The 115,343-nt window shown below is 45.7% G+C and carries 99 protein-coding genes and 13 pseudogenes (2 of these 112 running past the window's edge); 84 read left to right on the forward strand and 28 right to left on the reverse strand.

The window, feature by feature from the left end:
• The 5 genes and pseudogenes from FNL97_RS00870 to FNL97_RS00895 form a co-directional block, all read left to right on the forward strand.
• Positions 1 to 752: the 3' portion of a CapA family protein gene (locus FNL97_RS00870; protein WP_172713558.1), read on the forward strand. The gene continues 337 nt to the left of window position 1, outside the view; 752 of the gene's 1,089 nt are visible here — the last part of the coding sequence; its start codon lies beyond the left edge, outside the window; the stop codon is at positions 750 to 752.
• Positions 753 to 866: 114 nt separating this feature from the next.
• Positions 867 to 1,751, forward strand: a pseudogene (locus FNL97_RS00875) (IS4-like element IS5377 family transposase); the annotation flags it as partial.
• Between the two features lie 98 nt (positions 1,752 to 1,849).
• The gene (locus FNL97_RS00880; protein ID WP_143414824.1) at positions 1,850 to 3,508 is read left to right on the forward strand and encodes an IS1634 family transposase; all 1,659 of its coding nucleotides are present in this window, start codon (positions 1,850 to 1,852) and stop codon (positions 3,506 to 3,508) included.
• A 129-nt stretch (positions 3,509 to 3,637) separates the two neighbouring features.
• Positions 3,638 to 3,892 (forward strand): annotated as a pseudogene (locus tag FNL97_RS00890) (IS4 family transposase); the annotation flags it as partial.
• 479 nt (positions 3,893 to 4,371) lie between these two features.
• Positions 4,372 to 5,406 (forward strand): ATP-grasp domain-containing protein, encoded by a 1,035-nt coding sequence (locus FNL97_RS00895; RefSeq protein ID WP_143414825.1) that lies wholly within the window; start codon positions 4,372 to 4,374, stop codon positions 5,404 to 5,406.
• A 53-nt stretch (positions 5,407 to 5,459) separates the two neighbouring features.
• On the opposite strand, the gene FNL97_RS00900 is transcribed toward FNL97_RS00895, so the two are convergent.
• Positions 5,460 to 6,338 (reverse strand): IS982 family transposase, encoded by an 879-nt coding sequence (locus FNL97_RS00900; RefSeq protein ID WP_055357903.1) that lies wholly within the window; start codon positions 6,336 to 6,338, stop codon positions 5,460 to 5,462.
• A 319-nt stretch (positions 6,339 to 6,657) separates the two neighbouring features.
• Here FNL97_RS00900 and FNL97_RS00905 point away from each other — a divergent pair, with 319 nt between their 5' ends.
• The 11 genes and pseudogenes from FNL97_RS00905 to FNL97_RS00960 all read left to right on the forward strand — a co-directional run.
• Positions 6,658 to 7,494, forward strand: coding sequence for a glycosyltransferase (locus tag FNL97_RS00905; protein WP_143414826.1), 837 nt, complete (start codon positions 6,658 to 6,660; stop codon positions 7,492 to 7,494).
• 34 nt (positions 7,495 to 7,528) lie between these two features.
• Positions 7,529 to 8,554 (forward strand): NAD-dependent epimerase, encoded by a 1,026-nt coding sequence (locus tag FNL97_RS00910; RefSeq protein WP_143414827.1) that lies wholly within the window; start codon positions 7,529 to 7,531, stop codon positions 8,552 to 8,554.
• 414 nt (positions 8,555 to 8,968) lie between these two features.
• Entirely contained in the window at positions 8,969 to 10,294 is a 1,326-nt protein-coding gene (locus FNL97_RS00920; protein ID WP_143414828.1) for a UDP-glucose dehydrogenase family protein, read from the forward strand.
• 55 nt (positions 10,295 to 10,349) lie between these two features.
• Complete coding sequence (locus FNL97_RS00925; protein ID WP_143414829.1) at positions 10,350 to 11,738, forward strand: sugar phosphate nucleotidyltransferase; 1,389 nt, start codon at positions 10,350 to 10,352, stop codon at positions 11,736 to 11,738.
• 57 nt (positions 11,739 to 11,795) lie between these two features.
• Positions 11,796 to 12,821, forward strand: a complete 1,026-nt coding sequence (locus FNL97_RS00930) for a hypothetical protein (RefSeq protein ID WP_143414830.1) — start codon at positions 11,796 to 11,798, stop codon at positions 12,819 to 12,821.
• A 116-nt stretch (positions 12,822 to 12,937) separates the two neighbouring features.
• Positions 12,938 to 14,086, forward strand: a pseudogene (locus tag FNL97_RS00935) (YifB family Mg chelatase-like AAA ATPase); the annotation flags it as partial.
• Positions 14,073 to 14,324: pseudogene (locus FNL97_RS18185) on the forward strand (transposase); the annotation flags it as partial. The pseudogenes FNL97_RS00935 and FNL97_RS18185, both read left to right, overlap by 14 nt.
• Before the next feature lie 200 nt (positions 14,325 to 14,524).
• A complete protein-coding gene (locus tag FNL97_RS00945) occupies positions 14,525 to 14,803 on the forward strand; it encodes a DUF3467 domain-containing protein (RefSeq protein WP_025039361.1) in 279 nt (92 codons plus the stop codon).
• Positions 14,803 to 15,198 carry a hypothetical protein gene (locus FNL97_RS00950; RefSeq protein WP_023634263.1) on the forward strand — a complete coding sequence of 132 codons (396 nt, stop codon included), beginning with the start codon at positions 14,803 to 14,805 and terminating at the stop codon, positions 15,196 to 15,198. Before FNL97_RS00945 ends, FNL97_RS00950 begins: the two co-directional genes overlap by 1 nt.
• Complete coding sequence (locus FNL97_RS00955; protein WP_011888351.1) at positions 15,167 to 15,424, forward strand: DUF2283 domain-containing protein; 258 nt, start codon at positions 15,167 to 15,169, stop codon at positions 15,422 to 15,424. Before FNL97_RS00950 ends, FNL97_RS00955 begins: the two co-directional genes overlap by 32 nt.
• Positions 15,424 to 15,937 (forward strand): annotated as a pseudogene (locus FNL97_RS00960) (NAD-dependent epimerase/dehydratase family protein); the annotation flags it as partial. The gene FNL97_RS00955 and the pseudogene FNL97_RS00960, both read left to right, overlap by 1 nt.
• A gap of 52 nt (positions 15,938 to 15,989) precedes the next feature.
• On the opposite strand, the gene FNL97_RS00965 reads toward FNL97_RS00960, so the two are convergent.
• Together FNL97_RS00965 and FNL97_RS00970 are read right to left on the reverse strand one after the other, a co-directional pair.
• Positions 15,990 to 16,421 (reverse strand): hypothetical protein, encoded by a 432-nt coding sequence (locus FNL97_RS00965; RefSeq protein ID WP_143414831.1) that lies wholly within the window; start codon positions 16,419 to 16,421, stop codon positions 15,990 to 15,992.
• Positions 16,422 to 16,423: 2 nt separating this feature from the next.
• Positions 16,424 to 17,743, reverse strand: coding sequence for an AAA family ATPase (locus tag FNL97_RS00970; protein WP_143414832.1), 1,320 nt, complete (start codon positions 17,741 to 17,743; stop codon positions 16,424 to 16,426).
• A 472-nt stretch (positions 17,744 to 18,215) separates the two neighbouring features.
• On the opposite strand from FNL97_RS00970, the pseudogene FNL97_RS00975 reads away from it, so the two are divergent.
• From FNL97_RS00975 to FNL97_RS18190, 12 genes and pseudogenes are all read left to right on the forward strand, one after another.
• Positions 18,216 to 19,492: pseudogene (locus tag FNL97_RS00975) on the forward strand (IS110 family RNA-guided transposase).
• Between the two features lie 512 nt (positions 19,493 to 20,004).
• Complete coding sequence (locus tag FNL97_RS00980) at positions 20,005 to 20,328, forward strand: hypothetical protein (RefSeq protein WP_143414833.1); 324 nt, start codon at positions 20,005 to 20,007, stop codon at positions 20,326 to 20,328.
• Positions 20,325 to 20,492 carry a hypothetical protein gene (locus FNL97_RS17840; RefSeq protein WP_172713559.1) on the forward strand — a complete coding sequence of 56 codons (168 nt, stop codon included), beginning with the start codon at positions 20,325 to 20,327 and terminating at the stop codon, positions 20,490 to 20,492. Before FNL97_RS00980 ends, FNL97_RS17840 begins: the two co-directional genes overlap by 4 nt.
• Before the next feature lie 471 nt (positions 20,493 to 20,963).
• Positions 20,964 to 21,716, forward strand: a complete 753-nt coding sequence (locus FNL97_RS00985) for a hypothetical protein (protein WP_143414834.1) — start codon at positions 20,964 to 20,966, stop codon at positions 21,714 to 21,716.
• Between the two features lie 26 nt (positions 21,717 to 21,742).
• Positions 21,743 to 22,927: pseudogene (locus tag FNL97_RS00990) on the forward strand (glycosyltransferase family 2 protein); the annotation flags it as partial.
• Between the two features lie 121 nt (positions 22,928 to 23,048).
• Complete coding sequence (locus tag FNL97_RS00995; RefSeq protein WP_143414836.1) at positions 23,049 to 24,575, forward strand: YifB family Mg chelatase-like AAA ATPase; 1,527 nt, start codon at positions 23,049 to 23,051, stop codon at positions 24,573 to 24,575.
• Positions 24,576 to 24,580: 5 nt separating this feature from the next.
• Positions 24,581 to 24,841 (forward strand): annotated as a pseudogene (locus FNL97_RS01000) (transposase); the annotation flags it as partial.
• A 154-nt stretch (positions 24,842 to 24,995) separates the two neighbouring features.
• Positions 24,996 to 25,850: an Rpn family recombination-promoting nuclease/putative transposase gene (locus FNL97_RS01005; RefSeq protein ID WP_143414837.1), complete on the forward strand. Its 855-nt coding sequence runs from the start codon at positions 24,996 to 24,998 to the stop codon at positions 25,848 to 25,850.
• 149 nt (positions 25,851 to 25,999) lie between these two features.
• Positions 26,000 to 26,464 (forward strand): DMT family transporter, encoded by a 465-nt coding sequence (locus FNL97_RS01010; RefSeq protein ID WP_286173573.1) that lies wholly within the window; start codon positions 26,000 to 26,002, stop codon positions 26,462 to 26,464.
• Between the two features lie 514 nt (positions 26,465 to 26,978).
• Complete coding sequence (locus FNL97_RS01015) at positions 26,979 to 28,301, forward strand: radical SAM/SPASM domain-containing protein (protein ID WP_143414838.1); 1,323 nt, start codon at positions 26,979 to 26,981, stop codon at positions 28,299 to 28,301.
• Between the two features lie 596 nt (positions 28,302 to 28,897).
• Entirely contained in the window at positions 28,898 to 30,664 is a 1,767-nt protein-coding gene (locus FNL97_RS01020) for a GmrSD restriction endonuclease domain-containing protein (RefSeq protein WP_015865249.1), read from the forward strand.
• Positions 30,665 to 30,968: 304 nt separating this feature from the next.
• A complete protein-coding gene (locus FNL97_RS18190) occupies positions 30,969 to 31,349 on the forward strand; it encodes a hypothetical protein (protein ID WP_286173431.1) in 381 nt (126 codons plus the stop codon).
• A 139-nt stretch (positions 31,350 to 31,488) separates the two neighbouring features.
• Here the strand turns inward: FNL97_RS18190 and FNL97_RS01030 are convergent, their stop codons facing one another.
• Positions 31,489 to 32,445, reverse strand: coding sequence for an RpnC/YadD family protein (locus tag FNL97_RS01030; protein ID WP_143414839.1), 957 nt, complete (start codon positions 32,443 to 32,445; stop codon positions 31,489 to 31,491).
• A gap of 170 nt (positions 32,446 to 32,615) precedes the next feature.
• Positions 32,616 to 33,113 (reverse strand): L,D-transpeptidase family protein, encoded by a 498-nt coding sequence (locus FNL97_RS01035; RefSeq protein ID WP_015865247.1) that lies wholly within the window; start codon positions 33,111 to 33,113, stop codon positions 32,616 to 32,618.
• Positions 33,114 to 33,346: 233 nt separating this feature from the next.
• Here FNL97_RS01035 and FNL97_RS01040 point away from each other — a divergent pair, with 233 nt between their 5' ends.
• On the forward strand, positions 33,347 to 33,547 hold the full coding sequence (locus tag FNL97_RS01040) for a hypothetical protein (RefSeq protein WP_011232749.1): 201 nt from the start codon (positions 33,347 to 33,349) through the stop codon (positions 33,545 to 33,547).
• Positions 33,548 to 33,590: 43 nt separating this feature from the next.
• Here FNL97_RS01040 and FNL97_RS01045 read toward each other — a convergent pair whose 3' ends face one another.
• On the reverse strand, positions 33,591 to 34,064 hold the full coding sequence (locus FNL97_RS01045) for a hypothetical protein (RefSeq protein WP_011232748.1): 474 nt from the start codon (positions 34,062 to 34,064) through the stop codon (positions 33,591 to 33,593).
• 35 nt (positions 34,065 to 34,099) lie between these two features.
• On the opposite strand from FNL97_RS01045, the pseudogene FNL97_RS01050 reads away from it, so the two are divergent.
• The 3 genes and pseudogenes from FNL97_RS01050 to FNL97_RS18195 all read left to right on the forward strand — a co-directional run.
• Positions 34,100 to 34,508, forward strand: a pseudogene (locus FNL97_RS01050) (macro domain-containing protein); the annotation flags it as partial.
• Between the two features lie 275 nt (positions 34,509 to 34,783).
• Entirely contained in the window at positions 34,784 to 35,755 is a 972-nt protein-coding gene (locus FNL97_RS01055) for an MTP-1 family protein (protein ID WP_143414840.1), read from the forward strand.
• A gap of 131 nt (positions 35,756 to 35,886) precedes the next feature.
• Positions 35,887 to 36,012, forward strand: coding sequence for a hypothetical protein (locus FNL97_RS18195; protein ID WP_257722313.1), 126 nt, complete (start codon positions 35,887 to 35,889; stop codon positions 36,010 to 36,012).
• Positions 36,013 to 36,448: 436 nt separating this feature from the next.
• Here the strand turns inward: FNL97_RS18195 and FNL97_RS01065 are convergent, their stop codons facing one another.
• Together FNL97_RS01065 and FNL97_RS01070 are read right to left on the reverse strand one after the other, a co-directional pair.
• Entirely contained in the window at positions 36,449 to 39,226 is a 2,778-nt protein-coding gene (locus FNL97_RS01065) for a DEAD/DEAH box helicase (protein ID WP_015865243.1), read from the reverse strand.
• Positions 39,223 to 40,830 (reverse strand): SWIM zinc finger family protein, encoded by a 1,608-nt coding sequence (locus FNL97_RS01070; RefSeq protein WP_015865242.1) that lies wholly within the window; start codon positions 40,828 to 40,830, stop codon positions 39,223 to 39,225. The genes FNL97_RS01065 and FNL97_RS01070 overlap by 4 nt, the downstream gene beginning before the upstream one ends.
• 208 nt (positions 40,831 to 41,038) lie before the next feature.
• Here FNL97_RS01070 and FNL97_RS01075 point away from each other — a divergent pair, with 208 nt between their 5' ends.
• From FNL97_RS01075 to FNL97_RS01085, 3 genes are all read left to right on the forward strand, one after another.
• A complete protein-coding gene (locus tag FNL97_RS01075; RefSeq protein ID WP_143414841.1) occupies positions 41,039 to 42,325 on the forward strand; it encodes an SEC-C domain-containing protein in 1,287 nt (428 codons plus the stop codon).
• Positions 42,326 to 42,622: 297 nt separating this feature from the next.
• Complete coding sequence (locus FNL97_RS01080; RefSeq protein ID WP_143414842.1) at positions 42,623 to 44,818, forward strand: YecA family protein; 2,196 nt, start codon at positions 42,623 to 42,625, stop codon at positions 44,816 to 44,818.
• 499 nt (positions 44,819 to 45,317) lie between these two features.
• Complete coding sequence (locus FNL97_RS01085) at positions 45,318 to 46,652, forward strand: SEC-C domain-containing protein (RefSeq protein WP_025039104.1); 1,335 nt, start codon at positions 45,318 to 45,320, stop codon at positions 46,650 to 46,652.
• A gap of 86 nt (positions 46,653 to 46,738) precedes the next feature.
• Here the strand turns inward: FNL97_RS01085 and FNL97_RS01090 are convergent, their stop codons facing one another.
• Positions 46,739 to 47,449, reverse strand: a complete 711-nt coding sequence (locus tag FNL97_RS01090; protein ID WP_015865237.1) for a plasmid pRiA4b ORF-3 family protein — start codon at positions 47,447 to 47,449, stop codon at positions 46,739 to 46,741.
• Between the two features lie 120 nt (positions 47,450 to 47,569).
• On the opposite strand from FNL97_RS01090, the gene FNL97_RS01095 reads away from it, so the two are divergent.
• Positions 47,570 to 47,779, forward strand: coding sequence for an SEC-C metal-binding domain-containing protein (locus tag FNL97_RS01095; RefSeq protein WP_089098199.1), 210 nt, complete (start codon positions 47,570 to 47,572; stop codon positions 47,777 to 47,779).
• Here the strand turns inward: FNL97_RS01095 and FNL97_RS01100 are convergent.
• Positions 47,749 to 48,882: an IS4 family transposase gene (locus FNL97_RS01100; protein WP_143414843.1), complete on the reverse strand. Its 1,134-nt coding sequence runs from the start codon at positions 48,880 to 48,882 to the stop codon at positions 47,749 to 47,751. The genes FNL97_RS01095 and FNL97_RS01100 overlap by 31 nt on opposite strands.
• 193 nt (positions 48,883 to 49,075) lie before the next feature.
• Here FNL97_RS01100 and FNL97_RS01110 point away from each other — a divergent pair, with 193 nt between their 5' ends.
• Entirely contained in the window at positions 49,076 to 49,477 is a 402-nt protein-coding gene (locus FNL97_RS01110) for a hypothetical protein (RefSeq protein WP_143414844.1), read from the forward strand.
• Positions 49,478 to 49,533: 56 nt separating this feature from the next.
• Here FNL97_RS01110 and FNL97_RS01115 read toward each other — a convergent pair whose 3' ends face one another.
• Positions 49,534 to 50,721, reverse strand: a complete 1,188-nt coding sequence (locus FNL97_RS01115) for an IS701 family transposase (protein WP_012748853.1) — start codon at positions 50,719 to 50,721, stop codon at positions 49,534 to 49,536.
• Between the two features lie 314 nt (positions 50,722 to 51,035).
• Here FNL97_RS01115 and FNL97_RS01120 point away from each other — a divergent pair, with 314 nt between their 5' ends.
• Genes FNL97_RS01120 through FNL97_RS01135 form a run of 4 tightly spaced genes read left to right on the forward strand, consistent with a single transcriptional unit; the run spans position 51,036 to position 55,659 of the window.
• A complete protein-coding gene (locus FNL97_RS01120; RefSeq protein ID WP_143414845.1) occupies positions 51,036 to 52,484 on the forward strand; it encodes an IS66-like element ISBst12 family transposase in 1,449 nt (482 codons plus the stop codon).
• Positions 52,485 to 52,494: 10 nt separating this feature from the next.
• Positions 52,495 to 53,511, forward strand: a complete 1,017-nt coding sequence (locus tag FNL97_RS01125) for a hypothetical protein (protein WP_143414846.1) — start codon at positions 52,495 to 52,497, stop codon at positions 53,509 to 53,511.
• Complete coding sequence (locus tag FNL97_RS01130) at positions 53,471 to 53,872, forward strand: PDDEXK family nuclease (RefSeq protein ID WP_143414847.1); 402 nt, start codon at positions 53,471 to 53,473, stop codon at positions 53,870 to 53,872. The genes FNL97_RS01125 and FNL97_RS01130 overlap by 41 nt, the downstream gene beginning before the upstream one ends.
• Before the next feature lie 32 nt (positions 53,873 to 53,904).
• Positions 53,905 to 55,659 carry a DUF262 and DUF1524 domain-containing protein gene (locus FNL97_RS01135; RefSeq protein ID WP_286173432.1) on the forward strand — a complete coding sequence of 585 codons (1,755 nt, stop codon included), beginning with the start codon at positions 53,905 to 53,907 and terminating at the stop codon, positions 55,657 to 55,659.
• Positions 55,660 to 55,907: 248 nt separating this feature from the next.
• On the opposite strand, the gene FNL97_RS01140 is transcribed toward FNL97_RS01135, so the two are convergent.
• Together FNL97_RS01140 and FNL97_RS01145 are read right to left on the reverse strand one after the other, a co-directional pair.
• Positions 55,908 to 56,771, reverse strand: coding sequence for an IS3 family transposase (locus FNL97_RS01140; protein WP_143414848.1), 864 nt, complete (start codon positions 56,769 to 56,771; stop codon positions 55,908 to 55,910).
• The gene (locus tag FNL97_RS01145; RefSeq protein ID WP_143414849.1) at positions 56,768 to 57,094 is read right to left on the reverse strand and encodes a transposase; all 327 of its coding nucleotides are present in this window, start codon (positions 57,092 to 57,094) and stop codon (positions 56,768 to 56,770) included. The genes FNL97_RS01140 and FNL97_RS01145 overlap by 4 nt, the downstream gene beginning before the upstream one ends.
• A gap of 262 nt (positions 57,095 to 57,356) precedes the next feature.
• On the opposite strand from FNL97_RS01145, the gene FNL97_RS01150 reads away from it, so the two are divergent.
• From FNL97_RS01150 to FNL97_RS01160, 3 genes are read left to right on the forward strand one after another with little or no spacing between them, the layout of a single operon-like run.
• Entirely contained in the window at positions 57,357 to 57,836 is a 480-nt protein-coding gene (locus FNL97_RS01150; protein ID WP_143414850.1) for a DUF2975 domain-containing protein, read from the forward strand.
• Positions 57,837 to 57,846: 10 nt separating this feature from the next.
• A complete protein-coding gene (locus FNL97_RS01155; protein WP_013144000.1) occupies positions 57,847 to 58,071 on the forward strand; it encodes a helix-turn-helix domain-containing protein in 225 nt (74 codons plus the stop codon).
• Positions 58,072 to 58,087: 16 nt separating this feature from the next.
• On the forward strand, positions 58,088 to 58,990 hold the full coding sequence (locus FNL97_RS01160) for a DUF817 domain-containing protein (RefSeq protein ID WP_205729480.1): 903 nt from the start codon (positions 58,088 to 58,090) through the stop codon (positions 58,988 to 58,990).
• A gap of 64 nt (positions 58,991 to 59,054) precedes the next feature.
• Here FNL97_RS01160 and FNL97_RS01165 read toward each other — a convergent pair whose 3' ends face one another.
• The 3 genes and pseudogenes from FNL97_RS01165 to FNL97_RS18650 all read right to left on the reverse strand — a co-directional run bounded on the left by FNL97_RS01165 (position 59,055) and on the right by FNL97_RS18650 (position 61,777).
• On the reverse strand, positions 59,055 to 59,543 hold the full coding sequence (locus FNL97_RS01165; protein ID WP_097354053.1) for a DinB family protein: 489 nt from the start codon (positions 59,541 to 59,543) through the stop codon (positions 59,055 to 59,057).
• A 49-nt stretch (positions 59,544 to 59,592) separates the two neighbouring features.
• A complete protein-coding gene (locus tag FNL97_RS01170; RefSeq protein ID WP_097354054.1) occupies positions 59,593 to 60,345 on the reverse strand; it encodes a TatD family hydrolase in 753 nt (250 codons plus the stop codon).
• Positions 60,346 to 60,402: 57 nt separating this feature from the next.
• Positions 60,403 to 61,777: pseudogene (locus FNL97_RS18650) on the reverse strand (sigma-54 interaction domain-containing protein).
• 218 nt (positions 61,778 to 61,995) lie between these two features.
• On the opposite strand from FNL97_RS18650, the gene FNL97_RS01180 reads away from it, so the two are divergent.
• From FNL97_RS01180 to FNL97_RS01215, 7 genes are all read left to right on the forward strand, one after another.
• Positions 61,996 to 63,408 (forward strand): amino acid permease, encoded by a 1,413-nt coding sequence (locus FNL97_RS01180; RefSeq protein ID WP_097354056.1) that lies wholly within the window; start codon positions 61,996 to 61,998, stop codon positions 63,406 to 63,408.
• A gap of 190 nt (positions 63,409 to 63,598) precedes the next feature.
• Positions 63,599 to 64,879: an IS110 family RNA-guided transposase gene (locus tag FNL97_RS01185; protein ID WP_143414851.1), complete on the forward strand. Its 1,281-nt coding sequence runs from the start codon at positions 63,599 to 63,601 to the stop codon at positions 64,877 to 64,879.
• Positions 64,880 to 65,275: 396 nt separating this feature from the next.
• Positions 65,276 to 66,823, forward strand: a complete 1,548-nt coding sequence (pruA, locus tag FNL97_RS01195) for an L-glutamate gamma-semialdehyde dehydrogenase (RefSeq protein WP_097354057.1) — start codon at positions 65,276 to 65,278, stop codon at positions 66,821 to 66,823.
• A gap of 70 nt (positions 66,824 to 66,893) precedes the next feature.
• On the forward strand, positions 66,894 to 68,102 hold the full coding sequence (locus tag FNL97_RS01200) for an ornithine--oxo-acid transaminase (RefSeq protein ID WP_143416266.1): 1,209 nt from the start codon (positions 66,894 to 66,896) through the stop codon (positions 68,100 to 68,102).
• 151 nt (positions 68,103 to 68,253) lie between these two features.
• On the forward strand, positions 68,254 to 68,859 hold the full coding sequence (locus tag FNL97_RS01205) for a DedA family protein (protein WP_143416267.1): 606 nt from the start codon (positions 68,254 to 68,256) through the stop codon (positions 68,857 to 68,859).
• Between the two features lie 99 nt (positions 68,860 to 68,958).
• The gene (locus FNL97_RS01210; protein ID WP_143414852.1) at positions 68,959 to 69,813 is read left to right on the forward strand and encodes an Rpn family recombination-promoting nuclease/putative transposase; all 855 of its coding nucleotides are present in this window, start codon (positions 68,959 to 68,961) and stop codon (positions 69,811 to 69,813) included.
• A gap of 149 nt (positions 69,814 to 69,962) precedes the next feature.
• Positions 69,963 to 70,427 (forward strand): DMT family transporter, encoded by a 465-nt coding sequence (locus FNL97_RS01215; protein WP_286170465.1) that lies wholly within the window; start codon positions 69,963 to 69,965, stop codon positions 70,425 to 70,427.
• 276 nt (positions 70,428 to 70,703) lie between these two features.
• Here FNL97_RS01215 and FNL97_RS01225 read toward each other — a convergent pair whose 3' ends face one another.
• Positions 70,704 to 71,168 (reverse strand): helix-turn-helix domain-containing protein, encoded by a 465-nt coding sequence (locus FNL97_RS01225; protein ID WP_143414853.1) that lies wholly within the window; start codon positions 71,166 to 71,168, stop codon positions 70,704 to 70,706.
• Positions 71,169 to 71,729: 561 nt separating this feature from the next.
• Between FNL97_RS01225 and FNL97_RS01230 the strand changes: the two genes are divergently transcribed.
• The 3 genes and pseudogenes from FNL97_RS01230 to FNL97_RS01245 all read left to right on the forward strand — a co-directional run bounded on the left by FNL97_RS01230 (position 71,730) and on the right by FNL97_RS01245 (position 75,225).
• Positions 71,730 to 73,079: an MFS transporter gene (locus FNL97_RS01230; protein WP_502707775.1), complete on the forward strand. Its 1,350-nt coding sequence runs from the start codon at positions 71,730 to 71,732 to the stop codon at positions 73,077 to 73,079.
• A 284-nt stretch (positions 73,080 to 73,363) separates the two neighbouring features.
• Positions 73,364 to 74,506 (forward strand): annotated as a pseudogene (locus tag FNL97_RS18795) (Rpn family recombination-promoting nuclease/putative transposase).
• 221 nt (positions 74,507 to 74,727) lie between these two features.
• Positions 74,728 to 75,225, forward strand: coding sequence for a macro domain-containing protein (locus FNL97_RS01245; RefSeq protein ID WP_143414855.1), 498 nt, complete (start codon positions 74,728 to 74,730; stop codon positions 75,223 to 75,225).
• A 68-nt stretch (positions 75,226 to 75,293) separates the two neighbouring features.
• Here the strand turns inward: FNL97_RS01245 and FNL97_RS01250 are convergent, their stop codons facing one another.
• On the reverse strand, positions 75,294 to 75,548 hold the full coding sequence (locus FNL97_RS01250; protein ID WP_143414856.1) for a hypothetical protein: 255 nt from the start codon (positions 75,546 to 75,548) through the stop codon (positions 75,294 to 75,296).
• Positions 75,545 to 75,892 (reverse strand): ArsR/SmtB family transcription factor, encoded by a 348-nt coding sequence (locus FNL97_RS01255; protein ID WP_015865225.1) that lies wholly within the window; start codon positions 75,890 to 75,892, stop codon positions 75,545 to 75,547. Before FNL97_RS01255 ends, FNL97_RS01250 begins: the two co-directional genes overlap by 4 nt.
• A gap of 320 nt (positions 75,893 to 76,212) precedes the next feature.
• On the opposite strand from FNL97_RS01255, the gene FNL97_RS17845 reads away from it, so the two are divergent.
• From FNL97_RS17845 to FNL97_RS01310, 12 genes and pseudogenes are all read left to right on the forward strand, one after another.
• A complete protein-coding gene (locus tag FNL97_RS17845; RefSeq protein ID WP_172713560.1) occupies positions 76,213 to 76,371 on the forward strand; it encodes a hypothetical protein in 159 nt (52 codons plus the stop codon).
• A gap of 204 nt (positions 76,372 to 76,575) precedes the next feature.
• Complete coding sequence (brnQ, locus tag FNL97_RS01260) at positions 76,576 to 77,886, forward strand: branched-chain amino acid transport system II carrier protein (RefSeq protein WP_062677109.1); 1,311 nt, start codon at positions 76,576 to 76,578, stop codon at positions 77,884 to 77,886.
• Between the two features lie 271 nt (positions 77,887 to 78,157).
• Positions 78,158 to 79,582 (forward strand): N-acetylmuramoyl-L-alanine amidase family protein, encoded by a 1,425-nt coding sequence (locus tag FNL97_RS01265; RefSeq protein WP_502707819.1) that lies wholly within the window; start codon positions 78,158 to 78,160, stop codon positions 79,580 to 79,582.
• Positions 79,583 to 80,000: 418 nt separating this feature from the next.
• Positions 80,001 to 80,918 carry an Rpn family recombination-promoting nuclease/putative transposase gene (locus FNL97_RS01270; RefSeq protein WP_240345848.1) on the forward strand — a complete coding sequence of 306 codons (918 nt, stop codon included), beginning with the start codon at positions 80,001 to 80,003 and terminating at the stop codon, positions 80,916 to 80,918.
• Between the two features lie 443 nt (positions 80,919 to 81,361).
• Positions 81,362 to 82,702, forward strand: a complete 1,341-nt coding sequence (locus FNL97_RS01275; RefSeq protein ID WP_143414858.1) for a UDP-glucose dehydrogenase family protein — start codon at positions 81,362 to 81,364, stop codon at positions 82,700 to 82,702.
• Positions 82,703 to 83,221: 519 nt separating this feature from the next.
• The gene (locus tag FNL97_RS01280; RefSeq protein ID WP_143414859.1) at positions 83,222 to 84,205 is read left to right on the forward strand and encodes an MTP-1 family protein; all 984 of its coding nucleotides are present in this window, start codon (positions 83,222 to 83,224) and stop codon (positions 84,203 to 84,205) included.
• 121 nt (positions 84,206 to 84,326) lie between these two features.
• Positions 84,327 to 85,595, forward strand: coding sequence for a helix-turn-helix domain-containing protein (locus FNL97_RS01285; RefSeq protein ID WP_143414860.1), 1,269 nt, complete (start codon positions 84,327 to 84,329; stop codon positions 85,593 to 85,595).
• A 75-nt stretch (positions 85,596 to 85,670) separates the two neighbouring features.
• Positions 85,671 to 86,969 carry an ArsR family transcriptional regulator gene (locus tag FNL97_RS01290; RefSeq protein ID WP_143414861.1) on the forward strand — a complete coding sequence of 433 codons (1,299 nt, stop codon included), beginning with the start codon at positions 85,671 to 85,673 and terminating at the stop codon, positions 86,967 to 86,969.
• A 153-nt stretch (positions 86,970 to 87,122) separates the two neighbouring features.
• Entirely contained in the window at positions 87,123 to 88,352 is a 1,230-nt protein-coding gene (locus tag FNL97_RS01295; RefSeq protein ID WP_143414862.1) for a Zn-dependent hydrolase, read from the forward strand.
• 24 nt (positions 88,353 to 88,376) lie between these two features.
• Positions 88,377 to 89,561: a M20 family metallopeptidase gene (locus tag FNL97_RS01300; RefSeq protein WP_143414863.1), complete on the forward strand. Its 1,185-nt coding sequence runs from the start codon at positions 88,377 to 88,379 to the stop codon at positions 89,559 to 89,561.
• A 41-nt stretch (positions 89,562 to 89,602) separates the two neighbouring features.
• On the forward strand, positions 89,603 to 89,803 hold the full coding sequence (locus FNL97_RS01305; RefSeq protein ID WP_015865211.1) for a DUF3311 domain-containing protein: 201 nt from the start codon (positions 89,603 to 89,605) through the stop codon (positions 89,801 to 89,803).
• A pseudogene (locus FNL97_RS01310) lies at positions 89,800 to 91,275 on the forward strand (sodium:solute symporter family protein). The gene FNL97_RS01305 and the pseudogene FNL97_RS01310 overlap by 4 nt, the downstream one beginning before the upstream one ends.
• Before the next feature lie 126 nt (positions 91,276 to 91,401).
• Here FNL97_RS01310 and FNL97_RS01315 read toward each other — a convergent pair.
• The 4 genes from FNL97_RS01315 to FNL97_RS01330 form a co-directional block, all read right to left on the reverse strand.
• Positions 91,402 to 92,409 (reverse strand): C40 family peptidase, encoded by a 1,008-nt coding sequence (locus FNL97_RS01315; protein WP_143414864.1) that lies wholly within the window; start codon positions 92,407 to 92,409, stop codon positions 91,402 to 91,404.
• A 21-nt stretch (positions 92,410 to 92,430) separates the two neighbouring features.
• Entirely contained in the window at positions 92,431 to 93,507 is a 1,077-nt protein-coding gene (locus FNL97_RS01320; RefSeq protein WP_143414865.1) for a dipeptide epimerase, read from the reverse strand.
• Positions 93,508 to 93,525: 18 nt separating this feature from the next.
• Positions 93,526 to 94,689: a DUF819 family protein gene (locus FNL97_RS01325; protein WP_143414866.1), complete on the reverse strand. Its 1,164-nt coding sequence runs from the start codon at positions 94,687 to 94,689 to the stop codon at positions 93,526 to 93,528.
• An 83-nt stretch (positions 94,690 to 94,772) separates the two neighbouring features.
• The gene (locus FNL97_RS01330; protein ID WP_143414867.1) at positions 94,773 to 95,120 is read right to left on the reverse strand and encodes a DUF3870 domain-containing protein; all 348 of its coding nucleotides are present in this window, start codon (positions 95,118 to 95,120) and stop codon (positions 94,773 to 94,775) included.
• Positions 95,121 to 95,527: 407 nt separating this feature from the next.
• Here FNL97_RS01330 and tnpA (FNL97_RS18210) point away from each other — a divergent pair, with 407 nt between their 5' ends.
• From tnpA (FNL97_RS18210) to FNL97_RS01380, 11 genes are all read left to right on the forward strand, one after another.
• A complete protein-coding gene (tnpA, locus tag FNL97_RS18210) occupies positions 95,528 to 95,707 on the forward strand; it encodes an IS200/IS605 family transposase (protein WP_233252989.1) in 180 nt (59 codons plus the stop codon).
• A complete protein-coding gene (gene tnpA, locus FNL97_RS18655; RefSeq protein ID WP_205729486.1) occupies positions 95,682 to 95,897 on the forward strand; it encodes an IS200/IS605 family transposase in 216 nt (71 codons plus the stop codon). The genes tnpA (FNL97_RS18210) and tnpA (FNL97_RS18655) overlap by 26 nt, the downstream gene beginning before the upstream one ends.
• Before the next feature lie 15 nt (positions 95,898 to 95,912).
• On the forward strand, positions 95,913 to 97,376 hold the full coding sequence (locus FNL97_RS01340) for an RNA-guided endonuclease TnpB family protein (protein WP_143414868.1): 1,464 nt from the start codon (positions 95,913 to 95,915) through the stop codon (positions 97,374 to 97,376).
• 278 nt (positions 97,377 to 97,654) lie between these two features.
• Positions 97,655 to 98,638, forward strand: a complete 984-nt coding sequence (locus tag FNL97_RS01345) for a LacI family DNA-binding transcriptional regulator (protein ID WP_143414869.1) — start codon at positions 97,655 to 97,657, stop codon at positions 98,636 to 98,638.
• A 2-nt stretch (positions 98,639 to 98,640) separates the two neighbouring features.
• A complete protein-coding gene (rbsK, locus tag FNL97_RS01350; protein ID WP_143414870.1) occupies positions 98,641 to 99,537 on the forward strand; it encodes a ribokinase in 897 nt (298 codons plus the stop codon).
• Complete coding sequence (gene rbsD, locus FNL97_RS01355) at positions 99,534 to 99,932, forward strand: D-ribose pyranase (RefSeq protein ID WP_062677118.1); 399 nt, start codon at positions 99,534 to 99,536, stop codon at positions 99,930 to 99,932. Before rbsK ends, rbsD begins: the two co-directional genes overlap by 4 nt.
• A 31-nt stretch (positions 99,933 to 99,963) precedes the next feature.
• Positions 99,964 to 101,460 carry a sugar ABC transporter ATP-binding protein gene (locus FNL97_RS01360; RefSeq protein WP_143414871.1) on the forward strand — a complete coding sequence of 499 codons (1,497 nt, stop codon included), beginning with the start codon at positions 99,964 to 99,966 and terminating at the stop codon, positions 101,458 to 101,460.
• Positions 101,457 to 102,401 (forward strand): ribose ABC transporter permease, encoded by a 945-nt coding sequence (gene rbsC, locus FNL97_RS01365; protein WP_097353915.1) that lies wholly within the window; start codon positions 101,457 to 101,459, stop codon positions 102,399 to 102,401. The genes FNL97_RS01360 and rbsC overlap by 4 nt, the downstream gene beginning before the upstream one ends.
• Before the next feature lie 35 nt (positions 102,402 to 102,436).
• Positions 102,437 to 103,375 carry a ribose ABC transporter substrate-binding protein RbsB gene (gene rbsB, locus FNL97_RS01370; protein WP_062677120.1) on the forward strand — a complete coding sequence of 313 codons (939 nt, stop codon included), beginning with the start codon at positions 102,437 to 102,439 and terminating at the stop codon, positions 103,373 to 103,375.
• Between the two features lie 94 nt (positions 103,376 to 103,469).
• Complete coding sequence (locus FNL97_RS01375) at positions 103,470 to 103,913, forward strand: VanZ family protein (RefSeq protein ID WP_143414872.1); 444 nt, start codon at positions 103,470 to 103,472, stop codon at positions 103,911 to 103,913.
• Between the two features lie 487 nt (positions 103,914 to 104,400).
• Positions 104,401 to 104,517, forward strand: coding sequence for a DUF3789 domain-containing protein (locus tag FNL97_RS01380; protein ID WP_143414873.1), 117 nt, complete (start codon positions 104,401 to 104,403; stop codon positions 104,515 to 104,517).
• Positions 104,518 to 104,550: 33 nt separating this feature from the next.
• On the opposite strand, the gene FNL97_RS01385 is transcribed toward FNL97_RS01380, so the two are convergent.
• A complete protein-coding gene (locus FNL97_RS01385; protein WP_143414874.1) occupies positions 104,551 to 105,534 on the reverse strand; it encodes a Gfo/Idh/MocA family protein in 984 nt (327 codons plus the stop codon).
• 35 nt (positions 105,535 to 105,569) lie between these two features.
• Positions 105,570 to 105,956: an SMU1112c/YaeR family gloxylase I-like metalloprotein gene (gene gloA2 / locus FNL97_RS01390; RefSeq protein WP_062677123.1), complete on the reverse strand. Its 387-nt coding sequence runs from the start codon at positions 105,954 to 105,956 to the stop codon at positions 105,570 to 105,572.
• Between the two features lie 358 nt (positions 105,957 to 106,314).
• On the opposite strand from gloA2, the gene FNL97_RS01395 reads away from it, so the two are divergent.
• The 5 genes and pseudogenes from FNL97_RS01395 to FNL97_RS01410 all read left to right on the forward strand — a co-directional run bounded on the left by FNL97_RS01395 (position 106,315) and on the right by FNL97_RS01410 (position 111,289).
• Positions 106,315 to 107,397 (forward strand): RNA-guided endonuclease InsQ/TnpB family protein, encoded by a 1,083-nt coding sequence (locus FNL97_RS01395; protein ID WP_143414875.1) that lies wholly within the window; start codon positions 106,315 to 106,317, stop codon positions 107,395 to 107,397.
• 110 nt (positions 107,398 to 107,507) lie between these two features.
• The gene (locus FNL97_RS01400) at positions 107,508 to 108,383 is read left to right on the forward strand and encodes an ROK family protein (RefSeq protein WP_143414876.1); all 876 of its coding nucleotides are present in this window, start codon (positions 107,508 to 107,510) and stop codon (positions 108,381 to 108,383) included.
• Between the two features lie 203 nt (positions 108,384 to 108,586).
• Positions 108,587 to 108,730: a hypothetical protein gene (locus FNL97_RS17850; RefSeq protein ID WP_015865188.1), complete on the forward strand. Its 144-nt coding sequence runs from the start codon at positions 108,587 to 108,589 to the stop codon at positions 108,728 to 108,730.
• 12 nt (positions 108,731 to 108,742) lie between these two features.
• Positions 108,743 to 109,675, forward strand: coding sequence for a TetR/AcrR family transcriptional regulator (locus FNL97_RS01405; RefSeq protein ID WP_143414877.1), 933 nt, complete (start codon positions 108,743 to 108,745; stop codon positions 109,673 to 109,675).
• Positions 109,663 to 111,289, forward strand: a pseudogene (locus FNL97_RS01410) (MDR family MFS transporter). The gene FNL97_RS01405 and the pseudogene FNL97_RS01410 overlap by 13 nt, the downstream one beginning before the upstream one ends.
• Positions 111,290 to 111,419: 130 nt before the next feature.
• On the opposite strand, the gene FNL97_RS01415 reads toward FNL97_RS01410, so the two are convergent.
• The 3 genes from FNL97_RS01415 to FNL97_RS01425 form a co-directional block, all read right to left on the reverse strand.
• A complete protein-coding gene (locus tag FNL97_RS01415) occupies positions 111,420 to 111,758 on the reverse strand; it encodes a DUF779 domain-containing protein (protein ID WP_033008378.1) in 339 nt (112 codons plus the stop codon).
• Positions 111,759 to 111,829: 71 nt separating this feature from the next.
• Positions 111,830 to 113,350 (reverse strand): aldehyde dehydrogenase, encoded by a 1,521-nt coding sequence (gene adh, locus FNL97_RS01420; protein WP_062677833.1) that lies wholly within the window; start codon positions 113,348 to 113,350, stop codon positions 111,830 to 111,832.
• A 162-nt stretch (positions 113,351 to 113,512) separates the two neighbouring features.
• Positions 113,513 to 114,082, reverse strand: coding sequence for a hypothetical protein (locus FNL97_RS01425; protein WP_062677838.1), 570 nt, complete (start codon positions 114,080 to 114,082; stop codon positions 113,513 to 113,515).
• A 147-nt stretch (positions 114,083 to 114,229) separates the two neighbouring features.
• Here FNL97_RS01425 and FNL97_RS01430 point away from each other — a divergent pair, with 147 nt between their 5' ends.
• Both FNL97_RS01430 and FNL97_RS01435 read left to right on the forward strand, forming a co-directional pair.
• The gene (locus tag FNL97_RS01430; protein WP_062677832.1) at positions 114,230 to 114,664 is read left to right on the forward strand and encodes a DUF1284 domain-containing protein; all 435 of its coding nucleotides are present in this window, start codon (positions 114,230 to 114,232) and stop codon (positions 114,662 to 114,664) included.
• Positions 114,665 to 114,794: 130 nt separating this feature from the next.
• Positions 114,795 to 115,343 carry the 5' end (the start) of an aspartate kinase gene (locus FNL97_RS01435; protein ID WP_062677831.1) on the forward strand. The gene runs 828 nt beyond the window's last position, so only the first 549 of its 1,377 coding nucleotides appear in the window; it begins with the start codon at positions 114,795 to 114,797; its stop codon lies beyond the right edge, outside the window.

Here is a 115,343-nt window from a genome sequence, read left to right on the forward strand (position 1 = left end):
CGATTATATTAGAGGATAAAGGAAAAAAAATAGGTATATTTGGATTCTGTTGTAGATATACGGGTGCGGTTAATGCTAAAAAAAATAAGATGGGAACGGCTCCTATAGATTTCAGGATAATAAGGAAGACCCTACAACAATATGAACATTTAGATTATAAAATTGCTTATTTTCACTTTGGTGTAGAGTTTGAAGACTATCCAGAACCATATTATAAACACCAAATTGAGAAACTCGTTGCAGATGGATATTTAAATGTTGTAATTGGCAATCATACTCATTCAATACAAGGATATAAAATGATAGGAAATGGCGTGATTTTTTACAGTCTAGGTAATTTTATATTTCCGCAAAGAAGTTATGATGGGATAGTATTAAGGCATCCCAAAATTTCTTTTTTGGGATATTTTGTTAATATTGAGTTAAATGAAAAATTAACATTTAATTTAACCCCATATTACTTAAGTGACGATGGAAAAAAAGTGATGCCATTGAAAGAAGATGATATATCAAACTTTAATAATCGATTAGAAAAACTTAATAATTATTTGCATTTAAATGATAGTACATATTTTAAATTTTATTTGGCTCAAAGGAAAAGGAAGTATATGCCTGTTATGGTAAAAAACGAAATGATTAATAAAGTTATTTTTTTTATATTTAAATTTATTGAAAGACAAGCCGTAGTATTAACTAAAAAGTTAAAGATTCATAAATTTATCAAGAAGATATTATTTAGTAGAGTAGAATAATTAAATCTAACCAGGCGTGTTGATTATCCAATAAAATCCAAAGGGTATAGAAAAAAGAGCACCTTTCCTGTAGAATGTGAGTAGCAACACAAACAAACCCAGGAGGTGCTCTCTATGAACAAGCATACCACACTCCCGAATTTGATGCAAAAACTTGTTTCGGATGAAGAGATTCAACTGATTGCCGAAGCGGTTGGGTATCGTGATTCGTCTCGAACCTTTACGTTGCGCGAGTTGATTCACTTCTTCCTGCTGGCCGCCATGCATCAATGGAAAAGCTTTCGCCACGGAGCCGATGTGGGGCCTCTGTATGGATTGCCGCGATTCCATTATTCAACTGTATCCAAGAAAGCGAAAGAAGTTCCCTATGACATCATGAAACGCTTGTTGGCGTTGATCATTTCCAAGTGCAACCGCCAAACCCGCCGTTCGCTTCGGTTTCCCAAACCGCTTCGGGTGGTGGATTCGACGACCGTCACAGTCGGGAAAAACCGCCTGCCATGGGCGCCGTATCACGGCGAACGCGCCGGAGTGAAGCTGCACGTCGCGTATTCGCCGGAATCCTCGTTGCCGGCAGACGTGGTGGAAACGACCGGGCTGCGTCACGATGGCCCGGTGGGAGAACAGTTGACGAACGCTCAACAAGTGCTGGTGGAAGACCGGGCGTATTTCAAAATCGAACGCCTCGATCGATTTGTGGAGCAGCATCAGCTCTTTGTCATTCGGATGAAGGACAACATCGAACTTCATCAGAAAAAAAGCTTGAAACGCCTTTCCAGCACATCCTCATCGGTTCAAGCCGACTTCACGTGCCAGTTGGGGACGAAACAATGCCGCTCCACCAAGCGTCACCGGGTGGTGATCTTTCGAGATGCGAATGGCCGCGACATTCGGGTCGTGACGAACCTCTTCCATGCGTCTGCGGAAACCATTGCCGACATGTACCAACAACGTTGGACTGTTGAGGTCTTTTTCCGTTGGGTGAAGCAATATCTGAACTCACATTTCGCACCCTCCCGACGAAAATCGGGAGGATTTTTTGTTCCGATGTCGAATGAATTCTTGACACACAAGGAATGTAAAGGAGTTTTTCTCTCATGAATGTGAAAGTCAAAGGGGTCTATCGTAATGATTATTTGAATATAATAAGTGTTCTAGTCAAAAAGCTGGACATCCCCCGCTTGATTGACCATCTTGTACCCGTCGATCCACAGTGCCAAACACGAGTCAGCGATGCCGTTCAGGCCATCCTTTACAATCTATTTGACGGCCGGCAAGCCCTTGTTCACTTAGAACGATGGGCTCAGGAGATCGATTTAGAGAAACTCATCCGTCCCGGTCTCCAACCTTCCTGGTTGAACGACGATGCCTTGGCTCGTCATCTCGATCGCTTGTATGAGGCCGATATTCACAAGGTCATCAGCACTTGCTTGATTCATATTTATCGCAAAGAAGGCCTTTCCCTCCGAGTCTTTCATGCCGATACGACGGACAAGACGGTTTACGGAGCCTATGAATCGGCCTCGTTGGAGGCTCTGCAGATCACACATGGCTACAACCGCCATCATCGTTGGCAAAAACAGATCGGCTTTGGACTGGTCGGCAACGAGGACGGCATCCCGTTTTACGGCGATGTGCACGACGGCAATCGATCGGATAAGGCGTGGAATCCTGAGGTGCTGTCGCGGATCCACGAACAGTTCAAACAAGCCAAGATCGACGATGAGTGGATTTACGTGGCCGATTCCGCCGCGATGACAAAAGACACCTTGGCGCAGACCAAAGCCGCCCGTGCCTTTTTGATCACCAGAGGCCCTTCATCGCTCCGGATCGTGAAACAGGCGCTCGCGGAGGCCGATTCGCCTCACATCCCGTGGAGCAAACCCTTTTCCCTAGCGGAGAGAAACGGCGCCACGTATCGGGTATGGGAAACGGCCTCGACCTATGAAGGCCACTCGGTTCGGCTGATCGTCGTCGAATCGAGCGCCCTCGACCAGCGCAAAGGAAAGACGCTCGAAAAAGAGCGGGTCAAAGAAGCGGAGCTTCTTTGTGAGGAACAAGTCCGTTGGGAGCGCCGCCCCTTCTCCTGCCGCGAAGACGCCGAACAAGCCTTGACGTCCCTCAAGGCGTCCCTTCGCCCTCGGTTTCATCGAGTGGAGGCGGCGGTCGAAGAGATCGTGCGTCCGAAAAAACGGCGCGGACGGCCGAAAAAAGGGGCGGAGCCCGAGACGGAGACGCTGTACACCCTTCGCCTAAACGTCGAATTCGACCAACCGGCATGGGAACAGGCAAGACGGAAAGCGTCCCGGTTTGTTCTCGTCACGACCGTTCCGAAGGAATGGAAGGGCCAACCCATGGATGCCCAAGAGATCTTAAAGCTGTATAAAGGGCAAATCTCGGTGGAAATGAACTTCGCGTTTTTGAAAGATCCGTTTTTCACCGATGAGATTTACGTCAAAAAACCGGAACGGGTCGCCGTATTGGGCTATTTGTTTCTGTTGGCCCTAGCGATTTACCGCGTTTTTCAGCGCCGGGTGCGCCAGTTCATCACACCCGAACGTCCGTTAAAGGGTGCGGGAGGCCGCAAGTTGACACGGCCAACGGGACAGGCGATTTTTCAGCTGTTTCAATATGTGAACGTCATCCTGCTGGAGCTGCCAGACGGGCGCATCCAACGCGCACTCGATCGCCCCCTCAACCCGGACCAGCGAAGGATTCTGCAGGGATTGGGCATGGATGAGAGCATCTACGTGTAACGTGATACGGAACGACCAGCGATGGTAAAAAAAGGATTGCCATCGCTCGTTGTGTTGGTCAAAAAGTTATTCTGAAAAACTAAATAAAAAATCCTTCGTTTTGACCTTGTTAGGGTGCGAAATGTGAGTCTGAATGTCCCGACCTTGTTTGGCACGACGGAAAATGCGGTATACAACCAACTGTTTGCGGCGTTCATCGCGTATGTGTTGCTGCGATGGCTGTATGATCAAACCAAAAAACAGACGAACGTCTCTCTTTCCTTCATTTCGTTCGTTCGCCGTTTTTTCTCTGGGCAGCTTCCTCTCGATTGGAAATCCGGGATGGCCGCTGCTTTGTTTGAGTATGCCCAAATTTATGGAAGGCGTATGTCTAATTTTGGATAATCAACACTCGTGAAATCTAACATGAAATTAGATAAGAAACTGTAGATAAGCAAATTCTATTACGTTATTTACCATCAAAAAAGAAAACGAAGATACCTTTTATGCCACTTGGAGCTTATTTTGAATGGATTCAGTAGCACTCTGTGTTGAACCTTATGATAAATAAATTCAATGAGGTAATATATTTTTCTGAATCTTACTCTTGCAATGCCTGTCGAAAAATCACTAGAATGCTTCATCTCGAAGATAGCGTATGTAGATTTTTTGGTGGACCCATACGTGAAACGTGAAACATGAACCTTCTTGTTTAGGTAGTTTGATGGCACATTCTACTCTAACCAAGAAGTCGGTTCATGTCTTTTTCTGTTCTATTATAGATTTATGTTAGTAAATTTGCTCAAATACAGTAAGAAATTAAAAATGTACTAGAGCATTAAGACAAATGTAATATATTGATTATGGAAGAGTGATAAGGTAAAATGAAGCTCATTATCCTTACTAACAGTAAAAATTCCATCCCACAAAAACTCCATGAGACAGAAAGTTTAAATATAGAAATATTAAAAACAAGTTTACTTCAGTTGAATTGGAATGTAAGTGTAATGACATTTGATAACTTTATTAATAATTTTAATAATATTAATTATATCAATGGTACTTATTTTATTTATGCAAGTTCTCAATATGAAAGTTATCAAAGCTATATAGAAGATATTTTATTATATATACAGAATAATGGAGGAATTTTAATCCCAAACTTTAATATATTTAGAAGCCATGAGAACAAATTTTTTCAGGAATTAGTAAAACGTAACCTTACTGTAAATACACCTAAATCTTATTTAGTAGGCACAATTGAAGAAGGAATCGAGATTTTAAAAAATATTGATTATCCTATAATTGCTAAGGAACCTTCTGGATTTGGGAGTAAGGGCGTTTATCAAATTAATAATGAACAACAAGGAATTAATTTCTTAAACAGAAAAATGATAAGCGGTGTGAATTTGTTTTCCTATTACGGTCTAAGAAATCTTTATGTAAGATTCAAATACAAAGGGAAGTATCCTAAAAAGATTGGAAAGTTGATTTTCCAAGAAAAAATTGAACAAGTTGACCATGATTGGAAGGTACTTGTGTTTGAGAATAAGTGTTTTTGTTTAAAACGAAGCGTTAGAAAAAACGATTTCAGAGCATCTGGAAGTGGAATATTTGATTTCTCAATAGAACCTCCAAAACAAGTACTGGATTTTGCATATAAAGTAAAGAATGAACTTAACACTCCGTGGGTTTCGCTAGATATAATTATAAAAGACGATGTATGCTATTTAATTGAATACCAAGGTGTACATTTTGGTTTATCTACTGCTATAAATAATAGTTGGTATTATGAATTAAACATCAAAGGTAATAAATGGGAAAAAAAGAAGATTGAGAAGGAAGTAGAATATTACTTTTCCGAAGCACTTGTTAGGTTTATTGAAAGAAGCAAAAATTCCGAACGAAAGTTGGATTAAGTATAGTTCAGTGATAGTAGTACATTTTAATTACCCGTGGTGCTAGTTGAGCTTTAGCGCTCAACTAGCCCAAGTGTAACCAGGGAATAAGCTAACAATATACCGTCTAGTGCCACTTCAAATCCGATAATCGAATTGGCTCGGATCCCCGTGATGCGATAGTGGTCAACCAGAACCGAGAACACCGTCTCGATCACTTTGCGTTTTTGTTGGATCCACTGCTCCCATGTCTCAGACGCACGATGTTTCTGGTTTTTTCGAGACGGAGTCCAAAGCGCCATTTGGTATTCTTCGTACAGCCTTTTTTGCAAGTCACGGCTAATGAATCCTTTGTCCCCAAAGTTATAGGGATGAGGAATTTGAGTCATCACGCTTTCGGCTGCGATTCGATCGTGGCAAGATGCTTCCGTCACCACATACCCCATTGGCAGCCCTTGATCGGTCACTTGAAGGTGCAGCTTCAACCCGTAGTACCATTGCTTTTTGGAAGCGCAATACCCGATGTCGGCGATCTCTTGAAACCGTTTGACGCGATGCATTCTTGCCGTATGGCACAACGGGAGCGGCAAGCTGTCCACGACGGCATAGGCATGATGTTGACCGCGTTTTGCCAGCTCATGACGGATCCATTTGATTGCGAAACCAAGCGCCCGGCAACGGCGGTTGTATCGGGAGCGTTCAAGAAACGAGCCGTTTGTGAACAAATTTCCCGTGACAAAACGATGCCACGCCCGTTCAGAAGTAAAACCGAGCAACTTTCCTAAAAGATGAATCGCGATGACCACGGCGTCTTCCTGTTTGACCAAATGGCGGTTGCGACGCTGTAGGTACATCTGAATCGATGACAGTTGGGCAGAGACAAAAAAGAAAATGGCGGCATATTGCTTTTGAATCTTTGCTTGATCTGTAGTAAAATGAAAGTGCTCTTGCATAGGGATTCTCCTTTCAATGTTTGGTTGCACTTTCATTTTAAGGAGATCCTCATGCAAGGGCTATTTTTATGCTTGTTTGAGTTTATCTAGCACCACGGGTTTTAATTATGTCCTTACAATGAATTTTAAGGAAGGACGTATCTAAGATATCGCTAATATAATTAAGAATTATGGGGTTATACAATTCTAGATATCAGTTCGAGCGAGAAATAAGATGCAAATACTTCGTATCGATAGCATCAATTTGAAAATGAAAAAAGTTGGCATGCTAGATTTTATGAAGACAATGACTAACTTTTTTTATTAAAAAAATAAGTGGGTGATTCCAATAATACCTAAAGTAGCAGTAATATTATCTACTTATAATGCCGAAAAATATCTAGAGGATTGTTTACAAAGTATTTCAAATCAAACATATCAAAATTTTGTAGTTAATATCATTGATGACTCATCAAGAGATAATACAGTTTCAATTATAAGAAGATGGTGTCAACGTGATGAGCGTTTTCGGTTAGTGGCTATTCATGAAGAGAACAAAGGTTTAACGAAAACTTTAAATGAATTATTATCCATTGGAGATTATGATTACATCGTAAGAATAGATGCCGATGATTTAATGATGCCTGAACGTATAGAGAAACAGCTTCAATACTTAGAGAATAATCCGGATGTAAGTGTAGTCGGATCTTGGGCTATTGAGATTGATGAAAATAATTTGTTAGGGAAAATAAGGAAGGTGCCACTGGAGTTAGAAAAGATAAAAGAATTAATGCCCAAAGTAAATCCCGTCATACATCCATCTGTTATGTTCCGTAGAAAAGATATTATGTCTATAGGTGGATATAATGAAAATTTTCGTTTTGCTCAAGATTATGACCTTTGGTTCAGATGTATAGCTAATGGACTAAAAATTGCTAACTTGAATGAGCCATTAATAAAATATCGAGTTAGTAGTACGCATGTAGAAAAGAGAAGAATGGGTTATCGAATATTAGATGCAAAAATTCGATGGAATGGTACAAAAATTATTGGGTGTCGATTAACAACTAGGCTTTTTGCTACTGCTCTGCCAATTGTTTTCGGGTTGATTCCAGATTCTCTTAAGAAAGTAGCAATGTGCTATAGTAATAAAATTGATCCTCGCCAAAAGGTTTAGAGGGCAATTAAGAAAGATTTTTAGGGGGATTAAGATGTTAATTTTAGTAACCGGTGCAGCTGGGTTTATTGGGATGCACTTATCAAAAAGGCTAGTGAAAGATGGATATTCAGTAATAGGAATTGATAATCTTAATGATTATTATGATGTAACTTTAAAAAAGGATAGAGTCAAAGAGTTAATTAAGTATGACAGTTTTCGGTTTTTTGAATTAGACCTAATTGACCAAAGTAGACTTGTAGACTTATTTAAAACCTATAAATTTGAAACGGTTATTAATCTAGCTGCTCAGGCAGGTGTACGCTATAGTTTAGTAAATCCTACTGCCTATATTAATTCTAACTTAGTTGGATTTGCTAACATTCTCGAAGCTTGTCGTCATTTTAATATCCAACATCTAATATATGCCTCATCAAGCTCAGTGTATGGTTCTAATACAAAAATGCCTTTTTCGGAACATGACAATGTTGATCATCCTGTTAGCTTATATGCTGCTACGAAAAAATCAAATGAATTAATGGCACATACTTATAGTCATTTATATGGAATTCCAACTACTGGCTTACGATTCTTTACGGTTTATGGTCCTTGGGGAAGGCCCGATATGGCTTATTTTTCTTTTACGAAAAATATACTAGAAGGAAAGCCGATTAAAGTTTTTAATTATGGAAATATGAAACGCGACTTTACTTATATTGATGATATAGTCGAAGGTATAGTTCGTTTAATCAAACGTATTCCAGAAGCTAATGATAGCTGGGATCGTAGCAATCCTGACCCTGCAACTAGTTATGCACCGTACCGTATTTATAATATAGGAAATAATCAACCTGTAAAATTAATGGATTTTGTAGAAACTTTAGAGAAGCTATTAGGTAAAAAAGCTAATATTGAATTTTTACCTATGCAAGATGGAGATGTAGAAGCAACATATGCAGATATAACCGATTTACATGACGCAGTAGGCTTTAAACCATCTACTTCACTAGAAAAAGGTTTACAAAACTTTGTTGATTGGTATATAAGTTATTACGGTTACGAACCTAGATTAATAAATTAATATTGAACATGTTGCAAACTTGCAAATGGATAAATTACCAAAGAAAATCTACCTCCTTGATTATATGCAGTTACTAGACAATACATTTCCAGGTGGATATTCTCATGATTTCCAATTCCGTGACCAAACTTGCTTTTTTAATAGCAACCAAAGGAATTTATTAAGTGTTCTCTAAATGCAGCGGATGTCTACTTTGTTATGAATCAAAATTGTGGAGTAGTGGAGTAGTCGAGCTGAAAGACTATAAAGGGATTGTTGAGGCTATTAAATATTTTTACAACCTAGATAAAGAATAATGAAAACAAATGGACCTTAATGGAAGAGATTATTTAGAGAAGTACCTGAAGCGGGAAACTTCTATCAACAAATATCGTAATTTATTAAAATCTATTTAATTAAAGCGGGGAAATAAAAGTGAAAATCTCTGTTGTTGGAACAGGTTACGTCGGTTTAGTCACTGGCGTTGCTTTATCTCATATTGGTCATCATGTCACATGTATTGATATCGATGAAACAAAGGTAGAAAAAATGCGTCAAGGCATTTCACCAATTTATGAGCCCGGACTTGAAGAGTTGATGAAGGAAAACATTCAAGCCGGGCGTTTGTTTTTTACAACAAGCCATCAAGAAGGGTTTAAAGATGTGGATGTCATTTATATTGCGGTTGGTACGCCTGAGAAAGAAGATGGATCCGCTAATTTAATGTATGTTGAACAAGCAGTTCGGGATATTGCAGCGAATATTACCAAGGATGTTATTGTTGTGACAAAAAGTACGGTACCGGTTGGAACGAATCATTATATTAAAGAGTTGTTAGATTCTTTAGTGCCTAAGCATATCCATGTGGAAGTGGTGTCCAATCCGGAATTTTTGAGGGAAGGTTCCTCCGTTTATGATACGTTCCATGGTAATCGGATTGTCATTGGTGCCGATAGCGAGGAAGCAGCGAAGGTGATTGAAGAAATTAACAAACCTTTTGGTATTCCAATTTTTAAAACGGATATCCGAAGTGCGGAAATGATTAAATATGCTTCAAATGCTTTTTTGGCGACGAAGATTAGTTTTATTAATGAAATTGCCAATATATGCGAAAAAGTGGGAGCCGATGTGGAAAGCGTTGCGTTGGGAATGGGAATGGACAAGCGCATTGGTTCGATGTTTTTAAAAGCAGGGATTGGTTATGGAGGATCTTGCTTTCCAAAAGATACGAAAGCTTTGGCAAAAATCGCGGCGAACATTGATCATGATTTTGAATTGTTAAAAGCAGTGATAAAGGTGAATAGTAAGCAGCAACGCATATTAATCGATAAAGCAAAAGAACGTTTTGGAAGTCTAGCTGGTAAGAAAATCGCTTTATTAGGCTTATCCTTTAAACCGAATACGGATGATATGCGTGAAGCAGCTTCGATTGTTATTTCCAAAGAACTAATTGCTGAAGGAGCAGAGATTGTTGCTTACGATCCAGTTGCGATTGAAAATGCGAAGAAGGTTCTGCCGCAAGAGGTAATATATACAGAATCCATTGAGGCTGCGCTGGAAAATGCCGATATGGTATTTATTCTTACGGAATGGGCACAAATTAAAGAATTGGATTTAAATATATATGTTCAGAAGATGAAACAACCGGTTATTTTTGACGGACGGAATTGTTATAGCCTAAACGAAGTGCAAAAGTATCCTATCGAATATCATTCGATTGGCCGCAAATCCATTTATAATTATCAGTTCCAAACAGTCTAACAATGATGCAAAGATCAGATCATTTAAGATCTGATTTTTTTATGGAGGGGTCGTCATGAAACTAGTCCTTTTATCCGGCGGATCTGGCAAACGCCTCTGGCCTTTGTCGAATGATACGCGTTCGAAGCAGTTTTTAAAAGTATTGGAAGGAAAAAATGGCGAGAAGCAGTCGATGGTGCAGCGCGTATGGGGACAGTTGGAAGAGGTTGGGCTTGCCGAATCTGCGGTGATTGCGACATCGAAAATGCAGCGTGATATGATTTATCGCCAATTAGGGACAGAGGTGCCGCTCATTATTGAGCCTGAGCGTCGCGATACGTTTCCAGCGATTGCGCTGGCCGCTTCGTATTTATATACGATTGAGAATATTCCAGAAGAGGAAACGGTCGTTGTCTTGCCGGTAGATCCTTATGTGGAAGACTCGTTTTTTCAACGGGTAAAAGAGTTAGAGCAGGTTCTTGAGCATTCGAATGCGGAGTTAGCCTTAATCGGTGTGAAACCAACGTATCCGTCTTCGAAATACGGATACATCGTTCCAAAAGAGAAGGTGGATGGTGCGGAGTATTTTATCGTTCATCATTTTACGGAGAAGCCGAGTGAAGAAAAGGCGGAAGCGTTAATCACCATGAACGCCTTCTGGAATTGTGGGGTATTTGCCTTTAAGTTGAAGTATTTAGTGAATCTTCTTGTGAAAAAAGGTATTCCTCTTTATTTTGATGAGCTGGTGAATCAGTATAGCAAGTTGCCGAAAATTAGTTTTGACTATGAAGTCGTAGAAAAGGCGAGTCATATTGTGGTCCTTCCGTATGATGGATATTGGAAAGACCTTGGTACGTGGAATACGCTGACAGAGGAAATGGCAACGAAGCAAATTGGGAAAGGAATATTAGCGGAAGATACGGTGAATACCCATTTAGTGAATGAATTAGACATTCCTGTGACGGTGATTGGTACAAAAGATCTTGTAGTGGCCGCAAGCCCAGACGGAATCTTGGTTGCCGATAAAGCTTCCAGTCCAAAAATTAAAGATTTGATTAACGGTTTTCATCAGCCACCGATGTATGAAGAACGGATTTGGGGTTGGTCACGCGTTCTTGACTATGCGAAATATGAAGATGGTCAAGAAATGGTAACGAAGCGTATTTGTATTCATAAAGGAAAAAACTCAAGCTACCACTACCATCATTTACGAGACGAAGTATGGACGATTGTTCGCGGTGAAGGGGAGTTAGCGTTAGATGATTCGATTACTCGTGTAAAAGCAGGAGACATCATTCACCTTCCGGCAGGTCGCAAACATGGGATTCGTGCGATTACGGAATTAGAGTTTATTGAAGTGCAAACTGGGTCTGGTATTAGTGATGAAGATTTTGTGCGGCTTTACTTCGATTGGGATGATGTGATTCGTCATTTCCAAAAATCGAAAGCCAAAGTCATTTCTTAAATTGGCGGGGATGGTTCCCCGCTTCTTTTTTTATTTCAATAGAAAGGCTTAGACAAAATGAAGACGATGGCGTATTACATTTCTGATTACGGTTTTGGGCATGCGGCAAGAAGTGTCGCGCTTATTCGCCAGTTATTGAAGATGGAGGAAGACGTAAGAGTGATTATTTGTCACTCTTTTGCCCTTCATTTTTTGCGAGAGTCTTTGAAGGGTGAGAATCGAGTTGTGTTTCGCACGCTGGAAACGGATATTGGTTATGTGTTGCGAAAAGACTCGATTGAGCCGGATATCGAAAAATTAAATGTTGAATATAAAAAGTATCTGAAAAAGTGGAATTTCCTCATTGAACAAGAACGAAATTTTTTACAGACAAATAAGGTAGATTTCGTCATTTCCGATATTTCCGCTTTTCCGTTTGAAGCGGCGTATACGCTAGCAATTCCTTCTATCGGTATATCCAATTTTACTTGGTATACGGCATATCAGGGATTAATTGCTGATCCGCTGCTTGAACCTTTAAAAAAAGCCTATGAAAAAATGACTTATTTCTTTTCTTTAGCCGGAGGCCAAGAGCCGGATTGGGGGATGAAAGGAAAGAAGCAGTTTGGCTTTTTTGCAAGAAATGTAGATGAAAATGAAGTTCATAGGATAAGGAAACTTATAAACCCAACTGGCGATCAGTTCGTTGTTTTCTTTGGACTCGGCATGAAAATCGATATCGAGCAATTAGAACGGCTGCCGATTTGGGATAGCCCTAATTGTACGTTTATTGTTTCATCCAACGTCCAAGTGCAAAGGCCAAACGTTTTTTCCATTCCAAAAGACTACATCGAATCGCAACATTACATTGCTGCAGCGGATTTAGTCATTTCAAAGCCAGGTTGGGGAATCGTTAGTGAAGCAGTATGTGCTCGTAAGCCATTATTGATTTTAGATCGACAAACGATGAAAGAAGATCAAAATACGATTTCGTATTTAAAAGAAAATCATTTATGCAAGACAATTACATGGAAGGAATTACACAATTTTGTCATTGACGAAGCGTTTATGAAGAAAATGCGAAGTCAATATCCATCTCATTAGGGTTGGTGCCTGTCACCACCCGAAATTTGTCGAAATATTGGTAATTGAAAGATAAAGGGGAGGGTATTACAATGATTGGTGAGAACTAATGTTCTGTGATTGGGAGGGATGGATGAGTGACGGTGAAGATTTTAAGCATTGGGTTGAGGGGGTTAGAAGGGTATCGGGTGCAGGTGGAGGTGCAGGAGGTGCCGGGGATTGCGGCGATGGTGATTGTTGGGTTGCCGGATGCGTCGGTGAAAGAGGCAAAGGAACGTGTTCTTGCTTCGCTTTATGCTTTCGGATGCGACTTTTTTGATAAAAGGCTCGTTGTTCATTTGTCTCCGCCGGAGCGGAAAAAGCATAGCCCGATGTTTGATTTGGCGATGGCGATTGGGATTTTGAAGGCAATGGGCAAGCTGACAGCGCCGGTTTCCCCCGATGCAGCGTTTTTAGGTTCATTATCGTTGGATGGAGCGATTCAGCCGGTGGATGGCATGCTTCCAGCGATATTGGCAGCAAAGAAGCTCGGTTTTCAAAAAGTATACCTTCCGTATGATCCCACACTTCCGCTTCATCATTTGAAAGATCTCGATTGTATCTTTGTTCAGACATTGGAAGAAACGGTGCAATATCTGCAAGGACAACGTGTTCTTTCGTTACCTCCAGCTTTTCGCACTCCTGAAATTATGAACTCCCCGCGAAAGCATCATCGGGATTTTCAATCGATTATTGGCCATCATCAAGCAAAGCGTGCATTGGAGATCGCAGCGGCAGGCGGACATCACGTGTTAATGGTTGGACCGCCTGGATGCGGGAAAAGTTTGTTGGCGGAAACGTTTCCGACGATTTTGCCGAGCCTTTCTCATGATGCGCAGTTAGAGGTGATCAGTTTGTACCAGCTGGCAGGGGAAAAAATCGAGAGCGGCCATCCGCCTTTTCGTCATCCGCATCATTCCGCTTCATCGGTTTCTTTAATTGGCGGGGGAACGCACCCAAAGCCTGGCGAGGTGTCGCTGGCACACCGCGGTGTTTTGTTTCTCGATGAAATGGCGGAATTTGCGAAAAAGACGCTGGATATGCTTCGCCAGCCGTTAGAGACGGGGAAAGTGACGATTAGCCGTATTTCGTCGACGGTGACATATCCTGCGGACTTTATTTTGCTTGGGGCGATGAATCCGTGTCCGTGTGGATATTTAGGCTCAAGAACACGCTATTGCACATGTAGTCCGAAACAAATTCAAGCGTATCGAAATCGTGTTTCCGGACCGATTTATGAAGCGTTATTATGGTAAATGGATTGACAATGACAGCGGAATGTTGGAAGTGAGTCGATATATTCATCTCAATCCTGTAGAAGCTCATATGGTGCATGCGCCGGAACTTTACCGATGGAGAGTTTATTTGTATATGCATCCCAAATCGCTGCCTCCGAAATTTATGAATATGGATGCATTATTAGATTACTTTTCAGGCACAAAAACAGAGCGGAAGAAAAAATATGCTGAATTTGTGAGGGAATGAGGCTGCCTGTCACTTGTCAGCCATCGAAAGCGCGTGGAAATGGCATCAGCGGAAAGGACGATGATTAGGCACCCCTTGGTGGGGCGGTTTATTTATAGGCATTTTCTATATACAGCGGTTTCCCTAATGAAATGAGTGCAAGAAAATTCTTTAAGGTGTAAAATATAATTACAATACCGTTTTAATATATGGAAGGGAATATGGAAAAGAGGCCCTTCAATGTTTATTGTAATTCCATTAGTTTAAGTATGAGTCTTCATGATATTATCCTTAATCTTCAACAGCAATCGCCCGATGAGAATATATACCTCGGAAAGGTTACTATGAGCCCACAACACGCCAAACAATTTGCCTATTTGTTATTGAATTACATTAAGCAGTATGAAGAGATATTCGGTGAAATCCCTTCCCCGCCAAGCGAGGAAAAGATTCAGGAACTTTCGCAATTAGGTATTATTGGTGTGAAGAGTGAGCAATAATGGAAGGTAACAAGATCAATACAGACTACATATTTATAACTGAGGACCCTCTAGGCAGAGAGGTGCGGCTTAAAAGCACAACATGGAATTATCATATTGTTGGTGGGGATCATACAAGGGAAGAGTTTATAGGCCAAGAAGATATGGTCAAGAGCGTCATTCAAGATCCTTGTTTTATATTGCCAAATAATCCGGACGATCAGCATGATACAAGACAAAAATATATAGATCTTGTGCAATTGCCTAAGTTTAAGTCGCTAAAGGCATTGGTCGTTATTGTCGACCATGAAGATGAAGCGTATGGTGACGTTGTTACCGTCATCGCCAAAAGCAGGTTAAACCAAGAGACAGGAGGTGCGATTTATGTTCGTCCAAAATTTACAGGAAAACGTTAAATATTCCTATGACTATGATCATGATGTTCTTTATATTTATTTGGGCGAACCAAAAGTGTCGTACGATGACGAAGCAGCTCCTGGTGTGTTTATCCGGTTTTCTGAAGAGGATGAGGTCATTACTGGCATTGTGATTATGGACTACAAGAAGCGGGATATTGAGCGTATAAAGAAGTTTATACCGGTGAATATTAATTTTCATATGATTAACGAACAAATCCATTAGTTTTGACCGATTTTGCCTCTGGTATGGATTCAACTATATCGTCCTTCGCTACTTTAATGCGGCTGGGGCGCACGAGTCGGGAGAAATTGGCGAAGACCATAACCCGGAAACGCATTTAATTCCGCTTGTCTTGCAGCACTTGTTAGGCCAGCGCGACAAAATTTCCGTCTTCGGTACGGACTATGATACACCAGACGGGACATGCATTCGTGACTATATCCATGTCACCGATTTAGCGAAGGCGCATATTTTAGCGCTGGAAGCATTGTTGTCAGGAAAAAAGAAAACCGCCATTTACAACCTTGGCAACTGCTTAGGCTATTCCGTCAAAGAAGTGATTGAAACATGTGAAAAAGTAACCGGCCGCAAAACTTTCATTGAATACATCGACCGCCGCCTGGGTGTCCCGGCGCGGCTTGTGGCGCTATCGCAAAAAATTATGAAGAACTTAGCTGGAAAGCGGAATGTTCGTTGGAAGATATTATTGCAAGCGAGTGTATAGCTGAAAAGTAAGGTAAATAGGAAGCCTCCTGATGAATGGTGTTTAGTAGGAGGCTGTTCATTTTTATATAGTTACCTCATCAGATTTCGCTTTGATATTTAATGTTCCGCCTGTTTTTCGCAATATTTTTTGTAATTTAATGATATACGGAGATTTTAGGGCAGGTGTTCTAACTCTTGTAGTAATAATCCTTCCTTCCAAAATATATTCTGGGAGATATGGATGTAATTGTTCGATTGTTTTTGAAATTTGTTGCACGGCTTTTTCTAAATCAGACCCTTTCAGTTCTATAAAGAATGCTCTTTTATCTTCATTAATTAAAAAAAGGAAGTCACATTTTATACCTTCTGTAATAATACAGCCATCTACCCGATATAGTGCGACTTTTTTTCTTTTGTTGTTTATAAATTTTATCCCCCGACCGTTTTCTTCAACTGTTACCAAACTTCGGTTATCGTTGTATTCTAGGCATCTTTCCCATGCTTGAATCGGCATCTTTAATCCTCCAGTTCCTCCACTTCCATTAGTCGATCTAATAAATCATTGATTGCGTTTGATGCTTCGTCTATTTCCTCCGGTCTAATTAATCCTAGCTCTTCATCGACGATGCTTTTGTAACTGAATGTATCTTCCGTGCGTTCAACCATATAAGCTCTGAGCTTTGAAGGGGAAACTCGCAGTTTTTTATCGACGATAGGATGATTGCCTTTGTCTAGTTTTTCACTAATCTGAGCAGCGTACAAGTATATATTAAATGCTGATAAAATATAAGGACTATGAGTTGTAATAACTAGGGTATTGTTCGATGAATTCAATAAGAGAGAGAAAAGAGCCACCATTTCTTTTTGAGCGGTTGGATATAAATGTGCTTCAGGCTCCTCAATAACCATAAATACATTTAATCGTTCTAAAATAACTGTGAAAATTAATAGTAAGATCCATACTACTTCCTGTTGACCAGAGGAAGAAAATTTCAATTTTGTGTATTCTTTGTCGTTAAAAAAGATTTTTTCGCCGTTATCTGAAAATACATATTTACCTTTCATAATTTGTTGAATAATGTTGATTGCTAAATTGATGGACTCGAAATCGATTTTTTCAACAGAGAATTTTTTTCTATCTTGAATAATCTCCTCAAATGATTGAGAGAAGTTTTTCTTTAATAAATTAATACGATCGATAAATCCTTCTGTTAATAAATCAAGTTGTCTAGGATTAATATCCTGTAGCTGATCGGATAAGGTTGCAACTAAGCTTCGACCTGCGGGAATAAATATCGCTGTTTTAGAATCTTCAAAAGCGGAATAGATGGCACTTCTTGTTTTTTCTAACAAGCTTTTTTGATTGGCTTTCCAGTACGATACATCCCAAGAATCGATAAACGATTTTTCTTGATTTTGTATTTCTTTTTTTAGATTTCTCACTTTTTGGAAAATATCAAAAATCTCCTTTTTTAAGTTTTCGCTAAAATTGATTTGTACGTATCCATTTTCTAGGTATAACCTAATCGATTTGTCAGTACTGTATTCATATTTAATATTAAACGGTTTCATATGTTTCGTGGTTCCAAAATAACCTACAAATTTGTATCTTAGCTCCTTATTAAATTCAAAAAAAGGGTTATTTTTGCTTTTATCCATTTTTTCATTCGAAAGTAAATATTTAATCAATTCATCAGGGATGGAACGAAAGAAAAAAATTAATTTGCTTATTGTACTTTTTCCGCTTGCTTGTGGTCCGATTAGAATGGTTAAATCAGCAATTTTCTCATCAAATGAGGTGATAGGACCGAAATTTTCAATCGTAATTCTATGCATTGTTTATTCAACTCCTAAAGTAATCTCACTTATATTTATAAATTATAGCCAATAAGTTAATTTTAGAAAACAATGAACCAAATGTGGTGTAAGCGTTCATAGGATGAGGACGAATAAGCATATTTTATCTTTTCAATGAATTAACCAAGTGCCTGTCTCTAGGCGTTTTGGGGCTTAATCAAAAATGTGAAGTTGACTCATTGAAAGTTACTGTTATCGGTCTGGTAAGTCAAGAAAGACGCTTCATGATATTAGGATATGTGCGTTGTTATTCATAGTCGGAGAAAAGTGTTATTTATACCCTTGGCAATAGTGCTATAGATGCATTTAAATAATTGCCTAAGTAAGTAAAAAGGAGCATTCCTGTTAGAAGTTTTTTCGGGGACTTGAATAAAAAAAGCCCTCTTGGTATGATTCGGGGGTGTCAATCGCACGAATTGACCCCTAATTTGGATACCAAGGAGGACTATACATGAATTCTATCTCAAACAAGAAGATTAATCAAGTCACCGATCAAACGCTCGTCGTTGGCATGGATATCGCGAAAAAGAAGCATTACGCCTGCTTTGTGGATGAGCGAGGGAGGGTGCTGAAAAAATCGTTTCCCGTTCCGCAATCCAGAGAAGGGTTGGAATGGTTGTACCAGTGCATCGTGAAAGCGATGGAGGAATTTGAAAAAACGGAAGTGATCGTTGGCATCGAGCCAACGGGACATTATTGGCTCAATCTCGCTTACTTTCTTGACGAGAAGGGCATTCCTCTCGTCATGACAAACCCGATGCACGTGAAGCGATCCAAAGAGCTGGACGACAATCTTCCAACCAAGCATGATGCGAAAGACGCGCTCGTCATTGCCCGGTTAGTGAAAGACGGCCGATTCAGCTATCCGCGCATTCTGAAAGGGATGGAGGCGGATCTGCGCGTAGGGGCGACATTTCGCTCCAAATTGGTGGAAGAACAGGGAGCGATTCGAAATCAAATGATTCGCTGGCTTGATCGATATTTTCCGGAGTTTTCCCAAGTCTTCCCGTCATTTGGGAAAATGGCGCTCGCGGTGCTGGAATATACGCCATTTCCGAGTGATCTGGCAGGAAAAGAACTAGAAGAGGTGCTGGCCCTTTACCGGCAAAGTGAGGGATTACAATCGCCACAAAAACCGAAAGCGAAGAAGCTCATAGAACTGGCCCAACACTCCATTGGCGTAACGGAAGGACAACAGATGGCCCGTATTGAAATCGCCACGCTTGTCCGCCGGTACCGCCAACTGGAAGAAGAAATCGAGGCACTGACAGAGCAGCTGATCGAACTCGTACAGACATCGGTCGAGTACGATGGTTGAAGATCGTTCCGGGCTTAGGCGATGCGACCATCGTGGAACTGTTATCAGAGATCGGGAGTTTCTCCCATTATCAGGATCCGCGGCAGCTTATCCAATTAGCGGGCCTGACGCTGCGGGAACATTCCTCCGGCCAACACAAAGGGCAAAAACGGATCTCGAAGCGTGGAAGAAGGCGGTTGCGCGCCCTTCTGTTCCGGGTGATGATGCCGATGATCCGCCACAACGAAGCGTTTCGGCAGCTGCACGACTATTACACGACACGTCCTGATAATCCGTTGCGGAAGAAGCAATCGATTGTGGTGTTATGCGGAAAATTATTGAAGGTATTGCACGCTGTATGTACGAAGCACCAAGCGTTCGATGCGAAGCGAATGATGCAGGACATCTTTGGCCTCGAAACGGCTGCTTGATGCCTATAGTCTCGATTCTCTAGACAACAAGGATGACACGGAGAAGCTGGCGCGATATCATCCATTCGACCTTGAGTCCCTAAAGGAGCTTAGCCAGCCTCTGCCTGATGACTAGACCGAACGAAGGAATGTAGGCACAAGGATGCCAAGAGACATGGGAGGGTTCGTCATCATCAGCGATGCAGAGATCCACGGTGCATCCCATACGCTTCCCCCCACTACAACCAAATTTAACCAGTAGTGGCCGCGAAGCGTACCCAGTCAATGTAAGATATACACATATTTAAGAAATAATGTTAGAAACTTTGTCGAAAAAATTTTTTTGACACCCCTGAAACGGCTACAACCGTTGATATATCAACATTTATAGAGGAAGGTCATAAGTAGTATTGGGAGGTATGTATCAACAGCTGGCAAAGTGTATATGGCGGTTTAAAAGTACAGAGGTTGGCGGTGCATAAATACATATAGGGCTTTACATGGAGTGGCGGGTATGATAGGCTGGCTTTGCCGTGCGAAAACCTTGGTTGGTGCCTGTCACCACCCGAAGCAGTGAAAGCGGAAATAAGAACGAACAGCCAAAACAAACGGAGAAAAATCGGCCTCTCGCCCATGAAGAAGCGGAACAGCTTGTTCGTGACTATTTAAATATTGACAGTACGACATCTAACGTATTTGTTAAATATGATCATGATAATGAACGTGGTCATTATGTCTTTCAAGTGTATGAGTTAGTAATAGATAACTACGAGACAAAAGAAGGCCATACAGCGACAATAGGCTGGTATGCGGTGGATCCTGTGAATAAAACCGTTTATGATGCTTTAGGCGAGTGAGTAGATTCGTGCCGTTGGCGGCAAAAGGAATGACAGCGAAAGATATTGCCGCTTTCACTGGTCTTGCCGAGGAAGAAGTTCGAAAATGGATGGAATATTGCAGCGCATTGTTTCTCCTCGAGTTTTTTCAAAAGAGAAGGAGAGCCGGTCACCATAAGAAGTGAACGGCTCTCCTTTTTGTCTTGTTATCTGGAAAGCAGGCGGAAGGTTTTCCTGCTTATTTTTTGTGTTTCCCTTCTGTTTTCACGTATTTTTTCATAAAAAATGATGAGTGATGTAAGCATGCACATGTTTCTCCTATTTTTCCTCCCAAGTCCTCTAGACGAACACCATTTTTTAGAGAAAGTATTTTCCAATCATGGGATGGCAGCCTGTAGATTTGAAATTTTTATCGGATGATCAACGGATTTCGTGCAGATGGTTTCTGTTGCGACGCGGAACATCATGATGGAAATTTGTTTGATGGAAAAAGTGGAATATTTTTGTGAAAAAGCTCATATTGTTGTTATTACGATGGCTATAGTAAAATAATGTGGAGACGTGACAAATGGCAATCCAAAAGGACATTTGGTTTTTGGTGGCTGCTTTATTTAGCAGGAGTAACGCGGAATGACCATACGAAAATAGGAGGAGCGATGAAACAAAAATTTAGTTGGCTGTATATCGGCATCTGTTTGCTTTTTCCGGTTAGTGTGAACTATATATTTCCAAAAGATCAAGTCCTTGCCGTGGTGATTCAGTATGTGTTGGCCATTTTCTTTTTTGCCGTTTTATCCCGCAGGCAGGGCTTTGTTTTACTTATTGCTTATATCGTGGCCACAGCGCTGGCTGGATTAGTCAAGGCATTGATAAGCGGATGGAACACGGACATTCAGCTGCAAGCCATCTTTCATCATATCGTTATGATGTTTCATATTGTCATGGTGTATATATGTCTGTATTGGCTGAAGGGGTTGGAAGAGGAAAATCGCCATCTCAAAGAACAAGTAGTTGCATTCATGAAGTATGTTGGTTCTTCGAAAGTATTGACGAAGCAAGAGTTTGAAGAGAGAAGGGCTCTTGTCAATAAGGCAATGGAACGGCGCGGAGAGAAGGGATATGAAATTTATTTTTCGTTGGAGTCTATTCCTGTTTCCGTTCGCAGCGCTCTGTTTGATCAATTAACCGCTTTGGCGGTTCGGACATTCCGCGAAAGATATGACTTGGTGGGAAAATGGGATGATACGACGTTTGTCGTTTTATTGCAAAATACGGATGAAAAAGGAATGAGGATCGCGATGGATCGCTATTTTTCTAAAATAAAAGAGACGATCCATATTGAAGAAGAAGAGATCGTGAAAGAAGTCAAGGAAATTGGATCCATAACGGAGGAGGTGGGCTCTTCATGAACACTTTGTTTATGGTTATTTCCTCCGTGTTTTCGATTGTTCTGCTGTACTACTCCGTTTTGACGGTATTTGGCTTATATTATCGCTTGAAGCGAAAGAAGCGAATGGCATTGGACCGCTATCCAAGTGTAGATGTGTTGATTCCAGCCCATAACGAAGGAAAAGTCATCGGGAAAACGTTAGAAGCGATGGTGAAATTACAATATCCTGGAAAGCTGAACATCTATGTTTTAAATGACAATTCAGAGGACGATACGGGTGCGATCGCCGATGCGTTTGCGGAAAGATTTAAGCATATTCATCACATTCGTGTTCCACAAGGATTTCCAAAAGGAAAATCGAGAGTGTTAAATTATGGGCTCGAAATCTCCGATTCCGAATATTTTGCCGTGTATGATGCAGATAATCAGCCGGAACCTCAGGCGCTAACCTTGCTTGTAGAGGCAGCCGAAACCACGGCTGGAGCAGTGGGGGCGGTTGGTTACGTCAGAACGGTGAATGAGCAAAAAAATTGGCTTACTCGCATGATATCGTTGGAGTTTCAAGTGTTTCAGCTATTAATGCAAGCGGGAAGATGGTTTTTATTTCGGACGGGGTCATTGACAGGAACCAATATGTTGGTGAAGCGTTCGGTGATCGAAGAAGTGGGAAATTACGATGTATACGCATTGGCGGAAGACGCTGAACTGACGCTGCGAATTACAAGGGCAGGAGGATTGCTTCCGATTGTTCCGGAATCGGTGACGTGGGAACAGGAACCGGAGAAACTGAATGTTCTGATCCGGCAGCGAACACGATGGCTGCAAGGAAATCTCTATGTGCTCGAAAAAATGTTCTCATCCTTTGATTATTATAAAGGAAGAGTGCTTGTCCACACGCTCCAGCAGCTGTTGGTATATGTCATATTTTTAATGTTGCTCATTATTTCAGACTTCTTATTCATTTTGGGTATTTTCGGATACGTAAGCTTAACGGTGGAACTGCCGATGTGGATGATATGGTATGTTTCTTATTTGGTTCATACGGTGCAGCTATTTAGCGTTCAGGCCGCGGAAAGAACGTTTTCGCCGTTGAATTTGTTCATTGGCTTTATTTTATATTTTACGTATTCGCAATTGTTTATTGTGTTGTTTTTCCGCAGCCTGTTTTATTATTTAAAAGCGAAGAGACGGAATGCGGTGATATCGTGGGAAAAGACCATTCGATTTTAATTTGGGTTTGGTGCCTGTCACCACCCGAAATTTGTCGAAATATTGGTAATTGAAAGATAAAGGAGAGGGTATTACAATGATGGGTGAGAACTAATGTTCTGTGATTGGGAGGGATGGATGAGTGACGGTGAAGATTTTAAGCATTGGGTTGAGGGGGTTAGAAGGGTATCGGGTGCAGGTGGAGGTGCAGGAGGTGCCGGGGATTGCTACGATGGTGATTGTTGGGTTGCCGGATGCGTCGGTGAAAGAGGCAAAGGAACGTGTTCTTGCTTCGCTTTATGCTTTCGGATGTGATTTTTTTGATAAAAGGCTCGTTGTTCATTTGTCTCCGCCGGAGCGGAAAAAGCATAGCCCGATGTTTGATTTGGCGATGGCGATTGGGATTTTGAAGGCAATGGGCAAGCTGACAGCGCCGGTTTCCCCCGATGCAGCGTTTTTAGGTTCATTATCGTTGGATGGAGCGATTCAGCCGGTGGATGGCATGCTTCCAGCGATATTGGCAGCAAAGAAGCTCGGTTTTCAAAAAGTATACCTTCCGTATGATTCCACACTTCCGCTTCATCATTTGAAAGATCTCGATTGTATCTTTGTTCAGACATTGGAAGAAACGGTGCAATATCTGCAAGGACAACGTGTTCTTTCGTTATCCCCAGCTTTTCGCACTCCTGAAATCATAGACCCTCCGCGAAAGCATCATCGGGATTTTCAATCGATTATTGGCCATCATCAAGCAAAGCGAGCATTGGAGATCGCAGCGGCAGGCGGACATAACGTGTTAATGGTTGGACCGCCTGGATGCGGGAAAAGTTTGTTGGCGGAAACGTTTCCGACGATTTTGCCGAGCCTTTCTCATGATGCGCAGTTAGAGGTGATCAGTTTGTACCAGCTGGCAGGGGAAAAAATCGAGAGCGGCCATCCGCCTTTTCGTCATCCGCATCATTCCGCTTCATCGGTTTCTTTAATTGGCGGGGGAACGCACCCAAAGCCTGGCGAGGTGTCGCTGGCACACCGCGGTGTTTTGTTTCTCGATGAAATGGCGGAATTTGCGAAAAAGACGCTGGATATGCTTCGCCAGCCGTTAGAGACGGGGAAAGTGACGATTAGCCGTATTTCGTCGACTGTGACATATCCCGCGGACTTTATTTTGCTTGGGGCGATGAATCCGTGTCCGTGTGGATATTTAGGCTCAAGAACACGCTATTGCACATGTAGTCCGAAACAAATTCAAGCGTATCGAAATCGTGTTTCCGGGCCGATTTATGACCGGATGGATGTTTTATTGTCATTGGAAGTCATTGATTTCACCAAAGAAACGAGGGTTTCGGAATCTTCGGAAACCATAAGGAAAAGAGTAGAAGAAGCAAGAAGAAAGCAATATGAACGTTACGGAAAAGAAATAACGAATGGGCGTGTTCCTTTTGAGTTATTAATGGAAAAAAGCCCGCTTGCCAAAAGGCAGCAACTTCTGTTGCAGCAATGGGCATCCCAACATCAATGGAGCAATCGTGTACAAACGAAAATCATTCGGTTGGCAAGGACCATTTCCGATTTAAAGGGAACCGAAGAGATAGCGGATGAATCGCTTTGGGAAGCGATGACGCTAAGATGGCTGAAAACATATACGAAGCAACAGGCAACAGCGAGGTAAAAAGAATGGGACGGCAAAAGCGGATCTGGGTGCCCCATCGGTTTTATCATATCGTTTGCCGCGGCAATCGGCGTGATCCCCTATTCAAGGAAACAAATGATTTTCTCGCTTTTCTCCATATCCTCCACCAGCTTCACGAAAAAATCCCTTTTGAAATAGCCGCATATTGCCTTATGACGAATCACTTTCACCTGCAGCTGCGCTCAAAACAGGAGCCGATTTCGAAAGTCATGGCGCTCATGAACAAACGGTATGCGAATTATTATGCAGCGTGCCTGTCACGCCCCGATATATGTCGAGATTTGTAGAAACAGAGGGTCATAGATTGGCTCTCTGCTTTTGTTTAAAAAATTCATTCCCAAGCAGGAATTTGGTTCGTTTTGTCGAAGTATGTAAAATTTTTGGAGGTGAGGTAAATGTATGGCCGTCGATCACGACCGCTTGTTTAAAGAGCTCATCACAACGTTTTTTGAAGACTTTATTCTTCTCTTTTTCCCGCAAGTGCACGAGCATATTGATTTTCACCATTTATCATTTTTATCTGAAGAACTGTTCACGGACGTGACCGCTGGGGAAAAATATCGCGTTGATTTGTTAGTGGAAACGAAGCTAAAAGGGGAAGACGGTTTAATTATCGTCCATATCGAAAACCAAAGCTACGTTCAACCATCGTTTCCAGAGCGTATGTTTATTTACTTCAGCCGCTTGTTTGAAAAATACCGCACAAACATCGTTCCGATTGCCGTCTTCAGCTACGATACCATCCGCAACGAACCATCTTCATTTACGCTTCGACTTCCATTTGGGAACATACTCCACTTCCGTTTTTTCACCGTCGAGCTGCGCAAACAAAACTGGCGTCATTATATTCGCAACGACAACCCGATCGCCGCTGCGCTGTTAAGCAAAATGGGGTATACTGAAAGTGAACGAATTGAATTGAAAAAACAATTTTTACGCATGCTTGTGCGCATGGAATTAGACGAAGCAAAGCAACGATTGTTAATCGGCTTTTTCGAAACATATGTGCAACTGTCGGATGAAGAAGAACAACAATTACGAAACGAGGTGAACAAGATGGGAACGAAAGAAAAAGAACAAGTGCTCGAATTGTTAATTTCGTATGAGCAAAAGGGATTAAAAGAGGGTGTAAAAAAAGGATTACAACAAGAAAAGCGACAAATTGCGAAAAAGATGTTGGTAAAAGGGTACGACATCCAAACGATTCACGAATTAACCGAACTGCCGATTGAAGAGATTGAAAAATTGAAATAAGGGTGTGATTGTGATGTTTAACAGAGAGCCATCGATTGCCCCTCTGTCATTTTTTTAAAGTCGTATGTAGCAGTAAGGCGGTATTTAGCAAATATGAGGATTTAGCGAGGGGAAGGAAACGATGTGCGCAATGCGGGTCTCGGTGCCGCATAGCCCCGCTACCAGAGGGTTTGGTGCCTGTCACCGCCCAAAATATGATTAAAAAAGCAACGGTCGATGCCCGTGTGATGACAGGATGGATGTTGTTGTTTGGGTCTTTGTTTTTATTTTTCATTAGTTTGTGGATGGAACCGAACGGCTTATCCAGCTTGGCAGGCGGTACGCCATCCCTATGGATGATCTTCCTTGCTTCTGCTGTATTTGCCACCGCGCTCGGCCATATGTTTTACAACAAAGCGATTCAACATATTGGCGCGGTGGAATCGGCGATTTTCATTAATTTAAATCCTTTGTTCTCTTTGCTGGGAGCTTATTTATTCCTCGGAGAATCTATTTCCCATACACAAATGGTGGGATTTATTTTGATCGTGATCGGCGTCGTCTTAGGGAGCGGTGTATTGGATGAAATCGGGACGCTTGCTCATCGCTCGAAAATGATGGGGAAAAAGTGTTGAAAAACGGAGCTTGCAGGGGCTCCGTTTTTTGGTGAGGGCCTGTCGCTTGGCGATGAAATAAGGGGATTTCCTCTGTCTGCGCAATAGACTGAATATTCAGTTCCCTGTGTGGAGAAAATCAGTCCGCTATCTATTTTATCTATCTTCCATTACCCAAAATTCTTGACGGTACCTTGCAAAACCATCATCTATGCATAAATCAACCAATGTTCACACTTCCCCCCGATTTTCTTCATTCCAGGAATGCTCCTCTAATGGGAGATTCATCTTGCCTCTGGGACATTCTGCCATTAGATCTTTCGTCCAAAGCATCTCCATTTCTTTTCCTCTTGTTTGTTCCTTGTCAAATTTTTTTCGGAAAATATCAACCTAATATTCAAAAACAAGATGGGTTTCTCGCTGTTTGTTTTTTTACAATAATTAGCGGCGCTGCGTGTGAAAGTTGGTGTTGTGACCGATGTAACAGCGGACAGCGGCAAATTTTTATTATGATGTTAAAAGGGTGTAGAGAAGCATGAAGTGGATTCCATCTCGATTTAACGCGATTTCGCAAGCGGAAAATGGTGAGCTCATTCTTTACAACAGTTATACAGGGGCGATCGGCGTTGTGGCGGAGGAAGAGAAAAAAACGGTGATGCAAGCGTTAAAGAGAAGCGGCATCGAGCGGGACTTATTGCCTGTTGAAAAAACGCTTGTCGAATGCGGATTTCTCGTCGCAGAGAGCGTAAACGAGGAACAGCGCGCGCGGTTTTTGCATCAGACGCTGCATCGGACGGATGTAATGCATCTGATTGTCCTTCCGACAGAAGCGTGTAATTTTCGCTGTACATACTGTTATCAAGATTTTTCGCGCGGAAATATGAGCCGTGATGTGATCAATGGGTTAAAACGTTTTTTGGAAAAGAAAATTCCGCGGCTCGAGCATCTTACGGTCAGCTGGTTTGGCGGTGAACCGTTGCTGGCGCTGGACATCATCAAAGAGTTAAGCGAAGCGATCGTCGAATGGACAAAGCGGCACGGCGTCACGTATCAAGCGGAAATGTCCACGAACGGCTATTATTTATCCAAAGAAACATTGCAGCGTTTATTGAAATATAAAGTGAATCGCTTTATGGTGACGCTGGATGGAAGCAAAGACGTGCATGATTCGCGCCGGGCTCTTGCGAATCGGGGGCCGACGTATGAGACCATAGTCAATCATTTGCTCGATATCCAGACGTTAGATGATTCGTTTGAAATTTACATTCGCATTAATTTTGATGAAGACAATCTTTCCCACGTTCCAGCGTTTTTAGAGGAGTTGGCCCGTTATTTTGCCGGAGACTCGCGCTTTCAAATTTTCTGCCGTCCTGTTGGAAGATGGGGCGGAGCGAACGATGAAGGGCTGCCGATCTGCGACCATCGTACCGCGGAAACGAAAATATGGGAGTTTACGGAATTAGGGATCAACAAAGGGTTGCATATGAGCTCGATTATTGAGTCGATGCTTATGCCTTCCGGGGCGGTTTGTTACGCTGCCAAGCCGCATTCGTTCGTCATTGAGGCCAACGGTCGAGTGTATAAATGTACGTGTTTCCTTGGCGAGGAATATAACCATGTCGGATGGCTTCATGCCGATGGAACGATGGATATTGATTTTGATAAATTGGCCTTATGGGTCACGTCGGGAGAAGAACAAGACGAAATGTGCCAAGCCTGTTTTTTCCGCCCGGCATGCCAAGGGAATCATTGTCCGTTGTATCGCATACGTAAAGGAGAGCGTCCTTGTCCTTATGAAAAACGAAAAATTAAACAGGTACTGCGCTTGATTCATGCGCAGCAATCGAAATCAAAGTAACGTCGGCGCGATGATGCCGCGCTGCCAGGCGGTTTGAATGCCTAACGGGATGGCAAAGGAGGAGGTGAAACGATATGCGCATTTTACGTCCAGCGGTATCGCCAGTTGCGGCGTCCAACTCGGGAAGACTTTCTAAATCCGTTCCGGGCAACTTAAAATGACAAACGTCTGATTTCCCTATGAAGATTATCGGAAGAGCGTTTCCGCGAAGGCGGTGCGCTCTTCTTTTTTCTTGCGCGCCTGTGCACTATGATTCGAAATTACCGTGTGGACTTGCCTTGAAATCCATTAAAGGTTTTTAAAAACGTAGGAAAAAGAGGAGAGAAGGAGTTAGAAAACTCTTATTATAAGGAGTCCGAGCCCTCTTTTTAAAGTAAAAAAGTGGGGAAAAGGATCCCATAAAAACTTGACTCACACTTTTCGTTGGCTGGGGGATGTTTCTGTCAAACGCTGCGCGGCAGGAGGAAAAAGAATGCCATTGTCGAAAGAATAAAGTGTTTTTTGGAAAGCAACAGGAATATGCATTGGATGATGGCATATTGGTCGATTGAATCGTATGGAAGTGTAGGGTTTTTCATGAAACGAGGGGGAAGGATATGAGCACGATTACCACGTTTGACAGTACGGTCGAAAGTTTGCTTGATTTGCTTGAAAGCATTCAGGAATGTCGAACACAGCTTCCTGATTTTCAGAGAGGCTGGGTTTGGGATGACGAGCGGATTCGGAATTTGTTGATCAGTGTTTCTCTCTCTTATCCGATCGGTGCGGTGATGATGCTGCAGACGGGAAATCCGAATGTCCGTTTTGCCTCAAGGCCGATCGAAGGGGTCGATAACGTGAACCAAGTGGAACCGGAACGGCTGATTCTTGACGGTCAACAGCGGCTGACGGCGTTGTTTCAATCATTGAAATTGAAAGCGCCTGTAGCGACAAGAGACAAGAGAGACAAGGCAATCAAACGGTTCTACTATATTGACATTGACAAAATGTTAGATCCGAACGTCGACCGAGAAGAGACGATCGTCAGTGTTCCGGAAGACCGGATCATTCGCGGACCGGGAGGGAGGGTTGTTCTTGATTGTTCTGACTTGGAGAAAGAATGCGAAGCGGGAATGCTTCCGGTGAATTTGCTTTTCGATCCTGCGGGGTTGTTGGCGTGGCAGACGCGCTATTTTTCGGATTCAACGAAAATTGCGGAACGGTCATTGAAGTGGCAAAAGTTGATGACGGACGTATTTCCCCGTTTTCAGCAATATCAAGTGCCTGTTATTATGCTTCGGAAGCCGACTCCGAAAGAGGCGGTTTGCCAAGTTTTTGAGAATGTAAACACGGGGGGCGTCTCTCTGACCGTCTTCGAGCTTCTTACCGCCACATTTGCGGCGGAAGATTTCAAGCTGAGGGATGATTGGGAAGAGAAGGAAGCAAAATTAAAGAGATCTGGAGAAATTTACAACAAAGTGTTGGCCGATATCAGCAGCACCGATTTCCTGCAGGCAGTTGCGTTGTTGGCCACGTACAATCGACGAAAAGCGGGGGAGGGTGTGGCGGTCAGCTGCAAGCGGCGCGACATCTTGCAGTTGACGTTGGCGGATTACCAAAGATGGGCGGATCGGGTAACGGAAGGGTTTATTCAGGCGGCTCAATTTTTGCATGAGCAACATGTGTTTTCTGCGCGAGATTTGCCGTACGGCACCCAGTTGATCCCGCTGGCAGCCATTTTTGTCGAGCTGGGAAAAGAGGCGCACAATGTTCGTGTCCGTGATCGAATCGCCCGTTGGTATTGGTGCGGTGTATTGGGTGAATTGTATGGAGGAGCGACGGAGACGCGGATTGCCCGTGACGTGGTGGAAGTCGTCGAATGGGTTCACGGCGGTGCGGAGCCGACGACGGTGCGGGATGCCCATTTCGCCGCTGACCGTCTCTTGACATTGCGTACTCGAAATAGTGCGGCTTACAAAGGGTTGCATGCGTTGTTCATGAGGGAAGGGGCGCGGGATTTCTTATCTGGGGTGCCGATCGATATTCAGACGTATTACGGCGAGTCGATTGATATTCACCATATTTTCCCTCGTGACTATTGCGAAAAACGGGGGATTGAGAAAACGAAGTACGACTGTATTATTAATAAAACTCCATTGTCCTATAAAACGAATCGGATGATTGGTCGTGATGCTCCAAGTGTATATTTGAAGAAACTAGAGGAGAGGAAAGGCGTTTCGGCAGCGGTGTTGGATGACATCCTGCAAACGCATGTCATTGATGTGGCATTGATAAGAGCGGATGATTTTGAGCAGTTTTTTGAAAAAAGAAGGCTGGCTCTGCTTGCGATGATCGAGCGGGTGATGGGTAAGAAAGTGGAGTGAGCGGGACGGGAGGATGTTGTAGGGGAGAGGTTTTGGTTTATATTTCAAGGAAAAGGACCTTTAGGACCTTTTTTAGCAAATGCCTTGGAACGACGTATTCGCAGGGAGATCAAAGGGGGAAAACTTGGTGGAAAAACAGGAACAGATACATTGGCTGCTGGACAGCAGACAAATGGAAATAGAATATTTATGAATTGGAAAAACTGGCGGTGCAACTGGCCGATATGCGAAGTTCGTTTGGATCGGAAGCTGTGCAGGGGTAGGGGGACGGAAAAAGACACTTTTTATCATTGGGGGAGAGGGCATGAACCAACGGCTGTTTGCGGAGGAAATGTGGAAGTCGTTGCTGGATAAGCTGTACGAAGGAAAAATGGTATCGACGTTCAAAGGGAAGGAAGCGTTTCGCGTTGTTTCGTTTTCCGATGAGGGGGTTATTGTGCGATTGAGTTCGAAGGAGAAGGATGTGTTTCTAAGCAAGAAGGCGATGGTCAATGTGATTGAGAAGCTCATCGCCCATGAAGATGGCGTGCGGAAAAAAATGGTGGACCCGGAATTCCGTCTAAAGTTAGGGCTGTTTTTGCTTCACCCGTGGATGGAGAAAGTGGTGCGCCAGGAGGAGGGGAAACGCCGTCCGTATTTGTTGTTAACGGATGAAGCCCGTCAGCGATTGGCAAGCGGCGAGTAGAGGGATTGACACACTGGGAAGTGCGCTCGCTTTGGCGGCCAAAGGCCAAGGGAAAAGTCCGACTGTTGCTTGTTCCACACGCCAAGAGCCATAGGGAAAAGACCAGTGATAAGAGCCGCACGGTTGCGGCTCTTTGGCGCTATTGGATCGGCGGCTGATCGTTGTCCATTTCCTTCGCTAGGTCGGCGACTTCGGCAACGGTCAGTCCGGTTCGTTTGGCGATCTCGTGAATGGGAAGAACATCAAGCAAATTTTTGGCGATTTCGATGGCCTTCCGTTTTTCCGTTTGCTTGATCGCCTGCTCCTTTTCTTGCATGACTCTTTGCACTGCTTGTTCTTTTTCCTGCATCACTTTCTTCAACATTTCTTCTTTTTCTTGTTCAAGTTCTTCGACTAACAGGCGAAACACTTTGTTCATTTTGATCCACTCCTTTACTTTTTCGGCGTATGACCGGTCGATGAATTTGTCTGTAGCGGTCAGAACGCCAGCGATGATGTGCAGCTGTTTCGGTTCGTCGCCGATCGCTTTCGCCAGCTCGATCGTTTTTTCGATCATCGTTTGCCGGTCGAAGCGGGTGTGCATGAGCGGCACGAGGATGAGTTTCATCGTTTCTTCCGGAGTGAGCGGTTCGCCGTTGTGGACTTTTTCTTCAATGGCATGGAAAATCGCATCGCCGTTGAATTCGCCAAGCAACACCGCTTTGGATGAAAGAAACACATCGCCGGCGTCAAGCCGTTCGCGGGCGGTCGTGACATCGCTTGTGTAGATCACAACGATGCGAATCGGGCGGATTCGTTTTTCCTGTTGATAGTATGTGTGAAGGATGCGGCAGGCATAATCAAGATACTTTAAATGGTTGTCGAGAAATCGTTCATTGCTTTCGTACTCCAGAAGCAAAATGGAATCGTCTTCGAGAAGAAACACGGTGTCGGCGCGCCGTTCATCCGCCCGTACAGACGGAAATTCGTTTGGAAGCAGTGCTTTGATCCGTGAGAGTCCGTGAAGTCCGTATACATCGAGGGCTTGGTTTTGGTACAATGCGCTCAGCGACTTGAACAAAATGTCTTTGGCGTGATGCGAGATCCCGCCTGGCATCGTCTTCACTCCATTCGCTTTTGACCTAATTATACTACTTGCCCGATCGATTGTCAGCTGCCATCGTGAGCGGAAACACGGTGTTCGTTCGGTGGGAGTGAATGACATCTTCTTGAAAAATAAAACGGGTTGTGACTCAGAACAGACGGATGAATGACGCTGTTTTGCCTTCACGGCCGGATAAACACTTCCGTTCCGTTCGGAACGATGGAGGCGAATTCGAGCACGTCTTTGTTGTGCATGCGGATGCAGCCTTTGGATACGTATTTGCCGATCGAGGACGGGTCGTTCGTGCCGTGGATGCCGTAATGGACTTTGGATAAGCTGAGCCACATGGCGCCGAACGGACCGCCCGGGTTCGGCTGGCGGTTGACGATGACAAAATCGCCGACAGGCGTGGCGGTGACCATTTTGCCGACGCCGATCGGATACGTGCGGATCGTTCGTCCCCGGTGTTTTAACGTCAGCTGGCGGCGGCTGATCGAGATGTGGATCGTGTAGGGAATCGATCCTTTCGGCGGAAGGTGGGGGATGACGATCTCCTGCCCGGGAAAGATGACGGACGCGGCGGTCAAACCATTGGCGCGAAGGAGCGCCTCAACAGATGTGCGGTAGTCGCGGGCGATGGAGGCGATCGTTTCCCCGTGTTTGACGATATGTTTGTACATGGCATTTCGCTCCTTTTTTTCGCTGGATGGAGAAAATAGCTCCGATTGATGATACATTAGTGTATGAGAAGATTCGAATAAGGTTGCTCAAATGGGAAGAGAGTCTCATGCGCATGGCATGCGGCCGCCAATGCCGTATGAACGCGCTGTGCGTTAGTCTATACTTGACAGGGAGCGTTGCCTAACGGGTGTTTCTTGTCAAAACGTGTAGGTGAAAAAGGAGGATGGCGCGAATGAGAACGTTTGTCCTAAAACCGGAAGGACAGAAGGTTGATTATGAGCTGTATGCCGAGCTCTCCCCTGTCCCGCTTGAGATCATTGACGGCGATCTCTTTTTTACGAAAGAGGAGCGGGAAAACTTGCTTAAGCTGCTGATATACAATGTCGGCATTAATCGGACGCTTGAGATCATCGAGGAATGGAAGGAGCGGTGAAAGCGGCGCCCGGTCGATATCGGGGCCGCATCGATGTTGGGGGTTACGGGCGGTAAGGGAACAAAATGTTCTTTTCCCCTTTTTCTTTGGCGACGAAGACGTCTTGATGGATTTCGAACACGCCAAAAGCGCTATGGAACGTCTGAATGACGCGGACGCGATACACGTCGTGAAGCGGTTTGTTCTCATCAGACATCGACCATGACGACAGTTTTTCCACCTCATCGATGCGGTAGTCGAACGTCTCGACGCCGAAGTCTTGCATAAAGACGTGGGCGCGGCGCTGGATGTAGACGTCTTTTGGGAATTTCTTTTTCATAAGCGGGTGAAACAGCTCCCAAGAGCTGCCAAAATCCCCTGCCTGCTCGTAGCGGTAAAACGTGTCAACGATTTCCTTTGCCTCGTTCCGTTCGTTCGAAAGAAACAGAGACAAGATCGCCACCAACACGGCGACGGCAGTGAGAACCGCCACCCCAGTCCTGGCTCGGATCGTCTTTTGGCGGTAGCGTGGGAACATGGGTCTCCTCTCCTCTCTGTTATACCATATGCACGATGGGCGGCGGCGTGGCAGCGGCGATCCGTCGGGCGGGGGGGACGTGTGATCGAGGAGGAAGCGATCCGCGTCTGTCAAGCGCAAGACCCTAAGCCCGGTGATTTGTACGTGACAGGAGCAGGCTCGCTGCCGTTTCGCGGGGTCCTTCACTTAGTGACGATGAAGCAGCCTGCAGGGGCGACGTCGTATGACATCGTTCGGGCGTGTCTCGAGCGGCTCGTCGCGCACTGTCGGGAGAACGGAATCAAGAAGGTGGCGTTGCCAGCGCTAGGGACAGGCGTCGGAAGGCTTGACAAAGAAAACGTGGCGCAGTTGTTTGTCGAGGTGTTGGGTCCGGTCGAGGATGTGGAGTTTGTGGTGGTGGATATTGATCAAGCATTCATCCGTTTTGTCCAACAGCGCCAATAAAGGGAGAAAAAGGGCCTTGACTTCGTCTTGGCCCTGCTTTTTTGGCAATGAATAACGTGTTTCCTTCTTTCTCATATCATATTATAATAAGAACACACGAATGAATGAGTTTCATTGACTTTCTCATCCGGCCGACAGGAGGTGGCATCATCGTTGATGTCCGAATGACGAAGCCGGTGTGAAAGGGAGTGGGGTTTCCTGTTCGAACCGCGATCAGGAAAAACAGCCAAAAATGCCAATGCGGGCGTTTTTGGCGCCATCCGGAGGGATGAATCATGTTATTCTCATTGCCAACATTAAAGACATGTCAAGTGTTAGTGGATGAATTTCGTTCGGCCCCACAGCCGTTTGAGCCGGAAAAACTCCGCTTTGCGGGTGTTGGGGACCGAGATGTTTATAATATTTCCGCACCGTTTGTGGATGAAGGAGAATGGGTGATCGCTGGGCGCGTCGAGGCGCGCGACAGCGAGCAATCGGAAGTGTACTTTTTCGTCGAGCGCGACGGCGTCTGGGTTCCTCGTGACGGGGCGCCGGTGTTCGCCTTGCAGGATCCGTTTGTGGCGCGCATTCACGGTCAGTTGGTGTTCGGCGGCGTGGAGACGTTTCCGCATCCGGTGTTTGACGGCGAGCTGAGCTGGTGGACGGTCTTTTACCGCGGCCGCAATATCTGCAGTTTGAAAAAGTTCGCCGAAGGGCCGGACGGAATGAAAGACATTCGCCTTGTCGAGCTGAAAGATGGCTCGATCGGCGTGTTTACCCGACCGCAAGGGGAAAAAGGCGGACGCGGGAAAATCGGGTTCACCCGCATTTTCTCGCTCGATGAGTTGACGCCGGACGTGATTGAGGCCGCGCCGATTTTGGACGCCCAATTTACGGATGAAGAATGGGGCGGCGTGAATGAGGCGCATTTGCTGGCGAACGGGCTTGTGGGGGCGCTTGGCCATATCGCTTGCTTTGACGAGCACGGCAACCGCCATTACTACCCGATGGTGTTCGTGTTGAACCCGGAGACGATGGAGCGTTCAGAGCTGGAATTGCTTGCGCTTCGCTCCCACTTTTTGGATGGTCCGGCGAAACGGCCGGATTTGGCGAACGTTGTCTTTAGCGGCGGACTCATCCGCAAAGGCGACGGCACGGCTGAGCTGTACGCCGGCGTGAGCGACGCCGAGGCGCAAAAAATTTCGCTCATCGACCCGTTTGCGAAATACGAAGCGCAAGAGCTTGATCGGATGTATGCTTCCGTTTAGCGAAAGGATCGGTGCGACAGACCTTCTCTATGAATGGGGAAGGTTGGCGGCCGGTCCTTTTTCACATTTGGCCGGCTATGTTTCTTGCCTTGTGCGAAGGGCTTCGGTTTGACATAAACGTGACTTGTTCGGTGACGGTGTATGTGCTCAATGAGGAACGGCTGTATGAGCAGGCGGATGTTCAAGTGAAAACGGGAACGGTTCGCTCCGTGTATTTTCCGGGGCTTGCAATCGACATGCCCGAATTGTTTCGTTGACAAGGTGCTGAGAGGATGGCTTGAAAGCGAACAGCGTGGGATCAATCCCACGCTGTTTTCGTGAAAATGCAGGACTGGCGCGTGATTTTCATCCCCGGGTGGAGGGCAAAGCGTGCTGCCCATGGACCTTTCCGTGAAAATGCGCGTGCCTTGATGATTCATGTTCATGCCCGGGTGAAGGGCAAAACGTTGCCCATGAGATGTTTCGATGAACACACGTGCCTGGATGATCCTTTTCATGGCTGGACAAAGAACAACACTTGTTGATGAAGTTTTTTCTGTGTCCAACAGGATGTTCATCGCCCGCGTGATGTCCTTTACGGTTGTTTTTGCCGCTTTTCCCGCTCCTTCATTTTCTCTTCCATCCGCTTCAGCAGCTTTTCCCACGGGTTTTCCGCCGTTTTTTTCTTGCGCTTTCGTTTTTCTTCCGCCATGCTCAAGCGCCTCCTTTCGCTGCGGCCGATAAGGCGAGCAAGTCGCGCAGTTCGTCATCGGACAGTTCGGTGATCCATGCCTCGCCTTCGGTGATGATGTCGGCGAGCGCTTGTTTTTGTTCGAGCATCTCGTCGATTTTTTCTTCGATTGTCCCGACGGTGATCAATTTATGGACGTGGACGAATTTCGTCTGTCCGATGCGGTAGGCGCGGTCGGTCGCCTGGTTTTCCACCGCCGGGTTCCACCAACGGTCGAAATGGATGACATGGTTGGCAGCTGTTAAGTTGAGCCCGGTGCCGCCTGCTTTGAGCGACAAAAGGAAAATCGGCGCTTTTCGTGCTTGAAACTCTTCGACCATTCGATCGCGCGTTTGTTTCGGGACGCCTCCGTGCAAAAACAACACCCGCTCATCAAACAGGTCGGAAAGCAGCTGTTGGATCATCTCGCCCATTCGCACGTATTGCGTGAAGATGAGGCACGATTCGTCGTTGGCGCGAATTTGCTCGATGAGTTCGACGAGTTTTTCAAGTTTATGCGACCGCTCGACGAGTTGGCGCGGCCGGCGTTCTTTTAAATAAAGCGCCGGATGGTCGCAAATTTGCTTCACACCGTTTAGCATTTGCAAAATCAAGCCGCGCCGCGCAAACGGACTGGCATTTTTGGCGCGCTCAAGCGTATCGTTGACGAGCTGCTCGTACAGCGCTGCTTGCTCGGCCGTGAGCGGGCAATACTCTTTTTGTTCGAGCTTATCCGGCAAGTTGAGCGCAACCGCTTCATCCGTTTTCGTCCGCCGCAAGAGAAATGGGCGGATGAGCGCCTGCAGCGCCGCTTTTTTGCGGGCATCTCCTTCTTTTTCAATCGGCCCGGCAAAGCGCCGCTCAAACTCCGCACGGCTGCCGAGATAGCCAGGGTTGAGGAAGTGGAAGATGCTCCAAAGTTCGCCGAGACGGTTTTCAACCGGCGTGCCGGATAAGGCGATTTTATGTTTTCCGCTCAAGCGGCGGATGGCGCGCGCTTGTTTTGTTTGCGCGTTTTTAATGTTTTGCGCTTCATCAAGGCAAATCGCATGCCAATGAATCTGTTTTAAATCGTCTTGGTCCAAATGAGCAAGGTTGTAAGACGTAATGACGAGGTCGGCCTCGCCTGCCGTTTGCACGAACGCATCGTTTTTCGCCCGGTTCGGTCCATGGTGCACGTAGACGCGCAAGTCTGGGGTGAAGCGGGCGCATTCCTTTTGCCAGTTGCCGATCACGCTGGTCGGACAAATGAGCAACGCCGGCGTGTCCGGGCGTTCGATTTCTTTGACGTGCGCCAAATAAGCAAGCAGCTGCACCGTTTTGCCAAGCCCCATGTCATCGGCCAAGCAGGCGCCAAAGCCGAATCGGCGCAAAAAGACGAGCCAGTCGACGCCGCGCTGCTGATACGGGCGGAGCGTGCCGTGAAAAGACGGCGGCACATTCGCTTTCGGCAATCCATCAAGCTGCTGGAGCTGGCGGATAAACGCCCGGAATTGGTCGTGGACGTCAATGTGGATCGGGATCGATTCGTCCGCTGCCTCTTCGCGCTCCTCTGCTTCCGAAAGCAGCGTTTGCGCCACGATATCGTGGATCGGCACGCCTTCTTTTTTCGCCTTTTCCATGAGCGCCTGTGCGCGGCGGACAAGGGCGGGATCGAGAATGAGCCATTGGCCGCGCAGGCGGATGAGGCGCCGCTTTTGTTCCGCCAAAGCGGTAAACTCCTCTTCTGTCAGCTCAATCCCGTTGGTCGCCACCCTCCAGTCAAAGTCCGCGAGCCGCTCAAGGCCGAACAGTGATTCGGCGTTGACGGAAGGCGACAGTTTCGCTTTGATCGACAGCTGCGCCTGGCGGATGTCGTGCCACCAGTCGGGAAGCAAGAGGCGTACGCCCGCTTCGGTGAGCTTTAAGCTGTCTTCGGACAAAAAACGCCACGCTTCTTCATTAGACAGTTCCGTCCGCAGACCCTCCCCGGCGTCAAGCCACGGCACGATCGCGCAAATGCGGCGAATGGCGCGCTGGATCGATGATTCATATGGGCGCCAGGCGCGCGGAATATCACGGGCAGAGGCGATGACGCTGTCGTCGACGGCGATGAACACCGCTTCAAGCGTCCATACGTCGCCTTCCTCGGACGGCTCGACAAGGCGCAGTCCGACGACAAACGGCGGCCGGTCGCCGAGCCATCCGATTTGTTCGAGCCAGTCGTCTTCCGTTCCGGTCCATTGGCCGCTGGGGGAGGCGATCAATGGATAAGTGCGAACGATTTCGCCCCAAATGCCGCGAAGTTCCGGGTCGCGTGAGAGCCAGTCGGCTACCGCAAGCGACCGCCATGTGGCGACGAACGGATCGGGATCGTCATCCGCGCCGCGCCAGCGGGTGCGTCCTGCTTCGCTCCATGCGCCGCCTGTGCTTTTCCATAAGGAAGCATCTGGAAGGAAGCGGCGTTCGCGCAAACCGTTCCAAATGTGCTTCGCCCACTCTTCCAATCGGGCGGTGAACTCGTCTGCCCATTCAATGGCGGAAAAGCGTGAGTGCGGACGCAAAGCGAACAGGGTGAGCGCCTGCCACGGCGACAGCCGCACGATCCCGTTTTCACCGTCATGGTCGATATCGAGCAAGGTGCCGTAAAAGGTTTCTTCATGCCAGGCGAACACAAGCGGCGCCCAGCTCGAAACACGGTCCGGGCCGCTGAGCCAGAAGCATCGTCCTTCTTCGCTCCATTCACATGAAAGGGTGATCGTCTGCAACGCTTGTTCCATCATAGAAGCAATTTTCCTTTCTCCACTTCTTCATGAAACGCGCGCATGCGCGCTGTTTTGGCTAACAGCTGTTCAAGATACATCTGCCAGTCGTTCATTCGTTTCAACGATCGGTAGCACGCACGCAATTTTTTTAAATATTGCACGGCGACGCGATAGCTTGCGCGGTTTTTCGCCTCGACAAAACGCATGACCGCTCGGTGATACAATGGCAAGACGAGCGCCGGGTTTTGTTTTTGCAGCATGGCGAGAAATGTTGGATCAATGTCATGGGCGGTGGCGTCCACCCATAAGTATAAGTCGACTACATCATGGTAGCGCCTTTGATCGAGCAGCCAATGAACGTAGCGGTTCGCGCTGTATGGGAAGCATGCGGCCAACAGCTTCTCATAGTCGTCCCATTTGTTGTGTTGGCGAGCGTATGATTCGTACAGCCGACCGATTTCGTTGACAAACGGCGACCGCTCCATCTCTGGAAGAGCGGATATGTAGAAGGCAAGCTCTTGCTTTCCTTTCGCCCAAAATGATGCGAAACGTTCCGGCGAATGCGAGGATGCGAACCGCTCCATCCAATCGATAAAAAACGGAGCCGCTTCCTTGGGATGTTGGCGGTAGATGGCGAGCGCTTCGTCATCTTCGCCGAGTAAAAAGGCGAGATGGGCGGCAGCTAGCAACAGAGTGGTTGACTGTTTTTCCGTTGCCAGGCGGATCAGCGTTTCTTTCTCTTGCCGGCGCTGCGCTTCTTTCGTGAACAGCAGCTCCCAAGCGGTTGTGTATAGGCTGTAGACGAGTGAAGGGGACGCCTTTCCCCACCGCAGCAACAACTCCCGTACATACGGGATCGTCTGTTCGATGTGCGTTTCAACAGACGGGGGCAGCAGTTCGGACGGAAACCGTTCCAACGTTTCGAACCATTCGTCGGCGATATAATCGACGTCTTGTTGCCACGAAAACTGCTCGTATGATCCGAACAACAGCCCACGGTCCCAACCGCGTTCGCGTCCGTATTCGAACAAATGGTCAAGCAAAAACAAGGCCGCATGAAAGCGATGCAACAAACGGACAGCGCTGTGTTTCGGGCTGTTTTTGACGAGTCGCGGAAACAGTTGATGGGACAAGCGGTACGGCCAATCATTGCGGCGGCGGTGGCGGGCGCTCCACTCGTCCAATAGGTCGGCGAACTGCTTCCGCCATTGGGCGACCGATTCCGCTGTGTTTGGTTCAGACGGTGTTTGGACCGATGCCGCTTTCCGGTTCGGTTTTTTCTTTCCTTGTTTCCATTGCCGCAACAACTCGCCGTTGTCAAATACATTTCCGTACACGTAAAAGAACAGCGCCAGTACGTGCGGACAAAGATCTTCCGCCCCGCATGTGCAGCTGTGGAGGGAGATGTCCGACAAATCAAGCGTCACGTCATGAATGGCGGTGTCGATGACTTTTCCTTCGATAAAATCGCTGTCTATGACCGTGACGTTATACACCAACCCTTGCCGTGACAATTCCCGCCCTTTTTGGATGACATGTTGGAAGAGAGAAAACGGCCATTCCCGCTGCAAGTCGGCAGCGGCTTTTTGCAACAGAGGTTTGGAGATTGCGGTCTGCAACATATCAGTCCGTCCTTTCCGTCCATTGTGCATCATGGGTTCCCGAAGAAAGCCCCCGTTTTCCGTTCATTCTTTATATCTACATTATTATAGCATGGCGGATTGTACTGTTGCTATGTTTGTTTGGCGTGGGATTTATTCCTAATTTTCTCTCTGTTATGATACAATGAACATAACGGCAAGGCCGAATCGAAGGAAAGTGGGTGACGATATGACGGTGTCGCGGAATGCCCTTTGTCCGTGCGGCAGCGGGAAAAAGTACAAGCATTGTTGCGGAAAAAAAGAGGCGGTTTCGATTTCGTCATTGATTGACCGCGAGTTGATCGAATGCATGAATGATATGCGCCAGTTTGTTTTACAGCGGTATGAGAGGGAGGCGGAAGAGCTTTTAGACCAGTTCCCGCTTGATGAGATGCCGGAGGAACTCGAGCTTGGCGTGCAGATCATGGCGGTGAACTGGATGTTGTTTTGTTGGCCGCTTGATGAAACAGGACAAACGATCTTTTCTGCTTACCGGAAAAGCCGTCATTGGGAGCGGTGGCGCCCGTCCGTTCAGGCTCACATCGAGAGGTGGGAAGGAGCCGTTCCGTCGCTTGGCGAGTTCATCGGCTATGAGGACGACAATCGCCCCGTTGTCCGGGATTTGTTGACGGGAGAGGAAAAGATCGTTCATTTATTGACTTCCGATCAATGGCCGAGCGTGATCGAAACAGGAGATGTGGTGTTCGGCTTCCTTGTGCCGTACCAAGACGTGTTCACGTGTTTCACAGCGGTGTTTCCGCTCCCGGCGTCAGGGAAAGATCGATTGCTTCGGGCGATTCAACAAGAAGGGGAGTGGAGCGGTCAGCCATCGGCTTTATGGATGCGCGATCGGTTCGTCGCTGTGCTTTCCGATGTGCTCTTGGAGTGGCTTTGGCAGTTCGCCAAACAGTTCAAATGGGATGATCCGAAACAAGCGGCCGTCATTCGCGAGCTCGATGAAAACGAGCCGGAGGCGCCAGCGGCGCTGCTCAATCAAGCGTTCGCCATATGGGCGATCTATTGCGGAAAAACATCCCGCCTCCCTTATTCGGTTCCCGTCTACGCGGCGGCGCTCCGCTATGTGGCTGGGCATTTGATGAAGGCGGAAGGATCGGAGGTGGAAGACATCGCCGATCGGTATGACGTGATGCCAGAAGATGTGCGATCGGCGGCGTTGGATTTTTTCCTGATGGCTGTTGATGATGAAGACGACGAGGAATGGCTCGATGACTGGGAGGAAGACTGGTTCGAAGAGGAAGGGGATGAGCTTGATGCGCGCATCAATGAATGGATCGATGACATCGATCTGATGTTGATGCGTGAAGGATGGGACGAGAAGCGAGTCAACCGTCATATTGACCGCGCCATCCGTTCGTGGCGGAATGAAGGCCTGCTTGAGGAAGTGAATGAAAAAGAATTGCGTAAAGAACTCCGCGATGTAGCGTGGGAGATCTTCACCGATCGGGGATTCATCTAGAAGCTGGCAGAAAAACGGGCGCTGCGCGCAAGTCAGCGGCATTTCGTCAGAAAGGAAAGCCGGTTCCACAAGGGCTCTCTCATTCAAACATCATTGGGCTCAACCCAAGCCCTCTATAAGTAGAAACAGGGAATGGAATGCGTTCCATTCGTGAAACTCCAAAAAAAGCGGCGGGGAACGATCGGTTTTGACCGAATCCATAATGGATTGGGAAAAATGGCTTTGTGCGCGATTCCGACAGTTTTTAATATCTTGGTCGCCGTTTTGGAAAGGAATGATTAGAAGGGAGGATTTTGCATGGCAATCGGCCGAAATGACCCGTGCCCGTGCGGAAGCGGGAAAAAGTATAAGAAGTGCTGCATGAACAAACAGCAGGAGCGTGAAATCAAGCGGGTGCGGCAGCGCCGCTTTTTTGACCAAAAATATGAGCTGTCGCAAATGGTGCAGCGGTTTTTGGATGAATCGCTGTCTTATGATGAACGTGAAGCGGTCAACCGTACATTTCGCCGAATGATCGAACAAAAGGATCATCGTGAAGAGTTGAAGGTGTTTGAGACGCTTTGGCGTTTTTTCCTCCATCGTTATCCGAATGGATTGCGCGGCGTTGAATGGTTTCAACAGGAAAAAGGGCGTCGTCTGTCTCCGGAGCTCAAGGAAATGTTGGACCGCTGGGTTCGACTTGTGCCGCGCCTTGTGCAATTTGTCGATTTGCATGATGAAGGAGGAGTGGCGGTCGACCGGTTGACGGGCGAGAAACTTCTCATGCCGTATTGCGAGACATTGGAGGTTGTGCGCCCTTGGGGCGGCATGTTTGCCTTTTTGGAGCCATTTGACGGCGGCTATTACGTTTGCGGTGTATCATCGATTGTGGATCCGAAGGGCGTGGAACGGGCGGAAGAGAACATTCGCGTCTTGTTGACGCAAACCGATTGGCCGTATGAAAAGGTAGCCGTTGAACATTTTCTCGATATCGTTGATGCAGGCTATCCTCCGAGGGCGGACGATGTGCAAGAGGAGCGCACGCGATGGACGTATGAATACGAATGCCAGGAAGCCGCTGAGGCGATGAGGAAGCTTGCTTCGATCGGACGCGCTCACATTGATCATGACGATGGGGAGAAAGTGGAAGGTTCATGGTGCACCAATGTGTACCATTATGTCGGAGTGATTTCCCCCAAGCTGATTCGTGTATTTGAATTAGGCGGGTCATTATCCGCTCATCGGTCGCGTCTCGTGTTGTCTACCGAGGAGGAAGGGACGGCCGAACAGCTCGTGTCGCTGCTGCAGGCGTTTGGGTATTCCCCAAAAGAACGAAAACGGGGGACAGAAGCCGTTTTGCGCCGAAAAGGGATCGAAAACGTTTCGCTTCATATTGATTCAGACCCAGACTCTCCCCCTTGGGTGGCAACGATGGCCGGATTGGATGTTCAAATGGAAAAAGCCCTTCACATCCCGCTTGAGAAATGGAATGGAAAAACCCCTCACGAAATGGCGCGCGAGGGGCGTGTGCAGGAAGTGGATGAGTGGCTGAAAGAGTATGAATTCCATTTGTTTAACATGCAAGAACGAGCCAATTTGCCGGTGCTCATCGGAGTGAATTCCATTCGCTCCCGTTATGGATTGCCCCCATCTCCGTTTAGCTCATCACATCGTCTTTCGGACTTATGGAAAATGAAATGGATGGGGCCGGAAAGAACCGAGACATTGTTGATCCGCGCGGAATGGGAAGGGATGTATTTTACCGATGACGCATTGGCGTTTTATAACGAAGTCATCGTGAGCGGAGAAAAAGAAGCCAAAGAGGCGTGTTGGGCCGTGGTTTTGCTCGTGTGTGAATATATGAACGGGCGGACGTTTTCATCGTGGGAGGACGTAGGAGAAGAAGAATGGAAACAATGCATCGTCGAGCAAATCCCGTCAAGATGGAGTTCGTTTTCATGGGAAGTGGTGAGCCGAGCGCTCGATATGTTGCTTGAGTGGGCCGATTGGCTGGACCGCCGTTATGGAACGAATCATCGAACTGTTATTGGTGCCGTGCTGGAAGAGGTCAGAAGCGAATTGGAACATTGTTTTGCTTTGCTGGATGAATGGAGGGGCGAGAGAGGAAAGGCGGATGAGGAACTGATGGCTTGGCAGCTTGCTCGTTTGTTTGGTTTGCCTATTCCCCTTTCCGTCGGTTTCTCGTTTTTCCGCGTCAAGCGTGTGGAACAGGGGAAGGCGGTGCTGGATTGGCTTGCCCATAACCGAACGGTGACATGGGACATTCCGAAGCGGGCAGAGCCGCATCTGTTGTCGGGCATGTATATCGTCGCCGCGACCGATCGCAACGGCAAGCTGGACGATCTTGCCCGCGTGTATCCGCCGTCTTTCTCTCCGTACGTAGAGCCGTGGCTTCAGGCGTTGCAAGAGTGGCCAGACAAGGTGGAGAAAGAACGGGCTGCGTTTCAAGAGCGCCTGCTTGTCTCGTTGTCCCGTTTGCTTCGCCGGCCGTAGGCGTCCCGATGAATGACGGGGCGCTTGTTTCTCTCGGCTCGGCCTCTATGATTCTCCATTATGCAGGCAAGCCCAATGGTAAGAGTCATTCATATTCTTAGGATTTTGGGCCATCACCATAACGTGTGCTTGAGAAGCAGGGTTTTTCTCGTTTTACCGAGAAACGGATGAGGACGCGAATGATCCAAGAATCCTACACCTTTAGGAGTGCGGAGTGTCAACCGGCATGAAAATCATGGATTGGCTGATTTCTCCTTGGAGAAGGAAATATGGCATGTTTTGAAAAAGCCAAGGGCACCTTTTGATAAAAAATGGAATGCGAATCGATGTTCTCGACATGAGCGGCGGAAGTCCCAAAGTGCTTGCGATATGTGTTGCTGAAAGCAGTTCCATCACACGTTGATCGTGAATGTCTCCCCAAAGTGTTTAGCTGGCCCGAGCGTTAGCGTAGAGGGGGAGAACGTTCAATGACTATGATACAAAGAAAGTAGGTAGCTATATGGCGAAGGCATCGCGAAACAATCTTTGTCCATGCGGCAGTGGGAAAACGTACAAGCATTGTTGTGGGAAGAAAGAAGCAGTATCGATAGAATCTCTAATTGACCGTGAAGTGGCCAAATGTATGCAAGATGTGTTTTCGTTTGCGTTAGAGCGATATGAGGAAGAGCTTGCTTTCATGATGTCTGGTTCTCCATTTCAAGGGCTTCCTAACGAGCTGGAGACCAGCGCCAATTTATTGCTGACGAACTGGGCGATTTTTCACAGACACGTTGATGACAAAGGGATGACAATTTTTTCAGCCTATATGAGAAGCCGGCGCCGCACGCGGTGGCGTCCAGCAGTGCAAACTCATTTGAAGCGATGGGACGAGGCGGTTCCGTCGTTTGACGAGATCATTCATATCGAGGATGAGCGGCGTTTCCTTGTACGCGATCTGTTGACCAGAAAAGAAAAGTACGTCCGTTTTTTGACGCCGGAGGAGCTTCCGTCTGCTAGGGAGGGGGACGTGTTAGTAGGATGCCTCGTTCCGCATGGGGACGAGTGGGCGTACTTCATGAAGGTGCTGCCGATTCCAAAGAGCGGGAAGGATCGGCTTGCGCGGGCGCTTCAAGCGGAATGGAATCCGGATATGAAAACGTGTGAAGTGTTTTTGCGCGAGTCGTTTCCGGAATTGCTTGAAATAGCGGTCCATGAGCTGTTGTGGCAGCTGCTGAGCGAAAAGGACTGGGGGGATCGAGATCAAGATGATGTTTTTCGCGAATTAAAGAAAAAGGAAGAAACAACCTCCTCCCTAGTGCTCAGCGAGGCTGCGTTCCTTTGGCGCGCATATTGCGAAATGGATGAACCGGTCATCAAGAATCCTGCTGTGTATGCGGCTGCACTCCGTTATTTGGCGAGTGAAATGGCTGGAAGAGAATTTGTCAATATGGAAAAGGTTGCGGAACACTACGGCGTTCCTGTAGAGGAAGTGGAAGCCGCTGTGATGGAATTGTTTTTATTTCGCACAGAGTTGCTCGATGATGGAGATGATGAGGGCGAGAATGATGATGAGTGGCTCTTTGACGATGGGGATGACGGTGATGAGATCTGGTTCGACGACGGTGGGATGGAGGATGGCGATGAGCTGGACCGTGCGATTGAGGAATGGCTTGACCAAGTTGAGGAGTTGTTTGATTGCGAGGGCTGGGACGTTGATCAAGTCCATCGCTTGATCGACAAAGCGATCCGAACATGGAAAAAGGACGGGTTGCTTGAAGGAGTCGATGCAGCTGAGTTGCGCAAGGAGCTCGAGGAGCTCGTCTGGGAGACGTTTGCCGAACGGGGATTTTTGTAAGGCGATGGACAAAGCAGGCAACAAAGGACAGATGGGTGCGAAAGAAGGTGCCCTTGAGAGATGACGGATACCTTCTTTCGCATGCGTTACAATCGGATATAGGCCAGCCGCTCGTTCGCTTCCTCGACGTCAAAGGCATCAGGGTCAAAATCTTCGCCTTTCATGTCGTACATCCAGTCTACCAGCTCGCGCAATTCGGGATCGGCAAGAGAGTCTTTTTGCGCCGCCGCTTCCAGCAGCTCCAGGTAGCCATAGACGCCGCCGCAATCCTCGGGAGGGCACGCCCGTTTTCCTTTCAGGCAAGCGGCGCGTTCCAACGGTTTTGGGAGTGTTTCAATCTTTTCAACAGTGACGGTATGGCGCCAGTAGTCGCCAAAATCGTAAATATATAGAAACTTTTGTTTTTCTTCCGTCAGCCATTGCTGTAATGGGATGCGGCGGGCGTCCATCAGTTCTTTTTCCAGCTGAAACGAATCCCAGCCGTCAGGGATGCCGATGAGAACGCTTCCGAAATCGAATTCGTATAAATGGGCTTGTTCCCATCCCATCGCTTCTTGGATGATGAGATGAAGCTCGTGAAATGTCGCATGTCCGGGAACAAGGACGCGCCGCCAAATCGGCGGGCGGATGCCGTTTAATGTGATTTTCAGCTGGTAGGCTGTTTTGGACCGCCGCCGTTTGGAAGGGGGTGCGCTCTTTGGCGCCTTAACCCATCTGCCGTGTGGACGGTCCCGCTCTGTCGGATGGAACATGGCAGACAATTCGTCGATCAGTTTAGCAAGATTGTCGGGGTTCATAGCCCTCGTCTCCTTTCGGATAAACGTTTTGTATAATAGTAGTTTATCCTGTCCATAGTAGAATTTAAACATTATTGATGGAAATATTGAAAAAAGAAAGATGGGAGAGGAGGATGACGCATGTCGATCGGCTGGAATGACCCATGCCCGTGTGGAAGTAGGAAAAAGTATAAGAAGTGCTGCATGAACAAACAGCAGAATCATGAAATCAAACGGGTGCGCCAGCGCCGCTTTTTTGGCCAAAAATATGAGCTGTCGCAAATGGTGCAGCGATTTTTGGATGAATCCACGAGTGTTGATTATCCAAAATTAGACATACGTCTTCCATAAATTTGGGCATACTCAAACAAAGCAGCGGCCATCCCGGATTTCCAATCGAGAGGAAGCTGCCCAGAGAAAAAACGGCGAACAAACGAAATGAAGGAAAGAGAGACGTTCGTCCGTTTTTTGGTTTGATCATACAGCCATCGCAGCAACACATACGCGATGAACGCCGCAAACAGTTGGTTGTATACCGCATTTTCCGTCGTGCCAAACAAGGTCGGGACATTCAGATATTGCTTCACCCAACGGAAAAAGACCTCAACAGTCCAACGTTGTTGGTACATGTCGGCAATGGTTTCCGCAGACGCATGGAAGAGGTTCGTCACGACCCGAATGTCGCGGCCATTTGCATCTCGAAAGATCACTACCCGGTGACGCTTGGTCGATCGGCATTGTTTCGTCCCCAACTGGCACGTGAAGTCGGCTTGAACCGATGAAGATGTGCTGGAAAGGCGTTTCAAGCTTTTTTTCTGATGAAGTTCGATGTTGTCCTTCATTCGAATGACAAAGAGCTGATGCTGCTCCACAAATCGATCGAGGCGTTCGATTTTGAAATACGCCCGGTCTTCCACGAGCACTTGTTGAGCGTTCGTCAACTGTTCTCCCACTGGGCCATCGTGACGCAGTCCGGTCGTTTCCACCACGTCTGCCGGCAGCGAGGATTCCGGCGAATACGCGACGTACAGCTTCACTCCGGCGCGTTCGCCGTGATACGGAGCCCATGGGAGGCGGTTTTTCCCGACCGTGACGGTCGTCGAATCCACCACCCGAAGCGGTTTGGGAAACCGAAGCGAACGGCGGGTTTGGCGGTTGCACTTGGAAATGATCAACGCCAACAAGCGTTTCATGATGTCATAGGGAACTTCTTTCGCTTTCTTGGATACAGTTGAATAATGGAATCGCGGCAATCCATACAGAGGCCCCACATCGGCTCCGTGGCGAAAGCTTTTCCATTGATGCATGGCGGCCAGCAGGAAGAAGTGAATCAACTCGCGCAACGTAAAGGTTCGAGACGAATCACGATACCCAACCGCTTCGGCAATCCGTTGAATCTCTTCATCCGAAACAAGTTTTTGCATCAAATTCGGGAGTGTGGTATGCTTGTTCATAGAGAGCACCTCCTGGGTTTGTTTGTGTCGTTACTCACATTCTACAGGAAAGGTGCTCTTTTTTCTATACACTTTGGATTTTATTGGATAATCAACACGCCTGATATTTTTTTAAAGGTAACAAATGATAGAACTAGAAATGCCTACGAAATTATTGAAGAACATATAAAAGTCACCGAAGATGGTCTAAGCTATGTTTGTTTATGAAAAACATTCATTATATTCTTTTGAGGACGGAGAACGTAAGTTAGTATCTTCTAATATAAACTTCTTTAAAATATCTCCTAACAAGGACAAAGCTATTTTTTTGAAAAACAGTAAGGACTGGTATAAAGGTGATTTATATCTTAAAGAGTTACATAAAAAACCAAAATTAATTAAGAAAAACATAAATTTAAGATACGTTTCTAGCGACTTAAACAAAATTATGTATAAAACAGATAGAGACGATTTGTATGTTTTACTTAACTGTGAAACAAATAAATTAATAGCAAAAAAGGTATCTCAATCAGTATTATTAGAGAGAAAAAAAGAGGAATTTAAAATATTTTATACGGTAGAAAAAAGTTCAAAAGATTTCATATTATTACTGTAGATGAGCATTTTTCATTACAATAATTTCCATGGTTAGAGAGACAAACAGGGTACCCCTTACGCGATACGGAGCTGTTTTTTGATCACATCAATGGGAATATCTTGCTTTGCAGCGTCATAAATGAACTCGACGACACTGTGGTCTTTCCGCGACCGAAGAAGCTCCAGCCCGGTGGAGAGGTTTTGGCGGGATTCGGCGATGCTGTACACGCAGGCCAACAGCACCACCGCCCAATACCGTTTCACCGCCCGAATGTGGCGAACGCGGTATCCATCCAGCTTCAGTTGATCTTTCGCCTGCCGGAAAAAGCACTCGATCGTCCAACGCTGAGCATAGTAACGCAAGATGTCTTCGTCCCCGAGTTCCCGGTCGGTGCTCAAGATGCAATGAAGATGTTCCGGCGCCATCGGCTGATCCGCCTTCCAAGCCAGCAGCACCACCGCGTCATCGAGGCCATGGATGGCCCCCTCATAGCGATACACGCGATAACGCTCCTGCCCCACCGTGACGAGGCGGGTGTCTTTGGACTCGATATAGCGGGCAAACTGCTTGGCTTGGATGGCGATGCCTTTCGGGTAGAGAATCCGGTTCGTCTTGAGCATCGCGATGACATGGAATCCCTGTTTCAGACAGGCTTCGATGAGCTTCTTAGACGGATACCACGAATCCATGAGCACATACACCGGCTGAGCCCGCTTCACCTTGAGCGAGGAAAGCATCTCGATCGCCAGGTCGATCTTGCTTTTTCCCGCTTTCTTGTCATACAGGCGGAACGCAAATGGGAACGCCTGCGTGAAGGTGTGCACCATCAGCCAAACGAGCGAATGCCCCCAGACCGATTGATGATCTTTATGCGAGTAGTGCCAGTCGCACCCTTGAATGGCGTGCACAGCCCGTGACGAAGGCTTTGTTTTTTGGCAAATCGTATCATCAATCGAAACAAAAAGGGGTTGATTCTTCCGTTTGGCCAGTCGTTCGACCTGGGAAAGGATCCACTCTTGAAGCTTCCCAAGCAGCCTTTCCTCGTTCCAAGGGCTTTTCGTGAAAAAGTGACTGAGCGTCGTTCGATGATTCGGATGAAAGCTCCAGTAATGAATATCAGTCAATGTTCCCGAGAATCCCTTGGTGGTCAAGGCATCGACAATATGAATGAGATGCTTGATGACCGGTTTGGAAAGCTGCAGCGTCAACCCCAGCGTGAAGAAAAACTTGTGGATTCCTTGGTGATGTGCTAATCTATTCATGAGACATGAACCTCCTTGTGGATAGTTGGTGGTACATCTATTCTAACCAAGGAATCGGGTTCATGTCTCCTTTTTTGTTTAGTTGTCAATTTATGTCAGTGAATTTGCTCATCTACAGTATATATGAAGAAAATCATGACGTTATTGAAATTCTTGATTTTCCTAATGATTATGAAATTTTAAATTATGATGAGAGAGTATTTATCTTTGCATTTCAGGAAAGGTAACTATTCAGCCACATCATAAAGTGAGCTGAATATTTTCTTCTTTCCTTGTCTATGATGTGAATATTGATAGACAAGGAGGTGAATCGCATGTTGACGGTACAACAAGCTGTATTTACAGTTGAGAGCTTAATCGGCAAAGTTCAACAACAAAAACAGCTCATTCATCAACTCATTCAAGAAAATGAACATTTGCGTCACGAAAACAAACAACTACGCAAAGAAAATGAGCAACTGAAGTACCGTGTTCAAGAGCTGGAAGCACGCACGAAAAAAAACAGCTCCAATAGCCATTTGCCCCCATCTTCTGACCGTTTTGCCAACACACGTTCTTCTCGTCAACCATCTGGCAACAAGCCAGGCGGACAAGAAGGACATCAAGGAACGACGCTCCGTCAAGTGGAACATCCACATCATCGTGTCGTCCACCGTGTGCATACGTGTCAAGGATGTGGGGCTTCTTTGCGTGAAGTCAAACCGTTCAAAGTCGATATCCGTCAAGTGTTTGATGTCCCTCCTGTGGCGATCGAGGTGACACAACATGAACGTGAAGTGAAATCGTGTCCACATTGTCGATGCGTGCAACAAGCCGAATTCCCATCCCATGTCACGAATCATGTGCAATACGGTCCACGGCTCACGGCGCTCGTTGTTTATTTACATCATATCCAATTGATCCCGTACAAGCGTTTAAGTGATACAATCGAAGCGTTATATCAACACTCGATTAGTACGGGAACTCTTGCCAATATGGTGAAACGAGGACGCGAATCGTTGGAATCAAATATGGACATCATCGAAGACGCCTTACTTGAATCCAACATCCTGCATGTCGATGAAACGAGTTTGCGCATCAATGGGAAACTCGCATGGGTGCATGTCGCGTGTACATCGAGATATACATACTTGGCTCCTCACGCTTCTCGTGGAAAAAAAGCGACCGATGATATCGGGATTCTTCCCCGATATGAAGGGACGATGATGCACGATGCGTTCGGTACGTATCCGAAATACACACATGCCACCCATGCCCTTTGTCATGCCCACCATTTGCGTGAGTTAAAAGGATTCATCGAACAGGGGCATACGTGGGCGATGCGCATGACCACGTTTCTGTTAGCCGCCAAGCAAGCCGTCGAAGCCCATCACGGTGCACTTTCCGAAGAAGAAGCGAGACGGTGGGAACGAGTGTATGATCGCATCCTAGAAAGAGCACAACACCGATTAGAAACGATGACGCCTCTTCCGAAAAAAGCACTCGCTTTTGTTCGACGCCTTCAAAAACGAAAGGAAGAAGCGCTGCGTTTCTTACGTGAAGTACATGTTCCCTTTGATAACAACCAAGCCGAACGCGATCTTCGCATGGTCAAAGTCAAAGAGAACATTTCGGGTACGTTTCGCGAAGAAACATTCGCGCAGTCGTTTTGCATCGCAAGAAGCATCGTTTCCACACTGACGAAACACGAAAAAAACGTGTGGGATTCGTTATGTCTTCTGTTGGCAGGCGAAACGATCGATCGAGTTCTTTCCGCTACCTAGGGCATTTTCTATGACCGAAATGCCCTATTTGTGCTGGGCTTTTTTATACACTAGCACTGGGGTGAATAGTTACCAGGAAAGAGGTTCACTAGAAATTCCATTAGAAGGAGATTTCATAGGTTCCCTTTCCTATGGAGACTTATTTATTTATTCCGAAAATGGAGAACTTATTCACACAATTTCGAATATCCTTCGTGACTATGTTATAAATGAAACCTTAACAGAAATTTTGTATGTTAAAAACAAAAGTAGTAAGAGAAAAATCAAATTTTCCTTGTGTTTGAAAAGTCTAGAACAGAAAAATAAAGAAAAAGTATTATACAGCGAAGTTGACATCGATTACGTTTATAACGAAGAGTATCGTTCTCTATTTCAAAAACAAGAAGATATGAAAAATCAACATAAAATTAATCTCTTACTTTTGAAAAAACATCAATTTGTAAAACAACCAGATATTTCTGTGCCATATAAAATTTACTTTACGAAGAAAATTGGAAAAACATATTATACCGCATTAGAGTTGGCTCAATATGCAAGTGAGCATATAATATTAGACAATTTGTTTGAGGATGACGATAGTGTGAACCATTTAGTTACATATACAGAAGATAAGTTTGAAGATTTTATGCTAATGTGTCATATCTTGAATAGAGGTATATTTAGAAATAATGATGATCCTCTAGGTTTTTCTATATACGGTGTAAATATAGAGGATATTTTAATATCTTGTGAAACGCTAATGGGACACTCACAGACAAGCGATCTTATTAAAGAAGCATATCAGTACAATTATAATTCTTTTATGACAAATGATTCTAATTATCAATTACATGTAGAAGCTGTACGAGATCGTTTAATGAGTTATTATAACTTAGAATATAAAAAACAATTAGCAGATAAATTATATAAAGATATACTAAAAAGCGTATTTGAAGAGAATTTAAAAAGCTTGCATGCTTATCGCAAAGGACTTGAGGTACTTCCTTATGAAGTATTACAGAGAAAAAAAGAAAGAAATACAAAATAAATTAATTCTAGAGAGAAAAATACCAATAAGATGGAAGTCGGAATTGGCACTATTTGAGTTAATTGCAAGTCATTATCCATCAGCGATTATGCATTATTCACCAACATGGCTACAACCACAACACATAGACGTCTTTGTTCCAGAATTAAATGTTGCTTTTGAATATCAAGGAGAGCAGCATTTTAAACCAATCGATTATTTCGGAGGTGAAGAAGCTCTAAAAAAGAGAATACATTTGGATAACAGAAAAAAAAATCTGTGTACAGAAAATGGGGTTATATTAATTGAATGGTTATTTAACGAACCTATAACAAAAGCTATGTTATCGAAAAAACTAAAAGAGGTGGGTTTGACCATTTAACTACATATCTGGATATGACAAAAAAGAAGATCATGAATTACTATCTGGTCAACAGCGAAGAAGAGGGGGAGCTGTATCACAAACTCATATTGACGCAGAGCGATAAGGACACGCTGATCAACCTGATCTTAGACAAAAAACTCCCCGAGGAATACTCCCCGAGGGTGTACGAGAACTATCATTTTTTTGCGGAATCCATCAAAAACAGCGGTATCGATCTGAACAAGCTGTATCAGGGAATCTCCAAGCTGATTATTGTAGATATTTCGTTGGATCGTGACCATGATAATCCGCAGTTGATTTTTGAAAGTCTGAACTCGACAGGGCTTGATCTGTCGCAAGCCGATTTGATCCGAAACTTCGTTTTGATGAAACTGGAGCCGAAAGAGCAAGCGGAACTGTACAGGGAATACTGGTATCCGATGGAAAAAAGCTTCGGGAATCTGACAAATTCCGCTTTGTTTGACCGATTTATGCGTGACTATTTAACGGTGAAAACGGGGCGAATTCCAAACATACAAGAAGTTTACTCCAGTTTCAAGGCGTATGTATTTGAGCACAGTGAACTGAGTGTCCAGCAAATTGTCGAGGACATTTATCGATATTCCCAATATTTTGTGAAGTTTGCATTCCAGACGGAAAAAGATAAAGAAATCAATGAAGTGCTTAAAGATATCAATACGCTTAAGGTCGATGTCTCATATCCGTTCTTGCTTGAGGTATATGACGACTATGAGCGTCAAATTTTATCAAAATCGGAACTTATCGAAATCCTAAAGCTTGTTGAAGCTTACGTGTTCCGCCGAGCGGTTTGCGGGGTTCCGACCAATTCATTGAACAAAACATTTGCGACACTCAGCAAAGAGATCGACAAGGCGAATTATTTGGAAAGCGTTCGTGCGGCGTTTTTACTCAAAGATTCCTATAAACGGTTTCCGGCCGATGAGGAGTTCAAGCGGGAACTCATGATTAAGGATGTGTATAATTTCAGAAATCGAAATTACCTGCTTCGGAAGCTGGAAAATTTCAATCGGAAAGAGATTATTGATATCGAAGCTTATACGATTGAACACATCATGCCGCAAAATCCAAACTTGTCTCCAGAGTGGAGACGGGATTTAGGGCCAAATTGGGAAGAAGTACACAAAACATATCTCCATACGTTGGGAAATCTAACACTGACCCGATATAATTCCGAGCTCAGTGATCGTCCGTTTAAGGAAAAACGGGATATGGAGGGCGGGTTTGCTGACAGTCCACTGAGGTTAAATAGAGGACTAGCTAGACTTGAAACTTGGAATGAGGAGGAAATCTGCAAAAGAGCTCAATTCTTGGCGGATTTAGCGTTAAAAGTCTGGAAGTATCCACAGCTTTCCGATGATATTCTGGCTAAATACCGAAAGAAAAGTTCCAAAAGTGAAAGTGTGACTTATACAATTGCCGATTATCCTAAATTACAGGGAGATATGTTGGTATTATTTAATGAATTGAGCAAACGAATTTGCAACTTAGACAGCTCTGTCCGCATGGAGTTCAAAAAGCGATATATTGCCTTTAAAACATCGACTAATTTCGTCGATATTGTGCCGCAGGAAAGCAGACTGCGGTTAAGCTTGAATATGCCTTTCGATGAAATACAAGATCCTAAAGGGATTTGTAGAGATGTCACCAATATCGGTCGCTTGGGGAACGGAGACGTTGAATTTCACGTTTCTTCTGTAAGTGAAATCGAGTATGCAATGTTTCTAATTAAACAATCATATGAAAAGCATCGGGAAGATGAATAAAGGAAAAGGGGGAGTATGATATGATCCCCTTATAGTAGACAGAAAAAGAAAGCACATGAATCTGTCTACTGAACATATCCCTGTCAAGTAGACAGTGTGAAAAATATCCACCTTCTTCAGCTGCTTGTTAGGATAGTGGAATGAGGAAACGTTGTCAAGGAAAGCACTTGACAACGTCTCCTTCATTCCACTTCATCGTTGGCAAGCTGAAGAAGGAGACATTCTCAGCCGTTCGTCTGCTAGGCTGCTTAGGCAATTCGGTATTCCACTGGGCTGAGGTAGTCTAGTTTTTTCTGGCACCGTTCATAATTATAAAAATACATGTACTGATCGATCGCCTCGATCATTTCCTCTTCCGTTTCAAAGGTGGGAAGGTCCACCATTTCCGATTTCAAATGCCCGAAAAAATTTTCCATGCAGGCATTGTCTAAGCAGTTTCCTCTTCTGGACATACTAGGAATGATATGATGAGCCTTCAGCAGTTGATGGTACTGGCGGGATGTGTACTGGGAGCCTTGATCGCTATGGAGAAGGACTCCTCGCGCATCCCGTTTTTTGATGGCATCCTTGACAGTTTCGATCACCAATTTTAAGTCATTCGAACGACTGATGCGATACGCAATGATTTCATTGTTGTACAAATCTTTAATAGCAGACAGATACAAATAGGTTCCTTGAAATGGCACATAGGTAATATCCGTCACCCATTTTTGGTTGGCTGCAGTGGCCGCAAAATCACGGTTTAACACGTTCGACGCTACGATATTCTCCTTTCCCGCTTTATACTTCGGCTTTTTTCGACGGATTTTGGCCTGAACCCCCAACTCTTTCATCAGTCGGTACACTCGCTTATGATTCACGGTCTTCCCATAATTTCGTTTTATCCATGCTTTCACGCGGTAGTATCCATAGATCCCATTGACCTTTTGATGGCATTCGAGGATCATTTGTTTGATTTGTTCATTTTCCTTTTGCTTCTCTGTGACGATTCCCTGCTGGTTCATCCATCGATAGTATCCACTTCTTGACACACCGGCCAGTTGGCATAGCCAGGCAATCGGATAGGTGTTGGATAACTCCTGAATGATCGAGAACCGCTCTTTCGGTTTCACCTCCTTGCCAGCTCTCGTAACTTTTTTAAATAATCATTCTCTGCTTTCAGTCTTCGATTCTCTTCCTCTAAACTGCACTCTTTTTTTCGAGGCCTTCCCTTGAATGGAGACTTGGATGTCCCGCGCCGTTCTTCGAGCCCTTTTAGACCATGTTCATGGTAACGTTTTACCCAAAGTCTGATCGTTTTCGTGCAGGGAATCCCTAACTCTTGGCATATCCGCTTATATCCCCATCCTTCTTCGATGTGCATCTGGACAGCCCTCCATTTAAACTCCACGGAATAAGTGGTCTTCCCTTTCAGTGTTTGCTTGGTCTCGAACATAAACAAATCCCTCCAGTGTTTTTACTGACAGTATGGGCATTTTCCCAACTGTCTACACTAGAGGGATAATATCAGTGGAAGAAGGGCTGTTTTTTTGCGAGAATCATCAACGTTTGTAGCGGAGCGTTCTTCTGCGAGGGAATGCTCTTTGTTTTTATCATGTTTAACAGCAAAAATATAATTAAATTCGATAATTATTTATTGAAAAACGATAAATGAATGATTAAAATAAAATCGAAAACAAATCAGTGAGGTGCTCGCGGTGAAACGAGAAACAATTTTTTTGAAAGTGGCTGTTGTGTTGATTGGTCTTCCCGTTCTTGCGTTGTGCCTATTTTTGGTGCCTGCGCTTGCGAAGGTGGCTGTCAAGCTGGTGCCAACGTTCCCTTGGATCAAGTATTTTGTTTATCTTGTGTTTGAGGCGTCCGCACTGCCGTTCTACTTCGCTTTGTATCAGGCGTTCCGGTTGTTAGTGTATATTGACCGAAACGACGCGTTTTCCGAGGCGTCGGTGAAAGCGTTAAAGACGATCAAACATTGCGCCGTCGCCATCAGCGGGCTGCATTTGCTTGTCTTGCCGCTGTTTTACTTGTTCGCCGAGAAAGACGACGCTCCGGGTGACATTTTCGTCGGTCTGATTGTGCCGTTTGCGTCGCTTGTCATCGCTGTGTTCGCCGCGGTTTTGCAAAAGTTGCTGCAGCAGGCGATTGAAATCAAACAGGAAAATGAGTTGACCATTTGAGGTGGATGACATGCCGATTATCGTGAATCTTGATGTCATGTTGGCGAAGCGGAAGATGAGCGTCACCGAGCTGTCGGAGAGAGTCGGGATCACGATGGCGAATTTGTCGATCTTGAAAAACGGGAAGGCGAAGGCGATCCGTTTCTCGACGCTCGAAGCCATTTGCAAGGCGCTCGATTGCCAGCCCGGGGACATTTTGGAGTATCGAAGTGATGAAGGGGAGTCAAATCCGTGAGTAGGGAGGGGACGGCTTGAAAGGGGAGAAACACGAGGCAGCGGTGAACGAATACCCACCGCTTTGCCTCATGATCGTCCGGGTGCGCCAGTTTTGCAGAAAGTCGCGGCTGATCAAAGCGTTTGTGCAGCTTGTTCGCTTCGGTTGGGCGCAGGCGTTGTCTTGCGTGTTTCCGGTTGTTATTTTTGCCTCATTGGCGCTGACGAAGATCGCGCCGCTTCCGCTATTGCCGCGGTATGATTGGCTGCTTGTTATTTGCCTTCTCATGCAATGGTGGATGGTGCGGTCAGGGATGGAAACGCGGGATGAACTCAAAGTGATCACCTTGTTCCACGTCATTGGACTTGCGCTCGAGCTGTTTAAAGTGCGCATGGGTTCGTGGTCGTATCCGGAAGAGGGGTATACGAAAATCTTTGGCGTGCCCTTGTACAGCGGGTTTATGTATGCGAGCGTCGCCAGCTATCTTTGTCAGGCGTGGCGAAGGCTGAAGGTGGAGTTGGTGCAATGGCCGCCGTTTTGGATGGTCGTTCCTCTCGCTTCGGCGATTTACTTGAATTTTTTCACCCACCATTATTGGGTGGACGTTCGTTGGTGGCTCTCAAGCCTCGTCATGGTTGTCTTTTGGCGGTCATGGGTGACGTATGAGGTCGGGGGAGTCCGCTACCGGATGCCGCTTGTTTTGTCCTTTTTGCTGATCGGGTTTTTCATCTGGATCGCGGAAAACATCGCCACCTTTTTTGGCGCTTGGCAATATCCAAACCAGGTGAAGGCGTGGAGCCTTGTTCATCTTGGGAAGGTGAGTTCGTGGTGTTTGTTTGTTATTGTCAGTTTTCTCATCGTGGCGATGTTAAAGCAAGTGAAAACAATGGCTGTGACAGGGGCAGTGGAGCGTTCACATGAAGATGGAAAATCGTTGTAAGCCGAGCAGGGTGGGGATTTGGCTGGTCGTTGCTCGGCTTTTTCCTTGATGAGCCGCCCGCTCCTCACGGAAGCTGTGCCTTGATTTCTTCCATTTGCGCGAGGTGGCGCTGTTCATGGTAGCCGACAAATTCCACCCATTGCTTCAAATTCAGTGGCCCAAAAATTGGATGCGGGAACGATTTGGCTTCCAAGTCAGCCGGATTGGCTTGCTCCGTGATTTGGCGCAACCGCTGCCGCGATTGATGCAATTTTTCTTCCAGTTCGTGTCGAGTGAAAAAGCGGTCGCTCGGGCGGGCGAAATCAGGCGCCTCCACTTTTTTGGAACGGTCAACGGTCAAGTGGATCGGTTTCTCCTCGACCGGTTGGCTCTCGCCATGCTTTAATGTATGGGCGATCATGGCTGCGATCGATGTTTCGATTAAGTACAGGTGTTCGAGCACTTGGGCGATCGTCCAACTTCCGTCCGCCACTCGGGTGTTCAGCTGTTCGTCCGACAGCCCGGAAACGCTTTTGATCAGCTGTTGGCGTACCCGCTCATTATGATCCATCATGTTTCCCTCATTTCGATGTAGATTTGGTTTCATCGTATCATAAGGAAGATCAACCGTAAAGCCGTTTTGTGTTCGCCGTGATCATGGTTTTGACTTGTTCGATATCTCGGCCATAGTGTGCCGCCACGGCTCGTGCGGAGTCCAATAGCCATAACGGCGTCGTCAGTTTTCCGGCAAACGGGCCTGCAAACGGCCATGGGCCATCGGTTTCAAGGAGCAGCTGCTCGATGGGAACGAGGGATAACAGCTGCTTGTCGCGCTCGCGGTAGCACACTTCCGGTGTGACGGAGATGTAGTAGCCGCATTGGACGATTTGTTTGACCACGGCAGGCTCGGCCTTCAGCCAGTGGAAATGGGCTTGTCGGACGCCAGCTTGCTGCAAGATGGCCAAGGCGGTTTCGGCGCGGTCGTAGACGGCGTGAAGGGCGAGCGGCAAGGAAGCATCCGCGGCGATGGCCGCGATTTCGGTTAATCGTTCTTGATACGCGGGCAGCTTGGCGCATGCTTCCGCTGAATAGTATGGCAGCCCGACTTCGCCGATGGCGGCGAGCAGCGGCCGCTCTTGCTTGACAAGCCCTGTCCATTCGTTCCAATCGGCTTCGCTTGGCAGCGGTTGCTCGGGATGGAAACCGATGGCGGCGTAGACGAAGGAAGGGAATCGCTGTTTCAACTCGAGCGTTCGGCAGCTGGAGCGCAAATCGGTGGATACGGCGACGACGCCGATGATGCCCGCTTCTTGCCAACGGTTGATTTGTTCATCGATGTCCGTGTACTGGTCGAGATGAATATGAGCGTCGATCATCCACAGCGACCTCCCCTGTCCTTTTTGCCGTCCCGCTGGCTGAGGCTTTTCGCCTTTTCATCCCCATTCCTTATCAATCTGGTACTTGCGGATGCGGTATTGCAAGTTTTGTCGGCTCAAACCAAGCGCTTTGGCCGTTTTGGTGATGTTGAAGCCGTGATGCTGCAGCGCCTTGCGGATGTAGTAAATTTCGACTTCTTCCATGTATTTGTCAAGAGGCAAAATGTCTTCCGTATCAAATAAAAAGTCCGTTTTCGTTTCGTCGGGCGCCAGCTTGGCTCGAAAAGGGGCAGGCAGATGGGCGAGGGTGATGGTTTGTTCTTGTTCCATCGTCGCCATCGTTTCCAAAATGACGGCCTCAAGCTCGCGCACGTTGCCGGGCCAGCTGTAAGCAAGAAACGCCTCTTGCACGTCATCGCCGAGTCCTTCGACATGTAGGCCATAGCGCTCGTTGCCTTGACGGATGAAATGGATAGCGAGCGGCAAAATGTCCTCTTTCCGTTCGCGCAACGGCGGCAGGACGATGCAGTGGACGGCAATTTGGTAGTAAAGCGATTTGAGCAATTCCCCTGCTTGGACGGCATCGATCGGGTCGCCGCTTGTCGAGGCGATGAGGCGAACATCTGCATGAACCGGTTCTTGGCCATGGGCGCGGACAAACTGTTTTTCTTGCAGAAAACGGGCGAGTTTTTGTTGAAGCGGCAGGCTTAACGAGTCAATATCGTCAAGCAGGACGGTGCCGCCGTCCGCTTGTTCAAACAAGCCGGGCTGGATCTCGCCGTCTTCTTCGCTGCCAAACAGCATCGTTTCCATCCAATCATCCGGAAGCGACAAACACGTTTGCGCAAAAAAACGGCTTAGCTCGCCGTTCGCTTTCGTGGTGAATGCAGGAAGCGAGCAAGTCTTTTCCTGTCCCTTTCTCCCCAATGAGCAGCACAGGCGCTTCCGAGCGGGCGGCATGACGCGCAAGGCGGATGGCCTTTTGCATCGCTTCGCTTTGGCTGATGATATCGGCAAACGTGCGGCTGGCTTCCTTGCGTTGGTGGTGTTCTTGGATCAGTTTGCGGAACTTCGTGATGTCTTTGGCGATTTCCACGGCGCCGATGATGCGCCCGTCTTTTTGCAGCGGGTGTGTTTGATTGACCGTTGTCACGGCTTGCCCTTTGTTATTGAAATACGTTTGCTGTTGATTCAGAATGCTCTTGCCGGTGCGCAGCGCTTCTAGCAGCGTGCTCGGCTGCTCCGGGTTGAAGCGGAAGACGTCCAAAATGTTTTTATCGAGCACGTCCTCGATGTTCATACCCTCGATGTCCCGCATTTTCCGGTTGTAAATGATGGTTTTCCCATGTTGATCGACCGCATGGACGCCAAGGTCGATCATTTCGAGAATTTGCTCATACATTGATAAAAGCGTTTCCATATCCCGGTTCACGATCAGCACCTCTCTTTTTTGTATTATAGCATAAGGTGGACGGGAGACAGGAAGGGAAAGAAAGATGTGAAAAAAATTTTTGCTAAATATATTGAAAATAGACAAAAGTTATAGTTTATTATAAATTGACAAATAGATTTGCAGTAAGAGAGGTTCTGTTCCCTTTCTCAAAATGTAAGCGGTTGCGAAATCGATCATAGAGAGGGGAGAGTTTTCGGATGCAACCCGCGCAAGAACTGAAACGAGAGCTAAAAAGCAGGCATTTATTTATGATCGCGCTAGGTGGGGTGATCGGCACCGGTTTGTTTTTAGGATCGGGTTATACGATTCATGAGGCGGGGCCAGGCGGGGCTGTCGTTGCGTATCTTTTTGGCGGATTGGTCATGTATTTGACCATGCTTTCGTTGGGAGAATTGGCCGTCCGCATTCCTGATGCCGGGTCGTATCAGACGTATGCGACAAAATTCATCTCGCCGGCGGTAGGGTATTGCATCGGCTGGCTGTCATGGCTGAACTGGTCGGTGACAGTCGGCATCGAGCTTCTCACCGTCAGCATCCTCATGAAGCGGTGGTTTCCCGATGTACCGACGTGGGTGTTTTGCGCCGTCTTTGCTTTGCTCTTGTTTTTGATCAATGCGTTGTCTGTCAAAGGATTTGGCGAGGTGGAGTTTTGGTTTTCGAGCATTAAGGTGTTGACGGTCATCGCCTTTATTGTTCTCGGTCTGGCGGCCATGTTTGGCGTCATTCAGATGAAAAATGGACAGCCCGCTCCGTTTTTCTCGAATTTTACTGATCATGGCGGATTGTTTCCAAACGGGTTTGGGGCCATCTTTACGACGATGATCCTCGTGAACTTTTCGTTCCAAGGGACGGAATTGGTCGGCGTGGCGGCGGGGGAAAGCCGCGAGCCGGAAAAAACGGTGCCGGTTGCGCTGCGCAACACCATATGGCGCATTTTAATTTTCTTCATTTTGGCCATTTTTGTGCTGGCTGGCTTGTTTCCGTGGGAGAAAGCCGGCGTTGTGGAAAGCCCGTTTGTTGAGGTGTTTGACAACATTGGCATTCCGTATGCAGCCGATATCATGAATTTTGTCATCATTACCGCGGTGCTGTCGGTGGCCAACTCGGGCTTATATGCGACATCGCGCGTCCTCTGGTCGATGTCGCGCCAAGGCATGGTCACTCCGTTTTTCAGCAAGCTATCGAAACGCGGCGTGCCCATCAATGCGCTTATTGCCAGCATTGCCATCGGCTGCTTGTCTCTGTTGTGCAGCGTGTATGCGGAAGATACGGTGTACGTCTGGCTGACGGCGATCGCCGGATTTGGCGCCGTCACGGTGTGGGCTTCCATCGCGCTGTCAAGCTATTTCGGCCGGAAAGCGTTTTTGCGCGAAGGCGGCGATGTGCGCGATCTGAAATACAGGACGCCGTTGTATCCGTTCGTGCCGCTGGCCGCGTTTGCGTTGAATATGGCGACGATCATCGGACTGGCCTTTATCCCAGATCAACGGATCGCGCTTTACTGCGGCATTCCGTTTTTGCTCGCTTGCTACGGGTACTACCACCTTGTGGCGAAAAAACGGGTTCAGCCCCTAGCCGCAGAAGAAGGGGAGCTCAAGGCCGCCAAGTAAAAACAATTGAAAAAAGCCATAATCATTTGCATAATATAACTATGAAACCGTTTTATAACGAAAAATTTTTTTGCCTTTAAAAGGAGCATTCCCGTTAGGAGCTTTTCCGGGGACTTGATCAAAAAAAGCCCTCTTGGTATGATGCAGGGGTGTCAAACAATACCTACCATCATGCCAAGGAGGACTTCAGATGAATTGTACACAAAACTATAAAATTGATCAAGTTACGGAACAAACGCTTGTCGTGGGCATCGATATCGCGAAACGAACCCACTACGCCTGCTTCGTGGATGACCGGGGGCGCGTGCTTCGCAAGTCGTTCCCGATCTTCCAGTCGAAAGAGGGGTTTCAGCAGCTGTATAAAGCGATTCAGGAGGCGATGCAAGCGTTTGGGAAGTCAGAGGTGATCGTCGCGGTGGAGCCGACCGGGCACTACTGGTTGAACCTGGCCTACTTCCTCGAGGAGCACGGGATCCCGTTGGTCATGGTCAACCCGGCGCATGTGTGCCGGTCGAAAGAACTCGATGACAACCTGCCGACGAAACACGACGCCAAAGACGCCCTGGTCATCGCCAGACTGGCGAAAGACGGACGATTCCTCGTCCCCCGGCTGCTGCACGAGATCGAAGCCGATTTGCGCGTCGGGAGCACGCTCAAAGAGAAGCTCCGCAAGGAACAGACGGCGGTGAAAAACGCGATCGTCCGCTGGACCGACCGATATTTTCCGGAGTTTTGGACGGTGTTTCGCGACCTGGGGAAAACGGCGCTTTCGGTGCTGGAGTGGACGCCGCTTCCAGCCGATATGGCCGGCCGGGCGGTGGAGGAGCTTCTTGAGGTGTACCGGCAAAGCGAAGGGCTGAAATGCCCGCAGAAGGCCAAAATTCAGGCGTTGATCGACGCCGCGAAGGACTCGATTGGGGTGACGGAAGGGACGACGATGGCCCGGTTTGAGATCGCCGCGCTCGTCCGCCGATACCGCCAATTGGAGGCTGAGATCGCCGCGTTGGACGCCGAGTTAAAGGCATTGGTTCAAACGACGATGGAGTATCAATGGCTGAAAACGGTCGACGGGTTGGGAGACGCCACGATTATCGATCTGTTGGCGGAGATCGGCAGCTTCGCCCATTATCGGGACCCGCGCCAATTGGTGAAGTTGGCGGGCCTGACGCTCAAGGAGAACTCCTCCGGCCAGCGCAAAGGGCAAAAGCACATCTCCAAACGGGGACGGAAACGGCTGCGCTCGGTGCTGTTTCGGGCGATGATTCCGCTGATCCGGCACAACGAGGCGTTTCGCGAGCTGCATGAATATTACACGACCCGATCCGTCAACCCGCTGACCGGAAAGCAATCCATCGTCGCCTTGTGCCGGAAGCTGTTGAATGTGCTGTTTGCGATTTGTACGAAGAAACAAGCCTTTGACGCGGAGCGAATGAAACAGGACGTCTTGTCCCAGGTGCAACGGGCGGCCTAAGGCCTCCCCCTGCGAACGGAAGAATCGTTGGACAACAGGATGACACCGGAGAAGCTGGCGTGATTTTATCCATTCGACCTTGAGTCCCCAAAGGAGCTTGGCCGGCCTCCGCCTGATGACGAGACCGAACGAGGGAATGTTGGCGCGAAGACGCCCGGAGACATGGGAGGGTTCGTCCTCATCAGCGACGCGGAGATCCAAAGGGTGCATCGAATACGCTTCCCCCCACGGAAGGAAAATATAACCAGCCGTGGCCGCGAAGCGCACCCTAGGTCTGTAAGATATCCACAAAACTGAAAAAGGATGTAAGGGATTTTGTCGAAAAATATTTTTTGGACACCCCTGAGAGGCCGAAAAGCCTTGATACATCAACATTTCTAGAGGGAGGATGACCAAATGGTGCAGCCGTACAGACACGAACCGCTCACCGACTTTACCGTAGAAGCAAACCGTGAGGCGTTTTTAGCGGCGCTCAAAAAAGTGGAATCGGAGCTTGGGCGCGATTATCCGCTTGTGATCGGCGGCGAGCGGGTGATGACGGAAGACAAAATCATTTCGATCAATCCGGCGAACAAAACGGAAGTGGTCGGCCGGGTGGCGAAAGCGAACAAAGAGCTGGCGGAGCGGGCGATGAAAACCGCTGATGAGGCGTTTCGCACTTGGAGCCGGACGAGCCCGGAAGCGCGGGCCGATATTTTGTTCCGGGCGGCGGCGATCGTGCGCCGGCGCAAGCACGAGTTTTCCGCTTGGCTGGTGAAAGAAGCAGGCAAACCGTGGCGCGAAGCGGACGCCGATACCGCGGAAGCGATTGACTTTATGGAATATTACGGCCGGCAAATGTTGAAGTTGAAAGACGGCATTCCGGTCGAAAGCCGTCCGGGGGAAACGAACCGCTTTTTCTATATCCCGCTTGGCGTCGGCGTCGTCATTTCACCGTGGAACTTCCCGTTTGCTATTATGGCGGGGACAACGGTCGCTTCGCTTGTGACGGGCAATACGGTGCTGCTGAAACCGGCGAGCGCAACGCCGGTGGTGGCGTATAAATTTGTGGAAGTGTTGGAAGAAGCGGGGCTTCCGGCTGGTGTATTGAACTATATCCCGGGCAGCGGGGCTGAAGTCGGAGATTATCTCGTCGACCATCCGCGCACACGATTTATCAGCTTCACCGGATCGCGGGATGTCGGCATCCGCATTTATGAGCGGGCGGCGAAAGTGCATCCGGGGCAAATTTGGCTAAAGCGCGTCATCGCGGAAATGGGCGGCAAAGACGGCATCATTGTCGATAAAGAAGCGGACCTCGAACTGGCGGCGCAATCGATTGTCGCGTCGGCGTTTGGCTACTCTGGGCAAAAATGTTCGGCGTGCTCGCGCGCGATCATCGTCGAAGATGTGTATGACCAAGTGTTGAATCGCGTTGTCGAGCTGACGAAGCAGCTCAACGTCGGCGATCCGGCGGAGCAAGCGACGTTTATGGGGCCTGTCATCGACCAAGGGGCGTACAACAAAATTATGGAGTATATCGAAATCGGCAAGCAGGAAGGTCGTCTCATGACCGGCGGGGAAGGAGACGACTCGAAAGGGTTCTTCATCCAGCCGACCGTGTTTGCGGATGTCGACCCGAACGCGCGCATCATGCAGGAGGAAATTTTCGGACCGGTCGTGGCGTTTGCGAAAGCGCGCGATTTCGATCATGCGCTTGAGATCGCGAACAACACGGAATACGGCTTGACGGGCGCCGTCATCTCGCGCAATCGGGCGAATCTTGAAAAAGCGCGGCACGAGTTCCATGTCGGCAACTTGTACTTCAACCGCGGCTGCACAGGGGCGATCGTCGGGTATCAGCCGTTTGGCGGCTTCAACATGTCAGGCACTGACTCGAAAGCGGGCGGCCCGGACTATTTGATCCTCCATATGCAAGCGAAAACGGTGTCGGAAATGTTTTAAACCAAAAAAGGGCGGCGGCGTCCGCCCTTTTATAGCGAAGAAACGCAGATAAGGAAAGGAGCGGTTGATGATGGCTACGAAGTCCGAACAGCTCATTGAACAGACGGAGCGATACGGAGCGCGAAATTATCATCCATTGCCGATTGTCGTTTCCGAAGCGGAAGGGGTATGGGTGAAAGACCCGGAGGGCAATCGCTATATGGACATGTTAAGCGCCTATTCGGCCGTCAACCAAGGACATCGTCATCCGAAAATTGTGGAGGCGTTGAAGCGGCAAGCTGACCGCGTCACGCTCACATCGCGCGCCTTCCATAACGACCAACTCGGCCCATGGTACGAAAAAGTGTGCCGGCTGACGAAAAAAGAGATGGTGCTGCCGATGAACACCGGCGCCGAGGCGGTAGAAACGGCGCTCAAGGCGGCGCGCCGCTGGGCGTATGACGTGAAAGGCGTCCCTGACAATCAGGCGGAAATCATCGTTTGTGAAGGCAATTTCCATGGCCGGACGCTCGCCGCGGTGTCGTTGTCGTCCGAACCGGCTTATAAACGCGGTTTTGGTCCGCTTTTGCCCGGGGTGAAAATCATCCCGTACGGGGATATCGAAGCACTCAAGGCAGCGATGACCCCAAATACGGCGGCGTTTCTTGTCGAACCAATCCAAGGGGAAGCCGGCATCCGCATCCCGCCGCAAGGCTTTTTAAAAGCGGCCTATGACGTGTGCAAAGAACACAACGTGTTGTTCATCGCCGATGAAATCCAAACCGGGCTAGGACGGACGGGGAAGTTGTTTGCTTGCGACTGGGAAAATGTTGTGCCTGATATGTATATTTTAGGGAAAGCATTGGGCGGCGGGGTGTTCCCGATTTCGTGCGTCGTCGCCAACCGCGACATTTTGTCGGTGTTTGAACCGGGCTCGCACGGGTCGACGTTTGGCGGCAATCCGCTCGCTTGCGCGGTGTCGATCGCCGCGCTTGAGGTGATCGAAGAAGAGCGGCTGGCGGAGCGGTCGCTTGAGCTTGGCGAATATTTTTTGGCAAAGTTAAAGCAAATCGAAAACAAGGACATTAAAGAAATCCGCGGTCGCGGCTTGTTTATCGGCGTCGAGCTGCATGTGCCGGCGCGTCCGTATTGCGAAGCGCTGAAAGAACAAGGGCTGCTTTGCAAGGAGACGCATGAAACGGTCATCCGTTTTGCGCCGCCGCTCATTATTACGAAAGAAGAGCTCGACTGGGCGATTGAGCGGATTGTAAAGGTGCTGTCCCAACCAGCTGCGGTTTAAAAAAGTGGAAAAAAGGTGTCCCGAAAGTACAGCGGGGCGCCTTTTTGTTTTGCGGGGAATGGCGGTTTTCTGTTAAGATAGGGAAAGGATTGCATTGACGCTGCATAAACATCCTACATAAGCGAAGGGCGAGTGAATGGAGGAAGAACGCGTGCAGGCTTGGATCACTGATTTTATGGAGCAATTCGGATATATCGGTATTTTTTTGATGATCGCGCTTGAAAATATTTTCCCGCCGATTCCGTCGGAAGTCATTTTGCCGTTTGGCGGATTTATGACGACGTACACGTCTTTGACGGTGCCAGGCGTCATTGTGGCAGCGACAGCGGGATCGATCGTTGGGGCGATCGTGCTGTATGGGATCGGCCGGCTGTTGTCCGTTGAGCGGCTTGAGCGGATCGTTGACCGCTGGGGCGGATGGCTGCGGGTGAAGCCAGAAGATATTGATAAAGCGAATCGGACGTTTCAGCGTTACGGGGTATGGGCGGTGTTTCTTGGCCGCATGATTCCGCTCGTGCGCAGCTTGATTTCCATTCCCGCGGGCATGGCGAGGATGAATCTTTGGCTGTTTGTCTGGCTGTCGGTATTGGGGACGCTCATTTGGAATACGATTTTAATCTCCGTCGGCGCGGCGCTCGGCCAGTCGTGGGGGAAAGTGTCCGAGGTGATTGGCGCGTATGCTGATGTTGTCTATATTGTGCAGCGTGCCTGTCACACCCCGATATATGTCGAGATTTGTAGAAACAGAGGGTCATAGATTGGCTCTCTGCTTTTGTTTAAAAAATTCATTCCCAAGCAGGAATTTGGTTCGTTTTGTCGAAAAAGTATGTAAAATTTTTGGAGGTGAGGTAAATGTATGGCCGTCGATCACGACCGCTTGTTTAAAGAGCTCATCACAACGTTTTTTGAAGACTTTATTCTTCTCTTTTTCCCGCAAGTGCACGAGCATATTGATTTTCACCATTTATCATTTTTATCTGAAGAACTGTTCACGGACGTGACCGCTGGGGAAAAATATCGCGTTGATTTGTTAGTGGAAACGAAGCTAAAAGGGGAAGACGGTTTAATTATCGTCCATATCGAAAACCAAAGCTACGTTCAACCATCGTTTCCAGAGCGTATGTTTATTTACTTCAGCCGCTTGTTTGAAAAATACCGCACGAACATCGTTCCGATTGCCGTCTTCAGCTACGATACCATCCGCGACGAACCATCTTCATTTACGCTTCGACTTCCATTTGGGAACATACTCCACTTCCGTTTTTTCACCGTCGAGCTGCGCAAACAAAACTGGCGTCATTATATTCGCAACGACAACCCGATCGCCGCTGCGCTGTTAAGCAAAATGGGGTATACTGAAAGTGAACGAATTGAATTGAAAAAACAATTTTTACGCATGCTTGTGCGCATGGAATTAGACGAAGCAAAGCAACGATTGTTAATCGGCTTTTTCGAAACATATGTGCAACTGTCGGATGAAGAAGAACAACAATTACGAAACGAGGTGAACAAGATGGGAACGAAAGAAAAAGAACAAGTGCTCGAATTGTTAATTTCGTATGAGCAAAAAGGATTAAAAGAGGGTGTAAAAAAAGGATTACAACAAGAAAAGCGACAAATTGCGAAAAAGATGTTGGTAAAAGGGTACGACATCCAAACGATTCACGAATTAACCGAACTGCCGATTGAAGAGATTGAAAAATTGAAATAAGGGTGTGATTGTGATGTTTAACAGAGAGCCATCGATTGCCCCTCTGTCATTTTTTTAAAGTCGTATGTAGCAGTAAGGCGGTATTTAGCAAATATGAGGATTTAGCGAGGGGAAGGAAACGATGTGCGCAATGCGGGTCTCGGTGCCGCATAGCCCCGCTACCAGAGGGTTTGGTGCCTGTCACCGCCCAAAATATGATTAAAAAAGCAACGGTCGATGCCCGTGTGATGACAGGATGGATGTTGTTGTTTGGGTCTTTGCTTTTATTTTTCATTAGTTTGTGGATGGAACCGAACGGCTTATCCAGCTTGGCAGGCGGTACGCCATCCCTATGGATGATCTTCCTTGCTTCCGCTGTATTTGCCACTGCGCTCGGCCATATGTTTTACAACCAAGCGATTCAACATATTGGTGCGGTGGAATCGGCGATTTTCATTAATTTGAATCCTTTGTTTTCTTTGCTGGGAGCTTATTTATTCCTCGGAGAATCTATTTCCCATACACAAATGATCGGATTTATTTTAATTGTACTCGGTGTCGTCTTAGGCAGCGGTGTATTGGATGAAATCGAGGTGTTTACTCATCGCTCGAAAATGATGGGGAAAAAGTGTTGAAAAACGGAGCTTGTGGGGCTCCGTTTTTTGGTGAGGGCCTGTCGCTAAGGGGATTTCCTCTGTCTACACAAAAGAACGAATATTCATTATCTTGTGTGAAAAAAATCAGTCCACTATGGATCGAAAATGAAAAATGTAGGTGGGGGAGTCATCATTCTAACATGTTATGTAAATCTTGCAGCATACCGACAAAAACTGGATCGTGATGTATGTTTTCATATAAAGCTGGGCCAATTGTTACATAAGTTTCTGTTATGTTCCCCATATTTTCCTTCTTTACTCCTCTTCCCCTAAATATTCCAACATCTTTTCCGCTATGTTGATGGATTGATTTTTCACCTTTTGTCTTTTTCGGAGAAATGCTGGCCAGCTTGGATGATGGAGAAACTGTGCGGTTGGAATGATCCATTTTCCACTGCCTTCGAGGCGTTGGTACGCATCAATTTTTCCTTCTGCGCAATATCGGCGAACCATTTGCGGTGTGACGTCGAGAAGAAGTGCGACATCGCGAACGGTTAGATATTCTGGAATAGTTGGTTCCGTTATTTGGCTAAGAACGTTCTGAACTTCTTCTTTTTCTTGTTCGTTTAGTGCTAGATACATCTTCTCTTTTTGCTTTTCTAGTTCAAGTGAAAGTCTTACCAGCTCCAAATAACGTCTGGCGTTTTCACTTAGTGTTGATGTTTTTTCATACTCATCATCAACTTTTGAATTTCCTGCTGTTCGAAAAAGAGTAGTCATTTTTTATTCACCCCTTCCTCACCTCCATTATATCAGAATGATTAAAGAAACTAAAGAAAAAAAAGAAATAAAAGAAACTTTTATTAATATTTGTTTCCTTATTAAGGGAAAATATTCTCTGGAATGATTGCTTGCGTGTCTGTGCATTGCAATCCGAAGTTATTGAACAAACACATCATCTTAGTGACCGGAGAAGAACAGACGATTGATTTGCCACGCTCGGATGTCTTGAAATACTATTTTGCCAACGCTTGGTTTTAATCACGTTCATTAGGTATTAGGGTCCGTGTCTTATTTAGTGTTCTTTATATCATCATGATTACAATGATTTTTCCCCCATTCATTAGCGGGAAACGATGATAATACACAAATGTATCATAATTTGTTAAAATTTTATGTATATTATAAAAATTCAAAACATATTTTTTTGGAAGCCAAAGAGTCGTTCTTTCGTCAAAAAAGATAAAGATTTATTTACGTAAACTAAACAAAATCATCAAATATGTAAAGTAACCTATATAGTAGAGTAAGTGATTTGCCGACCGTTTTATAACCGAAAGAATGGGGGAGAGCGCAGTGAAGAAGATAGAAGATGCCTTGCCTTTGCATGAAACAAAAAGGCGTCCGGGATGGAAACTGTATGTTTCTTTGCCGGTTTTATCGTGGGCGTTGTATGATTTTGCGAATACGATTTTTTCTTCGAATGTGAATACGATTTTTTTCCCGCTTTATGTTTCGGAAACGGTGGGAAAAAGCGAGAGCTTGAACCAGATCGCCAGTACATTTATTTCGTATGCGAATGCGTTAGCCTCTTTCTTTTTAGTTTTATTTTCTCCTTTATACGGCACATGGATTGACCGGACTGGGAGAAAAAAGAAATGGCTTGGGATATTTACAGTTCTTGCGGTTGTAGCGACTTTGCTTATGGGCGTTGCCGGATATTCGAATCATGGGAATTTCATTTTTGGATTGCCGGTGTCTTTTGTCATCACCGTGCTTTTATTTGTCGCAGCAAAATTTTTTTACCATTCGAGCCTCGTTTTTTACGATTCCATGATTTCGAGTTTGGGGAATAAACAGGAAATTCCGCTTATCTCCGGTTTTGGTGTTGCCGTCGGATATGTCGGAACGCTTGTCGGGCTTGCCGTGTATCCGTTTGTTGGCGAAAAGGATTACTACCGGGCTTTTATTCCAAGTGCTCTTTTGTTTCTCCTCTTTTCTTTACCGCTTTTTTTCTTTGTCAAAGAAGAAGCCGTTGCGCTAAAACGAAAGACCGGATTTTTTGCGGGCTATCGGGATATTTATGCGACGTTGAAAGAAATGAAAAAGTATCAAAGCATTTTTACATTCATGATTGCTTATTTCTTTTTAAATGATGCCGTGGCGACGACGATCGCCATCATGTCCGTTTATGCCAAAGCCATTGCCGGGTTTACGGCGGGGGAATTTATCCTTTTATATTTAGTTTCCACCGTTTCTAGCATTATAGGTTCCTTTCTTTTCGGCTATATTACGAGAAACAAAGGGGCAAAAAAAGCAGTTTTGTATGTCGGTATTATGATGTGCATCGCCTTGGCGATAGGAGCGCTTGCTTATTCCAAGCTTTCCTTGTGGATCGCCGGAAGTTTGTTCGGCGTCAGTTTAGGAGCGATGTGGGTCACTTCGAGAACGTATATTGTCGAACTTTCGCCGAAAGACAAGCAAGGGCAATTTTTCGGGCTGTTCGCCTTTTCCGGAAAAGTGTCGGCCATCGTCGGTCCGGCGGTTTACGGAAGCATCACCCTTCTTCTTCATTCGTATGGAAACATTGCCAATCGGTTGGCGATGGGATCGCTTTTGGTGATGGTGCTCGTTGGCATTTTCTTTTTGCGGAAAGTAAAGCCGCAGGCGTCTGCCGAGCCGGAAAGCTGACGGGAGATTTTATGGATGCTTGTCACTTGTCAGCCATCGGAAAAACTTTATTTTCTTATCGACAGCGGTCGTATACGTTAGGACAGATCATTATAAAAAGACACACAGTATCTTCCCGAAATTTGCCGGAGATTAGCAGGATAAAAGAGAAGGAGAGCGTTTCCGCGAAGGTGGTTCGCTCTCCTTTTTTGTAAAAAAATTCAGTATTCTTATTGACTTTTCCTTCCTTGCCTATTTTAATGAAGATGTGACCTCTATTCTCCTCAATTACTCTCCCCGAAAGGATGATCCTCGTCATGAAAGAATACCTCGATTTGAAAATGGATTTCATGTTTAAACAGTTGTTTGGCCATCCGAGCCGAAAGCGGATTACGATTGCTTTTTTGAACGCTATTTTGCATCGGAGCGGACGCGACCGCATTGTCGATGTGCAGTATGAAAATACGGAGCTTGCGAAAGAAACGGAAGATGGAAAAACGAGCCGCTTAGATGTGCTCGTGTTTACCGACCGGGGCGAGCGGATTAACGTGGAAATTCAGGTTGTTCACCAGCATGATTTGCCGGAGCGGGTGTTGTATTATTGGGCGAGGCTGTTTTCTGCGTCGCTCTCCTCCGGACAAGCGTATTCTGAGCTTCCTCCTACCATTATGGTTACGATCCTCAACTACCCTTTATTTCCTCATGAAACAGACCGTTTTCATACCGTGTTTCATTTGCGTGAAGATGAGGAACATTTCCTTTGGAGCGCTCATATTGAATTCCATGCGATTGATTTGTCACAGTTTATGGTACAATGGAAGAAATATCGGCGGGAGATGAAAAAGTCGGCAGAAGTGCCATGGCTGATGATGTTATCGGTGGTAGACATTTGAAAAAAATGTGGGATGAAGAATTTGTTTATGAATGTCTAGCTTCGGCGGCTATCCCCTCGCGACGCTTCGGCCCCGCTGTGGCGGCGACACATTGAGTTAACTTCTCTGAGTAACCCACGCAAGGCCAAACTTTGTTTGGTCTGAGCCTCCTCGCGGGTCCTCCAGCGCGTTTCGGGGATAAGCGAGCCGCCTACGCTTTTCGATGAATTGGAGGAGTGGGCGATGAATGAACAAGAAATTCGCGAAGCGTTAGAAGAATGGGAGAAGTTAAGCGTCAGTCCGGAAAACCGATATGCGTATGAGATGCGGCTGAAATGGCTGCGCGACCAGCTTTCCAATCTTCTTGGGGAGCGGCGCGCAGGACTAGAGGAAGGATTAAAGAAAGGGAGAGCAGAAGGATTGAAGAAAGGTCGGGAAGAAGGGCGGAAAGAAGGAGTTCGACAGGTTGCATTGGAAATGCTTCGTGCTGGGTTAGACCTCGAAATGATTATGTCCGTGACGAAACTTAGTAGAGAAGAGTTGAATGAACTAGCTAAGAAAACATTGGACGATTAAATGGTTTATTGCCAAAAATTTATGTAGCGATATGCAAGAGGTCTTATATAGAACATATATGATCGCCTCTTCATGTTTTTGCACAAACAATGGCAGCTCGTTCCTGACAAAAGAATCACGTTTACAGGAGTTCTCTGCCAAGTCTTCAATAGCTAATGGATCAATTGCTTTGATTGTTTTCGAAGAAAGAAAATATTGGAGTGAATTGGAGGGGAATAGTCATGATCAAAGCAGTGCATGGAGACATTACGAAACTTCAAGATGTTTCCTACATTTGCAATGCGGCAAACGGAATCGGCCCGATGGGAGGAGGAGTGGCAGCCGCGATTCGCAGAGCTGGCGGCAAAGAGATTGAAATAGAAGCGATTAAAGTTTGTCAGGAGCAAAATCCGATGCCAGGCGACCTGTATGTCACCCATGCGGGAACACTTCCGTTTCAAAACATTATTCATCTGGTGACGATGAAAGAACCAGCCGGGGCGACCTCTTATGACATTGTCAAAACATGCTTAAACAATTTAGTCGCTTATTGTCAAAAACATGGAATTGACAAGGTAGCCCTTCCAGCATTGGGAACAGGAGTAGGAAATTTGGATAAAGCAAAAGTCGCCGCCATCTTTAAAGAAGTGTTGGAACCGGTGAAAGACATTGAATTTATCGTTGCCGATATTGATGAAGAATTTATCGCATTATTCGCTGGAAGCGGTAATGTTGACTAAAAGGGGAGCGGAGCATCTTCTTTGGTGCTCCGCTCCTTTTGGTATTTTTCAAACACTTTGATTTACCTTTATTCTACCTCTCGAAGGATTTTTTCAACATTTTTCATTCGGTTATTCAAATCTTGAAGTTCTTGAAGAATTTGCTTTTGATGTTCGACGGTGTCTCGTTGTAAAGCAAGCAATTCTTCGGACATTTTTTGATAAGCTTGTTCTTTCCCTGCTTGTATTTTGACGTGCCATGTTTTGATCAAATAGATGATAATGATTGTTGTCAATACCAATACAGTTAAACTATAAAATACACCCGTATGCATGATGTTCATTCTCCTTTCTTCTTGATGGTCAGTGTGTTTATCGATTTTGCAATCAATTCTTTCGTTAAACGAATATCAAAAGGCTTTAATTCATAATATTTCATGGATTTGCCGTCCTCTGACAGCTCCAACTCACTCGTTACCAGCCCTGCTGCCTCTAATTTCTGCAAATGCATATAAAGCAAGGGCCGGCTCATCTGAACGGCTCTTGCTAATTGGCTCACATACTGCCTCTCTTTTGCTAATATAGAAATAATTTTTAAGCGATGAGGGTTCGACAGAGCTTCCAATACAGCAAGCAATTCATCACCAGACAAGTCATCTCCAGACAAGCTCGGATTTTTATTTACCATCACTATGTCTCTCCCTTTTTATTCCGCGTCTTATCCAATCTTCTCGACTGCTATAACCCCGTTTAAAGTTTTACGGTACTCAGCATCCCCCTTTCATTTTGGCATATTTAATAGTTAAAAATTTAATAACATATGTAATAAATATTTTACATGTAAGAATAATATTACATATGTTCATTTTTGTCAACACCATAAAAAACGACTTGTACTTTGGTAAGAACACACTGATCTGATTCAGTTTATGGTCGTCAGCTACTTGTCAAAAAAACAGCACAAAAAAATCGCCATTTACCGTCTTGGCAACGGTTTAGGATTAAGTGATGGAAACATGTGAAAAAGCCACCGGCCGCAAAGCCAGCATTGAATCCATCGACCGATGCCCGTTGTTGCTTCATCGCAAAAAATGGATGACGAGTTGGCTGAAAAGCGGAATATTCGTTGGAAGGGATGATTGCAAATGCGTGGAAAAAGCATGGTAAACCGAAAAGCCTCCCGCTGAATGGTGTTTAGCAGGAGGCTAATTTTAATAATCAGCTCCATTGCTTTGGTTGACGAAATAGCGAAAAAAATGTAATATTAAAAAAGTTTCAATTATACAAAAATAATAAATTTTGATGTAAACTGAGATAAAATGATTGTATTTTTAAAAAATTACAAAGACCATATATGGGAGGGCATCTTAGATGAAGAAAAAAGACATTTTCTTTACGGGGTTAATGCTTTTTGCCTTATTTTTCGGGGCAGGGAACTTAATTTTTCCGCCGTATCTTGGCATGGAAGCAGGGAAAGCGGTTTGGCCGGCGATTATCGGGTTTGTCGTTACAGGGGTAAGTTTGCCTATTTTGTCTGTTGCCGCGATTGCGCTAGCCAAAGATGGGATTCAATCGATTGGAAATTATGTTCATCCTCTGTTTAGTTTATGCTTTTCGCTTATCATTTATTTAGCGATCGGTCCGTTTTTCGGCATTCCGCGGGGAGCGGGTGTCACTTATGAAATGGGAGTAAAACCGTTTCTCAGCGGGAATAGCGGCGCGTTCTCGCTGCTTTTATTTACCATTATCTTTTTTGTGATCGTTTATTGGTTAAGCTTAAATCCGTCGAAGCTGGTTGATCGCATCGGGGAAATATTGACGCCGATTTTGCTTCTTTCGATTGCCGTTCTTTGCATCGCAGGGATCATTCAGCTGCAAAACCCGCTGCAAGAACCGGCGGAAAAATATGCTTCCGCTCCGTTTTTTAAAGGATTTATGGAAGGATATTTAACGATGGATGCGATCGCGGCGCTTGCGTTTGGGATTGTCGTGGTGAACGCTTTAAAAGATAGAGGCGTGCATCAGCAATCGGCAATGATAAAAGCCACTATTCAAGCAGGGTTGATCGCTGGAGTGGGTTTGGCGTTAGTTTATATAGCGACTGCGTTGGTCGGCGCGAAGATGTCTGTAAACGGTCCATTTGCCAATGGCGGGGATTTATTGTCCAGTGCGGCCGCGCTTTTATTTGGAAGCGGCGGAAAGCTATTGCTTGGCGTCATTGTCGCTTTAGCGTGTTTAACGACCTGCATTGGGCTAACTACGGCATGCGCGCAATATTTTCATAAAATAACTCCAAACATATCGTATAAAACTTATGTGACGATCATTACGATGTTTAGTTTAGTCGTTTCTAATTTAGGATTAAATCAACTGATTTCGATTTCCGCTCCGGCGTTAACGATGATTTATCCATTAGCCATTGTGCTTGTGGTCATGTCGTTTTTCCATCGCTTGTATAAAGGTTCTACGAAAACGTATGGAATGGCTTTGTTGTTTACCTCGGTGTTCAGCGTATATGATGGCTTGAAGGCGTTTGGTGTGGATACGCAATGGTTAGAGCCGTTATTATCTTGGTCCCCATTTTTCTCGATGGGATTAGGTTGGGTGGTTCCTGCCATCATCGGGGCAATCATCGGCTTTGTGATGGACAACATCGTCTTGAAGCAGCATCGGACAGCGTAAAAGCTGGAGAATTGGGAACGGCCGCTTTGCTTCGGCATGGCGCTTGCCGTTCCCGTGTTGTTATAAGGAAAAGAAAGCCGATCACGGCAGACATGATGGCCTGTTTTATTAAAAGCGAAGAAGCGGAATGCGGTAATATCGTGGGAAAAGACAGTTCGATTTTAATTTTTTCTTTATTAACGGAAAGGAAAATCAATCCTCCCTTCGAAATATATAGTAAGCGAAGTGGTATTTGATAAGAAGGGAGAATAATAGATTGAATAGGCTGCGGATGAGATCGTTCGTATTTTTTATATGCATGACAGTGTTGCTCGCCGCGCTGCCGACGTCTCAGGCGATGGCGGCAAAACAAACGGCAGTGGTGACGGCGAAGCAGGTAAATGTGCGGCAAGGGCCGGGAACGCTTTATCACGTTGTGATGAAGGTCGATCAAGGGGAAACGTATCGAGTCGTTCGTGAAAAGGCAGGCTGGGTGCAGTTAGAAATAAAGCAAAATCAGACCGGATGGGTCGCCCAACAATACATCGCCTATGTCCGCAAACAGGCGATGGCAACAGAGGATAGACTGCGAGTACGGACCGTCCCGAGCTTGAACGGCAAGGTCGTTGGCTATCTTTCTCAAGGACAAGCCGTTGAGGTGATAGAGAAGGAAAACGATTGGGAGAAAGTGGTGACTCCTTCGTTTATTGGCTGGGTTTCTTCCACTTATCTTGCTTCGAATGATGATAAGAAAACATCGATGAGGCAAACAGGATGGGTAACGGCGGATTCATTGAACGTAAGGGCAAGACCATCGCTGCAGGCAGAACGTGTGGAAAAAGTTACATACGGCCAACAAGTGCAAATTATGTTCAAACAAGGACAATGGTATCAAATTGCCACAGAGAATGGAAAGATTGGCTGGGTGTCCAGTGAGTATATTGCCGCTGTTTCTCCGACGGCTTCGCAATGGGTGAAGGTATTGTATAATGATGTGAATATTCGTTCGGCTCCTTCGCTGGATGGAAACATTAAGGCAACGGCGCGATATGGCGAGCGTTACCGCGTGCTAGGGAAGATTGGCAATTGGTATGAAATTGAGATTCCAGGACGGGGCATTGGTTATATTGCCGGCTGGCTCGTTTCCGCTGGTGCGGATGGCAAATCGGAGTCCAAAACCTTAAAAGGAAAAACGATTGTGATCGATGCTGGACATGGCGGCAAAGACAGCGGGGCCATTAGCCATACCGGGATGATGGAAAAAACGCTGACATTGCGGACAGCGCAGCTTCTCAAAGAGAAACTGCAAGCACAAGGGGCAAACGTGGTGATGACGCGTTCGAGCGACCGGTATGTTTCGTTGTCGGAGCGCGTGCAAACGGCGTATCGCTATCACGCGGATGCATTTATTAGTATTCATTATGATAGTGCAAAAAATCAACATGCCAAAGGAATGACCGTCTATTACTATGATATGTTTTCCGACTATTTGCTTGCCTTGTCGTTGGAACACCCGTTTTCCCGCATGACGTCGATTCCGTTTCGCGGGGTGAGCTTCGGAGATTATTACGTGATTCGCGAAAACGAGCTTCCATCTGTATTAATGGAACTCGGATATTTAAGCAATCCGACAGAAGCGAGCATCATTGCGACAGATCGTTACCAGCAGGAAGTGACAAGCGCGATTGCCAATGGTCTTCGCAATTATTTTGAATAATGAACGAAAAGGCAGGGTGTGGGAGTATCCTGTCTTTTTCTATCTTTAGAAGCAAAGAGACAACATTGTTCTAATAGAATCGTATATGAGGTTGGGAAATTGCTAAAATAGTATAACAGTCAGGGTGAGGGGAGAAGTCGATTGCGTTTCCGGTACTTGAGATAGTAGGAGCATAGCCGGGAAGTATGATGAGTGTAATCACCGACACCATTACAAGCGCAAAAAAGTGATTTTGGTTGAAGAAGTGGAGTAGATTTTTTGAGGTTTTGCTTGGAAAAGAACATTTTCATAAAGCGATGCGCTCTTTGTATTTATCAGAAGATTCATAATTTAATATTGACTTTTTTGCCTCTGTCTATTGTAATAAAGATGCATCCTCTACTATCCTCTATATTTCCTCGAAAGGATGATCCTCGTCATGAAAGAATACCTCGACTTGAAAATGGACTTCATGTTTAAACAGCTGTTTGGGCATCCAAGCCGAAAGCGGATTACGATCGCTTTTCTGAATGCAATTTTGCATCGGAGCGGACGCAACCGCGTTGTCGATGTGCAGTATGAAAATACGGAACTTGCGAAAGAAACGGAAGATGGCAAAACGAGCCGCTTGGATGTGCTCGTATTTACCGACCGGGGCGAGCGGATTAACGTGGAAATTCAAGTTGTTCAACAGCATGATTTGCCGGAGCGGGTGTTGTATTATTGGGCGAGGCTGTTTTCTGCGTCGCTCTCTTCAGGACAAGCGTATTCCGAACTTCCTCCAACCATTATGGTTACGATCCTCAACTACCCTTTATTTCCTCATGAAACAGACCGTTTTCATACCGTGTTTCATTTACGTGAAGATGAGGAACATTTCCTTTGGAGTGCTCATATCGAATTCCATGCGATTGATTTGTCGCAGTTTATGGTACAATGGAAGAAATATCGGCGGGAGATGAAAAAGTCAGCAGAAGTGCCGTGGCTGATGATGTTATCGGTGGTAGACGGCCGTGATAGCAGATTAGATGAAACGATGTGGAGCGAATTGGAGGAGTGGGCGATGAATGAACAAGAAATTCGCGAAGCGTTAGAAGAATGGGAAAAGCTAAGTGTCAGTCCGGAAAACCGATATGCGTATGAAATGCGTTTAAAATGGCTGCGCGATCAGCTTTCCAATCTTCTTGGGGAGCGGCGTGCAGGACTAGAGGAAGGATTGAAGAAAGGGCGGGAAGAAGGACGAGAGGAAGAACGGAAGAAAATGATTCGCCATATGGCGGCAAAAGGAATGACAGCGAAAGACATCGCCGATCTCACTGGCCTTACGGAAGAGGAAGTGCGAAAGTGGATGAAATAGTACCGGTGTAGCGCATTGTTTCTTTTCGAGTTTTGCCAAAGAGAAGGAGAGCTTGCCACAGTCAGAAGTGGACGGCTCTCCTTTTTGTTTTTTTCAATAATTAGAAGTATCAAGCACATTAGTAACTTATAAAGAAAATGAATAAATCCAATAAAATCGATAAATTCAACAAAATCAACAAAAACCAATGAATTTCGTCATAAATAGGTAAATCGAATAAACCTTTAGAACACTCACATGGAATTCCATATGATGGATCTGCACTTACATACACAATCATGGAAAATGCAAAAGAGGTTCATTATCAGTTATAATAACTTCATATATGAATGAGAATATCATGGACGAATGCGAGCGTTTGGCAGAAATGATGGGTTATTGGACGGCCGTATGCCATGAATCGCATTTGCGAGCGGAGTAAACCATCAAAGGTGTGATGAAATATGGATATTGCCGTAGCGGGTGTAGGATATGTGGGACTAGTCACGGCCGCGTGTCTGGCGGAAAAGGGACATAAGGTGGCGTGCGTGGATGTCGATGTGGAAAAAGTGGCATTGCTTCAGCGAGGGAAATCTCCGATCTATGAACCTGGGTTGGAGGAGTTAATAAGAAAAAATCGCGAGCGGTTGTTGTTTACGGCTGACTATGCGGCGGCGTGCCGGCGGGCAGATGTGATTATCATCGCTGTTGGCACCCCGGAAGAGCCGGATGGATCCGTGAATTTGCAATATGTATGGGAAGCGGCAAAGCAGATTGCGCAGACGGTGGAAAAAGACTGTGTAGTGGCGGTGAAATCTACCGTTCCCGTTGGGACAAGCGATCAAGTGGAACGTTGGATATATGAACACCGGAAGCACCCCGTTCATATTGAGGTTGTGGCGAATCCCGAGTTTTTATCACAAGGGACAGCAATCAAGGATACGCTGCATGCGTCAAGAATTGTGTTAGGGGTAGAATCGCCGCATGCGGAGAAGATCATGAAAGAAGTGTATGACCCGTTTTATCTTCCTTATGTCGTGACAGATCGAAAAAGTGCGGAAATGGTGAAATACGCATCCAATGTTTTTCTCGCCTTGAAAATATCCTATATTAATGAAATCGCGAATTTATGCGAAATGGTTGGCGCCAATATCGAAGACGTGGCGGAAGGAATGGGAATGGATCCGCGGATCGGGAGCCGTTTTTTGCGCGCCGGCATCGGTTATGGCGGGTCGTGTTTTCCGAAAGACACGAAAGCGCTGCGTTGGCTTGCCGATGGTTGCGATTATGAACTGAAAACGGTGCAAGCCGCAATGGAAGTGAATGAAAGTCAAAAAGTGAAATTGATCGAAAAGGCAAGAACGTACGTGAGCCATTTTCGCGGGCTGGAGGTGGCGGTGTTAGGTCTTACGTTTAAGCCGGGAACGGACGATATAAGGGAGGCCCCTTCCCTTGCTAATATCGCGGTATTATTGGAAGAAGGCGCAAATGTAAGGGTGTGGGACCCTGTTGGGATGGAAAACGCAAAGCGCGTATTTCCAAAGGAAATCACCTATTGTTCGACGATCGAAGAGGCGGTTGCGAACGCCGATATTTGTTTTATTTTTACGGAGTGGCCGGAAATCCGGCAATTTGACGTCCGTCAATATGCGAATTTAATGAAAACGCCGCTTGTGTTGGATGGGCGGAATTGTTACAGTCTAGCGAGTGCGCGCGAGGCAGGAATCATTTACGAATCGATCGGCCGAAAACGGGTGTGTCCGGCAGAGGACCACTTGCCGTCTGAACATATCCCCGTCAAGTAGATAGCAATCCCCATTGTCGTTTCAAGGAAAACAGTGGACAATCCAAATTCATAAGCGGAAGGAAAAATCGTATAGTCAGCAAACTTACCTTAGCTCCTATTGCGTTGGGCTAAGGTAGTTTTGTTTCTGATGAATTTTTTATGATTGCAGAAGGCTATGTTGGGCGGAATAATGTGTCGAATTTCAACCTGAATTTATATAATGATATAGTAAAAAAACCGCGTATTATCAGTGCAAAAGATTTGCAAGTAAAGAATAGCTAAAAAATAATAATTTAGTGAAGCGAGTTGGTCTGAATGCACCAAATGCAAATAACATGAAACAATTGGTAAAAATAACAAAAACTTTTCTTTCTGGCGTTTGGCCAATTGTGATGGGCATAATGCGTTTTTGGTGCTAGTTACCTACTTGACTTCTGATGCCAGCTTGTTAATATCTAATAAAGGTAAACACCTTCATTATATTACTTTGCGACAATACATCTATGTGAAGCATTATGATATATTTGGGAGGAGTTTTATGCTGTTGAAGAAGGCCAGCGTCAAAACATGTGAGGTGTTATTAAAAGAGTTTGAACAAGGGCCGAAGCCGTTTAGTCCGGAGAAGTTGGTTTTTACAGGAGTGGGAGAACGGGATGTATATAATATCTCGGCACCGTTTGAAGACGAGGGAGAATTTGTTATCGCTGGTCGAGTAGAGCCAAGAGATAGTGAGCATTCGGAAGTGCATTTCTTTGTGAACCGTGGAGAAGAATGGGTGCCAAAGGAAGGAGCGCCAGTATTCACGCTTCAAGACCCATTTGTTTCGAGAATTCGCGGGGAATTGATCTTCGGTGGAGTACAAACTTTTCCACATCCATCCATAGAAGGCACCTTAAGCTGGAGAACGATTTTTTACAAAGGGAAGAATATCTCTAGTTTAAAAGAATTTGCAAAAGGCCCAGATGGGATGAAAGATATTCGATTGATTGAGTTAAAAGATGGATCAGTTGGTGTGTTTACACGTCCGCAAGGGGAAAAAGGCGGACGAGGGAAAATAGGTTTTACACGAATCGATTCATTAGATGAGTTGACAGTGGAGATCATGGAAGAGGCTCCTCTTTTGGATAATCAGTTCGTAGATGACGAATGGGGAGGAGTCAATGAACTTCACTTGCTTTCGAATGGACTTGTTGGTGTTCTTGGGCATATTGCTCGTTTCGGTGAAGATGGCAAACGCCACTATTATCCGATGGTATTTGTGTTGAATCCGGATACAATGGAGCTTTCCGATATCGAATTAATTGCGACAAGATCACATTTTTTGGAAGGTCCTGCGAAACGCCCAGACCTCGTTGATGTGGTATTTAGCGGCGGGTTAATTCGGAAGGAGGATGGCACTGCAGATTTTTACGCGGGAATTAGCGACGCGGAAGCACAAAAAATTACTGTCATCGATCCATTTGTGAAATACGAAAGACTAGGAGATGGCCGTGAACATTTTGCCAAAACTAGGTTCGCCTAGTTTTGGCATTTTTTTATACAAATTTGTATCAGTAAATTTAGAAATTTTATATGTTTTTGCGATAGAAAGCGAGCGCTTTTTGGTAGAATGATAATATAGAACAAAGAAGTGGAGTGATAAAATGAAATCGGATAAAAACGCCCCATATTCTCGCAGAAGTGGGAAGGGGAACATTGTTTCCATACAAACCGCAGTGGATCAACAATTAACGGAATGCATGCATGATTTATTATGGTATGCGACCGAAGAATATGCGGATGAGTTGTTAAAAACCATCGGCGATCCAGGAGAATGGGAACAACATGGGGAAATCGGAGAGGCGATTAGTTTTTTTATAGCAAATTGGACTATTTTTTGCGTTCCAGTGACGCCGCGGGGCGAAACGATCATTGAGCGATATGTAAAGTGGAGAGGTTCGTTATGGCGGCCTTCCACTCGCTCCATTCTTGCGTCATGGATTGGAGCGGCGCCGTCTTTTGATATAGTGGTAGAGCTTCAAGGAGAACGGCGTTTCGTCGTTCAAGATGTGTTGACATTGGAAAAACGAGTCGTGCGCATTTTTGACAGTGAGCCATTGCCGCAAGTGCAAATAGGAGATTTGCTAATGGGGATTATAGTGCCTGCCGGAGAGGAATACACGTATTTTACCACCTTTTTTTCATTTCCAAATATGATCGCCCATGAAATTGCATGTTCGCTAAAAGAGGATTGGGAAGCATACGGACCGGAAGATGCGCGTGCATTTTTGCGGACATCCTTTCCAAGCGCGTGGATGACGGCCGTTCGTTTGCTCGTGTCATTCATAGCCGATCCGTTCGAATGGGAACATCCGAATTACGCAGCGGTGGTTTATGAATTAGAAAAGAAAATGCCGCAAAGTATGAATTTGAATATGGCAAAAGCGATTTGGCATGAATATTGTGATACCTGCCAACCTGTTATTCGCAGCGTTCCTTTGCATGCGGCTGCTTTGCATTATTTTGTTTGTCGGATTTTGCGCGGCGAGGCAGTAACACAGACGGATTTGGCGCATCTTTATGGCGTTTCCGCAAGCAGTATTTCCAAGAAAGTGAATGAGATGATGGATTATATGACAGATCATCTCCTATCGGAAGATTTCGAAGAGGACGATGATTTCATCGAGGAATGGGATGATGACGAGTATTGGGATGAGGAAGAGCCATACCCTGTTAGCGAACTTGTGGAGTCGATGCTCGATAAACTTGTAAAAACAGGATATATATTTGGAAAAGAACAGAATCGGCAGGAGTTAAATCAGCTTGTTAATGAAGCGGTACGTGAGTTTTTCGAAGTGGAGGAAAATAAAATATACGATCGCAAAGAAATTCACGCCATCGCCGAAAAGGTCATCGCTGATTTACTGGACTGAAGAATGGGCTGCATGCGCAAACGTTATTTGACAACAAAGGGGATTTTGCGGTCCTGAAAAGGGGAGGGACGAACGATTCGCATACGTCTGGGAATATTAGGGGCGGATGATTCGTTGGAAATGATTCAAAACATTGCGAATGAATATAAGGAGCTTTATTGTGTGCCTGTTGTATATTGGGACGAAGACGAAATTATCGATCTTATTCGTCCGTTTATTCATCAAGTCGATATGTGGCTTTTTTCGGGACAAGTTCCTTATTCTATTGTGAAAGAGTGGGGAGAGGTCGACTGCCCGATGTTTTATGTTCCGCATACGGGGGCAAGTTTATATCGGACGCTGTTGCATATTTATTATGAGCGGCAAATCCCCATCCATCAATTAAGTTTTGATACGTATCATCCATCGGAAATCGAACGGCTGTTGGATGAGGCGGGGATTTGCGAACGAGTTCCGCATGTGAAACATTATCAAGGGGAGATTTCCGCGGAAGTTTTAGCACAGTATCATTATGAGTTATGGAAGCAAGGAGTAACGAAAGCGGCGGTGACATGTTTGCGGACAGCGCATCTTGAATTACAAAAGCTTGGCGTGCCCGTATATCGCGTGCTGCCTGCCCGTTCGGCGGTGGAGTCGGTGATGCAAATGATCATTCGCACGGGCGAAATGCTGCGCTTTCAAGACGCGCAAATCGCTGTCCAGATGATCGAAGTCGACTCGTTATCTGCGATATCGAGCGAAACATTTTCGACTGATGAAATATATAAGATGGAAATGAAAGTAACGGAAAAGTTGTTGAGATATGCCAAAAAAATACAAGGATCGTTGAAAACTGCCGGTCCTGGCCGTTATGTTATTTTTACGACAAGAGGAGTATTAAAGGATATCACCGATCATTACAGAATCATTCCGGCGATGGATGAAATAGAACACATTGATCAAGAGATGGTGACGTGTGGAATCGGGATAGGAAGGACTGCTTATGAAGCCGAAATTCATGCCGGTAAAGCGTTTCTTCATGCGAAGAAATATGGAAGAGGCACGTGGATGGTCATATTTGATGATGATACGATTGTTGGGCCGTTAGGTCGTTCGGAACAAATACGTTATTCTTTTGATTGCGCCGAGCTGCAGGCGATCAGCCAAAAAACGAATTTGAGTGTCGCAACATTGAGCAAATTAAGCGCCATATTACGAAAGCTGGGAAAAAATGAGATTAATGCTTACGAACTAGCAACACATATGCAAATTTTGCCAAGAAGCGCAAGACGGATTTTGAATGAATTGAAACATAAAGGATTGGCGGAGGTCATTGGCGAAACAAATCCATATCCTCGCGGCCGTCCAAGAAAAATTTATCGTATTTTTTTATGATTATTAGTAGCGAACAAACGTCGTTTGTTCGCTATATTTTTTTTAATATGAATTTTTTATAAATTAAATTATTCAAAAATTTTAATAATTATATTATAATTAAGGTCATAACCGAAATTCATCCGTAAATCGTAATGAGAAGGGAGGAACGAAATGATTAATGAAAACCGGCTTTGGAATCGGCTGATGGAATTAGGCAAGATTGGAAAACAGCCGTCAGGTGGGGTTACTCGTTTATCGTTTACAAAAGAAGAACGTGCCGCAAAGGAAAAAGTAGCTTCGTATATGAAGGAAGCAGGGCTTGCCGTGTATGAAGATGCGGTTGGAAATTTGCTTGGACGTAAAGAAGGAAAAGATCCGGAGGCCGCTGTCGTGCTGGTCGGTTCGCACTTAGACTCCGTCTATAACGGAGGAATGTTTGACGGTCCGCTCGGAGTGCTTTCCGCGGTGGAAGTGTTACAAACGATGAACGAACGAGGGGTGGAAACGAAGCATCCGATTGAAGTCGTTGCCTTTACCGATGAAGAAGGAGCACGCTTTAGTTACGGTATGATCGGCAGCCGTGGAATGGCGGGAACATTGTCGGAGGAAGAACTCGTTCATCAAGATAAACATGGAATTTCGATTGCCGAAGCGATGAAAGCAGCGGGGCTTGACCCCAGTGAAATAGGCAAGGCTGCGCGGCGAAAAGGATCAGTAAAAGCTTATGTCGAGTTACATATTGAACAAGGGCGTGTTTTGGAACAAGCGAATCTTCCCATCGGAATTGTCACAGGGATCGCCGGGCTTGTATGGGCGAAATTTACGGTAGAAGGAAAAGCGGAACACGCCGGGGCAACGCCAATGCCAATCCGCCGCGATCCGCTTGTTGCCGCAGCACAGATCATCCAAATGATCGAACAAGAGGCGAAAAAGACAGGAACCACCGTGGGAACCGTTGGGCAAATGCAGGTGTTCCCGGGAGGAATTAACGTCATTCCGGCACGAGTCGAATTTTCCTTAGATTTGCGGGATATTGACGCGGCAGTGCGCGATAACGTATTCCAGTCGATTATTGAACGAGCGCAACAAATTGGCCAAGAGAGAAATGTAAAGGTCACTGTCGAGCGGCTGCAAGAGATGCCTCCGGTATTATGTTCCGAACTTGTACAAAATGCAGCGAAGGAAGCGTGTAAACAACTAGGTTTTGATGTGTTCTCCCTTCCTAGCGGCGCTGCCCATGACGGGGTGCAGCTCGTGGATCTTTGCCCGATCGGGATGATTTTTGTCCGCTCGAAAGATGGGATCAGCCATAGCCCGGAGGAATGGAGTTCAAAGGAAGATTGTGCGGCCGGTGCGAACGTATTGTACCATACGGTAATGCGTTTAGCGATGGGAGAATAAGATGGGAAAAAGGGGGAAGAGAAGATGACAAAAACAGAAATTAAACAGCTGGTGGATGAAATCAAAGAGGAAGTCATTGCATGGAGACGGCATTTGCATGCAAATCCGGAGCTATCGTTTCACGAAGAAAAAACGGCGCAATTCGTTTATGAAACGTTGCAGTCATTTGGCAATTTGCAGCTTTCTCGTCCGACAAAAACGAGTGTTATGGCGCGGTTAATCGGGGATGAGCCGGGAAAAGTGGTGGCCATTCGCGCCGATATGGATGCACTGCCGATTCAAGAGGAAAATACGTTTGAGTTTGCTTCAAAAAATCCAGGCGTGATGCATGCGTGCGGGCATGACGGGCATACGGCGATGCTGCTTGGCACAGCGAAAATTCTTTCGCGGCTGCGGCCGCAAATCAAAGGAGAAGTCCGCTTTTTGTTCCAACATGCTGAAGAACTGCATCCAGGCGGCGCGGAAGAAATGGTGCAGGCAGGCGTGATGGACGGCGTCGATGTCGTGATTGGCACCCATCTTTGGGCGCCATTAGAAACTGGCAAGATTGGCATTGTGTACGGCCCGATGATGGCTTCTCCAGACCGCTTTTTCATTCGGATTCATGGAAAAGGCGGGCATGCTGCTTTGCCGCACCAAACGATCGATTCGATCGCGATCGGCGCGCAAGTAGTGACGAACTTGCAGCATATCGTGTCGCGCAACACGGATCCGCTCGAGCCTCTCGTCGTTTCGGTGACGCAATTTATCGGCGGGACGACGCATAATGTCATTCCAGGCAGCGTGGAAATCCAAGGAACGGTGCGCAGTTTTGATGCAACGCTTCGCCAGAACGTACCAAAATTAATGGAACGGATCATCAAAGGCATTACCGAAGCACACGGCGCAACTTACGAATTCGAATATGAATACGGTTATCGTCCGGTTGTTAACAATGAGAAAGTGATCCGCGTCATTGAGGAGACAGTACGCGAAGTATTTGGCGAGGAAGCGATTGATCATCTGAAGCCGAATATGGGCGGAGAAGACTTTTCGGCATTCCAGCAAAAAGCACCGGGAAGCTTCTTCTATGTCGGCGCCGGAAATAAAGAAAAAGGCATTGTCTATCCGCACCATCATCCGCGCTTTACGATTGATGAAGATGCATTAGAAATCGGCGTGCGCTTGTTTGTCCATGCGGCGCTCAAACTGTTGGCGGAAGCCCCGTAAAAGCTTCCGCTTCCTATTATTCCGTGAGGGAGGAAATAAGGATGAAAGGAATTCGCTGGCTGATGGTGCTTCCGTTTCTTGGCATACTTGGCGGCATCCCGTTTGCCAATAAAGTGACTCCATACGTGCTTGGCATGCCGTTTATTCTCTTTTGGCTTGTCGCTTGGGTGATTCTCACTTCCGCCATCATGGCGATTGTCTACCGCTTTGATCCGGAAGTGCGGGAGGAGGAGCGTACATGAATGCTGCATTGGTGATTATTTTCGCTTTCCTGTTGCTTTCCCTCTATTTAGGGGTGCAAGCGCGCAAAGGAAAAGATATGAACTTGGAACAGTGGACGGTCGGCGGCCGCGGGTTTGGCACGATCTTTGTCTTTCTCCTCCTGGCCGGCGAAATTTATACGACATTTACCTTTTTAGGCGGAAGCGGTTGGGCTTACGGCAAAGAAAGGAGGCCGATGTTTTACATTATCGCGTACGGCTGCTTGGCGTATGTGCTGTCATATTGGATGCTTCCAAAAGTATGGAAATATGCGAAAGAGCATCAGCTGATGTCCCAATCTGACTTTTTTGTTAGCAAATACAACAGTCCGCTGTTAGGGGGGCTCGTTTCCCTAGTCGGGGTGGTCGCTCTTATTCCGTATTTGGTGCTGCAGCTAAAAGGATTGGGTATTATCGTTTCTCAAGCTTCATACGGCACGATTTCGTCGACGGCGGCGATATGGATCGGTGTTCTTTCCGTTACAGTGTACGTGATGATTTCGGGCATCCACGGCTCGGCGTGGACAGCGGTAGTGAAAGATATTATGATTTTAGTTGTCGCGGTCTTTTTAGGTCTTTATCTTCCATTCCATTATTACGGCGGAATTCAGCCGATGTTTGAAGCAATTGAACAAGCAAAACCAGGGTTTCTCGTATTGCCGGACAAAGGCATGAGCGTGTCTTGGTTTATTTCCACCGTGCTGTTAACGGTGCTTGGTTTTTATATGTGGCCGCATACGTTCGGTTCGATTTATTCGGCGAAAAGCGCCAACGTTTTTCGGAAAAATGCGATGATTTTGCCTCTTTATCAGTTAGTGCTGCTGTTTGTCTTTTTTGTCGGCTTTGCAGCGATTTTGCAAATTCCGCATTTAGAAGGCTCCGATGCTGATCTGGCTTTATTGCGGTTGTCCATTCAAACGTTTGACCCTTGGGTCGTCGGGCTGATCGGTGCAGCGGGGCTGTTGACGGCAATGGTTCCGGGTTCGATGATTTTAATGACAGCATCGACGTTGCTTGCGAAAAACGTCTATAAAGTGTTTTCTCCTTCCGCTACCGACGATCAGGTCACGAAACTAGCGAAATATCTCGTCCCTGTCATTGCGTTAGTTTCGTTATATTTCACGTTCCGCGGCGGAAATACGATCGTTGCACTGCTTCTTATGGGATATAGCCTCGTGACGCAGTTGTTCCCATCGTTTGTGCTCAGCCTGATGAAAAACAATTTTGTGACGAAACAAGGAGCGTTTGCCGGTATTATCGCTAGTGTTGCGACAGTTGCCTATATTACATTATCGGGCAGCAGCATCGGCACGTTGTTCCCTTCTCTGCCGTAGGTCGTGCAAGATCTGAATGTCGGAATTATCGCATTGATTGTGAATATCGTTGTCACGGTGGTCGTAAGCTGGATTCCGACCCGATCTGTCAGCGTCGACACAGAAAAAAGCGTGATGTAGGGAGAGGGAACTTCTTTTTATGTCTGTATTTTCCAAAATGGGGTTGTTGTTCTAACAGACACAATGAGGAAAAAAGAAGAAGGAGACATGAGCTGAAACATTCATGTCTCCTTTTTGTGTTCTTTCTTATTTGTTGATGTATCTTCTTGCGCCGGCGAACTCTTCGCCATATCCAGGAGCACGGTAATCATCAACGCGTACTGTTGTGCTGGAGTTTGGCGAGTGGATCATTTTGCCGTTGCCGATATACATGCCGACGTGGTGGACTCTTCCTTTTCCGTTATTGTACGCAAAGAAGAGAAGATCGCCCGGTTGCAGTTCGCTTTCCGGGACAGGTGTACCGAACTGGGCCTGTACGGATGAATCACGGGGAATGGTAATACCGTGCGCTTTATAAATCGTATGGGTAAACCCAGAGCAGTCAAAGCCAAATCCGGATGTTCCTGCCCATAAATAAGGTAAGCCTAAAAACTGTTTTGCGGTATTGACTAAGTCTTCTCCAGTTGGTTTCGGAATGTCTGCTTCAGTACGGAAAATTTGGACATCCTCTTTTCTTAGCCATTTGGCCCCATCACTTGGTGTCATCACTTTGACTGCGTTTTTTGTTGAGTGAATCACAGGAAGGCGAGTGTTAAAGCTGATTTCCATAAATTTATGGTTCCCTTTTGGATCTTTGTAAAGCCACGCAGTTGGCGAAGTGACTTGGGCAAATGGTTTCGATTGAAATTGTGCAAATGCGTTTCCTTTGGTCAGTTGGCGAATTGGCACCCAACCTGGATATCCAAGCGGATGGCGCGGCGTTGGTTGGCCATGTACGACAACTTTAGCCCAATCTCCTTGTTTTTCTAGTATCGTGACTTTCATGCCGTATAACGCTTGTGTTTCGAGATTTCCCACTAACCATAGTTTTTCTTCGTACGTCATGCTTTTTGTCCACTTCCACATATCGACCGGGTTGGATAGTGATGGACTGTCAATGTCTCTTGCAATATTCGGCTCTGTCCAAAGCGTTGCGACAGAGACGTCAACATAAGCCGTTTCATCCTTGTTCGTTTTGGCATTTGCAGGTGAAAGAAAGAAGAACATCATGCAGAAGCAAAGGAATGCGGTGAAGTACTTTTTCCATTTTTTCATTGCTCATCCCCTTTCTTACGATCAATGATTAGGCATATAAGGAACATAACCAATGCCCGGTAAATCAGGAACGTTAATCTTGCTTCCTTGAAAGAAAGAATGGCTGCTGTCATCGTCTATCCATAGAGGGGCATCTAAATCGACTTTTGTAATGTTCGGATGGGCCATTGCTAAATGGGTTGCTGCCAATACAGAAAGAGTTGGTTCCATCATGCTTCCGATCATGCATTCGATGCCAGCCGCTTCAGCTAGACTAGCAATCTTGTATGCTTCCCGTAATCCGCCTGTTTTCATCAGCTTAATATTGATTAAATCGACAGCGTGATGACGGATCAGTTCTAGTGCATCTCGAGCCGAGAATACACTTTCGTCCGCCATAATCGGTATGTTGACTCGTTCTCGGATAAACTGGAGACCTTTTATGTCGTATTTAGGCACGGGCTGCTCAATAAATTCGATCGGAAGTTGGAGTTGTTCCAGCGATTGAATGATTTCCACCGCTTCTTTCGATGTCCATCCTTGATTAGCGTCAATGCGAAGTGAAACGTTTGGGCCTACTTCTTCATAAATTCGTTCGATTCGTTCGATATCTTTTTCGGCTTCTTTTCCTACTTTAATTTTTAAAATCGAAAAACCTTTTTCCATCACGTTTTTTGCGTCACTGACCATTTCTTCTACACTATTGACACTAATTGTCATATCGTTGACATGATGGTTCGTTTTTCCTCCAAATAATTGATACAGTGGAATGTTTAGTAGTTTGCAAAGCGCATCGTACATGGCCATTTCTAATGCTGCTTTCGCGCTTGTGTTTTCGATGCAACTAGTTTGAATATCTTTACTGTTTTTTGCTATTTCTTCGATTTCTTTACCGATGATTTTAGGGATTAGTACATTTTCTAAAATACCGATGATTCCTTGTTTCGTTTCTCCCGTGATGGCTTCGGTCGGGACGGCGGCCCCATACCCTTCAATTCCGTTATCCAGAGTGATTTTTACGATGATGCTTTCAATTTGCGTAGCCGTTCGCAACGCTGTTTTGAAAGGTTTTATTAATGGAGTCGATTGTGTGGCGATGGTTGCGTCTTTTATTTTCATGAATAGACATCCTTTCAGTTACAGTGATGATAAAATATGAGCAGTGAGCAATCCATAGTAAGTTCCAAGTAAATTTCCCAGCAGCGCCATTAATACCCCGACAGGAATGAGTGACTGATGATAAGCGCCTGCAAGAATTGGCGCGGACGCTACTCCACCGATATTAGATAGTGATGCAACTCCCATTGTAAACAAATCCAGTTTGAATATTTTCGCGATTACTAACATTAACAATGCGTGAATCAACAGAATCATGAACCCGGAAATGATATAAATTGGCGCTTGAAATAATTGAGAAAAATCTGCTTTTGATGCAATCAATGCAATCACGACATAAAGCATGACTTTCGATACATCGCTGGAGCCAGGAATTTTTGCGGCTTTTGTCATCGCCAATACTAAACCGATGATGGATGCGAATACAATCGTCCACGTTGATCCGTTAAATACGGCTCCCACCTCAGGCAAAGCATTTCCGATTTCCGTGCAAATTGTTGATAAAAGAATGCTGAATCCAAGTAAGACAATTAATTCAGTAAATCCCATTTTTCCTTGATGATTTTCGCTTGTTGTCGCCACTTCGTCCGCTGCAATCGGCACTTCTATTGCTTTGGCTTTTGTCCAGCGATTGAATCGGCTAGCAAACGGCACCAGCCAAAACATAAACATGACCCAAATAGAATAGTTGATCGTGTCCATCATTAAGGCGTAGCCGAAAATGTTTTCTGGAACATCTAATATTTTTTGTAGAATGACCATGTTTGCCGATCCACCTGTCCAGCTGGCGCTGAGCGCGGCAAAAGCTTTCCATGTATCTTCCGCATAAAGCCCTTTAAATAACACATAGGTGACTGTAAATCCAACAATAATCGTCAATGAAGCAGCGAAGAAGGTAAGAAGGATTTTTGGTCCCATTTTGATGATTTTTCGCAAATCACAATGCAGAAGCATGAGAATGAGCATAGCGGGAAGCAACACGCTTCTCATGGTATTGTACGTGTTGTCGATCGAATCCGTTTTCCCGAAAACTCCAAATGTTTGCATTAGTGCTCCACCGACATAAATAAAAATAATTCCAGGAACGACTTTAAAAAGTTTGGATTTGGATTTTTGCTCCGTAAAAGCAATGAGTGCGACATAAGCCAGCAAAATACTTAAGTAAACAATACCGTCTTGAATCATCGTTTCTCCTCCTTCATTGATAGAAATGTAAAAATATAAAAACCCAGCAAATAGAGAGAAACAATCGCTCTATTCGCTGGGTTTCATCTGCGTGACGAAGGTACAGATGAAGCAGCTGACGAAACGATATTTTGATATTTTAAGCTGGCGTTTTTAAAAGCAACGATTAACGCCTTTTGTGAAGATCCGAAATAGCGAGTTTGAATTTCTTTTGTTACTGTGTCAATGTCCAATATCGATCGACCGACCAGTAAACTTTTGACAAAGGACTTCGTCAGTTCAATCGTCGTTGAACAATCTGCATCAACAATGATACCGCTTTCTTTATTGACCACTAATCCAATGAAAAATGCATTATATTGCTGGGTAATCGGATTGTTTGAAGGCGCTTTCGCGTCGCCGATGATATATATGGTATTGTTCTCAAACATGCTAATCCTCCAGCCAAATACAGCTATTACGAGGGGCATTTATGATAGACTCATAAATGTTGCTCGTAATATGTATTCGTTGTTGAATTTTATTGTACGAAATAATCAGAAAATAGTCAATGCTTTTGGAATTTTTTCTCTTGGAGAAAAATTAGCTTTAGTATAGATAGGATAGGGATAGATTAAAACAACGTCTGTAAAAACAATCTATTAAGAAAGCTAAATAGTTACAAGAATAACTGCTACGAAAGCCCGTGACTTTAGTCATCGGGATGAAGTGGCTGAATAATAAAATTATTAGAATATTCTTTATTATTATAATTGTAACCTATCTAATGTTTGGTTATCATGATATTAGATAGGGGTGATTTATTAAATCTCTATGATCAATATTACATAAAGAAGGAATGGTTTATCTTCATCCATATCATGTGATTTTCTACCCAAAATACAGACGAAAAGTGTTAGTCGGTGAGATGGAAAAAGATTTAAGAAAAATTTTTTATCAAGTGGTGAAAGAAAAGGATGTTGAAATCCAATCGTTAGAAATCATGCCTGACCATGTTCATTGGTTTATTTCCTTATGATCCAAGAATTCATATTCATGCGTTAATCCAGAAATTGAAAGGTCGAAGCAGTCGTATTTTTCGTGAAAAATATCCGCCCTTGAAAAGTCGACTGCCTTCCCTTTGGACTCGCGGCTATTTTTGCTGTACAGTTGGATGTGTTTCAGAAGAAACCGTTAGGAAATACATTGAAAATCAAAAACATGTGTAAAGGAGGTGGGTTGCATTGGCGGGAGCGAAAACACCAAGCTATGTATTGACGTTGCGGCTCCAGACAGAATCATGGCAAAAACATATCCTCGAAAAGCGGTTTGAAATCGGCCGCTGTTTGTATAACGCCTGTTTAGAGGAATGTTTGAAGCGGTACAAAAAACTCCAACATGATTCCCGCTATCAAGACCTTGCTCAACAGAAGCCCTCCAAAGAAAAAAATCGCCAACTTTCCGACCTGCGAACCGAGTACGGACTCTCCGAATATGCGATGCACGCTTTCGTTCAGCCAATGCAGCGCCACTTCCGCAAACACATGGACGCGCATACGGCGCAAAAAATCGCCACCAGAGCGTGGAAAGCGGTAGAAAGGTTCTTGTTTGGCGCTGCCAAACGGGTGTATTTTAAACGGTTCGGCGAAATGGGTTCGTTAGAGGGAAAATCGAATTTCGCAGGGATTCGCTTCAAAAGCCATGCCATCCATTGGAATGGGCTGATGATCCCTGTCATTATCCAACCAAATGATGTGTATGCCCATCTCGCCTTGCAAGACCGAATCAAGTATTGCCGCATTGTACGTAAACGGATTCGGGGGAAAGTAAAGTATTATGCCCAACTCATTTTGGAAGGGGTTCCGCCGCAAAAAATCAATCGGCAAACCGGCAAAGCCAAGCATCCCCGTGGTGAAGGAGTGGTCGGCATTGACATTGGCACGCAAACGATCGCCATTTGCGCTCCGAACGAAGTAAAATTGTTGGAACTCGCTCCAAGTGTGGATGACATCCATCCGGAAAAAAGGCGGCTGCAGCGAAAACTAGACCGGCAGCGGAGAGCAAATAATCCAAATAAGTACAACGAAGATGGAACCATCCAGCGAGGAAACAAAGAAAAGTGGATGTGGAGCAAAAATTATATCAAAACAAAAAATCAATTAGCGGAACTGCAAAGGAAGTTAGCGGAAAAACGCAAGCAAGATCATAATAAGCTGGCAAATTGGATATTATCGTTAGGCAATGATATTAAAGTGGAAACAATGAATTATAAAGCATTGCAAGCAAGAGCGAAAGAAACAACGATGAATGAGAAAACAGGAAGGTATAATAGAAAGAAACGATTTGGTAAAAGTATAGCGAATAAAGCTCCAAGCATGTTTTTAGCCATATTAGACAGAAAATTACGGTATGACGGAAAAACGCTCAAAAAAATAGATACATTCTCTGCGAAAGCCAGCCAATATAATCATATCACGGGTGAATATGTAAAAAAGAGGTTATCCGAACGATGGAACGATATGAATGGCTGTAAAATTCAACGAGATTTATATAGTGCGTTCCTCATCATGAATGCGAAAGATCACTTAAAAGAAATCGATAGAGAAAAATGTTTTGCGACATGGGAAAGATTTAAGCGACTGCATGATAAAGAAGTAGAACGTTTAAAAAATAGTGGTAATAAATTATTAAGCAGTATGGGAATTTAAATGATGAAAAGCGTCTTGAACCGGGCGCACAGGGCGCTAAGCACCATTGAGGTGTTTGCCCATGAAAGTCTTGTGGAATGAGAGTGAGTGTCTATACGAAGGTATAGACGAAGCTCTTTAGTACACAAGAACCTGCCGACTTTAGTCGTGCAGAGGTTCAGAATGAATTAATATATTTGTCTACTTATAGCAAATTTAAAAATCTTCTATTGTGAGTTTTCCTAAATTTTTGTATACTATATGTAACCGGTTACATATAGAAAGTGAGACGAACGACAATGGCGACGATCAGAGATGTGGCAAAGCTGGCAGGTGTATCTGTAGCAACCGTTTCCCGCGTTTTAAATCAAAATGGTTATGTGAATGAAGAAACCGAAAAGCGCGTGAGACAGGCGATGAAAGAATTAAATTATAAACCGAGTGAAGTGGCGCGGGCGCTGTTTAAAAAGACATCGAAAACAATCGGGTTAATCGTGCCAGATATAACAAACCCGTTTTTTCCAGAACTTGTCCGCGCTGTGGAAGATGTGATGAATATTTATGATTACACCGTGATTTTGTGTAATTCGGATGAAAAAACAGATAAAGAAAAAGAATATATAGAAGTGCTAAAGAAAAAATATGTTGACGGTATTATTTTGACGACTAATCAGCTGCAACTAGATGAAGTATCGGAATGGGATATCCCCGTGGTGGTGCTAGACCGTCCCCTAAGTCGCAGCTATCCGTCAGTGATTGCTGATAATTATGGAGGAGCGCGGCTAGCGACAAAACATTTATACGATATTGGGTGCCGCAAAATTGCTCATATCCAAGGACCACCTCATGTTGTGAACGCGATAGAGCGCTTTCGCGGCTATCGAGATGAAATGATGGAGAGGGGACTTTGGGACGAGAGGCTGATTATTTCTGGAAACTATCAGCTAAAGCAGGCGAAAGAAGCGGTGATCGAAGCATTAAATAAATACGATATCGACGGCATTTTTGCCGGAAATGACGCGATGGCGGTGGGAGCGCTGAAAGCGGTTCAACAGCTAGGGCTGCAGGTTCCAGATGACATTGCGATTATTGGATATGACGGCATTCCGCTGACGGAAATGACGACACCGGAACTATCGACCATTTCCCAACCGATTTATGAGATGGGCGCAATAGCCGCAAGAATTTTAATCAAAAAGATAGAAGGAAAACCGCTTGAGAAGCTTCATTATGTGCTTCCGGTTGAACTAGTGGTACGACAATCGACGCGTAGGGGGGAATGAAAATGACAAAACCAGTGATTACCGTAGTCGGCAGTATCAACATGGACCTTGTGACGATCGCTTCCCGCTTTCCATCACAAGGCGAGACAATTTTAGGGGAGGAGTTTCATCTCATTCCTGGCGGGAAAGGAGCAAACCAAGCGGTGGCGGCCGCGCGGCTTGGCGCGGATGTGCATATGATTGGCGCAGTCGGGAAGGATGCGTTTGGAACGGAGCTGCTTCGCTCATTGGAGCGGGAAGGTGTTCATATCGATAATGTGAAACCGGTTACAGATAAAGGGACCGGCATTGCTTCGATTACGATTTCGGAACAAGATAACCGAATTATCGTTGTGCCAGGGGCAAACCATGCGCTTCGTCCAGAAGACATTGATCGATGCGAAGAAATGATTGCCAAAAGTGACGTATGTGTACTCCAGCTGGAAATTCCGCTTTCCGTTGTAGAAAGAGCCGCTTTTTTAGCGAAAAAGCATGGAGTGCGCGTCATTTTAAATCCTGCGCCAGCGCAGCCGCTGCCTCAGAAGCTTATAGAGCAAGTCGATTTTCTTACGCCAAACGAACATGAACGGGATATTATTTTCGAACAAGTCGATGCGGACGCGTTTGCCGATAAAGTGATTGTCACGGAAGGGGCGCGCGGCGTGACGACTCGGAAAGATGGAAAAAAGATGCTCATACCAGGCTTCCGCGTTCCGGTCGTGGATACGACAGGAGCGGGAGATACATTCAACGGCGCGCTGGCGGTCGCGTTAAGCAAAGGAATGAGTTTAGAAGAAGCTTGTCTGTTCGCCAATGCAGCGGCGGCGCTATCAGTGACAAAGCTAGGCGCGCAAGGCGGAATGCCGACTGAAGAGGAAGTGGAGAAATTTTTGCAGGAAAAGGAAGGGTGTTCATCATGAAAAAACGGGGCATTCTGAATAAAGAATTAAGCACGTTATTGGCTTCTCTCGGTCATACCGATACGATTGTCATCGCAGACTGCGGCCTGCCGATTCCAAATGAGTCAGCCCGCATTGATTTATCACTGGTGAAGGGGTTTCCACCATTTTTATCGGTGCTGGATGCGATTTTAGAAGAGTTAGAAGTGGAAGCGTTCACATTGGCGGAAGAAATCAAAATAGAAAACCCCGTTATGTATGAAAACATTCAGCAAAGATTGGCCAGTGTTCCGATGCAATTTGTTCCACACGAACAGTTTAAAGAGATGACCAAATCCGCGAAAGCAGTCATTCGTACAGGGGAAGCGACACCTTACGCCAATATTATTCTTCGCTCCGGTGTGAACTTTTCGTAGTGTTCATTTTCAAAAAAGGAGGAAGAGAGCGATGACCAAACCGTTTATTGTGATGCGGGGCATTAAAAAAGCGTTCCACCAGCATGTCGTCTTAAATGGCGTCGATTTTGAAGTACTTACCGGTGAAGTGCACGCGCTCATGGGCGAAAACGGAGCCGGAAAATCGACGTTAATGAAAGTATTAACCGGCATTTATGAGCGAGATGCCGGGACGGTCTTGGTGGATGGCCGAGAAGTGCATTATCGCCATCCAAAGGAAGCGGAACGTGATGGGATTTCTGTCATTCATCAGGAACTCACCATTATTCCTACATTGACGGTAGCGGAAAATATTTTCCTAGGGCGCGAAAGCACCATCGGCCGTACAGGAATCATTCGTAGTAAAGACATGGAAAAGCAGGCGAAAGTTTATTTGGAAAAACTCGGCATCGATATTGATCCGAATGAGTTGGCAGGCAATTTGTCGGTAGGAAAACAGCAAATTGTCGAGATTGCAAGGGCGCTTTCTACAAACGCCAAATGTTTGATTATGGACGAGCCGACCGCCGCGTTGACGGAGCGGGAAATTCAAACGTTGTTTGAAGTCATTCGCACCTTAAAGCAGCAAGGAGTTGCGATCATTTATATTTCGCATCGCATGGAGGAAATTTTCACGATTTGCGACCGCATTTCTGTACTCCGAGACGGACAGTTTATCGGCATGAAGCGCATCGCCGAGACAAACTTTGATGAGATTGTTCACATGATGGTCGGTCGACAAATTGGAGAGCGCTTTCCAAAACGAAATGCGGTCATTGGCGAAGAACGGATGCGCGTGGAAGGTTTGACACAGGAAGGCGTCTTTGAAAATATTTCGTTTTCCGTGCGTGCTGGTGAAATTCTTGGTGTAGCCGGATTGATGGGATCAGGACGCACCGAAATAATGGAGGCGATTTTTGGGGCAAGAAAACCGACCGCGGGAACGATTTATATTGACGGCCAACCAGTTCGTATTACATCGCCAAGAAAAGCAATTGAATACGGAATTGCTATGATTACAGAAGATCGCAAACAAAAAGGACTCATTTTAAATATGAGTGTGCGGGAAAATCTAACGTTGCCAAAATCAGAACAATTGGCGGCAGCCGGTGTCATTCAAGCGACGAAAGAGCAGGAGTTAGTTTCGACGTTAATTAAGAAACTAAACATTAAAACGGCATCTCCAGAATTAGAGGTAAAAGCGTTAAGCGGAGGGAACCAGCAAAAAGTCGTATTCGGAAAATGGCTGGCAATGGAGCCGCGCATTCTCATTTTAGATGAACCAACGCGTGGGGTTGATGTTGGGGCCAAAAAAGAAATTTATGAAATTATGAATGAACTGACGGCTCAAGGGGTCGCAATTATTATGGTATCATCTGAACTTCCGGAAGTACTTGGGATGAGCGACCGCATTATGGTCGTCCATGAAGGGAAAGTTCGCGCTATTTTGGAGAATGAAGGAATTGATCAAGAAACGATTATGCGCGCGGCAACAGGGGGGAACGCATGATGGAAAACAAACGGAATTTTGATATAAAAAAACTTGGTCCGCTTATCGGCTTCTTCTTGTTATGTATTGTGCTGTCGATATTGAGTGACAGTTTCCTAACGGTCAATAACTGGATGAACGTTTTACGCCAAGTGTCGATTAACGCGTTAATCGCGTTTGGTATGACATTCGTTATTTTAACGGGAGGCATCGATTTATCTGTCGGTTCTGTGTTAGCGCTCTCAAGTGCGATTACTGCCGGAATGATGGCAAGTGGAATGAACGGATTTACCGCGATCATCATCGGATTGCTTGCCGGATTTCTCATGGGTATACTAAACGGCATTGTGATTACGAAAGGACGCGTTGCTCCGTTTATCGCGACATTGGCAACGATGACGATGTTTCGTGGATTAACTCTTGTTTATACAGATGGTCGTCCTATAACTGGTTTTGCCTCGGACGATATTTTGTTTCAAATGATGGGACGCGGGTATTTTCTCGGCATTCCGGTTCCGGTTGTGTTTATGATTGTCGTGTATGTGGCATTATATTTTGTATTAAAGAAAACGACGTTTGGCCGCCATACGTATGCGATTGGCGGAAATGAGGAAGCGAGCCGTTTATCCGGAATTCGCGTCGATCGCCTAAAAATTTGGATTTATTCTTTAACCGGCGGATTATCCGCATTAGCCGGAATCATTTTAACCTCTCGCTTAAACTCGGCGCAGCCAACGGCGGGAACAGCGTATGAATTAGATGCGATTGCTGCTGTGGTGCTTGGAGGAACAAGCTTATCGGGTGGCCGCGGCTGGATTTTCGGAACGTTGGTTGGCGCGCTCATTATTGGTGTATTGAACAACGGGCTGAACTTATTGAATGTATCTTCATTTTATCAGCAAGTCATTAAAGGGTTAGTCATTCTTCTTGCGGTGCTCCTTGATCGCCGCAAAGAAGCTTGATGAATAAAACATTATACAAGGAAAGGAAGAGAGCAATGAAAAAGTTAGCTAGCATGTTGTTGGCGTTTTTGTTGGTTATTGGTGTCTTAGCAGGTTGTTCGTTAGATAACGGCACAACCGGCGACAAAAAAGAAGAAGCAAAGAAAGACGGAAACATGAAAATTGGTTTATCGATTTCAACGTTAAATAACCCATTCTTTGTGACGTTAAAAGAAGGTGCTGAAAAGGCGGCGAAAGAAGAAGGTGCGGAATTAATCGTTGTCGATGCGCAAAACGATTCTGCGAAGCAAATTAATGATATCGAAGATTTGATTCAGCAAGATGTTGATTTGATTTTAGTGAATCCAACTGATTCCAGTGCGGTGACATCGGCAATTGAATCGGCTAACAGCGCGAATATTCCTGTAATCACGGTGGACCGCAGCGCAGATGGAGGGAAAGTAGTTACCCACATTGCTTCCGATAACGTTGCAGGCGGAAAAATGGCAGGAGAATTTATCGTTGAACAACTAAAAAATGGCGGCAACATTGTAGAGCTTGAGGGTATCCCTGGTTCGTCTGCCGCGCGTGAACGTGGGGAAGGATTCCATCAAATCATCGATAAAGCGTCCAATATAAAAGTCGTAGCGAAACAAGCGGCTGATTTCGACCGCGCCAAAGGATTATCCGTCATGGAAAACATTTTACAAAGCCATAAGGACATTCAAGCTGTATTTGCTCACAATGATGAAATGGCGCTAGGGGCATTAGAAGCGTTAGAGGCGCGCGGTATGAAAGATGTAATCGTCGTTGGCTTTGACGCAACAGAAGACGCGGTGAAGGCGGTTAAAGAAGGAAAAATGGCGGCAACTGTTGCTCAAAAGCCAGAACTTATTGGAGAGAATGCAGTAAAAACAGCGTTGAAAGTATTAAAGGGAGAAAAAGTGGATAAATTTATTCCTGTTCCGTTGGAGTTAGTAAAAGGAAATAAATAATCGATTGATTTACCTTCTGTCCATGTACGGGCAGAAGGTATTTTTTATTGCCACAGCTTCATAAAGATAGTAAGGTAAATAACAGGTGATGTGTATGAAAGAAAAAATCCAACGCTGGAGCCTTGTCGTGATCTGGTGTATCGTCATTTATTGCTTTAGTGAATCTTCACTGTTTACCGGTGAAAATACGAAGCGCATATTAGAAGCGGTGTTGTCGTATTTGCCATTTGGCCATGACGGGGATGATGCGTCGTCTCCGTTAAATTTTATTGTTCGGAAGCTGGCGCATTTAACCGAATTTGGCATACTGGCGGTGCTTGTTTGGCGGGCGCTTGAACGAGGGCGTATGGCGTATGTTGGCGCATGGGTCTTTGCGACGGTGTACGCGATGACGGATGAGTGGCATCAATCGTTTGAGCCGGGGCGCACCGCTGCGCCGACAGATGTGGCGATCGACTCGTGCGGAGCGTTCCTTGCCTTGCTTTTTGTCCGTTTGTATATGTATTGGAAAAGGAAAAAGAAGGATGTTTCCGTATAGATTGTTGCTGAAAAATGTGGATGATGGATTACAAGAAGTCGCCGCAAAGCATTTAGACGATTTGACTTGAAATGGGCAAAAAAACAGCATTTGATGAACGAGTCAAACAAATGCTTATTTCTGCTTGTCGAATATAAAATCTTGAGAAGTGTTTAGGGGATGAGCAATCGAACTAATGGCTAACTCCGTGCCCAGATATCTTTATTTTTTCTTGTGTTTTTTGCCTAATAGAGCCGTTGCGATGGCACTAAAGAAGTTTCCTAAAGCTTCGATCATTTTAGCAAAAAACACCTCCTACCTTAATATCCCTTTATTTACCACATATAACAATACTATAGAAAAACTATGAAAAACGACAATCTTTGTGAAAAGATCGAAAAAGAATATACCGTCGTCATATTGCGGCCTCTCCCAAGTATCGTTTTTGGCAAATATGGAAATAATGATAAAAGCAAGTTTGCTAGAATCAAAGAGGGGAGAGGTCTTTATGCTTGCTTTTATCGCTGGATTATTCGTTGGGGCGTTCGTGATGCTTGTTGTCATGAGCATGATGTTTGTCGCCAAACAGGCAGATGAGCATAGCGCCAATTGGCAGAAGAAATGAGGAAGCTTCCTGCAGACATGCAGGAAGCTGTTTTTACTCATCAGCAGGAAACACGATTCCCGTTTGTTTGCGGGCTTCTTCCATCAAGGCAATCGTCAGCAGCGAATGATTATGTGAATTGATTTCGGATTCGCGTTTTCCGCTTTTGATCAGCTCGATAAATTCCTTCGCTTCATAATACATCGGATGTTTCTCTTGTGGAACGGTAATGTCTTCTACACGCCCGTCTCGGTAGCGAATTTCCACTTTTGCCGGCGTATGGATCGCATCGATCAGAATGCTTCCTTCTTCCCCCTGAATTTCCGATGGAAGATAAGAGTTGGTGATTTTTGAGTACATCACCATCGCATCCATGTCGCCGTAATCAAAAATAATGCTTCCTTCTCCGTCAACGCCGGATTCGAGTTTCAAGCTATTTGCTTGAAGGCGATGCGGTTTTCCGAATAAGACGACCATCGGGTAAATGCAATAGACGCCGATATCCATAAGCGAACCGTTGGAAAAGGCGGGATTGAACGCGTTCAAGACCGTTCCTTGTTTGTACGCATCATAGCGGGATGAATATTGGCAGTAGCTGGCGAAATAGCGGCGTATTTTCCCGATTTTATGTAAATGTTCGCGAATCGTTAGAAAGTTCGGAAGCATCGTCGTTTTCATCGCTTCCATCAAGACGACATCATTTCGGCGCGCCGCATCAATCATCGCTTTGACTTCTTTTGTATTCGATGCCATCGGCTTTTCGCATAGCACATGTTTACCGTGATTCATAAGCAAAATCGCCTGTTCGGCGTGCAAAGAATTTGGGCTTGCGATATAGACGGCATCGATGTCTTTGCTTTTCGCCAGTTCCTCAAGGTTCGTAAACGTCCGTTTGGCACCTGTTTTCGCCGCAAATTCCTTCGCTTTTTCTTCCGTCCGCGAATATACCGCGGTTAATGCGAAGTCTTCTACTTTTCTTGCCGCTTCAATAAATGCTTCCGTAATCCAGTTCGTTCCGATCGTGGCAAATCGAATCATGGCGGTCCCTCCTTGTTTGTCGTAACTATACCATTTTAACGCTCATACAATTCAATCGGCAACTCATCGGGATCGCGGAAAAACGTGAACCGTTTCCCTGTAACTGGGTCGATCCGGATCGGCTCCGTAGCGACGCCTTGCGTTTGTAAGTATGCGACAGCTTCATCGATATCGTCAACTTCCAAGGCAAGATGGCGCAGCCCGCACGCTTCCGGATAGCTCGGCCGCTTTGGCGGATTTTCAAAGGAAAACAGCTCAATTTGTGTATGTTCGCCGACTTGCAAATCTAATTTGTACGAATTTCGTTCTTTTCGATATTGCTCGTGAATAATGTTGAAACCGAGGATATTCGTATAAAAATGTTTCGACCGTTCGTAGTCGGAACAAATAATCGCGATATGGTGAATGCGGGTGAATTGCATAAGCTCCTCCTTTAGCAAGGCAAATGAATTTCTACTAGAAGTGACATTATTTTTTAAAAATAAAAAAATCCAATTCTGCATGAATATTGACGTGGAATAATATGTATATTATCATAAAAATCAATAGATAATAATATTCAAAATATTCATATATTTATATTTTACTCATAAAACATCACCTCTAAAAATTCAACATTTTTGAAAACGTTTACCAACCTGGTTTTTTCGTTCACGAGAACATCCGCCGGAAGCCCACTGCTTTAGCTGTGGGAGGAAGGCGGGGTTTATATTTTCAGTATATATTGAATTTTTCGTTCAATATAAGTACACTGGATTTAGAAAGGTAGGTGAATCAAGAATGCTCTGCACTCTCAAGATTAAATTAATGCCAACTCTTGAACAGTTTCATGCGCTGCTGGAAACAATGAAACGGTTTAACCAAGCATGCAACTATATTAGCGAGATTGCTTTTCGCTCCAGAACCTTTTCCAAAACGAAAATCCAGCGGCTTTGCTACTATGACGTCAGGGAAAAATTTGGCCTCTCTGCCCAAATGACCGTTCGTGCCATCGGCAAAGTGTCGGAAAGCTATCGTTTGGATAAAAAAACCTTGCATAACTTTAAAGAAACCGGTGCCATCGTGTATGATGAAAGAATCCTGTCCTTTAAAGGGTTAGAGTATGCTTCCATCCTTACCTTGCAAGGAAGAATGGAAATCCCTATGGTCATTAGCCGCTACCATCAAGGTTTGCTGTGCGGCAACCGTGTTCGGGGTCAAGCCGATTTAGTCCTTCAAAACGGTATTTTTTATTTACTGCTCGTGGTGGACGTTCCCGAAGGCCAGTCCAATTCCGAAAACGGATTTATCGGTGTGGACCTTGGCATCACTAATATCGCTGTCGATAGCACCGGTGAGGTATTTTCCGGCTCGAAGGTCAACGGGCTGCGCCGCCGCCATGCGAAACTTCGCGCCAAACTCCAAAAGAAAGGCACCAAGTCAGCGAAACGCCTGCTTAAAAAGCGTTCCAAGAAGGAAAAACTATTTGCCCGTGATGTGAACCACTGCATTAGCAAGAAGATTGTTGAAAAGGCAAAGGCACTCGGATGCGGCATTGCCCTTGAAGATTTAAAGGGCATCCGCCAACGCACCGAGAAAACGGTTAAAAAGCAACAGCGTCGTCAACACTCTTCTTGGTCTTTTTATCAGTTGAGAAAGTTTATTGAGTATAAAGCGGCGATCGCTGGCGTGCCGGTGGTATTGGTTCATCCAAAAAATACTTCCCGCACCTGTCCGGTTTGCGGACATGTGGCCAAAGAAAACAGACCGTCAAGGGATCAGTTTTGTTGTCGAGCTTGTGGGTACGCTGCCCCTGCCGACAACGTGGCTGCGGAAAACATCCGCAGGGCTGCTGTCAACCAGCCGAACGCGGCAGCCAATTAGGCTAGTTGCAAGCCCACGGCTTTAGCCGTTGGGTAGTTGACTGTCTTAATGCCTTTGCCTTATGGTACAATAAAATCGGAAATCATAGAGACGAAAGCGAGGAGAAATGCGTGTATCTTGGGGCGATTGAAGCAGGTGGAACGAAATTTGTATGTGCTGTCGGGGATCGCGGCGGAAATATAAAAGAAAGAGTGACATTTCCAACAACGACGCCGGAAGAAACGATGCGCCATGTCATCGATTTTTTTAGCCGATATGAATTAGAGGCGATCGGCATCGGTTCCTTTGGTCCGATTGATTTGCATCCCGATAGTGCGACATATGGCTATATTACAAGCACGCCGAAACAAAAATGGGCAAATTTTAATTTTGTCGGTGAAATGAAGCGGCATTTTCAAGTGCCGATCGGATTTGACACGGATGTGAATGCGGCCGCGCTCGGTGAACGGCGCTGGGGTGCCGCAAAAGGGATGCGAAGCTGCATTTATATTACGGTTGGAACCGGAATCGGCGTCGGGGCGATTGTCGAAGGGAACCTGCTCCATGGTCTTATGCATCCGGAAATGGGGCATATTCTCATCCGCCGTCATCCGGAAGACACATTTGCCGGTGTTTGCCCATATCATGGAGATTGTTTAGAAGGAATGGCGTCCGGACCGGCGATTGAAAAGCGCTGGGGGAAAAAAGGCGCGGAGCTGGCTGATCGCTCGGAAGTATGGGAGTTAGAAGCATTTTATTTAGCGCAGGCGATTGCCAACTACATCTTAATTTTATCGCCGGAGAAAGTCATTATCGGCGGCGGTGTCATGAAGCAAAAACAGCTGTTGCCAAAAATCCGCCGCAACGTTCAGGAACTGTTGAATGGGTACATTCAGCAAGAAGCGATTTTGCATGATATCGATCAGTACATTGTGCTTCCAGGTCTTGGCGATAACGCTGGCATCTGCGGGGCGCTTGCTCTCGCCGAACAGGCGCTTGCACAATGATCCACTGACCGCTTGTTCAAACAGGCGGTCTTTTTATATTTTTAGCCAAAATAAAAAAGAAGTAGGGACCTACTTCTTAATTTCTGTGACTGATGGGTCATAATTTATATAGAATCATGTTATAAAATAAGTTGATAAATATATACCGCTGTTTTATAATATTTTTGACTGTCTAGTCATATTATCGTTAGGAGCGAAGTCCAATGAAAAAGGAAACGAATTATCAACGAATTGTTCAATGGCTTCGGCAGCGCGGCGTGCGTGCGGAAATTGCGAAACCTCGCATCTCATTGCCATCGTATCGGCAATGCATCGAGCCAGGTATTTCGAAAAGTTCCTCTTTATAGGAGATGACGGGCATGACAGCAGGCCGGAGAGTGCAATTTATCGAAACAGCGATGAAATTGTTTGCTGAAAAAGGATACCATTCGACATCGATTCAAGATATCGTCGATGCGTGGGGGATTTCGAAAGGAGCGTTTTATCATCATTTTTCGTCAAAAGAAGATTTGATGCTGGCGATTATTCAGCACTATTTTGAAAAAATGATGGCAAACATCACCGCCATTTCACAGGATAGCAGTTCAGAAAAAGAGCGGTTTATTCAGCAAATCGCCGCACATTTTGCGAATATGCATGAGCATAAAGACTTTTTGCAAATGATGATGAACGAACAGCTGCCAAAAATTAGCCACGATATTCACCATTATTTATTGAAGCAGTATGCTAACATCTTTTCTTGGTATTGCGACCGTCTCATCGAAGTATATGGAACAGAGGTAGAGCGGTACGTGCTTGATGTGGCGACGATGTTAAACGGCATGATTCGGCAATATATATTTTGTTTCATTTTGCAGGCAAATAAGTTTCATGCCGAAGAATTAGCGCGTTTTCTCGTACGGCGTTTGGATGCGATCATTGCGAGTTTTTCGCATGAAGAATCGCCGATTTTAAACAAAGAAATGTTAAAGCCGTTGATGGAAATAGAAGAAAAAGAACGCCGTGTATTGCGAGAAAAGATCAGCGCCCACATTGCCCATATGCAAAAAAAGATTTTATCGTTTTCACTCGATAAAAAAATACAGCACGAACTTCATGACGCGCTTGATGCGTTAGAAGCAGAGTTAATGAATGAAGAGTCGGCACCAAGGAAATATGTGGTGAAAGGAATTTTATTATATATCGAAAATCAACATATTCCGCTATTAGCTGATGATTTAGCATCGTTGACAGAAGTTATCCAACAATATATGACAGCGAATAGATGGGAGAGACGAAAATGGAACAAGTAAATGAGTTTGAAATGCAATCGAACACCGTTCGGCATCGAAAGATATTAATTACTGGCCTTATGATTGCCATGCTTTTTGGAGCATTGGAAGGAACGATCGTCGGAACGGCGATGCCGCGCATCGTTGGAGAGCTTGGAGGATTAAGTTTAATGATATGGCTGACGACCGCTTATATGTTGACATCGACCACGATCGTGCCGATTGCCGGAAAACTTGCGGATTTATTAGGCAGACGAGTCGTTTATGTGACAGGACTCGTCATTTTTATGGTTGGCTCCGCTCTTTGTGGCATGGCGGATAATATGACAGAGCTCATTATTTACCGCGGACTGCAAGGAATCGGCGGGGGAATTATGATGCCGATGGCAATGATCGTCATCGGAGATGTGTTTACGGGAAAAGAACGTGCGAAATGGCAAGGGGGTTTTCGGTGGATTATACGGCCTTGCCTCCGTCATCGGCCCGCAAGTTGGCGGTTTTATCGTCGACCATTTAAATTGGCGCTGGGTATTTTACATTAATCTTCCTGTCGGGATTTTAGCAACCATTTTTATTGCGATGGGATTGAGCAAATATAAAGCCGAGGGGCCAGTGAAATTTGATCTTGCCGGGATGTTTACGATGGTTGTCGGCGTGGTTAGCCTGCTTTTAGCGTTAACGTTTGGCGGGGATAAGTATGAATGGGCATCATGGCAGATCTTCACGTTATTTGCCGTGGCACTCGTCTTTTTAACGCTGTTTGTATTTGTAGAGAGAAAAGCGGAAGAACCGATTTTGCCGATGCATTTATTTAAACACCGCACGTTTACCGTATTAAATGGAATTGGCTTTTTAATGAGTGTCGGCATGTTTGGGGCGATTATGTTTGTTCCGTTTTTTATGCAAGGGGTTGTCGGAGTAAGTGCAACCAAGTCCGGCACGATTATGACGCCGATGATGATTACGATGATTATCGGAAGCATCGTTGGTGGCCGAACCGTTTATAAAATTGGTGTAAAATCACAGCTATTCATTGGCATGGCCATTATGGCGGCAGGGTTCGGTTTATTAAGCACGATGGATGTGGATACGTCCGAATGGACCGCCACGTTGTATATGATCATTTTAGGGCTTGGAATGGGGTTAGTGATGCCGCTTTTAACGCTCGCTTTGCAAGAGAGTTTTCCAAAGTCTGAGCTTGGTGTCGTCACTTCCTCAAGCCAATTTTTCCGTGCGATCGGCGGGACGTTCGGAATGACGATTTTAGGGGCGATTATGAACCATCGCTCGAGCCAGTTGCTGGATGACCGTCTCATGCCAATGCTTCAGTCGCTTCCGGTGCAAGCAAAAGGAATGGTGGACCGGTTTGCCCATATGATTCATGATGATCCGCAAGGGCTTTATTCGATTTTGCTTAGCCCGGAGGCCTTAGAGAAAATACCGCCGCAAATGAGAGAAACATTTGTGCCGATTTTAAAACAGTCGCTCGTGGATTCGCTTCATTCGGTTTTCCTATTTGGACTTATTTTTGTCATTGGTGGAACAGTGCTCGTATTTGGGTTGAAGAATATCAAGCTATCTGACAGACGACAGTTGCAAGAAATGGCCGAAAAGGAAAAACTGCCGCAGAGCTAAACCTCCGCGGCAGTTTCTTTTTGTGGAAGCGATGGGTAACGGTTAGTGGGAGGTTTTTTGCTAAGAAGGAAAATGTGGTGTTGTTGACGGTGTGCTGGTGCGTTTTGTCGCTTTATTTACGAAGCGGTGATCAACTGTCAAACACTTTTGAGCGTGTGTGAAAACGGACGCCTTCTGGACCTTCTAACGAAAACATGCCGCCGCGCCCCGGAACGACGTCGATAATGAGCTGCGTATGTTTCCAATATTCGTATTGCGCTTTCGAAATGTAAAACGGACAGCCGCCGATTTCGCCAAGCAATACATCGGAATCGCCGACGATCAGCTCGCCTTGCGGGTAGCACATCGGTGAACTTCCATCGCAACACCCGCCGGATTGATGAAACATTAACGGTCCGTGTTTTGCTTTTAACTTTTCAATCAGCTCCAAAGCGGCCTCTGTCGCGATTACTTTTGGCTGATTACTCATCGCAATCTCCCTCCTAAAATAAAAAAGATGGATGGCAGGAAAGGCAGCGTGAATGACACGCTGCCTAAAAATTAGAAGAGTCCTAGTTTTTTCGGTGAATAGCTGACAAGCAAGTTTTTCGTTTGTTGATAATGTTCAAGCATCATTTTATGTGTTTCGCGGCCGAATCCGGATTGCTTATAGCCTCCGAATGCTGCGTGTGCAGGATACATGTGGTAGCAGTTTGTCCAGACGCGCCCTGCTTGAATGCCGCGGCCAACGCGATAAGCGGTATTAATGTCGCGCGTCCATACGCCTGCACCTAAGCCATACAATGTGTCATTGGCGATCTCTAATGCTTCGTCCATGTCTTTAAATGTAGTGACTGCAACGACTGGTCCGAAAATTTCTTCTTGGAAAATGCGCATTTTATTGTGGCCTTTAAAGACGGTCGGTTTTACGTAATATCCGTCTTTTAAGTCGCCTTCTAGGATATTCCGTTCTCCGCCGGCAAGCAATTCGGCGCCTTCCTGTTTGCCGATATCAATGTACGATAATATTTTTTCTAATTGTTCCGAAGACGCTTGTGCGCCGATCATCGTTTCCGTATCGAGCGGATTGCCTTGTTTAATTTGTTTTACACGCTCTAACGCGCGCTCCATAAATTTGTCGTAAATGGATTCATGAATGAGAGCGCGGGAAGGGCATGTACATATTTCGCCTTGGTTTAAAGCAAACAACGTAAAGCCTTCGATCGCTTTATCGAAAAATTCATCATCTTTTGCCGCCACGTCTTCGAAGAAGATGTTTGGCGATTTTCCTCCAAGCTCCAATGTGACTGGAATAATGTTTTGCGATGCGTATTGCATGATTAGACGTCCTGTTGTCGTTTCGCCAGTGAAAGCAATTTTAGCGATGCGGCTGCTTGAAGCAAGCGGTTTTCCAGCTTCCACTCCGAATCCGTTCACAACGTTGACAACACCTGGAGGAAGGATGTCTTGAATTAACTCCATTAAAACAAGGATCGATGTCGGTGTTTGCTCTGCAGGTTTTAAGACAACGCAGTTTCCAGCTGCTAACGCTGGAGCGAGTTTCCATGCTGCCATTAAAAGCGGGAAGTTCCAAGGGATGATTTGTCCGACAACACCAAGAGGCTCTTTAAAGTGATAGGCGACCGTATCGTGATCGATTTCGGATAAAGTGCCTTCTTCCGCACGGATGCAACCGGCGAAATAGCGGAAATGGTCGATCGCAAGCGGAATGTCGGCATTCAACGTTTCGCGAATCGGCTTGCCGTTTTCCCATGTTTCTGCAACAGCGAGCATTTCCAAGTTTTCTTCCATACGGTCAGCAATTTTGTTGAGGATTCGCGCGCGTTCGGCAGGGGAAGTACGGCCCCATGCATCTTTTGCAGCATGAGCAGCATCCAACGCAAGTTCGATATCAGCTGCTCGGGAGCGTGGCACTTCGCAGTAAGCTTGCCCTGTCACAGGGGAAATATTTTCAAAATACTCTCCATCGACCGGTGGAACCCATTTGCCGCCAATGAAATTTTCATAGCGTTTTTTGAACGTGATCAGTGAACCAGGCTGCCCAGGTTGAGCGTAAATCATCCAAGTTTCCCCCTTATATATTTTTTATATGCGCTTACAAGAAAGCGCATTCAATATAATGAAGTGAAAAATTTCTCCCAGTAATTAAGTTATCATTTTGTCACAATTTTGTCAAAACAAATTTTGATTTATTTAAAATTTTATAAAAATAAAAATGATGATCTAGTAATGCAGCTCGAGTCCTTCTATCCATTGGCTTGCATATACGCTGCTTAAATGATGGAACGCTTCGAGCACATCGCTTGGATTTGCCGCAAAAAGTTGTTTTGCGACGTTTTGATTTTGTTCGTGAATAAATTGAAACAGAAAGTCTGTTTTGACACGATTGACGATTAAAAGCGCACAATAAGAGCGTTCGAGCTGCTTTTTGCGCTCGATTGTATCATCAATTTGTTCGAAATGCGCTTTATAGCGGGAAATAAGTTCGGATATATGCTCGCGAATTCGCGCTTGCGCTTCGTTCATCATTTCCTCCATTTCTCTGGCAGAAAGAAATGATTGCTCCTCAAGCATGGTTCCAAGCACTTGTTGTAAAGCATGCGACGATTCTGTTGCGAATGCTACATTGGCGAGCAATCCATGCATATATTCATTCTCATCCGCTGCTTGAATTCGTAATTTCATAATGATTTCAAGCACATCGGAATGAACTTTTTCTTTCGTCCAATGGGCGGTCAATTCATGAAGGAGAATGGACAATATACGGGCAACTTCCTCTTTTGTCATTTTCATCGTTGGCAGTTCCTTTCTGATTCGTGTTGTATATTTTAAGAATGCCATGGTGATGTATCCACCGTCAACGTTGCTTCCTTTTTTTAGTTGTAGAATCGCGCTTCTTTGAGTAAGATGGAACTAATAGAAAAGGGGAGGAGAAAAGCAATGAAGCCGCTAAGGCTGCGAGGTCATCATTTATTATGTGTTCATGGATTTCGCGGAATGGGATATAGCCCGTCGTTTGTCAAAAAAATGTGGGAAGTAGTGACGAAAATTCGCGATGAAGAACAAGATTTTCCGATTCAAGTCGTTGCTGCGCTCGATGATACGTGCATGACATGTCCGCATCACGGGGAAACGGCATGCCAAGCAGATCCAAATTCGAATGAACATGTGATCTCCATGGACCAAAAAGTGATTCGCCATTTAGGAATTGAAGAAAACGAAATTTATTTAAAATCGGAATTAGTGCGGCTTACAGCGCAAAAAGTGCGGCCGGATGATTTAGATTACTTATGCGCCAACTGTTCGTGGCTTCCGTATGGCGTGTGTAAAGAAGGAATTGCCAATGTGCAAAATGGCAATGTGGCGCAAAAGTAAGTACCGGCAGAAAATCATTTTCGCAGCAATACCGTTTTCAGAATTCATAAAAAATAATGACACCATTGATAAAAAAGTGTGGTATGATAAACAAATATAAGAGATTTTCAGACAGAAAGGGTTATGGAATATGAAAGTGGCAAAATTTGGGGGAAGTTCGGTCGCAAGCGCCACACAGTTTCGAAAAGTCGCCGATATCGTCAGCTCTGATGTGGAGCGCCGCATTATTGTTGTATCGGCGCCGGGGAAACGATTTAAAGAGGATATAAAAATAACTGATATCCTTATTCAATTGGCACAAGCGGTTATGGACGGAAAAGCATGCGATGAGATCGTTCAGGCGGTAGTAAAACGATATGCAGAAATCGCCAAGGAGCTGGAATTACCGGCAGATGAATTTACAGCAGAGCTAGAAAAGGATTTGCGTTGGAAAATGAACGAATATCGGCATGATCCGTGCCGCTTGATGGACGCGATAAAAGCGAGCGGGGAAGATCATAACGCTAGATTGATGGCGCTTTATTTACAGGAGATAGGGTTAGAAGCAAGCTACGTCAATCCGCGGGAAGCAGGAATTATTGTAACGGATGAACCGGGTAATGCGCAAATTTTGCCGGAATCGTATGAAAAGCTATATCATTTACGAAAACGACGCGGCGTATTAGTGATTCCGGGATTT

The sequence above is a fragment of the Geobacillus sp. E263 genome (assembly GCF_007197795.1).
Taxonomy (GTDB): Bacteria; Bacillota; Bacilli; order Bacillales; family Anoxybacillaceae; genus Parageobacillus_B; species Parageobacillus_B toebii.

Excerpts from the sequence above, each read along its gene's own strand:
- FNL97_RS01055 (WP_143414840.1), top strand. The coding sequence starts at position 34,784 with ATGTTATTCTCATTGCCAACATTAAAGACATGTCAAGTGTTAGTGGAT.
- FNL97_RS00900 (WP_055357903.1), bottom strand. The coding sequence starts at position 6,338 with ATGCAAGAGCACTTTCATTTTACTACAGATCAAGCAAAGATTCAAAAG.
- FNL97_RS01425 (WP_062677838.1), bottom strand. The coding sequence starts at position 114,082 with ATGAAAATGACAAAAGAGGAAGTTGCCCGTATATTGTCCATTCTCCTT.
- FNL97_RS01145 (WP_143414849.1), bottom strand. The coding sequence starts at position 57,094 with ATGTTCGAGACCAAGCAAACACTGAAAGGGAAGACCACTTATTCCGTG.
- FNL97_RS01380 (WP_143414873.1), top strand. The coding sequence starts at position 104,401 with ATGCTTGCTTTTATCGCTGGATTATTCGTTGGGGCGTTCGTGATGCTT.
- FNL97_RS01280 (WP_143414859.1), top strand. The coding sequence starts at position 83,222 with ATGCTGTTGAAGAAGGCCAGCGTCAAAACATGTGAGGTGTTATTAAAA.
- FNL97_RS01375 (WP_143414872.1), top strand. The coding sequence starts at position 103,470 with ATGAAAGAAAAAATCCAACGCTGGAGCCTTGTCGTGATCTGGTGTATC.
- FNL97_RS00925 (WP_143414829.1), top strand. The coding sequence starts at position 10,350 with ATGAAACTAGTCCTTTTATCCGGCGGATCTGGCAAACGCCTCTGGCCT.
- FNL97_RS01320 (WP_143414865.1), bottom strand. The coding sequence starts at position 93,507 with ATGAAAATAAAAGACGCAACCATCGCCACACAATCGACTCCATTAATA.
- FNL97_RS01200 (WP_143416266.1), top strand. The coding sequence starts at position 66,894 with ATGGCTACGAAGTCCGAACAGCTCATTGAACAGACGGAGCGATACGGA.
- FNL97_RS01095 (WP_089098199.1), top strand. The coding sequence starts at position 47,570 with ATGTCGATCGGCTGGAATGACCCATGCCCGTGTGGAAGTAGGAAAAAG.
- FNL97_RS17845 (WP_172713560.1), top strand. The coding sequence starts at position 76,213 with ATGGAAACATGTGAAAAAGCCACCGGCCGCAAAGCCAGCATTGAATCC.
- FNL97_RS01185 (WP_143414851.1), top strand. The coding sequence starts at position 63,599 with ATGAATTGTACACAAAACTATAAAATTGATCAAGTTACGGAACAAACG.
- FNL97_RS01225 (WP_143414853.1), bottom strand. The coding sequence starts at position 71,168 with ATGACTACTCTTTTTCGAACAGCAGGAAATTCAAAAGTTGATGATGAG.
- rbsK (WP_143414870.1), top strand. The coding sequence starts at position 98,641 with ATGACAAAACCAGTGATTACCGTAGTCGGCAGTATCAACATGGACCTT.
- FNL97_RS01285 (WP_143414860.1), top strand. The coding sequence starts at position 84,327 with ATGAAATCGGATAAAAACGCCCCATATTCTCGCAGAAGTGGGAAGGGG.
- FNL97_RS01005 (WP_143414837.1), top strand. The coding sequence starts at position 24,996 with ATGGCCGTCGATCACGACCGCTTGTTTAAAGAGCTCATCACAACGTTT.
- FNL97_RS01035 (WP_015865247.1), bottom strand. The coding sequence starts at position 33,113 with ATGTACAAACATATCGTCAAACACGGGGAAACGATCGCCTCCATCGCC.
- rbsD (WP_062677118.1), top strand. The coding sequence starts at position 99,534 with ATGAAAAAACGGGGCATTCTGAATAAAGAATTAAGCACGTTATTGGCT.
- gloA2 (WP_062677123.1), bottom strand. The coding sequence starts at position 105,956 with ATGCAATTCACCCGCATTCACCATATCGCGATTATTTGTTCCGACTAC.
- FNL97_RS00965 (WP_143414831.1), bottom strand. The coding sequence starts at position 16,421 with ATGCCGATTCAAGCATGGGAAAGATGCCTAGAATACAACGATAACCGA.
- FNL97_RS01065 (WP_015865243.1), bottom strand. The coding sequence starts at position 39,226 with ATGATGGAACAAGCGTTGCAGACGATCACCCTTTCATGTGAATGGAGC.
- FNL97_RS01075 (WP_143414841.1), top strand. The coding sequence starts at position 41,039 with ATGACGGTGTCGCGGAATGCCCTTTGTCCGTGCGGCAGCGGGAAAAAG.
- FNL97_RS00880 (WP_143414824.1), top strand. The coding sequence starts at position 1,850 with ATGAATGTGAAAGTCAAAGGGGTCTATCGTAATGATTATTTGAATATA.
- FNL97_RS01085 (WP_025039104.1), top strand. The coding sequence starts at position 45,318 with ATGGCGAAGGCATCGCGAAACAATCTTTGTCCATGCGGCAGTGGGAAA.
- FNL97_RS01295 (WP_143414862.1), top strand. The coding sequence starts at position 87,123 with ATGATTAATGAAAACCGGCTTTGGAATCGGCTGATGGAATTAGGCAAG.
- FNL97_RS01110 (WP_143414844.1), top strand. The coding sequence starts at position 49,076 with ATGTTTGTTTATGAAAAACATTCATTATATTCTTTTGAGGACGGAGAA.
- FNL97_RS00945 (WP_025039361.1), top strand. The coding sequence starts at position 14,525 with ATGGAAAAGAGGCCCTTCAATGTTTATTGTAATTCCATTAGTTTAAGT.
- rbsC (WP_097353915.1), top strand. The coding sequence starts at position 101,457 with ATGATGGAAAACAAACGGAATTTTGATATAAAAAAACTTGGTCCGCTT.
- FNL97_RS01100 (WP_143414843.1), bottom strand. The coding sequence starts at position 48,882 with ATGAACAAGCATACCACACTCCCGAATTTGATGCAAAAACTTGTTTCG.
- FNL97_RS01245 (WP_143414855.1), top strand. The coding sequence starts at position 74,728 with ATGATCAAAGCAGTGCATGGAGACATTACGAAACTTCAAGATGTTTCC.
- FNL97_RS01430 (WP_062677832.1), top strand. The coding sequence starts at position 114,230 with ATGAAGCCGCTAAGGCTGCGAGGTCATCATTTATTATGTGTTCATGGA.
- FNL97_RS01135 (WP_286173432.1), top strand. The coding sequence starts at position 53,905 with ATGAATTACTATCTGGTCAACAGCGAAGAAGAGGGGGAGCTGTATCAC.
- FNL97_RS01080 (WP_143414842.1), top strand. The coding sequence starts at position 42,623 with ATGGCAATCGGCCGAAATGACCCGTGCCCGTGCGGAAGCGGGAAAAAG.
- FNL97_RS00985 (WP_143414834.1), top strand. The coding sequence starts at position 20,964 with ATGAAACAAAAATTTAGTTGGCTGTATATCGGCATCTGTTTGCTTTTT.
- FNL97_RS01090 (WP_015865237.1), bottom strand. The coding sequence starts at position 47,449 with ATGAACCCCGACAATCTTGCTAAACTGATCGACGAATTGTCTGCCATG.
- FNL97_RS01045 (WP_011232748.1), bottom strand. The coding sequence starts at position 34,064 with ATGTTCCCACGCTACCGCCAAAAGACGATCCGAGCCAGGACTGGGGTG.
- FNL97_RS01305 (WP_015865211.1), top strand. The coding sequence starts at position 89,603 with ATGAAAGGAATTCGCTGGCTGATGGTGCTTCCGTTTCTTGGCATACTT.
- FNL97_RS01250 (WP_143414856.1), bottom strand. The coding sequence starts at position 75,548 with ATGAACATCATGCATACGGGTGTATTTTATAGTTTAACTGTATTGGTA.
- pruA (WP_097354057.1), top strand. The coding sequence starts at position 65,276 with ATGGTGCAGCCGTACAGACACGAACCGCTCACCGACTTTACCGTAGAA.
- FNL97_RS18190 (WP_286173431.1), top strand. The coding sequence starts at position 30,969 with ATGAACCAACGGCTGTTTGCGGAGGAAATGTGGAAGTCGTTGCTGGAT.
- FNL97_RS01360 (WP_143414871.1), top strand. The coding sequence starts at position 99,964 with ATGACCAAACCGTTTATTGTGATGCGGGGCATTAAAAAAGCGTTCCAC.
- FNL97_RS01070 (WP_015865242.1), bottom strand. The coding sequence starts at position 40,830 with ATGTTGCAGACCGCAATCTCCAAACCTCTGTTGCAAAAAGCCGCTGCC.
- FNL97_RS01020 (WP_015865249.1), top strand. The coding sequence starts at position 28,898 with ATGAGCACGATTACCACGTTTGACAGTACGGTCGAAAGTTTGCTTGAT.
- FNL97_RS01300 (WP_143414863.1), top strand. The coding sequence starts at position 88,377 with ATGACAAAAACAGAAATTAAACAGCTGGTGGATGAAATCAAAGAGGAA.
- FNL97_RS17850 (WP_015865188.1), top strand. The coding sequence starts at position 108,587 with ATGAAAAAGGAAACGAATTATCAACGAATTGTTCAATGGCTTCGGCAG.
- FNL97_RS01255 (WP_015865225.1), bottom strand. The coding sequence starts at position 75,892 with ATGGTAAATAAAAATCCGAGCTTGTCTGGAGATGACTTGTCTGGTGAT.
- FNL97_RS01165 (WP_097354053.1), bottom strand. The coding sequence starts at position 59,543 with ATGATGGATCATAATGAGCGGGTACGCCAACAGCTGATCAAAAGCGTT.
- FNL97_RS01210 (WP_143414852.1), top strand. The coding sequence starts at position 68,959 with ATGGCCGTCGATCACGACCGCTTGTTTAAAGAGCTCATCACAACGTTT.
- FNL97_RS01170 (WP_097354054.1), bottom strand. The coding sequence starts at position 60,345 with ATGATCGACGCTCATATTCATCTCGACCAGTACACGGACATCGATGAA.
- FNL97_RS01015 (WP_143414838.1), top strand. The coding sequence starts at position 26,979 with ATGAAGTGGATTCCATCTCGATTTAACGCGATTTCGCAAGCGGAAAAT.
- FNL97_RS01125 (WP_143414846.1), top strand. The coding sequence starts at position 52,495 with ATGACCGAAATGCCCTATTTGTGCTGGGCTTTTTTATACACTAGCACT.
- tnpA (WP_205729486.1), top strand. The coding sequence starts at position 95,682 with ATGTTCATTGGTTTATTTCCTTATGATCCAAGAATTCATATTCATGCG.
- FNL97_RS01180 (WP_097354056.1), top strand. The coding sequence starts at position 61,996 with ATGCAACCCGCGCAAGAACTGAAACGAGAGCTAAAAAGCAGGCATTTA.
- FNL97_RS01385 (WP_143414874.1), bottom strand. The coding sequence starts at position 105,534 with ATGATTCGATTTGCCACGATCGGAACGAACTGGATTACGGAAGCATTT.
- FNL97_RS01265 (WP_502707819.1), top strand. The coding sequence starts at position 78,158 with ATGAGATCGTTCGTATTTTTTATATGCATGACAGTGTTGCTCGCCGCG.
- FNL97_RS00895 (WP_143414825.1), top strand. The coding sequence starts at position 4,372 with ATGAAGCTCATTATCCTTACTAACAGTAAAAATTCCATCCCACAAAAA.
- FNL97_RS00910 (WP_143414827.1), top strand. The coding sequence starts at position 7,529 with ATGTTAATTTTAGTAACCGGTGCAGCTGGGTTTATTGGGATGCACTTA.
- FNL97_RS01345 (WP_143414869.1), top strand. The coding sequence starts at position 97,655 with ATGGCGACGATCAGAGATGTGGCAAAGCTGGCAGGTGTATCTGTAGCA.
- FNL97_RS01030 (WP_143414839.1), bottom strand. The coding sequence starts at position 32,445 with ATGCCAGGCGGGATCTCGCATCACGCCAAAGACATTTTGTTCAAGTCG.
- FNL97_RS01130 (WP_143414847.1), top strand. The coding sequence starts at position 53,471 with ATGAAGTATTACAGAGAAAAAAAGAAAGAAATACAAAATAAATTAATT.
- FNL97_RS01270 (WP_240345848.1), top strand. The coding sequence starts at position 80,001 with ATGAAAGAATACCTCGACTTGAAAATGGACTTCATGTTTAAACAGCTG.
- FNL97_RS01325 (WP_143414866.1), bottom strand. The coding sequence starts at position 94,689 with ATGATTCAAGACGGTATTGTTTACTTAAGTATTTTGCTGGCTTATGTC.
- FNL97_RS01115 (WP_012748853.1), bottom strand. The coding sequence starts at position 50,721 with ATGAATAGATTAGCACATCACCAAGGAATCCACAAGTTTTTCTTCACG.
- tnpA (WP_233252989.1), top strand. The coding sequence starts at position 95,528 with ATGGTTTATCTTCATCCATATCATGTGATTTTCTACCCAAAATACAGA.
- FNL97_RS01415 (WP_033008378.1), bottom strand. The coding sequence starts at position 111,758 with ATGAGTAATCAGCCAAAAGTAATCGCGACAGAGGCCGCTTTGGAGCTG.
- FNL97_RS01155 (WP_013144000.1), top strand. The coding sequence starts at position 57,847 with ATGCCGATTATCGTGAATCTTGATGTCATGTTGGCGAAGCGGAAGATG.
- adh (WP_062677833.1), bottom strand. The coding sequence starts at position 113,350 with ATGATTTACGCTCAACCTGGGCAGCCTGGTTCACTGATCACGTTCAAA.
- FNL97_RS01040 (WP_011232749.1), top strand. The coding sequence starts at position 33,347 with ATGAGAACGTTTGTCCTAAAACCGGAAGGACAGAAGGTTGATTATGAG.
- FNL97_RS01120 (WP_143414845.1), top strand. The coding sequence starts at position 51,036 with ATGTTGACGGTACAACAAGCTGTATTTACAGTTGAGAGCTTAATCGGC.
- rbsB (WP_062677120.1), top strand. The coding sequence starts at position 102,437 with ATGAAAAAGTTAGCTAGCATGTTGTTGGCGTTTTTGTTGGTTATTGGT.
- brnQ (WP_062677109.1), top strand. The coding sequence starts at position 76,576 with ATGAAGAAAAAAGACATTTTCTTTACGGGGTTAATGCTTTTTGCCTTA.
- FNL97_RS01395 (WP_143414875.1), top strand. The coding sequence starts at position 106,315 with ATGCTCTGCACTCTCAAGATTAAATTAATGCCAACTCTTGAACAGTTT.
- FNL97_RS00955 (WP_011888351.1), top strand. The coding sequence starts at position 15,167 with ATGTTCGTCCAAAATTTACAGGAAAACGTTAAATATTCCTATGACTAT.
- FNL97_RS01330 (WP_143414867.1), bottom strand. The coding sequence starts at position 95,120 with ATGTTTGAGAACAATACCATATATATCATCGGCGACGCGAAAGCGCCT.
- FNL97_RS01315 (WP_143414864.1), bottom strand. The coding sequence starts at position 92,409 with ATGAAAAAATGGAAAAAGTACTTCACCGCATTCCTTTGCTTCTGCATG.
- FNL97_RS00950 (WP_023634263.1), top strand. The coding sequence starts at position 14,803 with ATGGAAGGTAACAAGATCAATACAGACTACATATTTATAACTGAGGAC.
- FNL97_RS01275 (WP_143414858.1), top strand. The coding sequence starts at position 81,362 with ATGGATATTGCCGTAGCGGGTGTAGGATATGTGGGACTAGTCACGGCC.
- FNL97_RS00970 (WP_143414832.1), bottom strand. The coding sequence starts at position 17,743 with ATGCATAGAATTACGATTGAAAATTTCGGTCCTATCACCTCATTTGAT.
- FNL97_RS00930 (WP_143414830.1), top strand. The coding sequence starts at position 11,796 with ATGAAGACGATGGCGTATTACATTTCTGATTACGGTTTTGGGCATGCG.
- FNL97_RS01230 (WP_502707775.1), top strand. The coding sequence starts at position 71,730 with ATGGGGGAGAGCGCAGTGAAGAAGATAGAAGATGCCTTGCCTTTGCAT.
- FNL97_RS01405 (WP_143414877.1), top strand. The coding sequence starts at position 108,743 with ATGACAGCAGGCCGGAGAGTGCAATTTATCGAAACAGCGATGAAATTG.